Annotated in this window: 102 protein-coding genes and 3 pseudogenes (2 of these 105 only partly in view); 68 read left to right on the top strand and 37 right to left on the bottom strand. The window is 73.2% G+C overall.

Annotated elements, in window-relative coordinates; all coding sequences use genetic code 11:
• The 5 genes from AC230_RS08935 to AC230_RS08955 form a co-directional block, all read left to right on the top strand.
• On the top strand, positions 1-1,114 hold the 3' portion of the coding sequence (locus AC230_RS08935) for a leucyl aminopeptidase (RefSeq protein WP_049715532.1). Its footprint begins 416 nt before the window's first position; 1,114 of the gene's 1,530 nt are visible here — the last part of the coding sequence; its start codon lies beyond the left edge, outside the window; it ends in the stop codon at positions 1,112-1,114.
• A gap of 599 nt (positions 1,115-1,713) precedes the next feature.
• Positions 1,714-3,102 carry a dihydrolipoyl dehydrogenase gene (gene lpdA, locus AC230_RS08940; protein WP_049715533.1) on the top strand — a complete coding sequence of 463 codons (1,389 nt, stop codon included), beginning with the start codon at positions 1,714-1,716 and terminating at the stop codon, positions 3,100-3,102.
• A gap of 48 nt (positions 3,103-3,150) precedes the next feature.
• Positions 3,151-4,920 (top strand): 2-oxoglutarate dehydrogenase, E2 component, dihydrolipoamide succinyltransferase, encoded by a 1,770-nt coding sequence (sucB, locus tag AC230_RS08945; protein WP_049715534.1) that lies wholly within the window; start codon positions 3,151-3,153, stop codon positions 4,918-4,920.
• Between the two features lie 145 nt (positions 4,921-5,065).
• On the top strand, positions 5,066-5,695 hold the full coding sequence (locus AC230_RS08950; RefSeq protein ID WP_049715535.1) for a GntR family transcriptional regulator: 630 nt from the start codon (positions 5,066-5,068) through the stop codon (positions 5,693-5,695).
• 166 nt (positions 5,696-5,861) lie between these two features.
• A complete protein-coding gene (locus AC230_RS08955) occupies positions 5,862-6,842 on the top strand; it encodes a helix-turn-helix transcriptional regulator (protein WP_049715854.1) in 981 nt (326 codons plus the stop codon).
• A 798-nt stretch (positions 6,843-7,640) separates the two neighbouring features.
• Here AC230_RS08955 and AC230_RS08960 read toward each other — a convergent pair.
• Positions 7,641-8,555: an SDR family oxidoreductase gene (locus tag AC230_RS08960; RefSeq protein ID WP_049715536.1), complete on the bottom strand. Its 915-nt coding sequence runs from the start codon at positions 8,553-8,555 to the stop codon at positions 7,641-7,643.
• Positions 8,556-8,715: 160 nt separating this feature from the next.
• Here AC230_RS08960 and AC230_RS08965 point away from each other — a divergent pair, with 160 nt between their 5' ends.
• The 3 genes from AC230_RS08965 to AC230_RS08975 all read left to right on the top strand — a co-directional run bounded on the left by AC230_RS08965 (position 8,716) and on the right by AC230_RS08975 (position 11,665).
• Positions 8,716-9,234, top strand: coding sequence for a DUF4240 domain-containing protein (locus AC230_RS08965; RefSeq protein WP_049715537.1), 519 nt, complete (start codon positions 8,716-8,718; stop codon positions 9,232-9,234).
• A gap of 21 nt (positions 9,235-9,255) precedes the next feature.
• The gene (locus AC230_RS08970) at positions 9,256-10,170 is read left to right on the top strand and encodes a TIGR01777 family oxidoreductase (RefSeq protein ID WP_049715538.1); all 915 of its coding nucleotides are present in this window, start codon (positions 9,256-9,258) and stop codon (positions 10,168-10,170) included.
• Between the two features lie 169 nt (positions 10,171-10,339).
• Complete coding sequence (locus tag AC230_RS08975; protein WP_049715539.1) at positions 10,340-11,665, top strand: NAD(P)/FAD-dependent oxidoreductase; 1,326 nt, start codon at positions 10,340-10,342, stop codon at positions 11,663-11,665.
• Positions 11,666-12,230: 565 nt separating this feature from the next.
• Here AC230_RS08975 and AC230_RS08980 read toward each other — a convergent pair.
• Positions 12,231-13,703, bottom strand: a complete 1,473-nt coding sequence (locus AC230_RS08980; protein ID WP_049715540.1) for an NsdA family TPR-like regulatory protein — start codon at positions 13,701-13,703, stop codon at positions 12,231-12,233.
• A gap of 280 nt (positions 13,704-13,983) precedes the next feature.
• On the opposite strand from AC230_RS08980, the gene lipB reads away from it, so the two are divergent.
• The 4 genes from lipB to AC230_RS09000 all read left to right on the top strand — a co-directional run bounded on the left by lipB (position 13,984) and on the right by AC230_RS09000 (position 17,078).
• On the top strand, positions 13,984-14,766 hold the full coding sequence (gene lipB / locus AC230_RS08985) for a lipoyl(octanoyl) transferase LipB (RefSeq protein ID WP_049715541.1): 783 nt from the start codon (positions 13,984-13,986) through the stop codon (positions 14,764-14,766).
• A gap of 120 nt (positions 14,767-14,886) precedes the next feature.
• Entirely contained in the window at positions 14,887-15,840 is a 954-nt protein-coding gene (lipA, locus tag AC230_RS08990) for a lipoyl synthase (protein WP_049715542.1), read from the top strand.
• Between the two features lie 289 nt (positions 15,841-16,129).
• A complete protein-coding gene (locus AC230_RS08995) occupies positions 16,130-16,384 on the top strand; it encodes an SCO2195 family GlnR-regulated protein (RefSeq protein ID WP_049715543.1) in 255 nt (84 codons plus the stop codon).
• 10 nt (positions 16,385-16,394) lie between these two features.
• Complete coding sequence (locus AC230_RS09000; protein ID WP_049715544.1) at positions 16,395-17,078, top strand: DUF4191 domain-containing protein; 684 nt, start codon at positions 16,395-16,397, stop codon at positions 17,076-17,078.
• 109 nt (positions 17,079-17,187) lie between these two features.
• Here the strand turns inward: AC230_RS09000 and AC230_RS09005 are convergent, their stop codons facing one another.
• Positions 17,188-17,655 (bottom strand): RDD family protein, encoded by a 468-nt coding sequence (locus tag AC230_RS09005; RefSeq protein ID WP_078871078.1) that lies wholly within the window; start codon positions 17,653-17,655, stop codon positions 17,188-17,190.
• A gap of 235 nt (positions 17,656-17,890) precedes the next feature.
• Here AC230_RS09005 and glnA (AC230_RS09010) point away from each other — a divergent pair, with 235 nt between their 5' ends.
• From glnA (AC230_RS09010) to AC230_RS09020, 3 genes are all read left to right on the top strand, one after another.
• Positions 17,891-19,300, top strand: coding sequence for a type I glutamate--ammonia ligase (gene glnA / locus AC230_RS09010; protein ID WP_049715546.1), 1,410 nt, complete (start codon positions 17,891-17,893; stop codon positions 19,298-19,300).
• 265 nt (positions 19,301-19,565) lie between these two features.
• Entirely contained in the window at positions 19,566-21,590 is a 2,025-nt protein-coding gene (locus AC230_RS09015; protein WP_049715547.1) for an outer membrane protein assembly factor BamB family protein, read from the top strand.
• A gap of 14 nt (positions 21,591-21,604) precedes the next feature.
• The gene (locus tag AC230_RS09020) at positions 21,605-22,135 is read left to right on the top strand and encodes a hypothetical protein (protein ID WP_049715548.1); all 531 of its coding nucleotides are present in this window, start codon (positions 21,605-21,607) and stop codon (positions 22,133-22,135) included.
• Here the strand turns inward: AC230_RS09020 and AC230_RS09025 are convergent.
• On the bottom strand, positions 22,126-22,518 hold the full coding sequence (locus AC230_RS09025) for a Uma2 family endonuclease (RefSeq protein ID WP_241833143.1): 393 nt from the start codon (positions 22,516-22,518) through the stop codon (positions 22,126-22,128). The genes AC230_RS09020 and AC230_RS09025 overlap by 10 nt on opposite strands.
• On the opposite strand from AC230_RS09025, the gene AC230_RS33520 reads away from it, so the two are divergent.
• From AC230_RS33520 to AC230_RS09035, 3 genes are read left to right on the top strand one after another with little or no spacing between them, the layout of a single operon-like run.
• The gene (locus AC230_RS33520; protein WP_241833144.1) at positions 22,513-22,815 is read left to right on the top strand and encodes a hypothetical protein; all 303 of its coding nucleotides are present in this window, start codon (positions 22,513-22,515) and stop codon (positions 22,813-22,815) included. The genes AC230_RS09025 and AC230_RS33520 overlap by 6 nt on opposite strands.
• Before the next feature lie 41 nt (positions 22,816-22,856).
• The gene (locus AC230_RS09030; RefSeq protein ID WP_049715549.1) at positions 22,857-23,231 is read left to right on the top strand and encodes an effector-associated constant component EACC1; all 375 of its coding nucleotides are present in this window, start codon (positions 22,857-22,859) and stop codon (positions 23,229-23,231) included.
• A complete protein-coding gene (locus AC230_RS09035; RefSeq protein ID WP_049715550.1) occupies positions 23,228-24,382 on the top strand; it encodes a caspase family protein in 1,155 nt (384 codons plus the stop codon). Before AC230_RS09030 ends, AC230_RS09035 begins: the two co-directional genes overlap by 4 nt.
• A 413-nt stretch (positions 24,383-24,795) precedes the next feature.
• Here the strand turns inward: AC230_RS09035 and AC230_RS09040 are convergent, their stop codons facing one another.
• Positions 24,796-26,196 carry a condensation domain-containing protein gene (locus AC230_RS09040; protein WP_049715551.1) on the bottom strand — a complete coding sequence of 467 codons (1,401 nt, stop codon included), beginning with the start codon at positions 26,194-26,196 and terminating at the stop codon, positions 24,796-24,798.
• A gap of 681 nt (positions 26,197-26,877) precedes the next feature.
• On the opposite strand from AC230_RS09040, the gene AC230_RS09045 reads away from it, so the two are divergent.
• The 4 genes from AC230_RS09045 to AC230_RS30895 all read left to right on the top strand — a co-directional run bounded on the left by AC230_RS09045 (position 26,878) and on the right by AC230_RS30895 (position 30,216).
• Positions 26,878-28,293: a family 2B encapsulin nanocompartment shell protein gene (locus AC230_RS09045; protein ID WP_049715552.1), complete on the top strand. Its 1,416-nt coding sequence runs from the start codon at positions 26,878-26,880 to the stop codon at positions 28,291-28,293.
• A gap of 55 nt (positions 28,294-28,348) precedes the next feature.
• Positions 28,349-29,212, top strand: a complete 864-nt coding sequence (locus AC230_RS09050) for a geranyl diphosphate 2-C-methyltransferase (RefSeq protein WP_049715553.1) — start codon at positions 28,349-28,351, stop codon at positions 29,210-29,212.
• Positions 29,213-29,347: 135 nt separating this feature from the next.
• The gene (locus AC230_RS09055; RefSeq protein ID WP_049715554.1) at positions 29,348-29,845 is read left to right on the top strand and encodes a hypothetical protein; all 498 of its coding nucleotides are present in this window, start codon (positions 29,348-29,350) and stop codon (positions 29,843-29,845) included.
• Between the two features lie 11 nt (positions 29,846-29,856).
• Positions 29,857-30,216, top strand: coding sequence for a GntR family transcriptional regulator (locus AC230_RS30895; RefSeq protein WP_078871079.1), 360 nt, complete (start codon positions 29,857-29,859; stop codon positions 30,214-30,216).
• On the opposite strand, the gene AC230_RS09060 is transcribed toward AC230_RS30895, so the two are convergent.
• The 4 genes from AC230_RS09060 to AC230_RS09075 form a co-directional block, all read right to left on the bottom strand.
• Positions 30,112-31,098, bottom strand: a complete 987-nt coding sequence (locus tag AC230_RS09060) for a sporulation-delaying protein SdpB family protein (RefSeq protein ID WP_053161092.1) — start codon at positions 31,096-31,098, stop codon at positions 30,112-30,114. The two genes, AC230_RS30895 and AC230_RS09060, sit on opposite strands and share 105 nt — an antisense overlap.
• Complete coding sequence (locus AC230_RS09065; RefSeq protein WP_157868539.1) at positions 31,092-31,631, bottom strand: SdpA family antimicrobial peptide system protein; 540 nt, start codon at positions 31,629-31,631, stop codon at positions 31,092-31,094. Before AC230_RS09065 ends, AC230_RS09060 begins: the two co-directional genes overlap by 7 nt.
• Before the next feature lie 149 nt (positions 31,632-31,780).
• Positions 31,781-32,425: a sporulation delaying protein family toxin gene (locus tag AC230_RS32470; RefSeq protein ID WP_049715556.1), complete on the bottom strand. Its 645-nt coding sequence runs from the start codon at positions 32,423-32,425 to the stop codon at positions 31,781-31,783.
• Between the two features lie 407 nt (positions 32,426-32,832).
• On the bottom strand, positions 32,833-33,729 hold the full coding sequence (locus AC230_RS09075; protein ID WP_049715557.1) for a LysR family transcriptional regulator: 897 nt from the start codon (positions 33,727-33,729) through the stop codon (positions 32,833-32,835).
• A 106-nt stretch (positions 33,730-33,835) separates the two neighbouring features.
• Here AC230_RS09075 and AC230_RS09080 point away from each other — a divergent pair, with 106 nt between their 5' ends.
• From AC230_RS09080 to AC230_RS09090, 3 genes are read left to right on the top strand one after another with little or no spacing between them, the layout of a single operon-like run.
• Positions 33,836-34,585: an acetoacetate decarboxylase gene (locus AC230_RS09080; protein WP_049715558.1), complete on the top strand. Its 750-nt coding sequence runs from the start codon at positions 33,836-33,838 to the stop codon at positions 34,583-34,585.
• 5 nt (positions 34,586-34,590) lie between these two features.
• Positions 34,591-35,520 carry a 3-hydroxyacyl-CoA dehydrogenase family protein gene (locus tag AC230_RS09085; RefSeq protein WP_049715855.1) on the top strand — a complete coding sequence of 310 codons (930 nt, stop codon included), beginning with the start codon at positions 34,591-34,593 and terminating at the stop codon, positions 35,518-35,520.
• A complete protein-coding gene (locus AC230_RS09090; RefSeq protein ID WP_049715559.1) occupies positions 35,517-37,007 on the top strand; it encodes a CoA transferase in 1,491 nt (496 codons plus the stop codon). The genes AC230_RS09085 and AC230_RS09090 overlap by 4 nt, the downstream gene beginning before the upstream one ends.
• Before the next feature lie 81 nt (positions 37,008-37,088).
• Here the strand turns inward: AC230_RS09090 and AC230_RS09095 are convergent, their stop codons facing one another.
• On the bottom strand, positions 37,089-37,700 hold the full coding sequence (locus AC230_RS09095) for a helix-turn-helix domain-containing protein (protein WP_049715560.1): 612 nt from the start codon (positions 37,698-37,700) through the stop codon (positions 37,089-37,091).
• Positions 37,701-37,800: 100 nt separating this feature from the next.
• Here AC230_RS09095 and AC230_RS09100 point away from each other — a divergent pair, with 100 nt between their 5' ends.
• From AC230_RS09100 to AC230_RS09110, 3 genes are all read left to right on the top strand, one after another.
• Entirely contained in the window at positions 37,801-38,748 is a 948-nt protein-coding gene (locus AC230_RS09100; protein WP_049715856.1) for an NAD(P)/FAD-dependent oxidoreductase, read from the top strand.
• 83 nt (positions 38,749-38,831) lie between these two features.
• A complete protein-coding gene (trxA, locus tag AC230_RS09105) occupies positions 38,832-39,164 on the top strand; it encodes a thioredoxin (RefSeq protein ID WP_049715561.1) in 333 nt (110 codons plus the stop codon).
• A gap of 92 nt (positions 39,165-39,256) precedes the next feature.
• Positions 39,257-40,141: a class I SAM-dependent methyltransferase gene (locus AC230_RS09110; RefSeq protein WP_049715562.1), complete on the top strand. Its 885-nt coding sequence runs from the start codon at positions 39,257-39,259 to the stop codon at positions 40,139-40,141.
• A 109-nt stretch (positions 40,142-40,250) separates the two neighbouring features.
• On the opposite strand, the gene AC230_RS09115 is transcribed toward AC230_RS09110, so the two are convergent.
• The 6 genes from AC230_RS09115 to AC230_RS09140 are packed head-to-tail and all read right to left on the bottom strand — an operon-like array spanning position 40,251 to position 48,602.
• On the bottom strand, positions 40,251-40,715 hold the full coding sequence (locus tag AC230_RS09115; RefSeq protein WP_049715563.1) for a group II truncated hemoglobin: 465 nt from the start codon (positions 40,713-40,715) through the stop codon (positions 40,251-40,253).
• A 47-nt stretch (positions 40,716-40,762) separates the two neighbouring features.
• Positions 40,763-41,641 (bottom strand): GNAT family N-acetyltransferase, encoded by an 879-nt coding sequence (locus AC230_RS09120; protein ID WP_049715564.1) that lies wholly within the window; start codon positions 41,639-41,641, stop codon positions 40,763-40,765.
• 52 nt (positions 41,642-41,693) lie between these two features.
• Positions 41,694-42,836: an acyl-CoA dehydrogenase family protein gene (locus AC230_RS09125; RefSeq protein WP_049715565.1), complete on the bottom strand. Its 1,143-nt coding sequence runs from the start codon at positions 42,834-42,836 to the stop codon at positions 41,694-41,696.
• Positions 42,837-42,838: 2 nt separating this feature from the next.
• Complete coding sequence (locus tag AC230_RS09130) at positions 42,839-43,582, bottom strand: thioesterase II family protein (RefSeq protein WP_241833145.1); 744 nt, start codon at positions 43,580-43,582, stop codon at positions 42,839-42,841.
• A 5-nt stretch (positions 43,583-43,587) separates the two neighbouring features.
• Positions 43,588-45,216 carry a GMC family oxidoreductase gene (locus AC230_RS09135; RefSeq protein WP_049715567.1) on the bottom strand — a complete coding sequence of 543 codons (1,629 nt, stop codon included), beginning with the start codon at positions 45,214-45,216 and terminating at the stop codon, positions 43,588-43,590.
• Positions 45,213-48,602, bottom strand: a complete 3,390-nt coding sequence (locus AC230_RS09140; protein ID WP_078871081.1) for a non-ribosomal peptide synthetase — start codon at positions 48,600-48,602, stop codon at positions 45,213-45,215. Before AC230_RS09140 ends, AC230_RS09135 begins: the two co-directional genes overlap by 4 nt.
• 531 nt (positions 48,603-49,133) lie before the next feature.
• On the opposite strand from AC230_RS09140, the gene AC230_RS09145 reads away from it, so the two are divergent.
• Complete coding sequence (locus AC230_RS09145; protein ID WP_049715568.1) at positions 49,134-49,718, top strand: flavoprotein; 585 nt, start codon at positions 49,134-49,136, stop codon at positions 49,716-49,718.
• A 72-nt stretch (positions 49,719-49,790) separates the two neighbouring features.
• Here AC230_RS09145 and AC230_RS09150 read toward each other — a convergent pair whose 3' ends face one another.
• Positions 49,791-50,546, bottom strand: coding sequence for an SDR family oxidoreductase (locus tag AC230_RS09150; protein ID WP_049715569.1), 756 nt, complete (start codon positions 50,544-50,546; stop codon positions 49,791-49,793).
• Between the two features lie 406 nt (positions 50,547-50,952).
• Here AC230_RS09150 and AC230_RS09155 point away from each other — a divergent pair, with 406 nt between their 5' ends.
• The 12 genes from AC230_RS09155 (at position 50,953) to AC230_RS09210 (ending at position 64,174) form a co-directional block, all read left to right on the top strand.
• On the top strand, positions 50,953-51,504 hold the full coding sequence (locus AC230_RS09155) for a winged helix-turn-helix domain-containing protein (protein WP_049715570.1): 552 nt from the start codon (positions 50,953-50,955) through the stop codon (positions 51,502-51,504).
• 143 nt (positions 51,505-51,647) lie between these two features.
• Positions 51,648-52,916, top strand: coding sequence for a sensor histidine kinase (locus AC230_RS09160; protein WP_049715571.1), 1,269 nt, complete (start codon positions 51,648-51,650; stop codon positions 52,914-52,916).
• Positions 52,917-53,044: 128 nt separating this feature from the next.
• Positions 53,045-53,692, top strand: a complete 648-nt coding sequence (locus AC230_RS09165) for a LuxR C-terminal-related transcriptional regulator (RefSeq protein WP_049715572.1) — start codon at positions 53,045-53,047, stop codon at positions 53,690-53,692.
• A 111-nt stretch (positions 53,693-53,803) separates the two neighbouring features.
• Positions 53,804-54,598, top strand: a complete 795-nt coding sequence (locus AC230_RS09170; RefSeq protein ID WP_049715573.1) for a tyrosine-protein phosphatase — start codon at positions 53,804-53,806, stop codon at positions 54,596-54,598.
• Positions 54,599-54,651: 53 nt separating this feature from the next.
• Positions 54,652-56,556, top strand: coding sequence for a hypothetical protein (locus AC230_RS09175; RefSeq protein ID WP_049715574.1), 1,905 nt, complete (start codon positions 54,652-54,654; stop codon positions 56,554-56,556).
• A gap of 17 nt (positions 56,557-56,573) precedes the next feature.
• Positions 56,574-57,239 carry a TetR/AcrR family transcriptional regulator gene (locus tag AC230_RS09180; RefSeq protein ID WP_049715575.1) on the top strand — a complete coding sequence of 222 codons (666 nt, stop codon included), beginning with the start codon at positions 56,574-56,576 and terminating at the stop codon, positions 57,237-57,239.
• 140 nt (positions 57,240-57,379) lie between these two features.
• A complete protein-coding gene (locus AC230_RS09185) occupies positions 57,380-58,684 on the top strand; it encodes an extracellular solute-binding protein (protein ID WP_049715576.1) in 1,305 nt (434 codons plus the stop codon).
• Positions 58,681-59,610, top strand: coding sequence for a carbohydrate ABC transporter permease (locus tag AC230_RS09190; RefSeq protein ID WP_049715577.1), 930 nt, complete (start codon positions 58,681-58,683; stop codon positions 59,608-59,610). Before AC230_RS09185 ends, AC230_RS09190 begins: the two co-directional genes overlap by 4 nt.
• Positions 59,607-60,431, top strand: a complete 825-nt coding sequence (locus AC230_RS09195; RefSeq protein WP_049715578.1) for a sugar ABC transporter permease — start codon at positions 59,607-59,609, stop codon at positions 60,429-60,431. The genes AC230_RS09190 and AC230_RS09195 overlap by 4 nt, the downstream gene beginning before the upstream one ends.
• Before the next feature lie 106 nt (positions 60,432-60,537).
• Positions 60,538-62,184 carry a glycoside hydrolase family 13 protein gene (locus tag AC230_RS09200; RefSeq protein WP_049715579.1) on the top strand — a complete coding sequence of 549 codons (1,647 nt, stop codon included), beginning with the start codon at positions 60,538-60,540 and terminating at the stop codon, positions 62,182-62,184.
• Between the two features lie 25 nt (positions 62,185-62,209).
• Positions 62,210-63,274 carry a LacI family DNA-binding transcriptional regulator gene (locus tag AC230_RS09205; RefSeq protein ID WP_049715580.1) on the top strand — a complete coding sequence of 355 codons (1,065 nt, stop codon included), beginning with the start codon at positions 62,210-62,212 and terminating at the stop codon, positions 63,272-63,274.
• A gap of 36 nt (positions 63,275-63,310) precedes the next feature.
• Positions 63,311-64,174 (top strand): phosphatase PAP2 family protein, encoded by an 864-nt coding sequence (locus AC230_RS09210; RefSeq protein WP_049715581.1) that lies wholly within the window; start codon positions 63,311-63,313, stop codon positions 64,172-64,174.
• 7 nt (positions 64,175-64,181) lie between these two features.
• On the opposite strand, the gene AC230_RS09215 is transcribed toward AC230_RS09210, so the two are convergent.
• The 3 genes from AC230_RS09215 to AC230_RS09230 form a co-directional block, all read right to left on the bottom strand.
• Positions 64,182-67,217, bottom strand: coding sequence for a bifunctional [glutamine synthetase] adenylyltransferase/[glutamine synthetase]-adenylyl-L-tyrosine phosphorylase (locus tag AC230_RS09215; RefSeq protein WP_049715582.1), 3,036 nt, complete (start codon positions 67,215-67,217; stop codon positions 64,182-64,184).
• A gap of 69 nt (positions 67,218-67,286) precedes the next feature.
• Complete coding sequence (gene glnA, locus AC230_RS09220) at positions 67,287-68,648, bottom strand: type I glutamate--ammonia ligase (RefSeq protein ID WP_049715583.1); 1,362 nt, start codon at positions 68,646-68,648, stop codon at positions 67,287-67,289.
• 282 nt (positions 68,649-68,930) lie between these two features.
• Positions 68,931-69,353: a MerR family transcriptional regulator gene (locus tag AC230_RS09230; protein WP_078871082.1), complete on the bottom strand. Its 423-nt coding sequence runs from the start codon at positions 69,351-69,353 to the stop codon at positions 68,931-68,933.
• A 109-nt stretch (positions 69,354-69,462) separates the two neighbouring features.
• Here AC230_RS09230 and AC230_RS09235 point away from each other — a divergent pair, with 109 nt between their 5' ends.
• On the top strand, positions 69,463-69,906 hold the full coding sequence (locus AC230_RS09235; RefSeq protein ID WP_049715585.1) for a nitroreductase/quinone reductase family protein: 444 nt from the start codon (positions 69,463-69,465) through the stop codon (positions 69,904-69,906).
• A 292-nt stretch (positions 69,907-70,198) separates the two neighbouring features.
• Positions 70,199-70,372 (top strand): annotated as a pseudogene (locus tag AC230_RS31865) (MerR family transcriptional regulator); the annotation flags it as partial.
• Here AC230_RS31865 and AC230_RS09240 read toward each other — a convergent pair.
• Complete coding sequence (locus tag AC230_RS09240) at positions 70,360-71,724, bottom strand: tyrosine-type recombinase/integrase (RefSeq protein WP_049715586.1); 1,365 nt, start codon at positions 71,722-71,724, stop codon at positions 70,360-70,362. The pseudogene AC230_RS31865 and the gene AC230_RS09240 overlap by 13 nt on opposite strands.
• Positions 71,717-72,283, bottom strand: coding sequence for a helix-turn-helix domain-containing protein (locus AC230_RS09245; RefSeq protein ID WP_049715587.1), 567 nt, complete (start codon positions 72,281-72,283; stop codon positions 71,717-71,719). The genes AC230_RS09240 and AC230_RS09245 overlap by 8 nt, the downstream gene beginning before the upstream one ends.
• A 123-nt stretch (positions 72,284-72,406) precedes the next feature.
• On the opposite strand from AC230_RS09245, the gene AC230_RS09250 reads away from it, so the two are divergent.
• The 4 genes from AC230_RS09250 to AC230_RS09265 all read left to right on the top strand — a co-directional run bounded on the left by AC230_RS09250 (position 72,407) and on the right by AC230_RS09265 (position 75,672).
• On the top strand, positions 72,407-72,619 hold the full coding sequence (locus AC230_RS09250; protein ID WP_198535477.1) for a helix-turn-helix transcriptional regulator: 213 nt from the start codon (positions 72,407-72,409) through the stop codon (positions 72,617-72,619).
• A gap of 143 nt (positions 72,620-72,762) precedes the next feature.
• Positions 72,763-73,053 (top strand): hypothetical protein, encoded by a 291-nt coding sequence (locus AC230_RS09255; protein ID WP_049715589.1) that lies wholly within the window; start codon positions 72,763-72,765, stop codon positions 73,051-73,053.
• 4 nt (positions 73,054-73,057) lie between these two features.
• The gene (locus AC230_RS09260) at positions 73,058-74,104 is read left to right on the top strand and encodes a bifunctional DNA primase/polymerase (protein ID WP_049715590.1); all 1,047 of its coding nucleotides are present in this window, start codon (positions 73,058-73,060) and stop codon (positions 74,102-74,104) included.
• Complete coding sequence (locus AC230_RS09265) at positions 74,101-75,672, top strand: hypothetical protein (RefSeq protein WP_078871084.1); 1,572 nt, start codon at positions 74,101-74,103, stop codon at positions 75,670-75,672. The genes AC230_RS09260 and AC230_RS09265 overlap by 4 nt, the downstream gene beginning before the upstream one ends.
• A gap of 454 nt (positions 75,673-76,126) precedes the next feature.
• On the opposite strand, the gene AC230_RS09270 is transcribed toward AC230_RS09265, so the two are convergent.
• Positions 76,127-76,681 (bottom strand): GNAT family N-acetyltransferase, encoded by a 555-nt coding sequence (locus AC230_RS09270; protein WP_049715591.1) that lies wholly within the window; start codon positions 76,679-76,681, stop codon positions 76,127-76,129.
• On the bottom strand, positions 76,678-77,886 hold the full coding sequence (locus AC230_RS09275) for an NsdA family TPR-like regulatory protein (protein ID WP_241833147.1): 1,209 nt from the start codon (positions 77,884-77,886) through the stop codon (positions 76,678-76,680). Before AC230_RS09275 ends, AC230_RS09270 begins: the two co-directional genes overlap by 4 nt.
• A 597-nt stretch (positions 77,887-78,483) precedes the next feature.
• Between AC230_RS09275 and AC230_RS09280 the strand changes: the two genes are divergently transcribed.
• From AC230_RS09280 to AC230_RS09295, 4 genes and pseudogenes are all read left to right on the top strand, one after another.
• Positions 78,484-78,942 (top strand): NUDIX domain-containing protein, encoded by a 459-nt coding sequence (locus tag AC230_RS09280; RefSeq protein WP_049715593.1) that lies wholly within the window; start codon positions 78,484-78,486, stop codon positions 78,940-78,942.
• A 14-nt stretch (positions 78,943-78,956) separates the two neighbouring features.
• Positions 78,957-79,964, top strand: coding sequence for a hypothetical protein (locus AC230_RS09285; protein ID WP_241833148.1), 1,008 nt, complete (start codon positions 78,957-78,959; stop codon positions 79,962-79,964).
• A 154-nt stretch (positions 79,965-80,118) separates the two neighbouring features.
• A pseudogene (locus AC230_RS09290) lies at positions 80,119-80,757 on the top strand (MerR family transcriptional regulator); the annotation flags it as partial.
• A complete protein-coding gene (locus AC230_RS09295; protein ID WP_049715594.1) occupies positions 80,754-81,971 on the top strand; it encodes a glycosyltransferase in 1,218 nt (405 codons plus the stop codon). The pseudogene AC230_RS09290 and the gene AC230_RS09295, both read left to right, overlap by 4 nt.
• A 152-nt stretch (positions 81,972-82,123) precedes the next feature.
• On the opposite strand, the gene AC230_RS09300 is transcribed toward AC230_RS09295, so the two are convergent.
• Positions 82,124-82,996: an alpha/beta fold hydrolase gene (locus AC230_RS09300; RefSeq protein WP_198535478.1), complete on the bottom strand. Its 873-nt coding sequence runs from the start codon at positions 82,994-82,996 to the stop codon at positions 82,124-82,126.
• Positions 82,997-83,023: 27 nt separating this feature from the next.
• Complete coding sequence (gene gadC / locus AC230_RS09305) at positions 83,024-84,520, bottom strand: glutamate/gamma-aminobutyrate antiporter GadC (RefSeq protein ID WP_049715596.1); 1,497 nt, start codon at positions 84,518-84,520, stop codon at positions 83,024-83,026.
• Positions 84,521-84,676: 156 nt separating this feature from the next.
• Here gadC and AC230_RS09310 point away from each other — a divergent pair, with 156 nt between their 5' ends.
• The 3 genes from AC230_RS09310 to AC230_RS09320 all read left to right on the top strand — a co-directional run bounded on the left by AC230_RS09310 (position 84,677) and on the right by AC230_RS09320 (position 88,549).
• Entirely contained in the window at positions 84,677-85,081 is a 405-nt protein-coding gene (locus tag AC230_RS09310) for a DUF6153 family protein (protein ID WP_049715597.1), read from the top strand.
• A 58-nt stretch (positions 85,082-85,139) separates the two neighbouring features.
• Positions 85,140-86,702 (top strand): multicopper oxidase family protein, encoded by a 1,563-nt coding sequence (locus AC230_RS09315; RefSeq protein ID WP_049715598.1) that lies wholly within the window; start codon positions 85,140-85,142, stop codon positions 86,700-86,702.
• Positions 86,703-86,794: 92 nt separating this feature from the next.
• Positions 86,795-88,549 (top strand): NAD+ synthase, encoded by a 1,755-nt coding sequence (locus AC230_RS09320; protein ID WP_049715599.1) that lies wholly within the window; start codon positions 86,795-86,797, stop codon positions 88,547-88,549.
• Between the two features lie 39 nt (positions 88,550-88,588).
• Here AC230_RS09320 and AC230_RS09325 read toward each other — a convergent pair whose 3' ends face one another.
• From AC230_RS09325 to AC230_RS09335, 3 genes are all read right to left on the bottom strand, one after another.
• Positions 88,589-89,608 carry an endonuclease/exonuclease/phosphatase family protein gene (locus AC230_RS09325; RefSeq protein ID WP_049715600.1) on the bottom strand — a complete coding sequence of 340 codons (1,020 nt, stop codon included), beginning with the start codon at positions 89,606-89,608 and terminating at the stop codon, positions 88,589-88,591.
• A gap of 185 nt (positions 89,609-89,793) precedes the next feature.
• Positions 89,794-90,417 (bottom strand): TetR/AcrR family transcriptional regulator, encoded by a 624-nt coding sequence (locus AC230_RS09330; RefSeq protein WP_049715601.1) that lies wholly within the window; start codon positions 90,415-90,417, stop codon positions 89,794-89,796.
• On the bottom strand, positions 90,414-92,030 hold the full coding sequence (locus tag AC230_RS09335; RefSeq protein WP_049715602.1) for an MFS transporter: 1,617 nt from the start codon (positions 92,028-92,030) through the stop codon (positions 90,414-90,416). The genes AC230_RS09330 and AC230_RS09335 overlap by 4 nt, the downstream gene beginning before the upstream one ends.
• 185 nt (positions 92,031-92,215) lie before the next feature.
• Here AC230_RS09335 and panB point away from each other — a divergent pair, with 185 nt between their 5' ends.
• The 3 genes from panB to AC230_RS09350 all read left to right on the top strand — a co-directional run bounded on the left by panB (position 92,216) and on the right by AC230_RS09350 (position 95,142).
• Complete coding sequence (gene panB, locus AC230_RS09340; RefSeq protein WP_049715603.1) at positions 92,216-93,073, top strand: 3-methyl-2-oxobutanoate hydroxymethyltransferase; 858 nt, start codon at positions 92,216-92,218, stop codon at positions 93,071-93,073.
• Between the two features lie 225 nt (positions 93,074-93,298).
• Positions 93,299-94,321, top strand: a complete 1,023-nt coding sequence (locus tag AC230_RS09345) for an ATP-binding cassette domain-containing protein (RefSeq protein ID WP_049715604.1) — start codon at positions 93,299-93,301, stop codon at positions 94,319-94,321.
• Complete coding sequence (locus AC230_RS09350) at positions 94,318-95,142, top strand: ABC transporter permease (RefSeq protein ID WP_049715605.1); 825 nt, start codon at positions 94,318-94,320, stop codon at positions 95,140-95,142. Before AC230_RS09345 ends, AC230_RS09350 begins: the two co-directional genes overlap by 4 nt.
• 29 nt (positions 95,143-95,171) lie before the next feature.
• On the opposite strand, the gene AC230_RS09355 is transcribed toward AC230_RS09350, so the two are convergent.
• Positions 95,172-99,092, bottom strand: a complete 3,921-nt coding sequence (locus AC230_RS09355) for a BTAD domain-containing putative transcriptional regulator (protein ID WP_049715606.1) — start codon at positions 99,090-99,092, stop codon at positions 95,172-95,174.
• A gap of 117 nt (positions 99,093-99,209) precedes the next feature.
• On the opposite strand from AC230_RS09355, the gene AC230_RS09360 reads away from it, so the two are divergent.
• Positions 99,210-100,031, top strand: coding sequence for a site-2 protease family protein (locus AC230_RS09360; protein WP_049715607.1), 822 nt, complete (start codon positions 99,210-99,212; stop codon positions 100,029-100,031).
• A gap of 6 nt (positions 100,032-100,037) precedes the next feature.
• On the opposite strand, the gene AC230_RS09365 is transcribed toward AC230_RS09360, so the two are convergent.
• On the bottom strand, positions 100,038-100,223 hold the full coding sequence (locus AC230_RS09365; RefSeq protein WP_049715608.1) for a hypothetical protein: 186 nt from the start codon (positions 100,221-100,223) through the stop codon (positions 100,038-100,040).
• 81 nt (positions 100,224-100,304) lie between these two features.
• Entirely contained in the window at positions 100,305-101,030 is a 726-nt protein-coding gene (npdG, locus tag AC230_RS09370; protein WP_049715609.1) for an NADPH-dependent F420 reductase, read from the bottom strand.
• A 182-nt stretch (positions 101,031-101,212) separates the two neighbouring features.
• Here npdG and AC230_RS09375 point away from each other — a divergent pair, with 182 nt between their 5' ends.
• Together AC230_RS09375 and AC230_RS09380 are read left to right on the top strand one after the other, a co-directional pair.
• Positions 101,213-101,818, top strand: a complete 606-nt coding sequence (locus AC230_RS09375) for a hypothetical protein (RefSeq protein WP_049715610.1) — start codon at positions 101,213-101,215, stop codon at positions 101,816-101,818.
• A 58-nt stretch (positions 101,819-101,876) separates the two neighbouring features.
• Positions 101,877-103,208 (top strand): MFS transporter, encoded by a 1,332-nt coding sequence (locus tag AC230_RS09380; protein WP_078871086.1) that lies wholly within the window; start codon positions 101,877-101,879, stop codon positions 103,206-103,208.
• A 46-nt stretch (positions 103,209-103,254) separates the two neighbouring features.
• Here the strand turns inward: AC230_RS09380 and AC230_RS09385 are convergent, their stop codons facing one another.
• Complete coding sequence (locus AC230_RS09385; RefSeq protein WP_049715611.1) at positions 103,255-103,464, bottom strand: hypothetical protein; 210 nt, start codon at positions 103,462-103,464, stop codon at positions 103,255-103,257.
• Between the two features lie 67 nt (positions 103,465-103,531).
• Here AC230_RS09385 and map point away from each other — a divergent pair, with 67 nt between their 5' ends.
• From map to AC230_RS09410, 5 genes are all read left to right on the top strand, one after another.
• On the top strand, positions 103,532-104,389 hold the full coding sequence (gene map, locus AC230_RS09390) for a type I methionyl aminopeptidase (RefSeq protein WP_049715612.1): 858 nt from the start codon (positions 103,532-103,534) through the stop codon (positions 104,387-104,389).
• A gap of 174 nt (positions 104,390-104,563) precedes the next feature.
• Entirely contained in the window at positions 104,564-105,226 is a 663-nt protein-coding gene (locus AC230_RS09395; protein WP_049715613.1) for a biliverdin-producing heme oxygenase, read from the top strand.
• 299 nt (positions 105,227-105,525) lie between these two features.
• Positions 105,526-105,975, top strand: a complete 450-nt coding sequence (locus AC230_RS09400) for a hypothetical protein (protein ID WP_049715614.1) — start codon at positions 105,526-105,528, stop codon at positions 105,973-105,975.
• A gap of 83 nt (positions 105,976-106,058) precedes the next feature.
• Entirely contained in the window at positions 106,059-106,718 is a 660-nt protein-coding gene (locus tag AC230_RS09405; protein ID WP_049715615.1) for an ankyrin repeat domain-containing protein, read from the top strand.
• Between the two features lie 84 nt (positions 106,719-106,802).
• Entirely contained in the window at positions 106,803-107,162 is a 360-nt protein-coding gene (locus AC230_RS09410; RefSeq protein WP_241833169.1) for a HEAT repeat domain-containing protein, read from the top strand.
• Positions 107,163-107,167: 5 nt separating this feature from the next.
• Here the strand turns inward: AC230_RS09410 and AC230_RS09415 are convergent, their stop codons facing one another.
• The 3 genes and pseudogenes from AC230_RS09415 to AC230_RS09420 form a co-directional block, all read right to left on the bottom strand.
• On the bottom strand, positions 107,168-107,830 hold the full coding sequence (locus tag AC230_RS09415; protein ID WP_049715617.1) for a PhzF family phenazine biosynthesis protein: 663 nt from the start codon (positions 107,828-107,830) through the stop codon (positions 107,168-107,170).
• Between the two features lie 54 nt (positions 107,831-107,884).
• Positions 107,885-107,941: pseudogene (locus tag AC230_RS34645) on the bottom strand (hypothetical protein); the annotation flags it as partial.
• Positions 107,941-108,336, bottom strand: a complete 396-nt coding sequence (locus AC230_RS09420) for a DUF6415 family natural product biosynthesis protein (RefSeq protein ID WP_049715618.1) — start codon at positions 108,334-108,336, stop codon at positions 107,941-107,943. The gene AC230_RS09420 and the pseudogene AC230_RS34645, both read right to left, overlap by 1 nt.
• A 192-nt stretch (positions 108,337-108,528) precedes the next feature.
• On the opposite strand from AC230_RS09420, the gene AC230_RS09425 reads away from it, so the two are divergent.
• The 3 genes from AC230_RS09425 (at position 108,529) to AC230_RS30285 (ending at position 111,795) form a co-directional block, all read left to right on the top strand.
• Positions 108,529-109,386 carry a helix-turn-helix domain-containing protein gene (locus AC230_RS09425; protein ID WP_049715619.1) on the top strand — a complete coding sequence of 286 codons (858 nt, stop codon included), beginning with the start codon at positions 108,529-108,531 and terminating at the stop codon, positions 109,384-109,386.
• Positions 109,343-109,549: a DUF397 domain-containing protein gene (locus AC230_RS09430; protein WP_241833149.1), complete on the top strand. Its 207-nt coding sequence runs from the start codon at positions 109,343-109,345 to the stop codon at positions 109,547-109,549. The genes AC230_RS09425 and AC230_RS09430 overlap by 44 nt, the downstream gene beginning before the upstream one ends.
• 263 nt (positions 109,550-109,812) lie before the next feature.
• Entirely contained in the window at positions 109,813-111,795 is a 1,983-nt protein-coding gene (locus tag AC230_RS30285; RefSeq protein WP_053161096.1) for a serine/threonine-protein kinase, read from the top strand.
• Positions 111,796-111,802: 7 nt separating this feature from the next.
• On the opposite strand, the gene AC230_RS09440 is transcribed toward AC230_RS30285, so the two are convergent.
• Positions 111,803-112,777 carry the 3' portion of an HtaA domain-containing protein gene (locus tag AC230_RS09440; protein WP_049715621.1) on the bottom strand. It continues 669 nt past the right edge of the window, so the window shows 975 of its 1,644 coding nt (coding positions 670-1,644); its start codon lies beyond the right edge, outside the window — the gene reads right to left on this strand; the stop codon is at positions 111,803-111,805.

Consider the following 112,777-nt stretch of genomic DNA (forward strand, 5'->3'; position numbering starts at 1 on the left):
CTTCACCGCCTACCGCACCGACGGCAACGGCAAGGCCGCCAAGGGCGGGAAGAACGAGCCGCTGGGCGAGGCCGCGATCCTGGGCGGCAAGCCCCGCGACAAGGCCCACAAGGCCGCCGTCGAGCGCGCGGCCACCGTCGCCGCCGAGGTCAACCGCGCCCGCGACCTGATCAACACCCCCTCCAACGACCTGTACCCGGCGGCCTTCGCCCGGCTCGCCCAGGAGGCCGCCAAGGAGTTCGGCCTCAAGGTCGAGGTGCTGGACGAGAAGGCGCTGCTCAAGGGCGGCTACGGCGGCCTGATGGGCGTGGGCCAGGGCTCCGCCAACCCGCCGCGGCTCGTCCGCCTCGGCTACACCCACCCCGAGGCCGGGAAGACCCTCGCCCTCGTCGGCAAGGGCATCACCTACGACTCGGGCGGCATCTCCCTCAAGCCGGCCGGCCACAACGAGACCATGAAGTGCGACATGAGCGGCGCCGCCGCCGTGTTCGCCGCCGTGGTGGCCGCGGCCCGCCTCGGCCTGCGCGTCAACGTCACGGGCTGGCTGGCCCTCGCGGAGAACATGCCCTCGGGCAGCGCCACCCGTCCGGGCGACGTCCTGCGGATGTACAGCGGCAAGACCGTCGAGGTCCTCAACACCGACGCCGAGGGCCGTCTGGTCCTGGCCGACGCGCTGACCCGCGCCTCGGAGGAGGAGCCGGACGCGATCGTGGACGTGGCCACGCTCACCGGCGCGATGGTGCTGGCGCTGGGCGACCGCACCTTCGGCGTCATGGCCAACGACGACGCGTTCCGCGCCGCGGTGCACGAGATCGCCGAGGAGGTCGGCGAGCAGGCGTGGCCCATGCCGCTCCCCGCCGAGCTGCGCAAGACGATGGACTCGCCGGTCGCCGACATCGCCAACATGGGCGTCCGCAACGGCGGCGGCCTGATCGCCGGCCTCTTCCTCCAGGAGTTCGTCGGCGAGGGCATCACGTGGGGTCACCTCGACATCGCGGGCCCGGCCTTCCACGAGAGCGCGCCCTTCGGCTACACGCCCAAGGGCGGCACGGGCTCCGCGGTCCGCACCCTCGTCCGCCTCGCGGAACGCACGGCCGCCGGCGACCTCGGCTGAGCCGGCTCTCCCTCCCTCCCCGCCCTTTCACCGTTTCCTCCGGGGCGGAGCCCCGGTCTTCTCCCGGGGCTCCGCCCCGGAGACGGGCCGCGCTCCGCGGGGGGGGCGGGGCTGCGCCCCCGGGGGCGCGGGGCGCAGCCCCCTCGACGTACAGGGGAGCCCCGAAGCGGGGTCCAGGGGGCGAAGCCCCCGGTGGGGGCGCGGGGGGCGAAGCCCCGCCCCCGCCCCCGCGCGGAAGCGCGGGTGAGACCCGGGGCGGAGCCCCGGAAGAAGACCGGGGCTTGCCCCGGGAGAAACGGTGAAAGGGCGGGACCGGGGCAAATCCCCCCACCCCAACCCACCCCGTTCGCTCTGGACGAACGCCCCGCCGGGAACCGGCAACAGGCTCCGGATACGCGCGAGTAACCCGCGAAGGTGACGCATCAGTCGCCCCACAGCCCCGGCCCGGCGTCCCACCCCCCGTCAACAAGTGCGAAGATGTTGTCTCGGCAGGACAGGGCCCCCGTAATCACAGGGCCGAAGCAACAAGCGGCCGAACGACAGCCGCCGCCCGGTCACCGACGACCGGCAACGGCGTACCCATGCATGGAGGACGTGACGTGGCGAACGACGCCAGCACCGTTTTCGACCTAGTGATCCTCGGAGGCGGTAGCGGTGGTTACGCCGCTGCCCTGCGGGGTGCCCAGCTGGGTCTCGACGTCGCCCTGATCGAGAAGGACAAGCTGGGCGGCACCTGCCTGCACCGCGGCTGCATCCCCACCAAGGCGCTGCTGCACGCCGGCGAGGTCGCCGACGCGGCGCGCGAGGCCGAGCAGTTCGGTGTCAAGGCCAGCCTCGAGGGCATCGACATCGCGGGCGTCCACAAGTACAAGGACGACGTGATCTCGGGCCTGTACAAGGGCCTGCAGGGCCTGGTCGCCTCCCGCAAGGTCACCTACATCACCGGTGAGGGCCGCCTGTCCTCCCCCACGTCCGTCGACGTCAACGGCCAGCGCATCACCGGCCGCCACGTCCTGCTGGCGACCGGCTCCGTGCCGAAGTCGCTGCCGGGCCTGACCATCGACGGCGACCGCGTGATCTCCTCGGACCACGCGCTGGTCCTGGACCGCGTCCCGAAGTCCGCGATCGTGCTGGGCGGCGGCGTCATCGGCGTCGAGTTCGCCTCCGCGTGGAAGTCCTTCGGCACCGACGTCACCATCGTCGAGGCGCTGCCCCACCTCGTCCCGGTCGAGGACGAGAACAGCTCCAAGCTGCTGGAGCGCGCCTTCCGCAAGCGCGGCATCAACTTCTCCCTGGGCTCCCGCTTCTCCGGCGTGGAGTACACCGCCGACGGTGTGAAGGTCTCGCTGGAGAACGGCAAGACCTTCGAGGCCGAGCTGCTGCTCGTCGCCGTCGGCCGCGGCCCGGTCTCCCAGGGCCTGGGCTACGAGGAGGCCGGGGTCGCCATGGACCGCGGCTACGTCCTCGTGGACGAGTACATGCGGACGAACGTGCCCACCATCTCGGCCGTCGGCGACCTCGTCCCCACCCTCCAGCTCGCGCACGTCGGCTTCGCGGAGGGCATCCTGGTGGCGGAGCGGCTGGCCGGTCTCAACCCCGTGCCGGTCGACTACGACGGCGTGCCGCGCGTCACGTACTGCCACCCGGAGGTCGCCTCGGTCGGCATCACCGAGGCGAAGGCCAAGGAGCTGTACGGCGCCGACAAGGTCGTCACCCTGAAGTACAACCTCGCGGGCAACGGCAAGAGCAAGATCCTGAAGACCGCGGGCGAGATCAAGCTCGTCCAGGTCAAGGACGGTGCCGTCGTCGGCGTCCACATGGTCGGCGACCGCATGGGCGAGCAGGTCGGCGAAGCCCAGCTGATCTACAACTGGGAGGCGCTGCCCGCCGAGGTCGCGCAGCTGATCCACGCGCACCCGACGCAGAACGAGGCCCTCGGCGAGGCCCACCTGGCCCTGGCCGGCAAGCCGCTGCACTCGCACGACTGAGTCCCGAGCGCACCACCATCCGCACTACTCGTAAGGAGCAACCGCACCATGGCGGTTTCCGTAACCCTGCCGGCGCTCGGCGAGAGCGTGTCCGAGGGCACCGTCACCCGCTGGCTCAAGGCCGAAGGTGAGCGAGTGGAGGCCGACGAGCCGCTGCTCGAGGTCTCCACCGACAAGGTCGACACCGAGATCCCGGCCCCCGCGTCCGGCATCCTCGCCTCCATCAAGGTCGCCGAGGACGAGACGGTCGAGGTCGGCTCGGAGCTGGCGGTCATCGACGACGGCACGGGTGCGCCCGCTGCCGCCCCGGCTCCGGCGGCCGCGGCCGCCGAGGCCCCCGCCGCCCCGGCCCCCGCGGCCGAGGCTCCGGCCGCCCCGGCGCCCGCCGCCGAGGCCCCCGCCCCCGCCGCCGCTCCGGCCGCCGGCGCCCAGGGCACCGACGTCGTCCTGCCCGCGCTGGGCGAGTCGGTCACCGAGGGCACCGTCACCCGCTGGCTGAAGGAGGTCGGTGAGGAGGTCGCCGAGGACGAGCCGCTGCTCGAGGTCTCGACCGACAAGGTCGACACCGAGATCCCGGCCCCGGCCGCCGGCGTCCTGCTGGAGATCCTCGTCGGCGAGGACGAGGTCGCCGAGGTCGGCGCCAAGCTCGCCGTGATCGGCGCCGCGGGTGCCGCCCCGGCCGCCGCCCCCGCCGCGCCGGCCCCGGCTCCCGCCGCCGCTCCGGCGCCCGCCCCGGCCCCGGCTCCGGCCCCCGCGCCGGCCGCCCCGGCCCCGGCCCCGGCCGCCGCTCCGGCTCCGGCCGCCGCTCCGGCTCCGGCCGCCCCGGCCGCCCCCGCCGCGCCGAAGGCCCCCGCCGCCCCGGCCCCGGCCGTCGCTCCCGCGACGGATGGCGCCTACGTCACCCCGCTGGTGCGCAAGCTGGCCGCCGAGTCCGGCGTCGACCTCTCCACGGTCGCGGGCACCGGCGTCGGTGGCCGCATCCGCAAGCAGGACGTCCTGGCCGCCGCCGAGGCCGCCAAGGCCGCCGCCGCTGCCCCGGCCGCCCCGGCCGCCAAGGCCGCGCCGAAGGCCGCCGCCCCGGCGCTGGAGGTCTCCCCGCTGCGCGGTCAGACCGTCAAGATGCCGCGCATGCGCAAGGTCATCGCCGACAACATGATGAAGGCGCTGCACGGCCAGGCCCAGCTCAGCTCCGTGATCGAGGTGGACATCACCAAGATCATGAAGATGCGCGGCAAGGCCAAGGACGCGTTCGCCGCCCGCGAGGGCGTCAAGCTGTCCCCGATGCCGTTCTTCGTCAAGGCCGCCGTCCAGGCGCTGAAGGCCCACCCGGTCATCAACGCCCGGATCAACGAGGACGAGGGCACCATCACCTACTTCGACTCCGAGAACGTCGGCATCGCCGTCGACTCGGAGAAGGGCCTGATGACCCCGGTCATCAAGGGTGCGGGCGACCTCAACATCGCGGGCATCGCCAAGAAGACGGCGGAGCTGGCCGGCAAGGTCCGCACGGGCAAGATCAGCCCGGACGAGATGTCCGGCGCGACCTTCACGATCAGCAACACCGGCTCGCGCGGCGCGCTGTTCGACACGGTCATCGTGCCCCCGAACCAGGTCGCGATCCTGGGCATCGGCGCCACCGTCAAGCGCCCGGTGGTCCTGGAGACCGAGGAGGGCACCACCATCGGCGTCCGCGACATGACGTACGTGACGCTCTCCTACGACCACCGCCTGGTGGACGGCGCCGACGCGGCCCGCTACCTGACGACGGTCAAGGCCATCCTGGAGGCCGCCGAGTTCGAGACCGAGATCGGTCTCTGACGCGGAGCCCCTCCGCCGAGGGCACTGAAGGGGCACTGAAGGGCGCGGCCCCGGTTCGTACCGTACGAACCGGGGCCGCGCCCTTTGTCCCTTCCACCCACCGGGATAATGACTGCGATCCACCCGGCCGCCGAGGAGCGCCCCCATGTCACCACCCGTCGTCCACTCGCTGCGCGAGCAGATCCGCGAGCACATCCTGGAGGGGATCGTCAGCGGCCGCTGGCAGCCGGGCGAGCGCATCGTGGAGCGGCGGATCGCCTCGGAGCTGCTGGTCAGCCAGACGCCGGTGCGGGAGGCGCTGCGGGAGCTGGAGTCGCTGCGGCTGATCGAGTCGGCCCCCAACAAGGGCGTGCGCGTCCGCGAGCTGACCGCGGCCGACCTCAAGGAGAGCTACCCCGTGCGGGCGGGCCTCGAACAGGTGGCCGCGGAGCTCGCGGCCGACGCGCTGGCCGAGGACGCCTCGGCCCTCGACCGCGAACTGGCCCCGCTCTACGAGGCGGACCGGCTGGGCGACGGCGAGGCCCAGGTGCGGCACACCGTCGCCTTCCACCGCGAGATCGTCCTGGCCTCGGGGAACTCCGTCCTGCTGCACACCTGGGAGTCGCTGGGCATCGAGGTATGGACCACGCTGTCCATCCGCTGGCTCAGCCCCGAGCCCCGGGCGCACGCGGAGGACCACGCGGAGCTGGTCGCCGCGTTCCGCCGGCGGGATCCGCGCATCGGGGAGCTGCTGCGCACCCACGTCCTGGGCTGCGCACCGCAATTGCCCGACTGACCGGTTGATCGATCATCGATCGAGGCGTATCGTCTCCGCGGAGCCGCGCCGCGCCGCCCTGTCCTGTGTCGCGGAGCGGCTCAGGGGTGACGACAGGTCCCGTACGTCGCCGTGCCCTGGCTGGGCGCACGGGTTCCTGTCGTCGGCCCCTGCCATGCTGGACCGCATGCGTGCGGCCCGACTGATCAAACTGGTGCTGCTGCTCCAGTCCCGTCCGCTGATGACGGGTGCCGAGCTGGCGCGGCGGCTGGAGGTCTCCGAGCGCACCGTCGCCCGGGACGTCCTCGCCCTCTCCGAGGCGGGCGTCCCCGTCTACGCCGACCGCGGCCGCTCCGGCGGCTACCGCCTCGTCGGCGGCTACCGCACCCGCCTCACCGGCCTCGGCCGCACCGAGGCGGAAGCCCTCTTCCTCTCCGGCGTGCCCTCCGCGCTCCAGGCCATGGGCCTGGCGGACGCGGCCTCCGCGGCCCGGCTCAAGGTCTCCGCCGCGCTCCTCCCCGAACTCCGCGACGCCCCCTCGACCGCGGCCCAGCGCTTCCACCTCGACGCGCCCGGCTGGTGGCAGCCGGCCGCTCCCCCGCCGCTCCTGCCCGCCGTCGCCGACGCGGTGTGGGACGACCGTCCCGTGACCGTCCGCTACCGCCGGCGCGACGGGGCCGAGGTCGAGCGCGTGCTGGAGCCGTACGGACTGGTCCTCAAGGCGGGCACCTGGTACGTCGTCGCCCGTGTGGACGGATCCTTCCGCTCCTACCGGGCCGACCGCTTCACCGCCGTGACCGCCGCCGCCGGGGCGCGCTTCCGCCGGGACGAGTCCTTCGACCTCCCCGCCTTCTGGGACGAGCACGCGGCCCTCTTCGCCCGCTCCCTCCTCCGCGACCGGGTCGTCCTGCGCCTGACCCCAGCCGGCGCCCGCCGCCTCCCCCACCTCGTGGACCGCCGCTCCGGCGAGGAGGCGCTCGCGGCGGCGGACCCGCCGGACGCGGACGGCTGCGTCACGGTGACGCTGGCCGTCGAGGGGCTCGACGTGGCCTACGAGCAGTTGCTGGCACTGGGGCCGGAGGGGGAGGTGCTGGAGCCTGTGGGGTTGCGGGAGCGGTTTGTGGCGGCGGTGGGGCGGATGGTGCGGCTGTATGGGCGGGGGTCGTGAGGGGGTTCTCTCCCCGCCCCGCCCTTTCACCGTTTCCTCCGGGGCTGCGCCCCGGGGCGGCCCGCGCTTCGCGCGGTGGGGGCTGCGCCCCGGGGGGCGGGGCCGCGAGCGCGCTCCGCGCGGTGGCGGGGCTTCGCCCCTGCGCCCCGGGCGGTTCCGCGCTTCGCGGGCGCGGGGCGGGGCTTCGCCCCTGCACCCCACGGGTGCTGCGCCCCGGGCGGGAGCGCGCTTCGTGGGGGCGGGGCTTCGCCCCCCTGGCTCCCCATGGGGACCGCGCCCCGGGCGGTGGCGGGCTGCGCCCCTGCGCCCACGGGTACTCCGCCCCGGGCGGGAGCGCGCTCCGCGCGGTGGCGGGGCTTCGCCCCTGCACCCCACGGGTGCTGCGCCCTGGGCGGGTCCGCGCTCCGCGCGGTGGCGGGGCTTCGCCCCTGCGCCCCAGGGGGCTGCACCCCCTGGACCCCGCTTCGGGACTCCGCCCGGCACCCCGCAACCCCGCGCTCCGGCAGCCGTCCTCAAGCTCCTCCGGAGGAAGTACCCCTGGGACGGGCTGATTCAGCCCGCCCGGCGTTTGCCAATTCAGCCCGTCCGGCGTTTGAGGACGAGCGGCGAAGCCGCGATCGGGGGGCCAGGGGGCGCAGCCCCCGGTGGGGTGCAGGGGCGGAGCCCCGCCACCGTGCGGAGCGCGCTCCTGCCCGGGGCGCAGCCCCCACCGCGCGAAGCGCGGGCCGCCCCCGGGGCGCAGCCCCGGAAGAAACGGTGAAAGGGCGGGTCCGGGGCACCCCCACCCGCCCACCCACCTCAGCGGTACTCGTCCACAGACACCCCCTTCCCCCCGAACACCACCTCCTCGAAGTACCGGATCGCATCCGGCTGCGATCCATCGACATCCCGCACCCCGTACACCCGCGCCAGCTCCCCACTCGACACCGACCGCCCACCCCACCGCGCCCGCTCCGGATCCGCCGCCAGCGCCGCCACCGCCCGGCCGATGAAGGCGGGCGACTCGGCTACCGCGAAGTGCGGGTCCTTCGCGACGGCGTCGCGCCAGTTCGCCTCCGTGACCCCGAAGTGGTCGAGCATCTCCTCGGACCGCAGGAAGCCGGGCGTGACGCACACCGCCGTCCCCCCGTACTCCCGGAGCTCCTCCGCCAGCCCGGAAGCCATCCGGAACGGGCCATACTTCGCCACGTCGAGCACGAGATGCTCCCGGTAGTGCGCCCGGTTGAACTCCTCGGTCCCGTCCGTGATCTCCACGACCAGCCCCCCGGGCCGCCGGATCAGCAGCGGCAGCGCGCAGTGGCTGGTGATGAGATGCGCGTCGAGCGACAGGCGCAGCATCCGCAGCACCCGGTCGATGTCCAGCTCCCACAGCCTCTTGCCGAACTCCAGCAGGTGGTCCCCGCCCCACACGTCGTTGACCAGCACGTCCAGCCGCCCCCGCTCCCGCTCGATCCGCTCGACGAGCGCCCGGACCTGCGAGGTCACCAGGTGGTCGGTGGGGACGGCGATCCCCGTGCCGCCGGCCGCCGTCACCAGCTCCGCCGTCTCCTCGATCGTCTCGGGCCGCCCGACCTCGCTCCGGCGGGTCCGCGTCGTGCGCCCCGTCGCGTAGACGACCGCCCCGGCGCGCCCCAGCTCCACGGCCATGGCCCGGCCCGCGCCCCGCGTCGCCCCGGCGACCAGCGCGACCTTGCCCTCCAGCGATGCCTTCACGTCGTCCTCCCTCTTCGTGTCCGGTCGTGTTCGGTCACGTCCGGCCGTCGGAAGGACCCTCGCAGCGATACCCGACATCTTCTGTCGGGTATTCCGGGGCGGCCGCTTCCGGCCCCCTCCGCGTGCGCCCCCGGGGGCCAGGACGGATGCTGTTGGCGTGATGGACGAGACGGAGTTCTGGGAGATCGTCGACGAGACCCGGGCCGCCGCCGGCGGTGACGTCGAGGACCAGGCGGACCTGCTGGTCGAGCGGCTGATGCGGCTCGACCCGGAGGGCGTCATGGACTTCGCCCGGCACTTCGAGGTCCGCTACAACCGCGCCTACCTCTGGGACCTGTGGGGCGCGGCGTCCGTCATCCTCGGCGGCGCGGGCGAGGACGCGTTCGACTACTTCCGCTGCTGGCTGATCGGCCAGGGGCGGGAGGTCTTCGAGGGCGCCGTGCACGACCCGGACCGGCTCGCGACCCTGCTCGACGACTTCGACGAGGAGACGGACGGCGACGGCGAGGACCTGGGCTTCGCGGCGGACGAGGCGTACGAGCAGCTCACCGGCGCCCGGATGCCGGACCTGGCCCTGCCGCCCGCCCCCGAGGAACCACAGGGCACCCCGCTCGACCCGGAGGACGACGCCGTCCTGGCCGAGCGCTTCCCCGCGCTGTGGGAGCGCTTCAGATCCTGACCGAGTGACAGGGTGGTCCCCATGCGCATCGCCATCACCGGCTCGTCCGGACTCATCGGCTCCGCCCTCGTCCGCTCCCTGACGGCGGACGGCCACCAGGTCAGGCGCCTCGTCCGCCGCGCGCCCCGGAGCGCGTCCGAGGTGCGGTGGGATCCGATGGGCGGCCGGCTCGACCCCGGCGCGCTGGCCGGCTGCGCGGCCGTCGTGCACCTGGCGGGCGCCGGCATCGGCGACCACCGCTGGACGGCCGCGTACCGCGAGGAGATCCGCGACAGCCGGGTGCTGGGCACCACCGCCGTCGCCGGGGCGATCGCCGCCCTGGACGCCCCGCCCGCCGTCCTCGTCAGCGCGAGCGCCATCGGGATCTACGGGGACCGCGGGGACGAGACCCTCGACGAGGACGCGGCGCCCGGCGCGGGATTCCTCGCCGACGTCTGCCGGGCGTGGGAGGCGTCCGCCGCCCCAGCCGCCGACGCCGGCGTACGCACCGTCCTGGCGCGCACCGGGCTGGTCGTGAGCCGGCACGGCGGCGCCTGGAAACGGCTGTTCCCGCTGTTCCGGCTGGGACTGGGCGGCCCGCTCGGCGACGGCCGCCAGTACTGGAGCTTCATCAGCCTGCACGACCACGTCGCCGCCCTGCGCCACATCCTGGAGACCGAGGCGCTCGCCGGCCCGGTCAACCTCACCGCGCCCCTCCCCGTCACCAACCGCGAGGTCGCCCGCGTCATGGGGCGCGTGCTGCACCGCCCGGCGCTGCTGCCCGCCCCCGCCCCCGCGCTCCGGCTCGCGCTGGGCGGGATGGCCTCGGACGTGCTGGCCAGTCAACGAGTGCTGCCGGGACGGCTGTTGGGTTCCGGTTTCACGTTCGCGCACCCGGACGTCGAGAGCGCCGTACGCGCGGCACTCGCCGAGGAGGACCGCGCTTCCGCCCGATGATTGCGGGGCACGGGACCGTGGGCCGTGCGACCACCGTGCGACCGTGCTCTTCCCGTGCGCGACTGTTATTGACCGGATTTCTCTCTACGGTCGAGGCGAACTCGCGCATCGTCGCAGCCCGTTGGGGGCATCACGCCCCCGAGCGAGCGGACCGACCCCGGGAGGGCACGTGGCCAGCAGCGCACGCCACACCGCACAGCACGCCGATGTCGTCGTCGTCGGAGCCGGCCTCGCCGGTCTCTCCGCAGCACATCAGCTCACCAACGCCGGTGTCACCGTCACCGTGCTGGAAGCCGCTCCGCATCCGGGCGGGCGCATGACCACGGACCTGCTCGACGGCTTCCGCCTGGACCGCTCCGGGCAGTTGCTGAGCACCTCGTTCCCCGACCTGCGCCGCACCCCCGGCCTCGGCGCCCTCGTCCTGCGCCCCTTCGTCCCCGGGGTCGTCGTCCACGCCGAGGGCCGCAACCACCGCATCGGCGAAACCCGGGGCGCCAAGCGCGCGTTGACCACCGCCCGGGCCCTCGCCAGCGCCGCCCGCACCTCCCGCACCACCGGCCTCGACCAGGCCCGGCTGGACGCGGCGCTCACCCGCTTCGCGGCGCTGCCCGTCGAACGCGTCCTCGCCCGCCCCGACCGCCCCACCGCCGCCACGCTCGCCGGCCGCGGGCTGCCGACGCGTACGGTCGAGGGACTGCTGCGCCCGCTGCTGGCCTCCCTGCTGTCCGACCCGGACCTCAGCACGTCCAGCCGGTGCGCCGACCTCGTGCTGCGCGGCTTCGCCCGGGGACGGCTCTGCCTGCCGGCCGGCGGCGCGGGCGCGGTGCCCGAGCTGCTGGCGGCGATGCTGCCGCCCGGCACCGTGCGCACCGGGGTCCAGGTCACCTCCGCCGGCATCACCTCCGTCACGACGGCCGGGCACGGCGAGATCAGCTGCCGTTCGGTGATCGTGGCCACGGGTGCCCGGGCCGCCGCGGAGCTGCTGCCCGGCCTGCGCCTGCCCGGGTTCCACCCGGTCACGGTGCTGCACCACACCACCGCCGAGCCGCCGTCCGGCGACGCGGCCCTGGTGGTGACCGGCGGCCGGGGCGGGCCGATCGCCCACACGACGGTGGCCAGCGAGGTGGACCCCGGCCGGGCCCCCGCCGGCCGCACCCTGATCACCTCCACCGTCCTCGGCTCCGCCGCGTCCCTGCCCGTCGCCGAGCTCGACCGGGTCGCGCGGGCCCAACTGGCCCGTCTGCACGGCGCGTCCCCGCGCGACTTCGAGCTGCTGGCGGCCCGGCACGACCCCGACGCCGTCCCGGCCATGCCGGCCCCGCACGACATCCGCCGCCCGGTGCGCCTCCTGTCCGGCCTGTACGTCTGCGGCGACCACCGCGACACCAGCACCGTCCAGGGCGCCCTCTTCTCCGGCCGCCGCGCGGCCCACGCCCTCCTCCGCGACCTGGGCATCCGCCCGGGCTACGGCATGGAGGCCCTGCGGGCCGCGTAGCGGGCTGCAGGGCGGGCCGCCCGGCCGGCCGGTCCGGGCCAGCTGCACGGTCCCACCGGGACCACCGGGACCACCGGGACCCAACGCGCCGGGGATCAGCGGGTTTTCGGCCGCCCCGCCCCGCCCCTTGGGCGCTCGCGGCGGCATCCCGTGCCCGTGCCCGGCGCCCGGCACCCAGCGCCCATGCCGACCGGCAACGGGCGACGGACGACAGGGGGCCGCCCCCGGCCCACACCCCACCCCCCACACCCCACACCCCTCACTCCCTCGCCCCCGCGCCACCACCCACCGGTCCGCCCTCCGACTGGGCCCCGCCCCTGGGGAACGACCCCGGGGGCCTGGGCCCGCCCATGAACGGACCCCCGGTCCGGGGCAGTTGCCCCGGACCGGGGGTCCGTCCACGCCGGCCGCGGCCGCGCCACGGCGAGCCCCGAGGGGCCCCGCCGCACAACGCCCGCGCCCGAGCGGACCCGGAGCGGGCCGGAAACAGGCCGAGAGCAGGCCACGCCCGGAGTGGAACCGGGCACGGCCACCCGCCCCGGCCCGCTCAGCCCGCCCAGCCCGCTCAGAGAGCCGCGACCTTCTCCCGGTACGCCCGGACCGCCGCCGCGTCGCGGTACGGCTCGAGCCGGCGCTCGAACTCGCGGACGTACTCCACGGCCCGCACCGAGCGCATCTCGCCCGCCGCCTGCGCCGCCTCCGCGCCGAGCTGGCACGCCTGCTCCAGCTCCCCGAGCCCGAGCCGGGCACAGGCCAGCACCACCTTGCAGAAGAGGCGGCTGCGGGCGTACCCGGCCGCCCGCAGCTGGAGGGAGCGCTCGGCGTGCTGCGCGGCGGCCCGCCACTGCTGGAGGTCGCGGTGGCAGTGGGCGAACTCGTCCGCCAGCTCCGCCTCGTCGAAGAAGCGGATCCAGTACGGCACGTCGTCCGTCGGCCGGGCCGTCTCCAGCGCCCGCTCGGCGCGGGCGAGCGACGCGGAGCAGGCACGCACCTCGCCGAGCACCCCGTGCCCGCGCGCCTCGATGGCGTGCAGCAGGGACTGGACGACCGGCGGGGCACCGGAGCCGACGCCCTGCTGGGCCACCCGCGCGAGCTGCACCGCCTCGCGCCCGTGCCCCAGGTAGACCGCCTGGCGGCTCATCGTGACCAGCACATAGCTGCCGTAGGCCCGGTCGCCGGCGGCCTGCGCGAGGCGCAGGGCCTGCACGTAGTACCGCTGGGCGAGGCCGTGGGCGGCGATGTCGTACGACGTCCACCCGGCGAGCCGGGTGAGGTCGGCCGCGGCGCCGAACAGCCGCCGCCCGGTGGCCTCGCCGTACGTCCCGCGGAGCATCGGCTCGGCCTCGTGCTCCAGGTACCGGACGAGGGCCTGGCGGGCGTGCCCGCCGCCGTACGCGTGGTCGAGCGTGCGGAAGAGCTCGCCGACCGAGCGGAGGGCCGCGATGTCGCCCATCGAGACCCGGCCGCCCGGCGCCCGTTCGGCCCGCTGGCGGGGCACGGCGGGACGCGGCCGGTCGGGCGGCCGCGGGCCGCCCTCCCCGGGGGCCGCGCCCGGCGCGCCGCCGCCCGCGGGCGGCGCCGCACTGCGCGCCACCCGGTCGTCGGGCCGGCCGATCAGCCAGTCCCGGCTCGGGACCACCAGCCCCGCCGGCGTGAACGCGATCTTCCGCAGCTCGGTGTGGCTGCCGGAGTCCTTTCGCCACAAGCCGCTGACGATGTCAATGGCCTCCGCCGGCGACGCGGCGAATTCCAGCCCCGCGTAGACCGGGGCGCACGCGTCCAGCCCGAGGTCCTGCGCGGACAGCCGCCGGCCCAGCCGCCGCGTGAAGACCTCGGCGATGAGCGCCGGAGTCGTGCCGCGCGGCTGCTGGCCGCGGAGCCAGCGGGTGACCGAGGTCTTGTCGTAGCGCAGGTCGAGGCCGTGCTCCAGCCCTAATTGATCGACGCGACGTGCGAGCCCCGCGTTGGAGAAGCCGGCCTCCGCGATGAGCGCGGCGAGCTGGCGGTTGGGAATGCGCTGTGGGGGTCGTTCCGTCATCAACCTGCCCGGTCTCCCTGATCGCCATTCTGGGAACGGCGCGAATTTAGCGGTCCCAGCCGCCCCGAACGCCACCTTCGCCCCGCATTCATCCGATCGTGTGAGGACAGATCAGAGACAGATCAAATAGGCACGGAAAAGCGTTCCGAGTCGATCTTGTCCGGGGCTCGTCCGCAGCCGTTTCGGAGGCCGCCGTACAGTGGCGGGGGCACCGGATCCGACGGGACGTACCGGGTCGGGTGCCGCAAAGCGATCGAAGAGGACTGGAAGAGGAGCTGCCGTGAGTGAGCTGCGCTTTGTCCGGCTGGGCTTCGGGGCGGACGCCGTCGAGTACCAGGAGGCGTGGCAGGAGCAGCGCCGGGTGCACGCGGCCCGCTTCGCGGACGAGGTTCCGGACACCGTGCTGATGCTGGAGCACCCGGCGGTCTACACCGCGGGACGGCGCACGGAGGACAGCGAGCGCCCCCTGGACGGGACGCCCGTCATCGACGTGGACCGCGGCGGCAAGATCACCTGGCACGGCCCCGGCCAGCTCGTCGGCTACCCGATCCTCAAGCTCCCGCGCCCGGTGGACGTCGTCGCGCACGTCCGCCGCCTGGAGGAGGCCCTGATCCGCGCCTGCGCGGAGTTCGGCCTGGAGACGACCCGGGTCGAGGGGCGCAGCGGCGTCTGGGTCCTCGGCGAGGAGCGGCGCCGGCCGGACACCGGCGGCCTGACCCTGGACCTCGCGCCCGCCCGCCCGGCGGACGAGGAGTTCGACCCGCGGCTCAGCGGCCCGGAGTACGCCCCCTCCAACGCGGGCCAGCGCGGCGAGGACCGCAAGCTCGCGGCCATCGGCATCCGGATCGCCAAGGGCATCAGCATGCACGGCTTCTCGTTCAACTGTGATCCCGACAACACCTGGTTCGACCGGATCGTCCCCTGCGGCATCCGGGACGCCGGGGTGACCTCGCTCTCCGAGGAGCTCGGCCGCCGGGTCACCGTCCAGGAGGCGCTGCCCGTGGTGGAGAAGCACCTGCGCGAGGTGCTGGAATCGGCGGAGCCGCTGCCGCGGGCCGTCTGACGGCCTCGGGCGGTCCCGGGAATGCGACCGCGATCTCATCGGTTGCCCGGGCGGAAGAACGTAAGAACGAACGGGCGTACCCTGGTGTCCGCCGAAGAATCGAAGCCATAGGGAGCCGGAGTGTCCGCTGTCGCACCCGACGGACGCAAGATGCTGCGTCTTGAGGTCCGGAACGCCCAGACCCCCATCGAGCGCAAGCCCGAGTGGATCAAGACCCGGGCGAAGATGGGCCCCGAGTACACCGAGCTCCAGGGTCTGGTGAAGCGCGAGGGCCTGCACACGGTGTGCCAGGAGGCGGGCTGCCCCAACATCTACGAGTGCTGGGAGGACCGCGAGGCGACGTTCCTCATCGGCGGCGACCAGTGCACCCGGCGCTGCGACTTCTGTCAGATCGACACCGGCAAGCCGCAGGCCCTGGACCGCGACGAGCCGCGCCGCGTCGGCGAGTCCGTCGTCACGATGGACCTCAACTACGCGACGATCACCGGCGTCGCCCGCGACGACCTGCCGGACGGCGGCGCCTGGCTCTACGCCGAGACGGTCCGCCAGATCCACCAGCAGACGGCGGGCCGCGAGGGCGGTCACACCAAGGTCGAGCTGCTGGCCCCCGACTTCAACGCGGTGCCGGAGCTGCTGGAGGAGGTCTTCGCCTCCCGCCCCGAGGTCTTCGCGCACAACGTCGAGACGGTCCCCCGGATCTTCAAGCGCATCCGCCCCGGCTTCCGCTACGAGCGCTCCCTCGACGTCATCACCCGGGCCCGTGAGTACGGCCTGGTCACGAAGTCGAACCTGATCCTCGGCATGGGCGAGACCCGCGAGGAGATCAGCGAGGCGCTGCGCGACCTCCACGGCGCGGGCTGCGAGCTGATCACCATCACCCAGTACCTGCGGCCGAGCGTGCGCCACCACCCCGTGGAGCGCTGGGTCAAGCCGCAGGAGTTCGTGGAGCTCCAGCAGGAGGCCCAGGAGGTCGGCTTCGCGGGCGTCATGTCGGGCCCGCTCGTCCGGTCCTCGTACCGCGCGGGTCGGCTCTACCAGCAGGCCATGGAGAAGCGCAGCGAAGCTGCAGCGTAGGCTGGGGGTCCGTCCGAGGCACGAGGGCGGGCACCCGGCCGCAGCGGAAGCGCCGCGAAGCTCGACCAGCAAGAGGCGAAGCGCAGCGAAGCTGCGGCACAAGGCCAGGGATTTCCTTGACGCGGTCCCGCTCTCCGTCGAGAGCAGGGCCGCGTCAACGTTTCATAGCTTTTGACCAACCGGTCACGCGTCGGTAACACCGTTCGGTGACGATGTGCGTACGCACAGCTGCTCGCTCCCCGAACACCGGAACCCCTCTCACCCCCCTCCCGCCCCGAGAGGACACGACATGCAGGCCGCGCCGCCCGCCCCCGTGACGACCGCCCGCGCCTTCTCCGCCCTGCCCTCCACCCTCGCCGTCCGCCCGCCCTCGCTCACCGGCGCCCTGCGGGCCCTGGAGGGGCTGCTGATGCGCGGGGGGCAGCGCACCGCACGGCGCAACGCCTGGTCGGCCGTCCTGGAGGACCGCCGCCGCGCCCGGGCGCGGCGGGAGGCCCAGAGCCTCCTGGAGGCCGCGGCGGCCGCGGGCCCGCAGGCCACGTAAACTTCGCCTTATGGCGAGGAAGGAAACAACCGAGAACCCCGGGCGACTGAAGCAGATCGCCCTGACCTACAGGATGACCAAGAAGGTCGATTCCAAGGTCGGTCTTGTCGTCGCGGCTGTGGGCATTGTCACCTTCGGTGTCCTTCTCGCCATCGGCTTCTGGATCGACCACCCGGTCTACCTGGGCATCCTGGGCTTCCTGCTGGCCTTCCTCGCGATGGCGATCGTCTTCGGACGCCGCGCCGAGCGCGCCGCCTTCGGGCAGATGGAAGGCCAGCCGGGGGCCGCGGCCGCGGTCCTGGAGAACATCGGCCGGGGCTGGACGACCACGCCCGCGGTCGCGATGAACCGCAGCCAGGACGTGGTGCACCGGGCCGTCGGCAAGGCCGGCATCGTGCTCGTGGCCGAGGGCAACCCCAACCGGGTCAAGAGCCTGCTGGCCGCCGAGAAGAAGCGGATGGCGCGCATCGTCGCGGACGTTCCCGTCCACGACCTCATCGTGGGTGACGGCGAGGGCCAGGTGCCGCTGAAGAAGCTCCGCACCACGCTGCTGAAGCTGCCGCGCGTCCTGCCGGGCGCCCAGGTGACGGTCGTGAACGACCGCCTGCGGGCGCTGGGCGACCTGATGAGCAACATGCCGATCCCCAAGGGACCGCTGCCCGGCAAGGGCATGCGGATGCCGCGGGGTCGCTGAGACACCGGAGACGGATGACGAAGGAGGGCGGGGCCGTTGCAACGGCCCCGCCCTCCTTCGTCATCCGTCTCCGCGCGCTCCATCCGGAGCGTGCTATGTCCGGGGCGTGCTACATCCGGACCTGAACGGCCTTCGACAGCCGGTCGTGCAGTCCCCTCGTGTCCCGGTCCCAGATCACCGCGGGGATGACCAGCGCCAGCAGCACGCTGCGCAGCACCGCCCGCGGGAACGTCAGCCGGCCGCCGTTCTCGCTCACCACGCGCAGCCGCAGCAGCCGCTTGCCCGGCGTGCAGCCGATCGTGCCGACGGTGAGGATGCTGAGCACCAGGAAGACGAGGATCGCCCAGTTGCCGGCCCGGTGCGCGTTGCCCTGGGCGATCAGCCCGTTGGCGACCAGCAGGCACAGGGCCCAGTCGATGAAGATCGCTCCGAATCGCCGGCCGAGCGGGGCCACCGAGCCCGGCCCGTCCTCCGGCAGGCCGAGGCGCTCGCCCCGGTAACCAAAGTCGACACCCATTTCCTCCGCGGCCGCGCGGGGGCCGGAGAGCCACGAGCCGATTGCTTGCCTCTTGTCCACCCGTCCACGGTACTGGGGTCGCATACGTTTCCCACCGCCCGGGTGGCCCGCATCACGGCGGGCGTTCCCCTCCGTCGTCGTGTTCCGGCCGCGCGTTCCGGTCACGTTTCGGCCCCGGCCCGGTTAACCTCGGCGAAACAAACGGGTCATGCCCGGGAAATCCGGTCTCTCTAGGGTCGGCCGCAGCACCACCGAAGCAATCCCCGACCGCTGGCGGCCGGGCTAGGAGGGTTGGATGTTCCAGAACGGCGACGACGCCAAGAAGTTCATCAAGGACGAGGACGTCAAGTTCGTCGATGTCCGTTTCTGCGACCTGCCGGGCGTGATGCAGCACTTCACGATCCCCGCGGAGGCGTTCGACCCCGCCGAGGAGCTGGCCTTCGACGGCTCGTCCATCCGTGGCTTCCAGGCCATCCACGAGTCCGACATGGCCCTGCGCGCCGACCTCTCCACCGCCCGCGTGGACCCGTTCCGCCGCGACAAGACCCTCAACATCAACTTCTTCATCCACGACCCGATCACCGGCGAGCAGTACAGCCGTGACCCGCGGAACGTGGCGAAGAAGGCCGAGGCGTACCTCGCCTCCACCGGCATCGCCGACACCGCGTACTTCGGCCCCGAGGCCGAGTTCTACATCTTCGACAACGTCCGCTTCGAGACGTCGGCGAACCAGTCCTTCTACCACATCGACTCCGAGGCCGGCGCCTGGAACACCGGCTCCGAGGTCAACAACCGCGGCTACAAGGTCCGTTACAAGGGCGGCTACTTCCCGGCCCCGCCGGTCGACCACTTCGCCGACCTGCGCGCGGAGATCTCCCTGGAGCTGGACAAGGCCGGCCTCAAGGTCGAGCGCCAGCACCACGAGGTCGGCACGGCCGGCCAGGCGGAGATCAACTACAAGTTCAACACGCTGCTCGCCGCCGCCGACGACCTGATGCTCTTCAAGTACATCGTGAAGAACGTCGCCTGGCGCAACGACAAGACGGCCACCTTCATGCCGAAGCCGATCTTCGGTGACAACGGCTCGGGCATGCACGTCCACCAGTCCCTGTGGAACGCGGGCGAGCCGCTCTTCTACGACGAGCAGGGCTACGCGGGCCTCTCCGACACCGCCCGCTACTACATCGGCGGCATCCTCAAGCACGCCCCCTCGCTGCTCGCCTTCACCAACCCGACGGTGAACTCCTACCACCGCCTGGTCCCCGGCTTCGAGGCCCCGGTCAACCTGGTCTACTCGCAGCGCAACCGCTCCGCCGCGATGCGCATCCCGATCACGGGTTCCAACCCGAAGGCCAAGCGCGTCGAGTTCCGCGCCCCCGACCCGTCCTCGAACCCCTACCTCGCCTTCTCGGCCCTCCTCCTGGCCGGCCTCGACGGCGTCAAGAACAAGATCGAGCCCGCCGAGCCGATCGACAAGGACCTCTACGAGCTCGCCCCCGACGAGCACGCCACCGTCCCCCAGGTCCCCACCTCCCTCCCGGCCGTCCTCGACGCCCTCGAGGCGGACAACGAGTACCTCCAGGCCGGCGGCGTCTTCACCGCCGACCTCATCGAGACCTGGATCGACTACAAGCGCACGAACGAGATCGCCCCGATGCAGCTGCGGCCGCACCCGCACGAGTTCGAGCTGTACTTCGACATCTAAAGGGCACTGTTGCGCCACCGCCTGGCCGGTGCGCTGGCGTGACGACATCAGTGTGAAGAGGGCCGCTACCCCTGCTGTGGGGTGGCGGCCCTCGTCCGTATGCGGCCCTTTCCCTTCGTAGTCACTGCCCGTGGCCTGCACTGCGCGAAAGGGGCCGACGGCCGCGACACGTAAACTTCGGGCGGCGAGCTCGTACCCGCCTCACGCTGCGCAAAAGACGCAGCAAGCAATACTCGCGCAGGCGGCCGGGAGGGACAGGGCCCAGATGAACGCAACGGCCGGCGCAAGTCCGTACTCGACGGGCGGGGGCGGGACCGTATTCGAGCACCACTTCGGTGCCGTCCTGCTCTCATACCTGCTCACCCGTACACCGGTCCCCGGCCTGGGAGACCATGTCACGCCGGTCGAAATCCGGTTTCAGGCCCGTGCTGTCGCCGCGGTGGACGATTACCTGGTCACCGGGCTCACCGACAAGGGCACCACCCACCGCATGTCGATCGCCGTGCGGCGGCGCCCGAAACTCACCCCTGGCGATCCACTCTCGGTCGAGTTGATGAAGTCGTTTCTGCTGACCCTGCGGCAACGCTGGACGCTTATGACCGCGGGGCGGTGGCAGCTGGCCCTGGCCGTGGCCGCACCTTATCCCCGCGCAGCGTCGCTGCAAGCCCTGACCACCGCCGCTGTCGCCGCCGGCAGCGCCGGTGTGTTCCATCGCCGCGTGGCCGAGCCAGGGCGGCTCAACAAGTCGGACCGCAGCGCACTCGCGAACCTCAAGGGGCTGGTCGCGGCTGCCGTGAGCGCCGGTGCCCCTGACGCGGGGTGCACGTCTGACACCCTTACCTGGCGGCTTCTGGCCCACCTGTCGGTGCTGGACCTTCGATTGGAGGGAGTTCGCCCTCCGGACCGTACGGCGGCCGTGGAGCGTCTGCTGCCGGTGACCGCCCGGACGGAAGCGGCTGACGGTGACGCCCTTTTCTCACGGCTGAGGGAATTCGCGAGCGACTGCGCCCCCGCTGGTGCGACCGTGACCCGTGAGTCCCTGCTCCGGGCCCTGCGCGGCCTGTCATTCATTCCCGACGAGGGAACAGCCCCTCTGCCCAAACCGCCACGGCCCCGCCGCGGGCGGGCCGCAGTCCGGGGTCTCCCGCGTCCTCTATGGTCATGTTCGAATCGTTTGCGGCCGGGGGCCTGCCAGCCCCACCTTCACGGCGACGCACTGCTGGTCGTGGACGGCTACGTGCTCCACGCTTTCGACGCCGTTTCGGGCGAGCCCCTGTGGGGGCCGAAGCCGATGGGGCACAACAACCAGCCGCCCGTGGACGGCACCACCGTCTTCCTCTCAGGGATGGGGAACACACTCCGTCCCCGGGACATCCGGTCCGGAGCGGAGACCGGCCCCCGTGTGGACCACTGCGCCGCGGCACAGGCCGTATGCGATCGTGGCACGCTCTATGTACCGGATTTGCAGGGCGCCTTGCACGCGTATGACGCGGACTCAGGTCGGCTTCTGTGGGGTTGGCGTCCTGAGCCGACACCACCGGGTTTCCTCGAAGCTCCGCGCGTCGTCGACAACAGCGTGTTCGTCACCTGGACCAGCCCCGGCTCGTCCCGGCCCTGGACGCTTCAGGCTCTGCATGCCGAATCCGGTCAACCCCGGTGGCCCGAACCGCTCCGTCTGCTGCCTCCGGAACGCTGGCTGATCTCCGACGACACACTCCTCGCGATATCTTCGGAAGTCGGCGCCGGCGCGCCGCGGTTGGCCGCGTACGATGCACAGAGCGGCAGCCTGCTCTGGCAGAAACAACTGAGCAACGGGGTCGTCGGCAAACCGACGGCGTGCGAGAAATCCTTCCTTCTGGCTCACCCCGACGGCCACGTCTCGTCGTGGAACGCGCTGACCGGAGAGCATCGCTGGACAACCAAGGTCGCCAGGTCCCTCCGCACCCAGCCCGTGGCGATGGGCGGACACGTGCTGATCACGTCTTGGGACCCCGGCCGGCTCATCGCCTTGAACAGCGCCGAGGGGACGGTCACGTGGCAAAGCACACCCCGGCGAGCCGCCGCCCTCATGACCCCTGCGTACCTCGCGGGCAGCTCGGCCTGGGCGGTGAGCCGGGCGGGGGTGCTCCAAGGGTGGGACCTGGACACCCGGCGACGCCTCCCGGGTGAGCGTGAGGACCTGCTCTGGAAGCCCGCCGAGCAGGGCATTCCTCGGGCATGGGACGGTGTCCTGTACCTCGTCACCGGAAATGGCAGCCTTCAGGCAATCCGCCTCGACCGCCCCGTATGACCGAGCCGTTTGCGATGCCCACACCTACCACCCCACCCCCGCGCTTCCGGGACCCCGGACACGACAAGCACCACTTCGCCCGAACCGGCGAGGTGCTCGTGCGCTGCCCGAGGTGCGACCGGCGGGCCCGGGTGGTCACCGTCCCCCGCGAAGCCGACGACGCGGCGCCCGCGTGGTTCGGGGAACGGCGGCTCGTCTGCCGCCACTGCGGGCTGGCCCGGCGGCGCGACGAGAGGCGGCCGGTCGTCTTCCGGTGGTACGGCGCCCCGGAGATGAACGAACCCTGCTTCCAGGCGTTGTTGTGGCTCCAGACCCGCACCCGCCACGGCCTCCTGTGGGCGTACGACCCCGAACACCTTGCCCTGCTGCGGCAGTACGTGCAGGCGACGCTCCGCGAGCACGACCCCTGGCACGAGCCGTGGCGCAAGATGGGGCTCGTCGGCCGCCTCCCGGCATGGATCAAGCAGGCGAAGAACCGTGACGAGGTGCTGCGCGGGCTGGATCGTCTGCGGGCGTCGCTCGCCGACCGGGATCGTCAGCCGTAGGGGTCCAACCTCGACAGGTCCAGGTCGAATCCGAAGAGCTCGGGAATGTGGACGGTCTCGCCGAACTTCCGGTCGGTGCGGGTGTGGTAGCGATCGTGGTCGGGCTCGGAGAACAGTGTCACCATGGAATTGCGGACATCTACGATCAGGTAGAGCGGGATGCGCATGACGGCGTAGTCTCGAAGCTTTCCCACCCAGTCGTTCTCCGGGTTCGACGGAGAGACGATCTCCACTGCAATGAGCGCGACGTCGGCCGGCGCCGTATTCCTCTCGCTCTCCAAGACCTCCTCGGGTAGGTAAGTGAGGTCGGGGTTGCGGAGCTTCGCCGCGTGAGGGATCCGAGATCGGTGTCCTGCGTCGGCGGAGCCGTCCGGCTGATGCACATCGAGCTGCCGACGCAGGTGGAACAGATGGCGCTGATGGACGCATGTCGCGCCGTCTGCATGATGATTGTGCCGTCGGTGTACTCGACCTTGACGCCCTTGGGCGCGGATCCGCTGGACTTCCGCGAACAGTGCGCGATGCCGGGGGCGACGGCCACAGTCTCCTCCAAGGGTGCGCGGCCAGCCTTCCAGCTGGCGGGGTCGGTGGTCGCCGCAGCTCGCGGTCGGCGGCCACGTCATGACGACGGCGCTTCACGACCGTCCACACCGATCGGCCAGTCGTGGTCGTCGATTTGAGGCACGATGAACGATGACCGCCGGGACGAAGGGGGCTCGACATGACGCTGATCGAAGTGCGCGTTGAGGAGCAGGATCAGGACGAGGCGCTGAGATCGCTCAGTACTTGGTTGGCGGGGGACTCCGCCGTGCGGCGGTTCGCCGAGGTCTCCCTCGCGGAGCGGCCGGCAGGCAGCGGTGCCATGGGAGGCTGGCTCGAAGCCGTGCAGCTGGTCACGGAGAACGGATGGAGTGCCGCGTCCTTCGTGTTGTCCCTGGTGACATGGCGTCGGACGCGGCCACAGCCACACCGTGTCACGATCCGGCACGGTGACGTGGAGCTCAGCCTCAACCATGCCACGCCGGAGGAGATCGAGAGGATCGTCACCGCCCTCAACAGCGCGGCGGGGCGCGGGACGGGCAGTACGCACCCGTGAACCGGATACCGGAGCCCGGGCTGTCCCGCGCCGTACTGATCGGGGTCAGCACATATACGCACCTCGACGACCTGCCGGGGGTGGCCAACAACCTGCCCGCACTCGCTGAGGTGGTGTGCGGCCCGTCCGGCTGGGGGCTCGACACCGAGCACTGCACGGTGGTGGCGGAACCCACGTGTCTGGAGCAGATGCTGGAGCCCGTGAGCGCGGCGGCCCGGGCAGCACGTGACACCCTGTTCGTGTACTTCGCCGGGCACGGGCTGCTGAACCAGCAGCAGGAACTGCACCTCGGACTTCCCGACTCCCGCCCCGGCCTCGGGCGCACAGCGGTGCCCTACGCGTGGCTGCGCGAGGCCATCGGCGAAGGCCGGGCCGACCGCCACGTGATCGTCCTCGACTGCTGTTTCAGCGGTCGCGCACTCGGCAGCATGTCGGGCCCCGACGCCCTGGCCGATCAGGCATGGATCGACGGCAGTTTCCTGATGGCCGCCGCGCCTGAAACCGGCGTCGCACTGGCTCCGCCCGGGGAACGCTTCACCGCCTTCACCGGTGAACTTCTGGCCACGCTCGAAAACGGCGTTCCCGGTGGGGACCCGTGGCTGACACTGGACGACCTCTACCTGCACCTGCGGTCCGTCCTGGCGGCCAGGAACCGTCCTGTTCCGCAACGACGCGCCCGCAACCGGGCCGGCGAACTGGTCTGGGGCCGCAATGCCGCATACCGGCCCCCGGTCGCACAACCGCCGAGCCCGCCCGGCAGCGCCCCCGGATGGCCGGAGCCGGATCTGTTCCTGGACACCACCGATTTCCTCCACGGGCTCGCCCTGGCCCGTGCGATCAGCGGCAGAACACAGCGCGAGCTGTCCGAACGCGCCTCCGGCCCCTTGTCAGCGGGCAGTATCAGCAGGCTCCTGAACCGCGCCGATCTTCCCCGGAGATGGACGACAGTCGAGACCTATCTGGCCGCCTGCGGCATTCCCGCCGCGGACATGGCCCGATGGAAAGCCGCGTGGAGTCGGCTCAAGACTGTCCCGGCCCCGCGACCGGCACCGCCGAAGTCCACTCGCGGCCGGTTCAAAGCTCTTCTCCGCGCGCAGCCCCGGAAGAAAGGCCCGGCCGCGGCCCGGGCGAACACTGACGGACAGCCCTGAGCCGGTCACCTCGGCGTGGCCGAGACGGCCGGAGTCGGAGAATGCTGCTCCCGCACACCGTCACCGTCTCCGGAACTTCCGGAGAACAGGCCGAACTTCGCGCCGATGACCAGCAGCGCCATAGCGGCCGCTCCGGCCAATGTCTTCTTCGGCCGCTTCCGCCCGCCCGTGGGCCGGTTCACCCAATGCCCCGCGCGGTAGTACTGACCAGGACGCCCCGCCATGACACCTCCCATTGGAGCCAGCACGTTCCCGGTGGCGAGTCTCACAAATACATGAGGCGTGAACGCCCCGAACTCCCCGCACTTGGCCGGAAGCCGACCAGTTTTGCCGCCGGCCCGATGCCGACGGGGCACAAGCGAGCAATTCGCCGGACGGCCCGCTCCGGACAGCGCGCCGACGGAACACCCCCCTCAGAGCCGAACCCCCGCCCCCTCCCCCGCCACCTCGGCGATCAGCGAGCGGAGTTGGGCGACGTACCGCCGCATGCTGGCGTGGGCGGGGCCCGTGTCCGGGTGGCGGGCGGCGAGTTGGAGGCCCTCGTGGAGGCGGGTGAGCCAGACGCAGACCTGGTCGCCGTAGGAGACGCGGACGAGGCCGTAGGCCTTCTGGGCGGTCCAGTGGGCGGAGCCGGGGATGGAGCGGGCGTCGACGTAGGAGACGATGGAGTAGAGGTCGGGGGAGGTGGGGCGGAAGTCGGCGCCGAGGAGGCGCAGGACGCGGGCGACGGGGACGCGGGCCAGGGGGACGGCGGCGCGGAGGGCGGCGCGGACGCGTTCGAGGACGGTGCGGAAGTCGTCCGCGCCGGTCACGTCGATCTCGACCGGGGCGCCGCCGACGTACCAGCCGACGGAGTCGAGCCAGCGGGACTTGACCCGGGTGTGGAAGGGCACGACGGTGCGGTAGACCGGTGCGCCGCCCAGGCGGTGGACGACGACGGCCGTCGCGGCCAGGACCCCGGCCAGACTCCCGCCGTGGGCGCGGCAGTTGGCGTCGAAGGCGGCGGCCGTGCCCGCGTCCACGAGCATCTCGTGCAGGAGCTTCTGGGTGGGGAGCTTGCCGTCGGGCTCCAGGCCGAGGTCGAGGGGGAAGTTGGGCAGCCGGCCGTCGCAGCGGCTGATGAACTCCCGCCAGCGGGCGACGATCGCGTGCCCGTCGTCGATCCGGTCGGCGTTCGCGCGTTCGACGCCGCAGAAGTCGATGTAGCTGCCGGTCGGCTCGGACTCCCCCTCCCCCTTCCCCTCCCCGGCCGGGCCGCACAACGCGTGGATCTCCGCCGGGATGCGCTGGATCGAGTACGCGTCGACGTTGCTGTGGTCGAACGCCATGTAGACGCTCGTGCCGTCGTCCCGGACGACGGCCGTGTAGAGGAAGTTGGGCCAGCTCAGCGCGTCCGCCATGACGTCGAAGCGGTCCTGGAGGCAGGCGACGAGCGCCTCCGCGTCGGCGAAGTGGCCGACGACGGTGCGCCGCAGCGCCACGTCCTCGGCGCGGAGCGTGAAGCGGCGCATCGTGTCGCCGGACCAGCGGAAGCCGCTGCGCAGCGTCTCGTGCCGGAGCGTCCAGGTGCGCAACGCCTCCTGCAGGGTGTCGAGGCCGGCCGCGGCGCGCAGGTCGAACGCCGTGCCGAGCCAGGTCGGCACGAACAGCCCGTCCTCGCGCACGGACCGCGCCGTGCGGATGTGCGACTCCTGGACGTACGCCGGCGGCCGGGGGTCCTCCGGCGCGTCCGCCGCCGCCCCGGCCACCGCCGGGTCGAGCGTCCACTCGACGAGCAGCCCGGGCCGTACCTCGCACCGCTGGATGTCGGTCATTCGCACGAGGGCGTTCTCCGTTCGCCTGCGGGGCGGAGGAACGGGGGCCGCACAGCCCCGCGTCCGCTGCCCCATCGGTCCAACGACACGCCCGGGGCGAGGCAACGGACCGGACGGTGAGGCGGAGCGGACCGGCAGGCCGCCGGGAGCGGTCTCCGCCCGGCGGCGGGGCGGCGCCCTCGTCCGCTCCCCGCGCCGGTCCGTACGGTCGCGCGCCGGGGCGGCACACCGCGCCCGCCCGCGCCCGCGCTGCGCGGACGGGCGCGACGGCCCCCGTCCGCCGGGGAGTTTCACGCCATCATCGGCTCCGTGCCAGCGGCCGGCGAATGGCGCAGTTCGATTTTATTCACCGGCCGGTCGGGTGCGGGCCGGCGCGGTGCGCCCGCCGCGCACACGCCCCGGGCGCCGGGTGCGCATGGGGAGCAAGTGGCGTACGGGCCTGGGGTCTTGTGCGAATGGCGGGAATGAGGCACCCACCCCTCTCACCACTCTCGACCTTCATCGTTACGCACTGATTCACTTGCGCACCGAAGGCGCCGCAACGGCCTTCCGCCGAGGGGCGGTTGCGCGCCATCCCCGCACGGCCGGATCCACCGTGGTCCGCCCTGCGTCATCCTGCCCTGGCCGCCCGCCGCGCCACGGCATCCGCGAATCCCGCCGCCCTCCCGAAAGGACACCGGAATGACCGCAGTGACGCCGGAGCAGCCCGAAGGCTCCGCGGGCCGGACCCAGTTGAGCCTGGGCATCGCCGCCGCGCGGAACCTGGCGACGACCACCAAGACCGTTCCGCAGATGCAGGGCATCAGTTCGCGGAAGCTGCTGAAGACCCTGCCCTGGGTGGAGGTGAGCGGTGGTACGTACCGCGTCAACCGGCGCCTGGCGTACACGGTCGGCGACGGGCGGGTGACCTTCGTCCAGGAAGGGGCCGCCGTCCGCGTGATCCCGGCCGAGCTGGGCGAACTCCCGCTGCTGCACGGCTTCGAGGAGCCCGACGCCCTGCAGGCGCTGGCCGGGCGCTTCGAGCAGCGCGAGTTCGGCCCCGGCCAGGTGATCGCGGAGGCGGGCCGGCCGGCCGACCACGTCTATCTGATCGCGCACGGCAAGGTCGAGCGGGTCGGCACCGGCCCGTACGGCGAGGAGACCCGTCTCGGTCTCGTCGCCGACGGGGGGTTCATCGGCGGCCAGGTCCTCGGGGAGGAGCCGGGGTCCTGGGAGTTCACCGCCCGCGCCCTGACCGCCGTCATCCTGCTGGCCCTGCCCCGCCAGGCGTACGAGGAGATCGCCGGGCAGCACGAGCCGCTGCGGGCGCACGTGGCGCGGCGCGAGGCCGAGGGCGAACTGCCGCGCAACCGCAAGGGCGAGGCCGAGATCGCCCTCTCGTCCGGCCACTCCGGCGAACCCGTGCTCCCGGGCACGTTCGTGGACTACGACCTGACGCCGCGCGAGTACGAGCTGAGCGTCGCGCAGACCGTGCTGCGCGTCCACAGCCGTGTCGCCGATCTCTACAACGACCCGATGAACCAGGTCGAGCAGCAGTTGCGGCTGACCATCGAGGCGTTGCGGGAGCGCCAGGAGGACGAGCTGGTCAACAACCGCCAGTTCGGCCTGCTGCACAACGCCGACCACGGCCAGCGCATCTCGACCCACACCGGCCCGCCCACCCCGGACGACCTGGACGAGCTGCTGACCATGCGGCGTTCCACCAGGGCGTTCTACGCCCACCCGAAGGCCATCGCCGCCTTCGGCCGCGAGTGCAACAAGCGCGGCATCGCCCTCGGCGAGGCGGAGGCGTGCGGCCAGCGCTCGATCGCCTGGCGGGGCGTGCCCATCTTCTCCTGCAGCAAGCTGCGCGTCTCGGACGAGGGGACCACGTCGATCCTGGCGATGCGGCTGGGGGAGGACGACGAGGGCGTGGTCGGTCTGCGGCAGACCGGGATCCCGGACGAGTACGAGCCGGGCCTCAACGTCCGTTTCATGGGCATCAACGACCAGGCGGTCATCTCCTACCTCGTCAGCACCTATTACTCGGCGGCCGTCCTCGTCCCCGACGCGCTCGGCGTCCTCGAGAACGTCCAGGTCGCCCGGACGTCCGACTGACGCGGCGACCGACCCCGCCCACGACCGCCCGACCTACGTTTCGAGGAGCACCCCCATGACCACCGTCGCCACCTCCGTCAACGCCCCTGTCCTGCGGACCGCTTATCAGAAGTCGGTGGCGGAGTACTGGAACAACGAGAAGGACCCGGTGAACCTGCGGCTCGGCGCGGTGGACGGTCTGTACCACCACCACTACGGGCTCGGCGACTACGACCCGTCCGTGCTCGAGGGCCCCGAGGAGACCCGCGACAAGCGGATCGTCGAGGAACTGCACCGCCTGGAGTCCGCCCAGGCCGACGTCCTCCTCGACCACCTGGGCCCCGTGGCTCCCGGGCAGCGGCTGCTGGACGCCGGGTGCGGGCGCGGCGGGACGAGCATCATGGCCAACGCCCGCTTCGGCTGCCGCGTCGACGGCGTCTCGATCTCCGAGCAGCAGGTGGCCTTCGCCAACGAACAGGCCCGCAAGCGCGGTGTGGACGACAAGGTCCGCTACCACTTCCGCAACATGCTCGACACCGGCCTGCCCTCGAGCGCCTTCCAGGGGATCTGGAACAACGAGTCGACCATGTACGTCGACCTGGACGAGCTCTTCGCCGAGCACGCCCGCCAGCTCGCCTTCGGCGGCCGCTACGTCGTGATCACCGGCTGCTCCAACGACGTGACGGGCGGCCGCTCCAAGGCCGTCAGCCGCATCGACGAGCACTACACCTGCAACATCCACCCCCGCAGCGCCTACTTCAAGGCCATGGCGGCCAACGGTCTCGTCCCCATCAACGTCGTCGACCTCACCCCGGCGACCATCCCCTACTGGGAACTCCGCGCCCGTTCCACCCTCGCCACCGGCGTCGAGGAGCCCTTCCTCACCGCCTACCGCGAGGGCAGCTTCCACTACCTCCTGATCGCCGCCGACCGCGTCTGACGGCCGGGCACCGGGCCGGCACACCGCCAACCCGCCCCGCGCGGAACGCCCTTGAGAGGGACGGCGCCTTGTTCTAGTCTCATTCGAACAATGGCGTCGCCCTTCCCGGGCGCACCCGATCGTACGGAGGGTGATATGCGGGACGCGTGGGGGCCGGAGGACGGCCGGGGCCCGGTCACGGTCTGGAGCCGGCAGGTCTCGGCCGGCTGGATGGTGGCCCTCGGGGTGGTGTCGGCCGTCGGCATCGTCGCCTCGGCGCTGGTCTTCGGGCACGTCGTGGACGTGCATCTGTCGTTGCTGCTCGTCCCGTTGGCCCTGCTGGCGCTGGGGGCGGTCCGGGTCAGCGTGACCGGGTCGGGCGTGACCGTGCGCTCCGTCCTCCTCCCCTTCCTCAGCCGCCGCATCCCGATGTCCCGGATCCGCGGGGCCTCGTCGCGCTGGTCGCGGCCCACGGAGCTGGGCGGCTGGGGCTACCGCTGGCTGGCGGGCCGGACGTCCGTCTCGCTCCGCGAGGGCGACGCGCTCTGGCTGGAGCTCGCCTCCGGCAGGAGCTTCGTCATCACCGTGGACGACGCCGCCCGCGCCGCCGAGCTCGTCAACGCCACCGTGGCACGGCGACGTCCCGTCGGCTGAGGGGCGTCGCCGTGCTGATCACGATCGACCGGTCCTCGGCCACCCCGTTGTCCGAGCAGATCGCGGCCGCGCTGCGGCGGGCCATGGTGGAGGGATCCCTGCGCATGGGCGACCGGCTGCCGCCGGCCCGCGGGCTCGCCCGCGATCTCGGCGTCAACATGCATACGGTGCTGCGGGGTTACCAGGCGCTCCAGGACGAGGGGATCGTCGAGCTGCGGCGGGGGCGGGGAGCCGTGGTGGTCGCCACCGCTCCCGGCTCGCGGGCGCTACTGATGGAGACCGGCCGCCGCTTTGTCGCCCTGGCGCGGGAGAGCGGGCTCTCCGACGCCGAGATCGTCGACCTGCTGCGGGGCCGGCTCGTCTCCGGATGAGGCGCGGCGGCGGTGCAGCGCCGATCCCAGCGGGAGGCACAGCACGACGATTCCGCCCGCCATCGCCAGGGCGAAGCTCCACAGCCCCATGACCAGGGCGATGCAGAGGTGGAAGAACAGGCCCGCCGCCATCGCCGCCCGGCGGGCGCGCCGGGGCAGCAGCAGCGCCGCGGCGAGGGAGATTTCGATGACCAGGGGCAGCCAGGTCATCAGGGCCACGCCCCAGGGGGCGGAGACGACGGCGTGGACGAGGGGCCGCAGCCAGGAGGGGGCGCCGAAGGCCGGGTTCTGGCCCCAGTACCACATGGCCGTGCCGTCGGCCCATTCCGCGTGGGGCAGTTTGGCGACGGACGCCTGGAAGTAGACGAAGGACATCTGCAGGCGGGCCACGACGAGGGCGCTGGTGCCGACGAGGGCGAGCACCCTGCCCGGGGGCGTGGTGCCGGCTCCGTCCGCGACGGTCTGCCAGTGCCATCTGCGCGCGTCGCCCAGTGTGACGAGGGCGAAGAGCACCGAGAGGATCAGGGCGATCTGGTCGCCGCCGTCGCCGATGGCGATGCCCGTGTAGACGCTGTAGTTGACGTAGGCGTGCGGCAGGCCCGTCCAGCGCGGCCGCCACCCCGAGGCGGTGACCAGGAGGACGACGACGCAGCCCCACTTGATCCAGGTCAGTCCGGGGTAGCTGTCGGGGGCGAGGCAGAACGCGGATCCGGCGGTGAACCTTTTGCACAGCGGGTAGTCGCCCATGGTGTAGACGGGGCGGAAGAGGGTCTGCGCGCTGGAGAAGGCCAGCGTCCCGGCCGTGCCGAGGGCCACGAGCGTGCGGGCGAGGCCGTAGACGTTGGTCCAGGGCAGGACCAGCGAGCGGGGTGCCGTCAGCACGAGACCTCCCATACCGCGGCCTTCTCCGGCATGTAGGGCTCGGGCATGAGGTCGCGCCAGGCCCAGGGGATCGGGCGCATCTGCACGACGGCCGCGCGCCCGCACAGGAGCGGGGAGGGCTGGTCGTTGGTCATCCGGCCGGAGACCGGGGTGTGCGCCAGGCAGTCGGCCGGATCGGACGAGTCGGTGCAGTCGGTCCACTTGATGCCGGGTCCGGCGACCAGCCAGGCCAGTTCGATGCCCTGGGAGCGGGAGGCGCGGTCCAGGCCGAAGGCGTTGGAGGGGCGGGCGTGCGGGGTCCGCGCGGCGCTCTCCCACCGCCCGTTCCGGAAGCGGTAGGGGGCCAGTTCGATGTCCTTGGCCGACTTGGTGAAGAAGGCCCAGCCCTGCGGGGCGACGGCGTTCGCCGCCTTCTTCGCCCCGCCCTGGCCGGGCAGGTGCACGACGTTGGCAGGCACGTAGGACTGGGCGACGTACACGGCGATCAGGGCCCACACGGCGGCGACGACGGTCACCTGCCACCGGGGAACCACTGCGGATCGGTGTGCGTCGCGGCATATCAGCGGCGTTCGGTCGACAAATTTCATACGTCCTGCACGTCTCTTGCGGCTGTACCGGAGGGGTGCCCGGGGCGGACGGGATGCGGTCCGCCCCGGGCCGACGGGAGGGGTGCTCCCCCTGCTTACGCGGCGGCCAGCCGCTTGGTGAGGTCGGCGACGGCCTTCTCCTGCTCGATCTTCGTGGCCGTCGGGGCCACGCCGAACCAGAAGTTGACCTTCGTGAGGACGTTGACGCCCACGACGACGTTCACGGCGGCGCCCAGGTTGCCCGCCGCCACGGAGAAGGCGACGGCGACGGCCACGGCGCACTGGCCGACGCCCGCGCCGGTCTCCACGCCCTTGATGTCGTGGCGGTCGATGACGGAGGCCAGGACCTTGCCGCCCCGCTCCAGGGCCGCCTCGACCTTGCGCGGGTCGCCCGAGCGCAGCTGCGTGGAGAGGGTGGCGAAGAGCTTCGGGTCCTTCGCGGCGACGCGGTCGAGGATCCGGGCCGTGGCCTTCTTCCCCTCGGCGGTGTTGTTCTTGGCGAACTGCCCCTTGGGGTCCTTGAAGTAGGGCGACTTGGTCAGCGCCTTGCCCGTGTCGCCCTGCAGGAAGAAGACGCCGGCGAACAGGTCGCGGCCGTCGGCGACCGATCCCACCTTGGCCTTCGGCTTGGCGACGGCGGCGTGGGAGGACGGGGTGGCCATGGCGCTCTGGGTCGTCAGCCCGCCGACACCCAGGGCCGCGACGGCCGTGACGGCCGCGATGATGCGCTTGGAGTTCATGTGTTCATTCACCTTCGGATCGACCGAAGTGGCCGTTGACCACGGCGACTTCGTCTGCTCTGCGATGCCGGTCCGGCACCAACTCGTTGATCTTCACCGGATGAACACACGGTCACCATGGCGGAGCCGGTCATTCCACCGTCTTCCTCGTGCGCCGGGCCATTCCGATCGGACCGGGCAGAAGGTGTGATTCCGGAATAAGGCGAGACGGCACGAACCGCCGGACCGCCCGGGGGCGATTTCGCGTGGGCGGTGAGGGCATGAGCGGTTCGGATGATTGGCGGGACGTGTCCGGATCCTCGCCGTTTCGCCACGTGCGGCAGGGTGTCCGAAAGCCTCCGCTGACGCGGCGTGAAACGTCTGCTACGGCTACGGCCGCCGCCCCGGCGTTCCGTCCGCCCGCCGCGTCAGCCGCCCATCCGCCGCGCGATCAGATCCAGCAGGCGGTGCACCGCCGCGTCCGCCTCCGGCCGGTGGACCGCCGTGACGCGGGTGTCCAGCGTGGGCGACTCCCCCCGCAGCGGGGCGAACGCGACGCCGGGCAGGGCGAACTCGTCCAGGGCCTCGGGGAGGAGGCTGACGCAGAGGCCGGAGGCGACGTAGCTGAAGAGGCCGGTGAGGTCCTCGGCGGCCGCGCGGGGGCGGGGGGTGAAGCCCGCCTCGTGGCAGGCGAGGCGGAGCTGCTGGGCGAGGGCGGGCAGGGCGGTGGCGTCGGGGAGGACGAAGTCCTCGTCGCGCAGTTCGGCGAGGCCGACGGGGCCCCCGCCGGCCAGGCGGTGGCCGGCCGGCAGGGCGGCGGCGAGGCGTTCGACGGCGACGTCACGGGTGACCAGCCCGGCCGGGACGGGCGAGGGGTCGCGCAGGAAGCCGAGGTCGAGGGCGCCCGTCTGGACGAGCTCGGCGACGGACGCCGAGGAGTCCTGGCGGAGTTTGATCCGCAGGCCGGGCATCGCCTCGGCCGCCTCCCGCAGCAGCCCGGGCAGGTGCCGGTGGCTGAGGATGCTGACGTAGCCGACGCGTACGTCGCCCTCCAGCCCGTGCGCCACGCGCCGCGCCCGGTCGAGGGCGGCGTCCTGGAGATTGAGCAGGCGCCGGGCGTCGGTGGCGAAGACCGTGCCGGCGGGGGTGGGGCGCACCCCTCGCGGGCCGCGTTCGAGGAGGGTCGCACCGACGCCCTTCTCCAGGCGCTGGATGGCCTGGCTGAGGGGCGGCTGGCTCATGGAGAGGCGCTCGGCGGCCCGGCCGAAGTGCTGCTCGTCCACCACGGCCAGGAATTGTTCCAGGAGGCGTCGGGTCAGTTCCATATGGAAAAGGATATATGGATCTACGGAAACATATATTGGACAGACATCCGGCCCGGGGCGTTCACTCGGAGGTGACTTCCCCTCCCGAGAAGATCCTGGAGGCCCCATGCGCGCGCACGACGTCGCGCGGCTGTTCACCACCCCCGTGGACTCCCCCGCCTACGCCCCCACCCGGTACCGCTTCACCGACCGCGAGTACCTCACCCTCACCTACCGCACCGACCCCGGCGCCCTGCGCCGGATCGTGCCCGAACCGCTCGCCGTCGCCGACCCGCTGGTCCGCTTCGAGGTCATCCGGATGCCCGATGTGACCGGCCTGGGCGACTACACGGAGGCCGGCCAGCTGATCACCGTCGAACACGGCGGTAAACGCGGGGAGTTCAACCTGGCGATGTACGTCGACAGCGTCCCCGCGATCTCCAGCGGGCGCGAACTGAGCGCGTACCCGAAGAAGTTCGGCTCGCCCTCGCTGTACGTCGACTCCGACACCCTCGTGGGCACCCTCGACTACGGGTCGCTGCGCGTGGCCACCGCCACCATGGGGTACAAGCACCACCCGATGGACCCGGACGAGGCCCGCGCGGAGCTGTGCACGCCGATGTTCATGGTCAAGACCGCGCTCCACTACGACGGCACGCCGCGCGTCTGCGAACTGGTCCGCACCCGGATCGAGGACGTCACCGTGAAGAGCGCGTTCCACGGCCCGGCGGCCCTCCAGCTCTTCGCCCACGCGCTGGCGCCGATGGCCGACCTCCCGGTCCTGGAGGTCGTCGGGGCGAGCCACATCGTCGCGGACCTCACGCTGAGCCCGGCCGAGCCGGTTCACGACTACCTCGCGAAAGCGGAAAGGGCGTGAGGGCCGTGGAGTACGGAAAGGCGACCGTCGTCGGCGCCGGAGTCATCGGGATCTCGTGGGCCGGGCTCTTCCTCGCCCACGGCATGGACGTCGTCGTCTGCGACCCGCGCCCCGACACGGAACGGCTGGTGCGCGACGGCCTCGACGGGATCACCCCCGGCCTGGCGGCCCTCGGCCTGCCCACGGAGGGCCTGACCGACCGGCTCCGCTTCGAGCCGGACCTGGCGGCAGCCGTCGCCGGCACCGACGTCGTCCAGGAGAACGGCCCCGAGCGGCTGGAGGTCAAGCAGGAGATCTGGCGGACGGTCGAGGAGGCCGCCCCGGCGCACGCCCTCCTGGCCACCTCCACGTCCGGCATCCCGGCCACCGCGATCGCCCGCGCGCTGCGCCGGCCCGAACGGCTGGTCGTGGGCCACCCCTTCAACCCGCCGCACCTGGTGCCCCTGGTGGAGATCGTGCCGGGCGAGCGCACCTCCCCGGAGACCGTGGAGCGGGCCCGCGCCTTCTACGCGTCGCTGGGCAAGAAGCCGCAGGTGCTGCGCAAGGAGATCCCCGGGTTCGTCGCCAACCGGCTGCAGTCCGCGCTGTTCCGCGAGGCCGTGCACCTGGTGGCGGAGGGCGTCGTGACCGAGGAGGAGCTGGACGAGGTCGTCACCGCCTCGATCGGGCTGCGCTGGGCCGTGGCCGGTCCGTTCCGCACCTTCCACCTCGGCGGCGGCCCCGGCGGCCTGCCGCACTTCCTGGAGCACCTCGGCCGCGCCATGGAGGCCGCCTGGCCCGGCCTGGGCAGCCCGTCCTTCGACGCACCGACCGTGGCCCGGCTCACCGAACAGGCCCGCGCGGCCTTCGGCGACGCCCCCGTGGCCGAGCTCGCCGCCCGCCGCGACCGCGCCCAGATCGCCCTGATGCAAGCCCTCGGAGACACCACACCATGAGCACCCCCCTCACCGAGAAGATCGAACGGGCCATAGCCCGCCCCGCGACCGACGACGCCTTCGACGTCCACGCCGAGACCGCCGACGTCCTGGCCGGCATCGGGCTGCGGCCCGAGGACACCGGCGGCACGATCACCTACCATGGCGCCGATCCCGTCGTCCCCAGCACCCTGCGGCTCGGCGCCGCCTCCGGCATCGCCCTCGTCGCCAAGTCGGCCGCCGTCGCGGCCCTCTGGCGGCAGCGCGGCGGCGCCGGCCAGGACATCACCATGGACCTGCGGACGGGCCCGCACCGCCTCTGTCCGTTCTACGACGGGAAGTGGGAGCTGCTCAACGGCCACCCCGGCGGCACCCCGTCGATCCCGAACATGGCCTACGCCAACGCGTTCTACCGGACGGCCGACGACCGCTGGATGATGCCGTTCAACATCTACCCCAACATCAAACTGGCCGCCCAGAAGCTGCTGGGCGCGCCCGAGGTGCCCGAGGCGGTCGCCGCCGCGGTCGCCCGCTGGAACGCGCGGGACCTGGAGCGGGCCGGGGCCGAGGCGGGCGCCGTGATGCCGATGGTCCGCACGCCCGCCGAGATCCTGACGGAGCGTCAGTACACCGACCACCTGGCGCACATGCCCCTCGTGGAGATCACCCGCGTCGGGGACAGCGCCCCCGAGCCGCTGCCGGAGGGCGCCCCGGCACCGCTGGACGGCGTGCGGGCCCTCGGCATGGGCCACATCATCGCCGGCGCCGGCGCCGGCCGGGCGCTGGCCCTGCACGGGGCCGACGTGCTCAACCTGTGGCGGCCGAACGAGCTGGAGCACGACGTCACGTACCGGACGGCCAACGTCGGCGTGCGCTCGGCGACGGTGAGCCCCTACACCCCCGAGGGCCGGGCCCGCATCCACGAACTCCAGGCGGGCGCCGACGTGTTCTTCGCCAACCGCCGCCCCGGCTACCTGGAGTCCATCGGCCTCTCCGAGGAGGAGGCCGTCGCCCGGCGGCCGGGCCTGGTGTACGCGACCGTCTCGCTCAACGGCCGCTCCGGCCCCTGGGCCGGCTACCTCGGCTTCGACCAGACCGCGGGCGCCCTGACCGGCCTGCTGCACCTGGAGGGCGACGGCGACGAACCCGCCCTGCCGCCGATCACGGTCGTCAACGACTACCTGGTGTCGTGGTTCCTCACCGCCGGCATCGTGGAGGCGCTGCGCCGCCGCGCCGTGGACGGCGGGAGCCACCGCGTCCACGTCTCCCTCTCCCGCGTCGCCCTGTGGATCCTGGGCATGGGCGTCTTCGACAAGGCCTACGCCCTCGACACCGCCGGCTCCGGCGGCGAGCACGCCTACCTCGACCCGGAGACCTTCACCGCGGACACCCCCCTGGGCCACTACCAGGGCGTCACCGACCAGGTCCGCATGTCCGCCACCCCCGGCGCCTACCGGCACGTCCTGCTGCCGCGCGGCGCCTGCCGCCCGGAGTGGCTGCCGCGCTGACGCCCGGCGCGGCGGCGGTGCGCCTCACCGCGGTCCCGGTGTTCCAGCCGGGCACCGGCTGGTGCCGCTGCCCGCGGGCGGTCACCCCCCGTCCTCCCTCCCCGGCGCGCCCGCCGTCGCCGGCTTCGCCCGTACGTGCATCCGCTCGCCCTGCCGGCCGAAGAGGCTGAGGAGTTCGACCGGGCCCTCCCCCGTGCTGCCGAACCAGTGCGGGAGGCGGGTGTCGAACTCGGCGGCCTCGCCGGGGCCGAGGACGATGTCGTGGTCGGCGAGGATGAGGCGGGCCTTGCCGGCGAGGACGAAGAACCACTCGTAGCCCTCGTGGGTGCACAGCTCGGGGGTGCTCAGGGCGGGCGGGATGATCACCTTGAAGGTCTGGAGGGGGCCGGGCTGGCGGGTGAGCGGGATGACGGTCTTGCCCGCGACGTGGCGGGAGGTCAGGCGGATGCGGGGGTCGCCGACCTCGGGGGCGCCGACCAGCTCGTCCAGGGGCACCTGGTGCGCCTGGGAGATCGGGAGCAGGAGCTCCAGGCTGGGGCGGCGCTGGCCGGACTCCAGGCGGGAGAGGGTGCTCTTGGAGATGCCCGTGGCCTCGGAGAGCGTCGAGAGCGTCACGCCGCGCTGGGTGCGCAGCCGCTTGAGGCGGGGGCCGACCTCGGTCAGGGCCCGGCTGATGGCGTCGGAGGTCTCCATGCCGCCATCCCTACACCCCGCGTTCCCAAAACGGCAACAAAAATTGCCACTGCCGGGTGACGGTCGCAGTCTGACGGCGGAGGTGATCGCAGTGAGCGACATGAGCAAGGACATCTACGACGCCGTCGTGGTCGGCGGCGGTGCCGCGGGGCTGAACACCGCGCTGCTGCTGGGCCGTTCCCGCCGCAGGGTGGCGGTGATCGACGGCGGGAAGCCGCGCAACGCCCCGGCCGCGCAGATGATGGGCTACCTCTCGCGGGACGGGATGTCCCCCGCGGCCCTGCTGGAGGTGGGCCGCAAGGAGGTCGCCGGGTACGGCGTCGATCTGCTCGACGCCCAGGCGGAGAACGTCGAGAAGGACGGGGAGGAGTTCACCGTCCAGCTGGCCGGCGGGGTCGCGCTCAGGGCGCGGCACGTCGTGGTGGCCACCGGGCTGCGCGACGAACTGCCCGAGATCCCGGGCGTGCGCGAGCGCTGGGGCCGGGACCTGCTGCACTGCCCGTACTGCCACGGCTACGAGGTGCGCGACCGGTCCTTCGGCGTGCTCGGCACCCACCCCAACGCGGTCAACCACGCGCTGCTGCTGCGCCAGTGGTCGGACGACGTCGTCTTCTTCCCGCACACGATGGAGATCACCGACGAGGACCGCGAGAAGCTGGCCGCCCGCAGGATCCGCATAGCCGACGGCGAGATCAAGTGGCTCGTGGTGGAGGACGACACGCTGCGCGGCGTCGAGCTGTCCGAGGGCCGCGTGGTGCCGCGCGAGGCGGTGTTCGTCTTCCCGCGCATGGTGCCCAACGACGCCCTGCTGACCGGACTCGGCTGCGCCAAGGACGACATGGGCTGGGTCGTCACCGACGGCGTCGGCCGCACCAGCGTGCCCGGCGTGTGGGCCGTCGGCAACGTCGCGGACCCGCGCGCCCAGGTCATCACCGCCGCGGGCCAGGGCTCCGCCGCGGGTTTCGCGCTCAACCACGACCTGCTCGCCGGCGACGTCGCCCGCGACGTGGCGGCGTACCGCGAGCCCGCCGAGCCGATCGTGCGCTAGGCGCCGGTCACCGCGTCACCTCCCGCCCGTCCCCCGCACATCCCCGCAGATCCCCGTACGACCCGTACAAGGAGAAACCCGCCATGGCCCCGAAGCCCGTGGACGCGCTCACCGAAACCGCCTTCCCGGACCGCGTCCTTGCGGCCGAGACGCCCGTGCTCATCCAGTTCTGGGCCCCCTGGTGCGCACCGTGCCGGATGATGACCCCGATCGTCGAGCAGATCGCCGAGGAGCAGAAGGGGCACCTGGACGTCGTCAAGGTCAACGTGGACGACGAGCCGGCGCTCGCGATCCAGCACGGCGTCTCCTCGATCCCCGCGTTCATTGTCTACGCGGACGGCGAGCGCAAGGAGCAGTGGGTCGGCGCCTCCCCCAAGCCCGTCCTGGAACGTACTCTCGCCGCGTACCTCCGCTGAGTCCGCCCGACCGCCCGACCCGTCCGCCCCCTCCGACCCGCCCCCTCCGACCCGCCAGTCCCGCCCGCCCCGCCCGGAACAGGAACGGCCCCATGAACCCACACCACTGCGAGGACGTCGACCACGACGCCCCGGCCGCCCAGCTGGAGCGTGAGGCGGAGCTGCGCGCCCCCACCCTGGAGGAGGCGGTGGAGTGGCTCAAGGGCCTGGTCTGCGCCGGGGACGGGGTGGAGGAGGCGGTCTGCCGCGTGCTCGACGTGGGCAGCGGGCCCGGGGTGTGCACGTGTCTGCTGGCCCGGGCCTTCCCCCGGGCCGAGGTGGTGGCCGTGGACCGGGACCCGGCGGTGCTGGAGCGGGTGCGGGCGCGCGCCGCCCGGCGGCACCTGGGGCACCGGGTGTGCGTGCGGCAGGCGGAACTGCCGGGCGACTGCGAGGGGCTCGGCACGGCGGACGTGATCTGGGCGGGCCACGTCGTCCACCACGTCGGCGACCAGCAGGCCGCGCTGGACGCCCTGGCCGCCCGGCTGCGGCGCGGCGGGGTGCTGGCCGTCGCCGAGCGCGGGCTGCCGCCGCGCTTCCTGCCGCGGGACATCGGCATGGGCCGTCCGGGCCTCCAGGCCCGGCTGGACGCCGCCTACGAGGAGTGGTTCACCGCCATGCGCGCCGCGCTGCCGGGCGCCCGGGCCACCGTCGAGGACTGGCCCGCGATGCTCGCGCGGGCCGGGCTGATCCCCACGGGCACGCGGACGTTCCTCACCGACCTGCCCACCCCGCTGGGCCTGCCGGCCCGCGAACACCTCCACGGGCATCTGATACGGCTGCGCGAGTGGGCCGGCGACCTGCTGGACGCCGAGGACCGCGCGACGCTGGAGCGGCTGGTGGACGGCGACGCCTGCACCGGCATCCTGTGGCGCCCGGACGCCTTCTATCTGAGCGCCACCACCGTCCACACCGCGAGGGCCTGTTCCCGGGACTGACCGTCCCCCCGTCCGGTCCGCCCCGGGAACACCGCGGGGCCCGGCACGCGCTGCGCGTGCCGGGCCCCTGTTCGTTTCCCGTCCGCGTCCCGGTCCTGCCGCGGCGGGGTCAGTCCGAGCCGGGGGGCGCCTCGCCCCAGCCCCAGATCTTGATGGTGGTACGGCTGCCGAGCTCGGCGTCCTTCTGGGAGTTGGCCATCGCGCGCCGCGAGCCGAACTCGATGTAGGACGTGAACGCGGAGCGGAACTCCGCGTCCTGGGGCAGCCCGACCGTGTCCGCGGCCTCCAGCATCAGCTCGACCCAGCGGGCGCGCTGCTCGGGCTTGATCTGCCGGCCGAGGTGGCGGGAGAGCATGTGCGGGTAACCGCCGTGCTCCTCGGTGTACTTGGCGGGGCCGCCGAAGACCTCGCCGAGGAACGTGGCGACGTGCTGCGGGTGGTCGTCGGCCATCCGCGCGAAGAGCGGGGCGAGGAGGTCGTCCTTGCGCACCTTCGAGTAGAACTCCTCGGTGAGCTTCTCCAGGACCTCGGCACCCCCCATCCACTCGTACATGGTCGGAACGGAGTCCGCCATCGTGCACCTCCAGGTAGTGACGTCTGAGCAGGGAACTCCCGGCCGGTTCAGCCGAGTTCGAGCGTGGTGGTCGCGTACGCCTCGCCGGCGCGGCTCGGGGGGACGTCACCGCGGTACATCCGCACGGTGCGGAACCGCTCGGTGAGCCCCCGGGCCTCGGCCAGGGCGACGCCCGCGGTCTGCGGCGCCGGGACGTCCAGGGAGAGGTCCGCACCCGGGCCGAGGTCCGCGGTGAGGGTGTCGAGGAGCGCCTCGGCGTCCTCGGGGGTGTCGGCGAAGAGCGGGCCGATCCGGTGGCCCTCGGGGGCCGGGCGGATCACTCCGTAGCCGGCGACGGCGCCGTCGCGGAGCACCGCGTGCCCGACGTGCCCGGGGGCGGTCAGCCAGCGCCGGACGAAGCCGCCGCGGTCGGCGGGGTACCAGGCGCGGTCGTAGGCGGCGACGGCGTCCAGGTGCGCGGGACCGATCCGTACCGTGCCCTCGCGGACGCGGCCGGGCCGGGTGAGGGCGCCGCCGTAGCGGACGGTGTCCCAGGCCGGACGGAAGCCGTGCTTGGCGTAGTTGTCGCGCTGGGGCAGCGCGGCGTCCAGGCCGATGGCCCGCCGCCCCGCGTGGGGGGAGGCCGCCTCCCAGGTCGCCAGGCCCAGCCCCTGGCCGCGCAGGTCGGGGTGGACGAGGTAGTGGCCCATGAAGGCGTACGTGTCGGAGTAGTTGACGACGGAGAGCGACGCGACCGGGGTCGTGCCGATCCGGGCGAGGAAGAAGCCCTCCGGGTCGGTCGGGTGGAAGCAGTCGGCGTCGCCGGGGCCGACGTTCCAGCCCTCGCCGTCGGCCCACTGCGTCACGTGCCGCCACTCCTCCAGCGGGACGGCGGTGACGGTGAGCCGACCGGTTCCCGTGCGCAGGGATTCGCCGGGGTGGTTCATGCGGGGGGTACGTCCCTTCGGTAAGTAGCCGGTCGGGTGCGTGCCGCGGCCCTCACAGGCCGAGCGAGCGGCCGATCAGTTCCTTCATGATTTCGGTGGTGCCGCCGTAGATCGTCTGGACCCGGCTGTTGGCCCACTCGCGGGAGATCGGGCTCTCCTTCAAGTAGCCGTACCCGCCGTACAGTTGCAGGCAGCGGTTGGCGACCTCGACCTGGAGCTCGGTGGTCCACCACTTGGCCTTGGCGGCGTCGGCCACCGTCAGGCGCCCGGCGTTGAGCTCCGTGACGCAGTGGTTGAGGAAGACCCGGGCGATGGTGATCTCGGTGTCGAGGGTGGCGAGCTGGAAGCGGTTGTGCTGGAAGCTCCCGATGGCCTGCCCGAACGCCTGCCGGCCGCGGGCGTACTCCAGGGTGTCGGCCAGCATCTTCTCGGCCGCGGCGACCGCCACGGTGGCGATGCTGAGCCGCTCGCGCGGGAGGCCGGCCATCAGGTAGGCCATCCCGACGTTCTCCTTGCCGATCAGGTTGGCGGCCGGCACCCGGCAGTCGTCGAAGAACAGCTCGCAGGTGTCGCTGGCCGTCCAGCCGAGCTTCTCCATGCGCCGGCCGCGGGTGAAGCCGGGGGTGTCCCGTTCGACGACGATCAGGCTGATGCCCTGGCCGCCGCGCTGCGGGGCGGTCTTGGCGGCCACGACGATCACGTCGGCGTTCTCGCCGTTGGTGATGAACGTCTTCTGCCCGTTGAGGACGTAGAAGTCCCCGTCGCGCACGGCGGTGGTGCGGATGTCGGCGACGTTGGAGCCCGCGTCCGGCTCGCTCATCGCGATGGCCGCGATCAGTTCGCCCGAACACAGCCCGGGCAGCCAGCGCTTGCGCTGCTCGGGCGTGGTCCGGCCGGACAGGTAGGTGGCGACGACGTCGTTGTGGGCGACGAAGCCCGGCGCGGTGACGCGGGCCCGTATCAGCTCCTCCGAGAGGACCGCCGGATAGCGGAAGTCGGCCTCCCCGCCCCCGCCGTACTCGGTGGGCACGCCCACCCCGAGCAGCCCCGCGGCCCCGGCCTTGCGCCACAGCTCGCGGCTGACGATGCCGTCCCGCTCCCACTGGTCGTGGTACGGGACCGCCTCGCGCGCCAGGAAGGTGCGGCACAGCTGCCGGAAGTCCTCGTGCTGGGCTTCGTAGACGGTGGTCTGCATGGTCAGCGCTCCCCTTCGCCGAGGTCCCGGCCCACGATCGAGACGACCACCGCGGGTTCCTGCACGGCGGCGAAGTGGCCGCCGTCGATCTCCACCCGGCGGGCGGGGACGTCGCTGTGCTCCGCCCACCGCCACATCCGCTCGGGCGTCACGTAGACGTCGTCCCGCGCCGCGATCAGCGTGAGCGGGAAGCCCACGCGCAGCGCGCCCGCCTCCTTGGGGAACTGCCGCCGCACCGCGTGGTCCTCGCGCATCAGCCGCACCAGGAAGGCGCTCATCGCGCCGCTGGCCAGCAGTTCACGGGGGGTTCCGCCGTCCGCGGCGATCTTCTCCAGCAGCTGTTCGTCGGTGAGGTCGTCGGTCCCGTCGGGCTGCTGGAGCGCCGGCGGGAGCGCCGCCGAGAGGAAGGCGCGCACCGGCGGCTCCCCCAGCAGGCGCTCCACCTCGGCGGCGACGGCCAGGCTCAGCGTGGCGCCGAAGCTGTGCCCGAAGGTCGCCCAGCGGGCGCCCGGGGCCGCGGCGCGGGCGCCGCGCAGGTCGTCGGCCACTAACCGGGCCGTGGACGCCACGAGTGCGCGGAAGTCCTCGGTGCGGGCCTCCCGCCGGCGGGTCCCGCGGCCCGGCTGGTCCACCGGCACGATGGCCAGGTGGTCCGTCTCCAGGGCCTTCCACGGCCGGTACGCCGCCGAGGTGGCGCCGGCGTGCGGGAAGCAGTAGAGCCACACCGGTGGCTCCGTTCCAGGCACGGTGCTCACTCCTTCGTGCTCCCGGCGATCCGCTCGGCCAGCATGATGGTGGTCAGGTTGGTCGGGACGCTGGGCATGGACGGGAAGACGGAGGCGTCGACGATCCGCAGGTTCTCCGTGCCGTGCACGCGGCCCTCCTGGTCCACGACCGCCGCCGGGTCGCTCGCGGGCCCCATCCGGCACGAACCGGCCGCGTGCCAGCCGGGGTTCATGATGTTCCTGACCCCGCTGCGCAGGATGCGGTCATTGGCCACCATCGTGTCGGTCCAGAACTGGGTCTCCTCGAACCGGTCGGCGAGCCCCGGTTTCCGCAGGATGCCCCAGGCCTTGCGGACGCCGTGGCAGAGCCGGTCGACGTCCTCCGGGTCGGTGCCGAGGCCGAGTTCGATGACGGGCGTGGCGTGCGGGCCGGCGTCCTCGATGAAGACGCGGCCGCGGGAGGCGGGGCGCAGCAGCATCACGGAGATGCCGACGACCATGGGCCAGCCGAGGCGGTCGACGAAGCCGGGGACGGTGCCGCTCTCCACGTTGTTGAGCAGGCCGACCTGGATGTCGGTGTCGTCGTCGAAGCCGCTGGACATGCGGGCGGCGACGGTCCGCCAGGGCAGGCCGGGCGTGCAGACGCCCGGCCTGGGCTTGGACCAGATGACGACGGAGGGGTGGTCCACGAGGTTCTCGCCGACGCCCGGCAGGTCGACGACGGGGTCGACGCCCAGGGTCTCGCTGAGCCCGGCGGCGGCGACGCCGGAGCGCATGAGGACGACGGGGGTGCCGACGGCGCCCGCGCTGAGGATGACGTTGGCGGCGCGGACGGTCGTCACGTGGCCCTCGGAGAGGACCTCGACGCCGACGGCGCGGGTGCCCTCGAAGAGGACCCGGGTGGCCCGGGTGCCGGTGCGGATCTCCAGGTTGGGCAGGTGGCGGGCGCCGGCGAGGTAGGTGGTGGCCGTGTCCATGCGTTCGCCGTCCACGGCGTTGCTGGGGATGACGCCGACGCCGGTCTCCGTACCGCCGTTGAGGTCGTCGAGCTCGGTGAGGCCGAGGGCGACGCACTCGTCCCGGAAGGCCGCGTCGAGGACGTGGAGCCGGTCGCGGACGGGCCGGCGGATGGGCACCGGGCCGCTGTCGCCGTGGGCCTCGGTGGGCATGCCGGGGTCGGACTCGATCTCGCGGTAGTACGGGAGGACGTGCTCCCAGGACCACTCGGGGTTGCCGAGGCGGACCCACTCGTCGAAGTCGCGGGGCAGGCCGCGCAGGGCGATGGCGCCGTTGACGGCGGAGCCGCCGCCCATGACCTTGCCGAGCTGGTAGGGGAAGCGGCCCCACAGGGCCCTGGGCACCTTGGCCGCGTTGGCCTCGGCCACGGCGGCGCGGCCCTCGGGGCCGGCGGCCACCAGGTCCTCCAGGCGGCTGCTGCCGCGGAGGTTGGCGAGGTAGTCCCAGTTGTAGTCGCGCAGGATGAGCCGGCTGGCGTCGGCGAGCGGGTGGGTCCTCTCGCGGGGGGACGGCTGGTCGCCGCCGGCCTCCAGGAGGAGCACCCGGCGTTCGCCGCCGGCGGCGAGGCGGGTGGCGGTGACGGTGCCGGCCGAGCCGCCGCCGACGATCACGTAGTCCCAGACGGTGTCGGTGCTCATGCGCCGGCCTCCTTGATCGAGACGATGATCTCGGCGAAGTCCGCGATGGTCGCGTTCATGAACAGGCCCTCGATGACCTCCTGTTCGGCGGAGGCGTCGATGCCGAACTCGGTGCGCAGGTGCCCGATGATGCCCACCGCGTGCAGGGAGTCGCCGCCGACGTCGAAGAAGCCGTCCTCGATGCCGAAGTCGGCGTGGCCGAGCTGCTCGGCCCACAGGGTCAGCAGCCGTTCCTCGATCGCGTTGCGGGGCGAGACGCGGCCGTCGCCGTCCTCCGCCTCGTTCCACGGGGTGGGCAGGGCGCCCTGGTCGACCTTGCCGTTGGGGGTCAGCGGCACGGCGTCGAGGGTGAGGTAGTGGGTGGGCACCATGTAGCCGGGCAGGTCGCCGGCGAGCGTCTCGCGCAGCGCGGCGGGGTCGAGGTGGGCGGCGCCCGGCTCGTCCACCACGAGGTAGGCGGCGAGCTGGCGCTGGCCGGTGCGCGGGTGGGCGGGGGCGGTCACCAGGGCCTGGCGGACGCCCTCCTGGCGCAGCAGGGTGGCCTCGATCTCGCCGAGTTCGACCCGGTAACCGTTGATCTTCACCTGGAAGTCGGTGCGGCCGAGGATCTCGATGGTGCCGCCGGGCCGGTAGCGGCCCAGGTCGCCGGTGCGGTACAGGCGTTCGCCGGTGGCGGGATGGGTGATGAATCGTTCCGCCGTGCGGACCGGGTCGGCCCAGTAGCCCTGGGCGACGCCGGTGCCGCCGATGTAGAGCTCGCCGGTGACGCCGGTGGGGCAGGGTTCCAGCCACTCGTTGTAGACGTGGAAGACCTGGTTGGCCAGCGGTGTGCCGTAGGGGATGCTCGACCAGTCGGCCGGGACCTCGCCGATCGGGTGGTGGATGGACCAGATCGAGCCCTCGGTGGCGCCGCCGAGGCTGACGGCCTGCAGCCGGGGGAAGCGCTCGCGGAGCCGGCCGGGCAGGTCCAGCGGGATCCAGTCGCCGCTGAGCAGGGCCAGCCGCAGGCTCGCACCGCTGCCGGGCGCGGCGTCGGTCATGGTCTCGACCCACATGCGCATCGGCGCGGGCACGCTGTTCCAGACGGTGACGCCGTGCCGGTCGATGAGCTCGGTCCAGTGCGCGGGGTCGTTGGCCCGCTTCGGGTCGGGGACGACGATCGCGCCGCCGGCGCCGAGGACGCCGAAGATGTCGTAGACCGACAGGTCGAAGCCGGTGGGCGCCAGGGCCAGGACCCGGTCCGAACCGGTCACCGCGAAGCGGTCGTTGATGTCCTGGACGGTGTTGGCGGCGTTGCGGTGCGAGATCATCACGCCCTTGGGCTCACCGGTGGAGCCGGAGGTGAAGATCACGTAGGCGAGGTCGTCGACGCCCTGCGCGCTTTCGACGGGCCCGGCGTCCTGGGCGCGGGTGGCCGCGTCGTCGAGGGTGACGAGCTCGACCCCGTCCGGCCAGGTCAGCTCCGTGCGCAGGGCCGGTTCGGTGACCACGGCCCTGGCCTTGCACTGGCGCAGCAGCTTCAGCCGCCGCTGCTCGGGCAGTTCGGGGTCGATGGCGACGTAGGCGGCGCCCGCGTGCTGGACGCCCAGCAGGGCGGAGATCTGGCCGGGGCCGGGCCGTGTCGAGACGGCGATCACCGTGTTGGGCTCGGCGCCGCAGACCTCGCGCAGGCGGCGGGCGAGGCGGTGCGCGTCCTCGGTCAGCTCGCGGTAGGTGGTCTCCGTGCCGCCGGCGAGGACGGCGACGGCGTCGGGGGTGCGCCGGGCGGCGGCGGCGACGAGCTCGTGGAGCAGGGCCGGCGGGATGTCGCGGGCGGTGTCGTTGGCCCGTTGGCGCTCGGCGAGCTGCTCGGCGGGCAGCGGGACGACGCCGCCGGCCGCCGACCACACCTCCTCGCCCTCGGCCAGTCCGCCGAGGAGCGTGGTGTAGGCGTCGAACATGGCGTCCAGGGTGCCCTCGGGGAACAGGCCGTCCACCGCGTTCCAGGTGAGGACGAGTTCGCCGTTCTCCTCGGTGACCTGGTTCTCCAGCCAGACCTGCGGGGTCTGGCTGATGCCGTACGCCACGTCGCCGAAGAGCCGCAGGGCGTCGGCGGTCGCCGCGTCGCCCTCCGCGCCCAGCATGCTGGAGTGGACGACGGGCATCGACACGTTGCGTCCGTCCCCCTGGCGGCGGGTGAGCTCGCGCAGGACGCGGATGCCGCCGAACGCCGAGTGGGCCAGGTCCGCGAGGCGCTGCCGCTGGAGGCCGGCGGCGCGCTCGGCGAAGGTCTCCCCGGCGGTGCCGCCGACGGCGAGCAGGCCGGGCGAGAGGAAGTCGCCGACGATCTTCTGCGCCTGGGGGTGCAGCGGGAGACGGTGCAGCTGGGTGAGGGTGAGCGTGAACTCCTGCCGCCGCGACCAGGTGCGCAGCACCTCCGCGTAGGCGGCCAGCAGCAGGTTGTCGGGGGTCAGGCCGTGGCGGTGGGCCGCGTCCGACAGCGCGGCCCAGCGCTCGGGCGCGAGGACCGCGCGGCGCCGGGTGAAGGCGGGCCTGCCGAGGCGCTCGGGGGCGGTGCCGATGGGCAGGTCGGGGCCGGGGGGCAGCTCGTCGACGCGGGAGAGCCAGTAGTCGGCGGACTTCTTGCCGAGGGCCTCGGACTCCAGGGCCTGTTCGGCCAGCACGTAGTCCCTGAAGGAGAGTTCGAGGGGCTCGGGCTCCCAGGCGGGGTCGTCGTAGAAGCGGCGCCACTCGTCCAGGACGACGAACAGGCTGCGGACGTCCACGAAGAGGAGGTCCATGCTCAGGTGCAGCCGGACGCGGTCCTCGTCCAGGAGCGAGGCGCGGATGTCGAACGGCGGCCACTCCTCGGTGGGCAGCACCTGGTCGGCGAGTTCGCCGCGGACGCGGTCGAGGGCCTCGGCCTGCTCGGCGGCCGTCCTGCCGCGCAGGTCCTGGGCGGCGATCTCGTACGGCGGCACCTGCTCCAGGACGCGCTGTCTGCCGCCGGGCTGGACGACGGCGCGGAGCATGTCGTGCCGCGCGACGACCTTGCGCAGCGCCTCGGAGAGGCGGGGCACGTCCAGGCCGGTGCCGTCGAACTCGTAGTAGTAGTGGCTTGCCACGCCGCCGAGTTCGAGGCCCTGGTGGCGGCCGATGAGGTAGGCGTGCTGGATGTCGGTGAGGGGGAACGGGTCGCCCCGCAGCCCGGGTTCGGGGCGGGCGGCCGGCAGGCCCGCCGGCCGCGGCCGGCCCCGCAGGAGGGCGACGAGCTCGTCGCGGTGCTCGTCGACGGCCGCGCGGAGCCGCGGCGTCAGGGCGTCGTCAGGAGCCTCGATGTCGAGGCGATCGCCGTTCAGGCGAAGGGTGACACGACGATTCCGTAACTCGACAAGAAGGTCTTCCATCAAAGTCCCCGTGCCTCTCTGTGCTTCGCATGGCGTGCTGCTTCACGTGACGTTGCGTGCGCGGGCCGGTCCCCGTGACGGGGACGGGGCGGGTGCGGGTGGACGCTCGGGCGGCTGCCCGTGGAACGGCGGCGCGCCGGGGCGGCGACGGCCGCCTGCGCCGTTGGTGTCTTCTCCCGCCGAACCGACCCGGGGGTCGGGCGAGATCACTTCATGTGTTCGTATCGTAGGTGCAACAAACCGCAATGACAAGATCACTGAGCGAGAGCATCGCGAACTCGCCGAAAAATCGGGATCACTTGAGGAGATGGCCGGAAGGGGCCCTCCAAGGCGCCTTTTCAGATACCCCAAGTTCCTTTTATGGGCCGCTTGTTGAGCTGCGTACACGCATGTTTGGGCGACGCCCGGCACCGGGTAGACGCGCAACGGACGAGGGGTCCGGCACACGCTGTACGCGCATGCCGGATCGCTCAACTGAAAAGGCCCGCAGAGTGGTTGAACCCAATCGGTGCTCAGTGCATCATTGCCCTCATGCCAAATGCGACTGACGTTCCGTCAGGCGGTCCGCGCGTCCTCGTCGGCGCCACCGGGTCGGTGGCCGTGACGGCGTTGCCCTCCTACCTCGACGCCCTCCGCGCCCGGCTGGGCGGCACGTACACCGTGCTCATGACCCACACCGCGGCCTCGTTCATCCCGCCGGACACCGTGCGGCTCGGCGCCGAGCGCGTCGTCCACGGGGAGGCGCCCGCCGACTGGCCCACCGACAAGCCCTCCCGCCTGGTCGCCGACCACGACATCCTCGTCGTCCTGCCGGCCACCGCCAACATCCTCTCCGCCGCCGCCACGGGGGCCGCCCCCAATCGCATCGCGACGGTGATCCTCTCCTCCACCTTCCCCGTCGTCTTCTTCCCGCACATGGGCGGGCCGATGTGGAACAAGCCGGCCGTGCAGCGGAATGTGGCGCAGCTCCGCGCGGACGGCCATCACGTTCCCGAACCGGAGTGGCACGAATCCGTCGACCTTTCCGGGCTGACCACGCGCCATCCGGCATTGCCCGCCCCGGAAAAGGCCGCGGAAATCGTCGCGGAATTGCTGGAAAAGACGCGGACCGCCTAGCCCTTTCTTCCGGCGCACGGCCGGCACCGGCTTTTTCGGCGGTGCCGCCGGTGACCTTCCCGCGTACCGCTCTCAGCGGGTGGTGTACCCGCCGTTGATGAAGACCGTCTGCCCGTTGAGCCACCAGCCGTCCGTCAGCAGGAACTTGACGTACGGGGCGATGTCCTCGATCTTCGTCAGTTCGCCGTTCATGGCGGACGACTTGTGGTAGGCGATCGAGTCGTCCGTCTCGGCCGGGTAGAAGAACGGGGTGTCCATGGGCCCGGGGGCGATGTTGTTGACCGAGATCCGGCGGCCGAAGAGCTCCTTGGACAGCGCCCGGGTGAAGTGCTCGACGGGCGCCTTGCTGCCGGCGTAGACGGAGTAGAGGCCGGTGTAGGCGGCGAGCAGGGAGGTGACGATGGTGATGATCTTCCCGCCGTCCTCCAGCCGCTTGGCGGCCTCGCGCATCATGAAGTACGCCGCCTTGGTGTTGACGGCGAACATCCGGTCGAACTCCTCCTCCGTCGTCTCCGTCATCGGCTTCTTGAGGACCATGCCGGCGGTGTTCACCATGCAGTCGACCTTGCCGAACTCCCGCACGGCCGTGTCGAAGAGCTTCTCCACCTCGGCGACCCGCGTGAGGTCCCCCTGGTGCGTGACCGCCTCGCCGCCCGCCCCGCGGACCGCGGCCGCCGTCTCCTCCGCCTTGTCGCGGGAGGAGTCGCTGTTGTAGTGCACGACGACCTTCGCCCCGTCCGGCGCGATCTCCCGCGCGACCAGCCCGCCGAGGTTCCTCGACGCACCCCCGATGACGACGACCTTGCCCTTGAGCGTGTGCCCGGCCATGGCGGACCTCCCGGAATGCGACGAACCCGGCCCTTTCCACGCTAGGGGGACGGGCCGCCCCGCGCATGCGGGGCGGCGGCCGGCCTCCCCGGGGTGTCCGGCATCCGGACCGCCCCGGCCGTATCGCGGGAAAGGCCCTGCTGCCCCGAGGCGCCCCGTGCTTCAATGGGGGCATGGGCAGCCACCGGAACACCGTGACAGGTCGCAACGACCTCGAGCCTTTCTGGCCGTCCCGCCAGCACCACGACTTCGACCGGGTGTGTTGTCGCGCGTGCAGTCCCGCGCAGGCCCCCCTCTTCCGCTGACCCCTTACGTCGAAGTCAGCCGCCGGCACCGATGCCGGCCAACGGCCCGCGCACCGCACGTCCTCTTCGACGTTCCCCCGCGCGAAAGAGCTGAGCCCTCCATGACGAACCTGCGTACGCTGACCACCCCCGCCACCGGCCTCCCCGATCCCCGGCGCCAGCGGCTGCGGGCCGTCGCCCCGGACGAGGCGCCCCCGGTCGCCGAGCTGCTGCACCCCGGCGCCACCTGGCTGCCCGCTCCCCCGCACTCCCTGCCCTCCCTGCCCGGGCAGCCGCCGATGGTCGGCTACCTCGTCCTCGTACCGGCCGAGCGGCCGGGCCCGGAGGACGCGGACGGCGCGCCCGGCCCCGGCCTCGGGGACGCGCTGGTCAGCATCGACCCCGAGCAGCGCACCGCCAGCGTCGCCGACCGGCCGCTGGACCTGACATACCTGGAGTTCGAGCTGCTGGCGCACCTGGTGGCGCACCCGCACCGGGTGCACACCCGCGACCAGCTGGTGACCACCGTCTGGGGCTACGGCCACGTCGGCGACGGCCGCACCGTCGACGTCCATGTCGCCCGGCTGCGCCGCAAGATGGGCGCGGAGCACCGCAAGTCGATCGTCACGGTGCGCCGCGTCGGCTACAAGTACGCGCCGCCGTCCGGCGTCTGACACCGCCGGCCCGCCCGGGGGTGTACCCACGTACACCCCCGGCCTTCGGGCCACACCCCGTGACCCGGCCGCACCCGCCCCGCAGACTGGGGGGAGGCCCGGGGGAAACGCTCCCGGCACGCACGACCGGGAGAGACCGCACCATGAGGATCCGCACAGCACTGCACGCCGTGGCGAGGTCGCTGTGGCTCGCGCTCTGGGGGCTGGTCTCCTCGGTCCTGCTGTTCACGCTCGCCGTCTGCTCGATCGCCCTCATCCCCGCCGGCGTCGGCGTCCTCACCGCGCCGTACGCCCTCAAGGCCGTGCGGCACCACGCCAACCAGCGCCGGCTGTACGCCCTGGAGTGGTCCGGCGTCTCCATCCCCGTCCCGTACCGGCCGCTGCCGGAGCGCGGCGGGATCGCCGGGCACGTCGAGCGCCTCACGGCCTTGCTGAAGGACCGGGCGACCTGGCGCGACCTCCAGTGGCTGCTGGTCGACATGACCGCGGGCTTCGCGCTCGCGATCCTGCCGCCCGCCCTCTTCCTCTACTTCCCCTGGGGCGTCGTCCTGGCCTGCGGCGTGTGGCGGCCGATCGTCGAGGCCGGCGGCAACGAGTGGTTCGCGTTCCTCCACATCACCGGCCAGACCAGCGCCAACCTCGCGGCCGTGCTGGGCGCGGCGTTCGCCGTCATCGGCGTCCTCACCGCCCCGGCCCTGCTGCGCGCCGGCTTCGTCCTCGCCCGGCAGCTGCTCCACCCCGGTCACGAACGCGAACTCGAACAGCGCGTCCAGCGGCTGACGGAGACCCGCGAGGACGCCGTCGACCACTCCGCCGCCGAACTGCGCCGCATCGAGCGCGACCTGCACGACGGCGCCCAGGCCCGGCTCGTCGCCATGGGCATGAGCCTGGGCACCGTCGAGGCGCTGATCGAGAAGGACCCGGCGCGGGCCAAGCGGCTGCTGGCCGCCGCCCGCGCGGACTCCGCCGAGGCCCTGACCGAACTGCGCGACCTGGTGCGCGGCATCCACCCGCCGGTCCTCGCCGAACGCGGACTGGGCGACGCCGTACGGGCGTTGGCGCTGCGCATGCCGCTGCCCGTCGAGGTGACGGTGGACCTGCCGGGCCGGGCGCCCGAACCCGTCGAGTCCGCCGCCTACTTCGCGGTCAGCGAGATCCTGACCAACGCCGTCAAGCACGCCGGCGCCACCCTGGTACGGGTGGACCTCCACCACGCGGACGGCATGCTGCGCGCCGTCGTCACCGACGACGGGCGCGGCGGCGCGGACGCCGCGCTCGGCTCGGGCCTGCGCGGCGTCGGGCGGCGGCTCGGCGCCTTCGACGGCGTGCTGGCCGTCAGCAGCCCGGCGGGCGGGCCGACGCTCGTCACCGTCGAGGTCCCCTGCGCCGTGGCGGCCCCCGCCGCCGGGTGAGAGAGCCGGCCCATGACCAGACTTCGCGGGCTTCGCGACGGCCTGACGCGCCGCCGCGGCCGCCGGGCGGCGACAATGGGGGCACCGGGCCCACGGGGGGCACGGCCCCGACCGATCTGGAGCCCTGAGTGCGCGTCGTCCTCGCCGAAGACCTGTTCCTGCTGCGCGACGGACTGGTCCGGCTGCTGGAGGCGTACGACTTCGACGTCGTCGCCGCGGTCGGGAGCGGTCCGGAGCTCGCCGGGGCGCTGGCCGAGCTGAAGCCGGACGTGGCCGTGGTGGACGTCCGGCTGCCGCCGTCGTTCACCGACGAGGGCCTGCAGTGCGCCCTGGCCGCCCGGCGGGCCACGCCCGGGCTGCCCGTGCTGGTGCTCTCCCAGCACGTGGAGCAGCTCTACGCGCAGGAGCTGCTCGCCGACGGCAGCGGCGGCGTCGGCTACCTGCTCAAGGACCGGGTCTTCGACGCCGAGCAGTTCGTCGACGCCGTGCGCCGGGTCGCGGGCGGCGGCACCGCGATGGACCCGCAGGTCATCGCCCAGCTGCTGGCCCGGCGCACGCGGGACGCGCCGATGGCCCGGCTCACCCCGCGGGAACGGGAGGTCATCGAGCTGATGGCGGAGGGCCGTTCCAACGCGGCGATCGCGGACCGGCTCGTCGTCACCGAACGGGCCGTGGCCAAGCACACCTCCAACATCTTCGCCAAACTGGGCCTCGCGCCCTCCGACGACGACAACCGCCGCGTCCTGGCCGTCCTCGCCTATCTCGACCGCGGCTGACCCTCGCCCTCCGGTGACGTCGCGGCCTCGGCTACCGTTCTCCACAATAAAAGTGGAAAGCGGAAAAAACTTCCGAGAGCTCGCCAAAGGCCGACAAGGGAGAAGCGCAGCATGCCGCAGTTCGACGCCTCGACCATCACCAACCTCCGCGACCTCGGCGGCGTCGCGCTCCACGGCAACTCGGCCGTCCGCCCGGGCCTGCTGCTGCGCTCCGGGCAGCTCGACCGGCACGATCCGACGGCCGACCCGGCCGTCGCCGCGCTCGGCATCCGCACGGTGGTGGACCTGCGCGGCGAGCACGAACGGCGCGACCGGCCCGACCGGCTGCCGAGGGGCGCCCGGCTGATCGTCGCGGACGTCCTGGCCGACGGCGCCGGCCCCGGCGGCGAACCCGTGCCCGCGAGCCTCGACGCGGTCCTCGGCAGCCCCTCCGCCGCCGAGGAGCGCCTCGGCGGCGGCAAGGCGGAGAAGCTGATGTGCGACTCCTACCGGTCGTTCGTCACCTCCGACGCCGCCTGCCGCGCCTACGGGCGGCTGCTGACCACCCTCGCCGAGCCCGACTGCGGCCCCCTCCTCTTCCACTGCACCGCCGGCAAGGACCGCACCGGCTGGGCCGCCACCGTCCTGCTGCTCCTCCTCGGCGCCTCCGAGGAGACCGCCGAGGAGGAGTACCTCGCGGTGGCCCCCGCCGTACGGGCCGCCTTCGCGCCCGTCGTCGACCGCTTCACCGCCGCCGGCGGCGACCCCGCCCTCGCCGACGCCCTGTTCGGCGTGCGCCCGGCCTACCTGGCCGCCGCCCTGGAGGAGATGCGGCGCACGCACGGCACCGTGGAGAGCTACGTCCGCGTGGGACTGGGCGTGCCGGACGCGGCGGTGAACCGGCTCAGGGCCCGCTGCGTGGCGTAGTCCGCGCCCGGCGGGGGCAGGTGACCATCCCACCATTCACTCGTTCTACGGACGTGGAGCAGCAAGCGACAGCCCCCCGCCCCCGCACCGCCCCCGACGCCGTCATCGACATCGACCGGGCCGAGGCCGCGCTCATCGAGCACTACCCCCGCCTCGTCCGCCTCTGCTACCTCGTGCTGCCCCCGGCCCTCGGCCGCCACCGCCGAGTCCTCACCGCGCACGCCCTCGTGCAGCGCGCCCTGCCGCGCACCCGGCCCGGGGCCGGCGAGCCCGCCCCGGCCGGGGACCCCGGCTACGCCTACGTCCGCCTGCGGGTGCTGCGCGCCGCCCTCGACGCGGCCCGGCCGCGCGGCCGCTTCGCCCTGCCGCGCCCCGGCCAACTCCCCCCGCCCGTACCGCAGGTGTGGGGGCTGCGGCTGTTCCCCCGCTCCGGCGGCGCCGACGAACTCGCCCTGGACCAGGCCCTCGGCCGGCTCTCCGCCCCCGCCCGCGCCGCCTTCGTGCTGCGCGCCGTGGAGCTGGGCGCCGACCGGGAGGTGCGCGCCCTGCTCGACGCCGCCGGGGTCGAGGACCCCGGCGCGGCCATCGCCGAGGCCACGGCCATCCGCGTCCCGCCCGGCTCGCGGGAGGGCACGCTCCTCAACTCCGTGGAGTTCGACCCCTGTTCGCTCCAGGCCCGGCCCACCGACCTCATGCAGCGCCGCCGCCGCACCCGCGCCGCCGCGATCGCCGTCGCCGCCTCGGCCGTGTGCGGCGCCCTGCTGCTCGCCCTCACCGGCGGCCCCGGCCCCGACGGCGCCGCCGCCCCGCCCTACACGCGCAACGCCGCAGCCGAACAGGCCCTGGACCCCGGCCTGTTGACCCGCGCCGAGCCCGGCGGCTGGCAGCACGCCGACCGCCCCGGCTTCGCCTCCTGGCCCGCGCGCGGCTCCCGCGCCGACGACACGGCGCTGCTGCGCCGCGCCCTGGCCGTCTGGGCCCGCCCCGGCCCCGGCGTGCACGTGACCGCCACGCCCGGCACGCCCACCGGCCCCGCCGCCGGCCCGCCCCAGCTCCTGTACGCGGGCGAGGTCGACTCCGCCGTGGTGGTCCTCCTCCACGACGGGCTGCGCGTCGTCCGCTACGCCGAGGCGCGCGGCGGCGGCGGTGCGGGGGCGGCCGCGCTGGACTTCGCCCGGACGGACGCCGCCGACGCGGACACGGCGACCGCCGTCGTCGTCGGCCGGACCGACGGCAACGTCCGCTATCTGACAGCCCCTTGGGTCGCCTCGGCCGCCGTCCGCGACCTGCTCGCGCCCGGCCGGCCCGCGCGGCCCCTGCGCCGCGACGCGGACGGGGTGACCGACCCCGTGGCCGGCCCCGCCGCCGCGGGCGACTGCTCCGCCTGGCCCGCCCTCCAGCTCGGCCCGCGGCTGGCGACGGACCTGGGCGAGCTGGTCCCGGCCCGTCTGACCACCGGCGCGCCGGGCTCGTCCGCCTCCTCCCCCGGGGCCTGGGCCCACACCGCCTGCCGGCTCCAGCCCCTGCGCTCGCAGGGCGTACGGGCGGTCAACCTCTGGCACTTCGCCCACCAGCGGCTGCCGGGCGCGGCCGGGACGGGCGACTGGTACTGCACCCGCGCCGAGACCTGGCGCGGCGCCGGCAGCCGCGTCCTCGCCCAGTTCCAGCCCCCCGGCGCCCGGCCCGCGGCCCAGGCGGCCGTGGTCGGCCGCGCCGAGGACTCCCCCGCGTGCGGCCCCCGTTCCCCGCACGCCCTCGCGGGCGGCCTGTGGCGCTCCGCGAGCGGCGCGTGGTACGCGCTCGCCGCGGGCAGCGAGGACGTCGCGTCGATCACGGCGGCCGGCGGCGTCCACGGCACCGAGCCCGGCCCGACGGCGTTCTGGCCCGCACCGCCGGGCGCCCGGGCCCGGTTGAGCGGCCGGCTGCGCGACGGGGGCGCGGTGGCGCCGCTGCGGTGACCGCTTAGGATGCCCGCATGACCACCGCGACCCGCAACCGCCGCCGCATGGACGTGGCGCGGCGGCGCGAGCAACTCATCGCCGTGGCCCTCGACCTGTTCAGCCGGCGGCCGCCCGAGCGGGTCTCGCTCGACGACATCGCGGCCGCCGCCGGCATCTCCCGCCCGCTCGTCTACCACTACTTCGCGGGCAAGCAGAGCCTCTACGAGGCCGTACTGCACCGCGCCGCCGACGACTTGGCGACGCACTTCGCCGAGCGGCGCGAAGTCCCGCCCGGAACCGTCCTGTTGGACGTCATCGCCCGCTTCCTGGACTTCGCCTCGGAGGACGCCACCGGCTACGCCGTCCTCCTGCGCGGCACCCCCGACCTCACGGGGCGCGTCCGCGAGGCCGCCTACGCCCGCCTCCTGGGCCGGCTCGCCGTCGGCACGCCCGGCCCCCGGCTCGAGGTCGCCCTCCGCTCCTGGATCTCCCTCACCGACACCACGGCCCGGCTCTGGCGCGAGGAGCCGGGCATTCCGCGGGCCGAGCTGGAGTCGCAACTGGTGCACGCCTTCGTGGCGATGACCGCCGCGAGCGCGGCCCATGACGCCGGGATGGCGGCCGTCCTGCGCCGCGTCCTGGAGGACGAGCCGAAGGACGGCCCCTTCGGCGACGCGGTCACCGCGCTGGCGACGCTCTGAGCGTCCCCCTCCCCGCCCTGCCACCGCCGGGGGACGCCCCTTTCTTGCAAGCCCTTTCGCAAGGGATTGCAAGCTGTTAGCTTCCTCCTCAGCCCGGGCCGTCCCACCCCAGGACCGGCCCTCGTGACGAGGAGATCCCTATGCGAAGAGGCATACCGATCGCCGCCGCCCTCGGCGTGCTCGCGTTCGCCGCGGCCGGCTGTGGCGGCAGCGGCGGAGGCGACGGCGGCAGCGGCGAGAAGGCGGCCAGGGACCCGGGCGCGGTGAGCGGGACCGTCACCTGGTGGGACACGTCGGACGCGACGAACGAGGCGCCGGAGTTCAGGAGACTGGTCGCGGAGTTCGAGGCCAAGTATCCCAGGATCAAGGTCGATTACGTCAACGTCCCCTTCGACCAGGCGCAGCAGAAGTTCAAGACGGCGGCGGCCGCCGGCCGGGGCGCGCCCGACGTGCTGCGGGCGGACGTCGGGTGGACGGCCGGATTCGCACAGCTCGGCTACCTCAAGGACCTCACGGGGACCCCGGCGCTGGACCGCCCGGAGGACTTCCTCCGGGGACCGCTCGAGGGCGCGGCGTACGAGGGGAGGACGTACGGCGTCCCGCAGGTGACGGACACCCTCGGGCTGCTCTACAACAAGGAGTTGCTGCGCGAGGCGGGCGTGGACAGGCCGCCGGCGAACTGGCCGGAGGTCAAGGACGCCGCGCGGAAGGTGCGGGAGAAGTCCGGGGCCGGCGGCATCGGCCTGAGCCCCGACAGCTACTACTCCCTCCCGTTCCTCTACGGGGAGAAGAGCGACATGCTCGACGTGCCCGGGAAGCGGATCACCATCGCGGACCCGGCGTCGCGCAAGGGCATCGAGACGGCCGTGGACCTGGTGAGGTCGGGCGCGGCGCCCAAGCCGGCCGGGACGGACGGCTACAACGCGCTCAAGACCGACTTCAAGAACGGCCGGCTGGCGATGCTGATCGACGGCCCCTGGGCGACCAAGGAGCTGTTCGGCGGCGACGCGTTCAAGCGGCGGGAGAACCTGGGCATCGCCCCGGTGCCGGCCGGTTCCACCGGGGTCGCGGGGGCCCCGGTGGGCGGCCACAACCTCGTCGTCTACGCGGGAACGCGGAACTTCGACGCGTCGTACCTCTTCGTACGGTTCATGACGGACGGCGAGCGGCAGCGCGAGGCGTCCACCGCCCTGGGGCTGCTGCCGACGCGAACGTCCGCCTACACCAAGGACGTTCTGGCCGACCCGGTCCGCAAGTCCTTCCATGACGCGCTGACCACGGCGCACCCGCGCCCGCCGATCCCGCAGGGCGGCGACCTGTTCACCGTCTGGCTCCAGCACTACACGAAGATCCTGACGCTGCGGGAGGAGCCGCGGGCGGGCCTGGAGGCCACGGCGAAGGAGTGGAAGTCGGCGCTCCTCAAGGACTACGCGGTCGCGTCATGACGAGACTGCGCCGCTCGCTGACGGCCCACTGGTACGCGTGGGCCATGGTCCTGCCCGTGGTCGTCGTCCTGGCCGTCCTGGTCGCCTATCCGCTGGGCAAGGGCATCTACCTGTCGTTCACGGACGCCGACGAGGCCAACACCGCCCGCACGATCGGCGTCAACCACATCCCGTCGACGTACGGGTTCGTCGGCCTCGACAACTACTGGCGCGTCCTGTCCGGCCAGGAGGGCAACTTCTACGGCCGGCTGGGCTGGACGGTGGTGTGGACGGCGTCGTGCGTCGTCCTCCACTACGTCCTCGGCCTGGGCCTGGCGATGCTGCTCAACCGGCCGATGCGGCTGCGGGGCCTCTACCGCGTGCTGCTGATCCTGCCGTGGGCGGTGCCCGCGTTCGTCGCCACCTTCTCCTGGCGGCTGATGTTCAACGAGAAGTACGGGGTGCTCAACGCGGTGCTCGAACGGCTCGGCGCGGGCGCCGTGGACTGGCTCGGCGACAGCACCCTGCAAAAGGCGGCGGCCGTCGCCGTCAACGTCTGGATGGGCGTGCCGTTCATGATGGTCGCCCTCCTGGGCGGGCTGCAGACCATCCCCGCCGAGCTGCACGAGGCCGCCGCACTCGACGGCGCCTCGCCCTGGCAGCGGTTCCGGCACGTGACGCTGCCGGGCCTGCGGACGGTGAGCGGGACGGTCGTCCTGCTCGGCACCATCTGGACGTTCAACATGTTCCAGGTGATCTACCTGCTGATCGGGCAGGGCGCGAGCTCGGACAGCGAGATCCTGGTGACCTACGCCTACCGGCTGGCCTTCCAGGGCATCCGCGACTACGCGGGCTCGGCGACGTACGGGATCCTCCTCCTGTCGCTGCTGCTGGTGTTCGCCACGTTCTACCGGCGGGCCCTGGCGCGGCAGGAGGTGGCGCGGTGAAGCCCCGTTCGCGCGGCGCCTCCGTGGCGCTGCACGCCACGCTGGCCGTGGCGTCGCTGCTCGCCCTCTTCCCCGTCCTGTTCGTCGTCCTCGTCTCGCTGCACGGGCGTGACGGCTGGCAGGAGCCGACGCGGATCGGCGGCCTCGGCCTGTCGACGTACCGCTACGTCCTGTCGGACACCAAGTTCCTCGTGTGGTTCGGCAATTCGCTCGTCGTGGCGGCGGGGGCGACCGCGCTGGGCGTCCTCGTCTCGGCCAGTGCCGGGTACGCGGTCTCGCGGCTGCGCTTCCCCGGCCACCGGCCGCTGATGTGGACGTTCCTGGTCGCCCAGATGTTCCCGATGGCGGTCCTGATCGTGCCGCTCTACACGATCCTCGGGCAGCTGGGCCTGCTGGACTCGTACGCCGGCCTGATCCTCACCTACTGCTCGGTCTCCGTGCCGTTCTGCGCCTGGATGCTCAAGGGCTACTTCGACACGATCCCGGCCGAGATCGACGAGGCGGGGCGGGTGGACGGGCTCACGCCGTTCGGCACGTTCTGGCGGCTGGTGCTGCCGCTGGCGCGGCCGGGGCTGGCGGTGACGGGGTTCTACTCGTTCATCACGGCGTGGGGCGAGGTCGCGTTCGCGAGTCAGTTCATGAGCAGTGAGGAGCATTACACCTTGGCTGTGGGGTTGCAGACGTTCGTGGGGCAGCAGAAGGCGGAGTGGGGATTGATGACCGCTGCGGCGGTCCTCATCACCGTTCCCGCCGGGGTGGTGTTCTTCCTGGCGCAGCGCCACCTGATATCCGGCCTGACGGCCGGCGGCACGAAGGGCTAGCCGCCGGCCGGCGGGTGATTGTGCCCCTGTCCCCTCCGGGGGAGGGGCTGGGGCGAAATCTCCCCCACCCACAACCCGAACCTCACTCCCAGCCCCAAGGAACCCCATGACCCAGAACCCGGCCCCCGCCACCACCACCGCCACGGAGGGCAACACCCCACCGGCAACGCCCTGGTGGCGCGACGCCGTCATCTACCAGATCTACGTCCGCTCGTTCGCGGACAGCGACGGCGACGGCATCGGCGATCTGCGCGGCGCACGCCGACGCCTGCCGTACCTGGCGGAGCTGGGCGTCGACGCCGTCTGGCTGACGCCGTTCTACGCCTCGCCGCAGGCGGACGGCGGCTACGACGTCGCGGACTACCGCGCCGTGGACCCGCTCTTCGGCGGCCTCCAGGACGCCGACGACCTCGTCCGCGAGGCACACCGCCTCGGCCTGCGCGTCATCGTCGACATCGTGCCGAACCACACGTCCGACCGGCACGCGTGGTTCCGCGAGGCGCTCGCGGAGGGGCCGGGCGGCGCGGCCCGCGCCCGCTACCACTTCCGCCCCGGCCGGGGGGCGGACGGCGAACTGCCGCCCAACGACTGGGAGTCGGTCTTCGGCGGCCCGGCGTGGACCCGGACGGGCGGGGCCGACGGCGAGTGGTACCTCCACCTCTTCGCCCCGGAGCAGCCGGACCTCAACTGGGAGAACCCGGAGGTGGCGGCGGAGTTCGAGTCGATCCTGCGCTTCTGGCTCGACCTCGGCGTCGACGGCTTCCGCGTCGATGTCGCGCACGGCATGGTCAAGGCCCCCGGCCTGCCCGACATCGGGCGAAAGGAACAGGCCAAACTGATCGGCGCGCAGGTGCTGCCGTTCTTCGACCAGGACGGGGTGCACGCGATCCACCGCTCCTGGCGGCGGCTGCTGGACTCCTACGACGGCGGGCGGATCGGCGTGGCCGAGGCGTGGGCGCCGACGCCCGAGCGCCTCGCCCTGTACGTGCGCCCGGACGAGCTGCACCAGGCGTTCAACTTCCACTTCCTGACGTGTCCCTGGGACGCGGCGGCGATGCGGGCCGTCATCGACGAGTCGCTGGCGTCCACGGGTTCGGTGGGCGCGCCGGCCACCTGGGTGCTGTCCAACCACGACGTCGTCCGGCACACGACCCGCTACGGCGGCGGCGAGCGGGGCACCCGCCGCGCGCGTGCGGCGGCGCTGCTGATGCTGGCGCTGCCGGGTTCGGCGTACGTCTACCAGGGCGAGGAGCTGGGGCTGCCGGAGGTCGTGGACCTGCCGGACGCCGTGCGGCAGGACCCGGCGTTCTTCCGGGGGGACGGCCAGGAGGGCACGCGGGACGGCTGCCGGGTGCCGATCCCATGGGAGGGCGCCGAGGCGCCGTACGGTTTCGGCCCGGCCGGCAGCTGGCTGCCGCAGCCGGCGGAGTGGCGGCACCTGTCGGTCGCGGCCCAGTCCGGCGACCCGCGTTCGACGCTGGAGCTCTACCGCTCGGCGCTGGCCCTGCGGCGCCGGCTGCCGGGCCTGGGCGACGGTCCGATGTCCTGGCACGCGACGGGGGACGGGGACGCCGGGGTGCCGGAGGGCGTCCTCGCCTTCTCCCGGCCGGGGTTCGCGTGCACGCTCAACACCCTCGGCATCGAAGTGGAACTGACCGTTCCGGGACGGCCGGTGCTCGCCACCGCCCCGCTGGAGTTCACCGGCGGCACGGTCCGGCTGCCCGCCGAGACCTGCGTGTGGTGGGAAGTCTGAGATGGGACCGGTACAGTCACCTCCCGTGACCGCACGGCTGGCCGACATCGCAGCCCAGGCGGGTGTCAGCGAAGCAACCGTCAGCCGCGTCCTCAACGGGAAGCCGGGGGTGGCCGCGTCCACCCGCCAGTCCGTGCTGGCCGCGCTCGACGTGCTCGGCTACGAACGGCCGGTGCGGCTGCGGCGGCGCAGCGCGGGCCTCGTGGGGCTGATCACACCCGAGCTGGAGAACCCCATATTCCCCGCCTTCGCGCAGGTGATAGGGCAGGCGCTGACCCGCCAGGGCTACACGCCCGTCCTCGCCACGCAGACGCCCGGCGGCTCCACCGAGGACGAGCTGACCGAGATGCTCGTGGAACGCGGCGTGGCCGGGATCATCTTCGTCTCCGGCCTGCACGCGGACACCTCCGCCGACATGCAGCGCTACGAGCGGCTGCGCGCCCAGGGCGTGCCGTTCGTCCTCGTCAACGGCTTCTCGTCCAAGGTGCGGGCCCCTTTCGTCTCCCCCGACGACCGGGCCGCGATGAGGCTTGCCGTCACCCATTTGGCGGAGCTGGGCCACCGCAGGATCGGGCTGGCGGTGGGACCGGCGCGGTACGTGCCCGTCCAGCGGAAGACGGAGGGCTTCCTGCGCTCGATGAAGGACCAGCTCGGCGTGGAGGCGGACGACGCACAGGAGTTGGTCGAGCACTCGCTGTTCACCCTGGAGGGCGGGCAGGCGGCGGCCGAGGCGCTCCTGGGACGGGGCTGCACGGCCGTCGTGTGCGCCAGCGACATGATGGCCCTCGGCGCGGTCCGGGCGGCCCGCGGGGCGGGCCTGGAGGTGCCCAGGGACGTCTCCGTGGTCGGCTTCGACGACTCCCCGCTCATAGCGTTCACCGACCCGCCGCTGACCACCGTCCGCCAGCCCGTGCGGCCCATGGGGCAGGCGGCGGTGCGCGCGCTGCTGGAGGCGATCGGCGGGACGCCCGCGCCCCACAGCGAGTTCGTCTTCCTCCCGGAGCTGGTCGTACGGGGCTCGACGGGGGCGGCGGTCGTTACGCCCGGTGCGCGGCAGGCCGAAAGCCGCCAGGACCCACCTCGGGGATGATCTGCGCCCTTCGCGACTCTGGCACACTGTGGGCCTATGGGTGAAGCGACCGCAAGGACCCTGGAAGGCCGTACGGCAGCCCCGCCGCCCAACGGGGAGAGCGCGGACAGGCCGCCTGCGGACCGTCGCCTGTCGCCGCGCGGGCCGTCCCCGCGCGGACGGCGTTCGCCCCGCCGGCCCCGGCTCTGGTTCGAAGTGCTCCTCATCGGGGTCAGTTACTGGGTCTACTCGCTCGTGCGCAACGCCGTTCCCGAGCAGAAGGCCCAGGCGCTGCGCAACGCGGACTGGATCTGGGGCGCGGAGCACACCCTGCGCATCGCCGTCGAGGACACCGTCAACCGGGCCGTCAATTCGGTGACCTGGCTCGTCGTGGGGATGAACTACTACTACGCGACGCTGCACTTCGTCCTGACGATCGGTGTGCTCGTCTGGCTCTACCGCTGGCACCCCGGGCGCTACGCGGCCGCGCGCCTCGTCCTCTTCGCCACGACCGGTGTGGCGCTGCTCGGTTACTACCTGTTCCCGCTCGCGCCGCCCCGGTTGATGCCCGGGGGCGACTTCGTCGACACCGTCGTCGTCCACCACACGTGGGGTTCGATGGCCTCGGGCAATCTCGCGGACGTCTCCAACCAGTACGCGGCGATGCCGTCGATGCACATCGGGTGGTCGGTGTGGTGCGGGGTGATGATCGCGGTGTTGGTGCGGCCGGTGTGGGGGAAGGTGCTGGGGGTTCTGTATCCGGTGGCGACGTTGGTCGTCATCGTGTCGACGGCGAATCACTTCTGGCTGGATGCGGTCGGGGGATTGCTGTGCCTCGGCTTCGGGTTCGGGTTGTCGTATGTGTGGTACGGGGCGTTTCCGTACCGGCTGGCGAGGCGGGTACCGGTCGTGGACCGGTGAGACCCTCCTACCCCCCGTAGAACCGATCCTCCACCACCGCCCGCGCCCTCCGCGTCGTCCGACGGTAGTCATCGAGCATGTCACCGACGTGACCGGGCCCGTACCCGAGGTAGCGGCCGACCGCGGCCAACTCCCGGGCGTCGCCGGGGAAGGAGTCCCCGGGACGCCCCCGCACGAGCATCACCGCGTTGCGGACGCTCGTCGCGAGCACCCACGCCTCGTCGAGGATCCGCGCCTCGTCGGAGGCGAGCAGCCCCGCCGCGCGGGCGGCGGCGAGCGCCTCGCGGGTGCGGGTGGTGCGGAGGGCGGGGACGGCGCGGCCGTGGCGCATCTGGAGGAGCTGGACGGTCCACTCGACGTCCGAGAGCCCGCCCCGGCCCAGCTTGGTGTGGAGGGTACGGTCCGCGCCGCGCGGCAGACGCTCCCGCTCCATGCGGGCCTTGAGCCGGCGGATCTCGCGGACCGCGTCGTCGCCGAGGCCGTCCTCGGGATACCGCAGCGGATCGACGAGTTCGAGGAAGCGGCGGCCCAGTTCCTCGTCGCCCGCGACCGGTTCGGCCCGCAGCAGGGCCTGGCTCTCCCAGACGAGCGACCAACGCCGGTAGTAGGCGGCGTAGGAGGCGAGGGTGCGGACGAGGGGGCCGGAGCGGCCCTCGGGACGCAGATCGGCGTCGATCGGCAACGGCGGGTCGGCGGTGGGCAGTTGCAGCAGCCGGCGCATCTCGTTGGCGACGGCGAAGGCGGCCTTCGCGGCCTCCTCCTCGCCGACGCCGTCCCGCGGCTCGTGGACGAAGAGGACGTCGGCGTCGGATCCGTAACCCTGTTCGTGGCCGCCGAAGCGGCCCATGCCGATGACGGCGAAGCGGGTGGGCAGCGTGTCGCCCCACTCCGCCCGGACGGCGGCGCGCAACGCGCCCGCCAGGGCGGCCGCGTTGAGGTCGGAGACGGCCCGGCCGACGACGTCGCAGCGGCTGCCGTGGTCACGGCCGGTGCCGCGCGAGCCGTTGACGACCCCCGTGCCCGAACCGGCGCGCCCGTAGGCGCCGATGATGTCCGCGGCGGCGGTGCGGAACAGCTCGCGCCGCCGCACCCCGCGCACCGCGACGATGGCGGCCTCCGCGTCCTCGGCACGGCCGACGGCGGCCAGCGTCTCCTGCTCCAGGGACTCGCGGTCGCGCGGGCGCAGCCCTTCCGGGGCACCGAGGATGGCGACGGCCTCGGGGGCGCGCAGCAGCAGGTCGGGCGCGAGCCGCCCGGCGGAGAGGACCCGGGCGAGATTCTCCGCGGCGGCGCCCTCGTCGCGCAGCAGCCGCAGATACCAGGGGGTCTTGCCCAACGCGTCGGACACCTTGTGGAAGTTGAGCAGTCCGGCGTCGGGATCGGCGGAATCGGCGAACCAGCCCAGCAGCACGGGCAGCAGCGTACGCTGAATCGCCGCCTTCCGGGTCACTCCCGAGGCCAGCGCCTCCAGATGGCGCAGCGCGGCGGCCGGGTCCGCGTAGCCGAGGGCCTCCAGCCGCTGTCCGGCGGCCTTCGGGCTGAGGCGGATCTCGCCGGGTTCGAGCTGGGCGACGGCGTCCAGCAGCGGCCGGTAGAAGAGTTTTTCGTGCAGCCGGCGCACTTCGCGGGCGTGCCGCCGCCACTCACGGTCGAGTTCGGCGACCGGGTCGGTGCGGAAGCCCAGGGAGCGGCCGAGGCGGCGCAGTCCGGCCTCGTCCTCGGGCACCAGGTGGGTGCGGCGCAGCCGGTGGAGCTGGATGCGGTGCTCCATGGCGCGCAGGAAGCGGTAGGCGGCGTCGAGGGCGGCGGCGTCGGCCCGGCCGACGTAGCCGCCGGCGGCGAGCGCGGCGAGGGCGTCCAGGGTGCTGCCGCTGCGCAGCGTGGCGTCGCTGCGGCCGTGGACGAGCTGCAGGAGCTGGACGGCGAATTCGACGTCGCGCAGGCCGCCGGGGCCGAGCTTCAGTTCGCGGTCGACGCGGTCGGCGGGGATGGAGGCGACGACGCGGCGGCGCATCTGCTGGACGTCGGGGACGAAGTTGTCGCGCTCGGCGGCCTGCCACACGAGCGGGGCGACGGCGTCCGCGTAGCGCTGTCCGAGCACCGGGTCCCCGGCCACCGGGCGGGCCTTGAGGAGGGCCTGGAACTCCCAGGTCTTGGCCCAGCGCTGGTAGTAGGCGAGGTGGCTGCGGAGCGTCCGTACCAGCGGCCCGTTGCGGCCCTCGGGGCGGAGGTTGGCGTCGACGGGCCAGATGGTGCCCTCGGGGGTGGCGTCGGAGCAGATCCGCATCATGCGGGAGGCGAGCCGTGCGGCGGCCTGGAGGGCGGGGCCCTCGGCGGTGCCGCCGTGCGGCTCGGCGACGAAGATGACGTCCACGTCCGAGACGTAATTGAGCTCGTGGCCGCCGCACTTGCCCATGCCGACGACGGCGAGCCGGCAGGCGGCGGCGTCCTCGGGGTGCTCGTCGCGGGCGATGCCGAGCGCGGCCCGCAGGGTCGCGGTCGCCAGGTCGGCGAGTTCGGCGGCGGTCTGGGCGACGTCGGCGGTGCCGGTGACGTCGCGGGCGGCGATGGTGAGCAGGCAGCGGCGGTAGGCGGCGCGCAGCGCGTTGGAGGGGGCGAGGCCCTGCTCCCGCCCGGCCGTCAGGCCGTCGGCCAGGGCCTGTTCGAAGGCGGCGGTGTCGGGGTGCAGGTCGCCGGTCTCGAAGGTGACCAGCGCGTGCCAGTCGGCGGGGTGGCGGGCGAGGTGGTCGCCGAGCGCCTCGGAGGCGCCGAGCACGCCGAGCAGCCGGTCGCGCAGCGGCTTGGCGGCGGCGAGGGTGTCCAGCAGGGTCCGGGCGTCCTCGCCGGCCGCCTCGACGAGGCGGGCGAGCCCGCGCAGCGCGAGGTCGGGGTCGGCGGTGGCCCCGAGCGCGTCGAGCAGCACGGGATCGTCCCGCACGGCCGCCAGTCCGTCCGCCTCCAGCAGCCGCCCGGCCATCGCGGGATCCGTGAACCCGTGCCGCACCAGCCGGCTGAAGGTGCTGCTCCTGCGCCCCGGCACCATCGTCCCGCCGCCTCCAGCCTGACCATGTTCGATCAAGTTCCCGGCGGCCAGCCTAGCCGCCGCGGACGTCTACAGGACCGGAAGCATCTTCCGCAGTTCGAAGGCGGTGACCTCGGAGCGGTACTCCTCCCACTCCTGCTTCTTGTTGCGCAGGAAGAAGTCGAAGACGTGCTCGCCGAGGGTCTCGGCGACCAGTTCGCTGCGCTCCATGAGCTCGATGGCCTCGCCGAGGTTCTGCGGGAGGGGGGCGATGCCCATGGCGCGGCGCTCGGCGTCGGAGAGGGCCCAGACGTCGTCGTCGGCGCCGGGCGGGAGTTCGTAGCCCTCCTCGATGCCCTTGAGGCCGGCGGCGAGGAGGACGGCGTAGGTCAGGTACGGGTTGGCGCCGGAGTCGATGGAGCGGACCTCGACGCGGGTGGAGCCGGTCTTGCCGGGCTTGTACATGGGGACGCGGATGAGGGCGGAGCGGTTGTTGTGGCCCCAGCAGATGTAGGCGGGGGCCTCGCCGCCGGAGCCGGCGGTGCGGCCGGAGCCGCCCCAGATGCGCTTGTAGGAGTTGACCCACTGGTTGGTGACCGCGGAGGTCTCGGCCGCGTGCCGCAGGAGGCCGGCGATGAAGGAGCGGCCGACCTTGGAGAGCTGGTACTCGGCGCCCGACTCGTGGAAGGCGTTGCGGTCGCCCTCGAAGAGGGACAGGTGGGTGTGCATCCCGGAGCCGGGGTACTCGGAGAACGGCTTCGGCATGAACGTGGCCTGCACGCCCTGCTCCAGCGCGACCTGCTTCATGATGAGCCGGAAGGTCATGATGTTGTCGGCCGTGGACAGCGCGTCCGCGTAGCGCAGGTCGATCTCCTGCTGGCCGGGCGCGCCCTCGTGGTGGCTGAACTCGACCGAGATGCCCATGGATTCGAGCATGGTGATCGCCTGGCGGCGGAAGTCCATGCCGACGCCGGTCGGGGTGTGGTCGAAGTAGCCGGAGGAGTCGGCGGGCACCGGGCGGGTGCCGTCCACCGGCTTGTCCTTGAGCAGGAAGAACTCGATCTCGGGGTGGGTGTAGAAGGTGAACCCGAGGTCGGAGGTCTTGGCGAGGATGCGCTTGAGGACGTACCGCGGGTCCGCGTACGAGGGCGAGCCGTCCGGCATGAGGATGTCGCAGAACATCCGGGCCGTGCCGGGGGCCTCGGCGCGCCAGGGAAGGATCTGGAACGTCCCCGGGTCCGGCTTGGCGATCATGTCGGATTCGTACACCCGGGCGAATCCCTCGATCGCGGACCCGTCGAAGCCGATGCCCTCGTCGAAGGCCTGCTCCAGCTCGGCCGGGGCGACCGCGACCGACTTCAGATAGCCGAGCACGTCCGTGAACCACAGCCGCACGAAGCGGATGTCGCGCTCCTCGAGGGTACGGAGCACGAACTCCTGCTGCTTATCCATAGCTACCTATCCTCGCTGGTCAGGCCGTCCGTCCCCGGCCGCGGGGCAGGCCGGGGCACATCAGCATCCCACCACACGATTTCGGACGCGTTGCGCACGGGCATCCGGAAGCGCACGGCGCGGTGGGCCCCCGCCCGTGCCCGGGGGACGCCCCCGCCGGTGTGTGCCGTCGTCCTCGCCCCCATCCTGCCCGCCGGGGCGTGTGCCGCGCACCCGCCTCCGTCGCCTCCATTGTGGAACAGCCCTCCGGCGGCCGCAGGGCCCGCCCGGGGCGGCCGGCGGCTACCGGACGGCGCGCGTCCCGGCGCGGGCCGCTCCCCGCTCGGCCCGCTCGGCCCGCTCGGCCCGCTCGGCCCGCTCGGCCCGCTCGGTCTCGGCGAGGATCGCGGCCAGCTCCGTCCGGCTCTCCCAAAGGCCCGCGATCCTCTCGTCCATCCCGCGCAGCGCGTCCCTCAGCCGGTCCCCCACGCAGGGGTGGACGAACAGGCCGTCCCCCTCGACGCACGGCAGCACCTCGCGGATCACCCGCGTCGGGAGCCCCGCCTCCAGCAGTCCGCGGATGCGGCCGACGACGAGCGGGGCGTCCGCCGCGTACGAACGCTGCCCCCCGGGGGTCCGCTCCGAGGCGAGCAGCCCCTGCTCCTCGTAGTAGCGCAGCAGCCGGACGCTCACTCCCGTGCGCTCCGCGAGCTCCCCGATCCTCATCAACGTGATCCCTCTCACACCGACTTGAAGCTCACACCGATGTGAGCTCCTAGCGTCGCCACCATGACCGGCGAACGAACCCTACGTCCGACCCCTTGGCGGTGACAGCGTGAGCAATCCGTTCAATGAGCGGGTGATCGAGGAATTCCGCGCCAACGGGGGTGTGGTGGGCGGGGACTTCGCGGGGACGGACCTGCTCCTGCTCACCACGGTGGGCGCGCGCAGCGGACTCCCGCGGACGACCCCGCTGGTCTACCTCCCCCACGGCCCCCACCTGACCGTCTTCGCCCTCAACGGCGGCGACCCGGCCGCCCCCGCCTGGTACCACAACCTCCGCGCCCACCCCGACCGCCTCACCGCCGAGGTCGGCCGCGACACCTACCCGGTACGGGCGTCCGAGGTCACCGACGAGGACGAGTACGAGAGCCTGTGGCGGCGACAGATCGCCATCGAACCGAAGTTCGCGACCTTCCGCGCCCGCGCGGGGCGGAGGGTGCCGGTGCTCCTCCTGCACCGGGAGGGCGGCGGTGGGGGTGGTGACGTGTCCGTGTAGGGGCGGGGTGGCGCGGGGACGGGCGGGGCGGTGTGGGGGGGCAAGGGTTTTCTCCCCCGCCCCGCCCTTTCACCATTCCTCCGGGGCGGAGCCCCGGCGGGGTGCGGGGGCGGAGCCCCGCGGCGTCGGCGCGCGCCGCGCGCCGTGGGGTCGCGCAGGGGCGCAGCCCCTGCGGAAACGGTGAAAGGGCGGGGCGGGGAGGAAACCCCGGGGCCGGGGCGGAGCGGGCCGGCGCTTGACCCTCACCCGACGTCAGCCCCCACCCTGTCCCCGGAAAACGAAAGGCAGCCCCATGACGTACACCGTCGGACAGGTCTCCGACTTCGCCCGCATCACCGTACGCACCCTCCACCACTACGACCGCACCGGCCTCCTCACCCCCAGCGAGCGCACCTCCGCCGGCTACCGGCTCTACAGCGACGCCGACCTGGCCCGCCTCCAGCAGATCCTCTTCTACCGCTGGCTTACGGCTCTGGCCTGCGCAGATGCACCCCCGATAGGGGTCTCAGGGCACTTCTGGGGCACACCGGTGCCGAGAACTGCCTCGACAGCGTCCCGCGTCGTGTCCTCTTGGTTGGGCCACAGGTGCGTGTACGTGTCGAGTGTGATCGACGGCTTGGAGTGCCCGAGCCGCTTCTGCACCGTCTTGACGTCCTCACGGTGGCGGATGAGCAGCGAGGCGTAGAAGTGCCGTAGGTCGTGCATGCTCGCGCCCTCGAATACCTGCACGCGCTCGGGCTCGGCGCCCTCGGGCCTCCCCACGCGTACCCACTCCGCGTGTGCCGCGGCGTACCGCTCGTCAAGGTCCTTGTTCGCCCGCTCAACGATGCGGGCCCACGTGCGTGCCCAGGCCGAGCGGCGTACGGCCTCGCGCCGCTCGTTCGGGAAGATCAGCCGCGCCTTACGTCGCTTGGGGTTGCGCGGGTCCGTCCGGTCCTCGACGTCCACCAGCGGCGCGGGGTGTGCCTTGAGGTGCGCGGCGAGCGCGTCAACGGCGGACTTCGCGAGCGGCACCGTGCGGTAGCTCTCGTGCGTCTTGGGCTCGCCGATGAACGGCTCACCGTCGTCCGGGCCGACCAACTGCTGTTCGACTCGCACCGTGCGGCGCAGGAAGTCGACGTGCTCGACTTCGAGGCCGAACACTTCCCCCTGCCGCAGGCCGGACGCCGCGGCGAACAGGATCAGCGCCCGGTACCGAGCGGGCGCGGCCTCGACGAGGGCCCGTACGGCGTCAGGGTGAAGCGGCACGATCTCGCGGCGGCGCGCCTCGGGCAGCTTCACGCCCTCGCAAGGGTTCACGCGCAGGATGCCGTCATGCAGCGCCGTGCGGAACACGGTCACGAGGTAGGCGTAGGTCGTGCGCAGGCTGTTGTGCGACAACACGGCGGCGCGGTCCTTCACCCATGCCCGTATCTCTGACGAGCGGATACTCGACATCGCCCGGTCGCCGAACGTCGGGTAGATGTGGCGGCGCAGTGCCCGCTCGACGCGCGTCGCGGTGCTCGTGCGGTGCACGGCCGAGACGCGCCACCGCTCGGCGACGGCCCGGAAGCTCTCTTTGCCCGCGGCGGGGTCGACGTACAGGCCGCGGTCAAGGTCGGCCTTGACGGTGGCCGCGCGGGTCTCGGCTGCGGCGCGCTTGTCGAAGTTCTCTTTGCGCTGCTTCCCGCTCGCGTCGCGCCAACGGACCTGCCACCGCTTCCCCTTGCCGTGCTCGCCGCTCGGGGCGAGCTTGCGCGTCTTGCTGGTGTGCTCGCTGCACGGCTTGTCGTCCTTGCCCGGACGAGACTTGTGCCACCGGTCGTAAACCTCAGCCATTCGGCTCTGCCTCCCCCTGATCCCCGCCCGCGTCAGCCGTCAGAGCCTCGGGTTCGACGCCGGCGGCCCCGAGGGCTTCCCAAACCTTGATGTACGCCTCATGCCCCTCACGCTGGCGCCGCTCGCGGGACTTCCACTCTTCCGCTGGCACCTCGCTGCGGTAAATGCGCTCATCCGTGAAGGTGAGCGGCGCCTCGCCCCTAATCCACCCGCGGACCCAACCGGCGTTCTCACGCTGGAGTCCGTGAGTCGGCTGCGAAGGCTCGGGGGTGAGTTCGTAGCGCACCTGCTCGTCATCGACCGGTACGAGCAGGTGAATCGGCGCAACGTGTAGAGCCTGCGCCAGGATCAACCACTCTTCGAGGGTGACCTGCCGCCGGCGACGGCCATTCAGGTCACGTCGACCGCTCTCGATGTTGGCGATCACTGAACCTGTCATGCCCGGCGCGCCCATCAAGCGGCAGCGTTCGGCGAGTTCCTTGGCCGAGAGCCCTTGACGCTTCCGTAGCTCTTGGACCCGCTGGGCGACGAAGTCGCTCGCGGATTGAGAGCTGCCCACATTCCCACCTCTTCTGTCGATACGACAAATCCTTGCGCAAGGTTGACATGCGCAGCGAGGCATCGCAAGGTGATCACATAACAAAACGACAACGGTTGATGTCGAATCGACATAGGAGGATTCGTGTCCCCTGCCCAGCTCCCCAATGCCACCGCCCGCCGCAAGCTCGCCACCGCGCAGGAACTCGCCGACTACTGCGGCGTGCCGCTGGCCACCGTCTACCAGTGGTCGCATCGCGGTAGCGGCCCGCGGATGATCAAGGTCGGCCGCCATCTGCGCGCCCGCTGGGAGGACATCGATCGCTGGCTCGACAGCCACGCCACCGACGCCGCGTGATGCGCGCCCCGCTCTGTCGCACCCGACAAGGGCCGCCGGCCTGCGAAGGCCGACGGCCCCTACGCCTCGCCCACCACTTCGCCAGTGATCACCAGCGGCGCCGGGTTTCTCACCACCCGGGCCGCTCGGAAGGATGCTCCTCCGTGCACACCATGCACCCCCGCTGCTCGACCGCCCCGCCGACGATGACCGACCACCTGCCCATGTGGCATGGATGGGCGGTCCTGCCCGTCCCTACACAGCAATACGGCGGGCTCATGCCCGCACCGCGCGGCTTCGGCGTTGACGTCTTCATAGGCGCCGCGCGTGACATTGGCGACCACACCACGCGCGAACTCGCCGCCGCCATGGCCGACTGTTCCGACTACCAGGTCACCGATCCGCACGGCCTCGCCGCCGTCGAGGTTCGTCTCGCCGCCCTGCTGGGGCGGTGAGAGCGTGACGCCCCCGACTCCCGGCCCGCTGCGCGTAGCCCTGTGGTTCGCCGCTCAGGGCTACGCGGTTCACCCGCTCGCCCCGGGCCGGAAGGTGCCCGTACGCGGCTGCGACCGCTGCTCTCCCGGCACTGCTGAGCGCCCTAACCCCGCCTATGTCGAGCACGACGGCCGTGCCTGCCAGTGCCACGCCGACGGCCGCCCTTGTCACGGGGTGCTCGCCGCCACCACCGACCCCGACCGCATCACCGCATGGTGGGCAAGCACGCCCGCGGCCGGGGTCGGCGTGGCCGCGGGACCCTCCGGACTGGTGATCCTCGACGTCGACTGTCACGGCGGCGATGTGCCGGCCGACGCCGAGCGGCTGCTGCCCGGCGTCGAACTGCCCGACGACATCGCCCCGGGCAGCGTCCGCGACGGCCGCGACGTCCTCGCGCTGCTTGTCGAGGCGCGCCGCGCCACGCTGCCCGGCTGTGCCCCGGAAACGCTCACCGTGCGCACGCCCTCGGGCGGGCTTCACTACTGGTTCCGGGCGCCCGCCGGTACGCAGTGGCGCCCACAGGCGGGCGCGCTCGGCTGGCAGCTCGACGTGCGCGCCGGATCGTCATACGCCGTTGCTCCGGGCACGGTCACCTGCGACGGCGCGTACACCCCGCTCGGGGACTGCCGCGTGGTCGCCGAGCTACCCGTGTGGCTCGCCCGCGACCTTGACCGGACCGGGCACCGTGTGCGCCCCGAGCGGCCCCGAGTCGCCCTGCCGTGGCGCTCCCGCGGCATGGGTACCGGGTACGTGGCCGCCGCCGTCGAGGCCGAGCTGCGCGCGGTTGCTGAGGCACAGCCCGGCACCCGTAACGACACGCTCAACCGGGCCGCCTTCAGCCTCGGCACGCTGCTTGCCCCGGGCCGTCTTGATCGCGCCCAGGTCGCCGACGTCCTCGCCGATGCCGCCCGCCATGCTGGACTGTCGGGCCGCGAGGCCGAGTCCGCCATACGCTCCGGGCTCGCCGCCGGCGAGCGGCACCCGCGCACCCTGACGGGAGCCGCCGCATGACCTCCGCCCTGACTTTCAACCCGACCGCCGCCGCGCGTTCCGTCGTCCCCTTCCCGAGACTGGAAACGGCCACGGAGCAGCCGCGCGGCCCGAAGCAGGAAAGGCAGCCGCCGCAGGCCGAAGTGCTGCGCATGCTCGGCCAGAACCGATTCCGCTACCTGCGCCACAACGGCGCCCCCTACGCCGTGTCGTATGACGGCCCGCCCGTCGCCGTGCCGCTGCGCGCCACCGCCCACAGCGGCACCGGCAGCCTGCGCCAGCACCTCACACGCGCCTACGTGACCGAGTGCCAGCGCACCCCCTCGCAGTCCGCGCTCGCCGACGCCCTCGGCGCCCTCGACGCGCTCGCTGCGGACGTGCCCGAGGTCGAACTGCCGCTGCGCGTCGCCGCCGACCCCGACGACGGCAACGTGACGTGGCTCGACCTCGGCCGCCCCGACGGGCAGTCGGTACGCCTCGCCCCGGACGGCTGGACGCTCACTTACCCGGACGTCGAGACCGGGCCTGTGTGGCGCCGCAGCCGGCTCGTCCGCCCGCTGCCGCGCCCGGACCGCGTCCCGGGTGGCTGGCGCGAGGGTATCGAGGAGTTCGCCGCGCTGCTGCCGTTCACCGCCGAGACGCTGCCACTCGCCGTCGGCTGGCTGCTCGCCGCCCTGCGCCCGAGCATGCCGCGGCCCGTCGCCTACCTCACGGGCGAACAGGGCACGGGCAAGAGCACGTCAGGGCAGATGCTCGCCGGGGTCATCGAGGGCGCCCGCGCCCCGCTGCGCCAGGCGCCCGAAACCCTGCGCGACCTCGGGCCGACCACCGCCGCCGGATGGGTGCTCGCCCTCGACAACCTCTCGGGCATGCCCGGCTGGCTGTCCGACGCACTGTGCCGCATCGTCACTGGCGACGCCCAGGTAACCCGCGCTCTCTATACCGACGACGACGTCAACGTGCTGACCTACCAGCGCCCCGTACTGCTCACCGGAATCGACCTCGGCGCGCTCCGCAACGACCTCGCCGAACGCATGCTGCCGCTCGAACTCGCCCCCATCCCCCGACACAAGCGGCGCACCGCCGGCGCCCTGTGGGCTGCGTACGAGCGGGCGCACCCGCGCATCCTCGGCGCACTGCTCGACCTCGCCACCGACGTGTGGGCGGACTTCCCCCACGCCGCCGCGGAACTGACCGAGCGCCCGCGGCTCGCCGACTTCGCCGAGCTGCTGCACGCCCTCGACCGTGTCACCGGATGGCGCAGCCTCGACGCGTTCAACGGTGCGCAGGACACGCTGAACGATGCCGTGCTCGACGGCCACCCCGTTGCCGCCGCCCTGCGCGAGTGGACCGCCTCGCCCGCCTTCCCGCCCGACGGCTGGCAAGGCACCATGGCCGACCTTCACCGGCAACTCAGCAGCGATGGGCGCGGCCTCGCCGAAGGCTGGCCCAAGACGCCGGCCGTCCTCAGTGCCCGTATCCGCCAGGTCGCCCCCGCACTCCGCTCCCGCGGCATCCACGTGGCTCGCACCTCCGGCAGCAACAAGCACGGCAAGGTATGGGCTGTCACGTACGTCCCGTCGTCATGACCGCCCCGCCATCGCTACGCGCCCCGGTACGGCACTCCCGCCGCCCGGGGCGCTGCTGTTCCGGGGGACGCCTGGGGGACGCTCAGGGGACGACAGGGGGACGCGCACCGCACGTCGAGTCGTCCCCCACAGAACCCCGCTCATCAAGCGGAAACGGACGCACTGCCCGGAAGGGGGGACGCGGGGGACGGCTCAGACGCCCTTCCCCTCTGTCTCAGTCAGCAGAGGAAGGGAAGGTAAGAGGGGACGACGGAAACACCGTCCCCCGCGTCCCCGTGGTCCCCCGCCACATGACGGGAATGTCGCACCGCGACCGGTCGTGTTCCCTGTCCCTCGCGGGCGCGCGCGAATACCACACCCAACTGACAGGGGAGCACCCCTGGTTCCCCGGGTCGCATCGACCGGTCGATGCCGCCCTACGCGCGCGAGGCACGCCCGCCCCGGCCGGGACCGCTCATTTCAGATCGAGCAGCATCACATCGTGAAGGTCTGCGCCCTCCCACGGGCGCGCCTCGCCGATCTTCCGATACCCCCACGCTCGGTAGGCCGCCCGTGCGGCCCGACTCTCCGGGTGAACGTTGAGCAGCACACGCTCGACCTCCGCGCCGGCGAGCACGTTCTCGTGCAGTCGGCGGGCAACGCCCTGCTGGCGCCACGGGCCGCGCACGGCAAGTTCCATGAGCCCGAAGGTTCGGCGCCCGTCCTCGCGGCGCATGTCCTCGGGGACGGGTTCCGTCAGTTGATCCCACCACCCCGTGTTGGGGCCTAGCGGGTAGCCGAACGCCATGCCGACGGGCCCGCCGTCTTCGACACGGGCGAGGGCGGCCCGGAACGCCCGCCTGCGCGCCTGAGAGCGGAAGCGGCGGAACGTCCCCGCGACATCGTCCTCTGTCTCGTTGTACGGCGGCTCGGCGAACGCCTCGGCGTAGATGAGGCGAAACGCGTCCTCGGCCTGCGCGGCAGCCGGCCCGTCCATGCTCTCGACCGTGACGAGCCCGTGCTGCGTCATATGGCGCCCCCTTGGACGGTCTCGCGAATGCGCTCGCTGCAATCCCTCGCATCGGCGCTGTCGGTCCTCGCGGCAGCCCGCTCGAACTCCCGGATCTTGTCCAGCAGCCGGGGCGACGAGATCCCGCCGCACGCGTCGAGAACGCCGCGCATCTCCCCGCACGCTTCGTCGACCTCGCCAGCGGCCAGGAGGACGCAGGCGAGCTTGACCCGGTATGAGGCGCTGTTACGGGCGAGGTCACCGCCAATGCCGCGCACGGCAGCGCGGAGGAACGGCACGGCGTGCTTGGGCTGCTCGGCTCGCACGTACAGATCTGCCGTCGCGTAGTCGACCTCGAACGGGCCGACGAATCGCGCCCAGTGCGGCACCTCGGTATCGGCGTCCGTGCGCCCTTGGTGACTGACGGCCCGACTCAGCGCGCGGCGCGCTGCGGAAAGGTCGCCTGCGTGGGTGGCCACATTGGCTTCCCGGAGCGAGATCACGAGGCGAACCGTGGGGCCGGCACCTGCGCGGGTGGCGAGGCGGTAGGCGTTCTCTACCGCGCTCGCTGCCTCCCACGTCCGCTCTGCCTTGATCGCCAGGAGTACAAGGGTCTCCAGAACGGAGACTTGCAGCAGCGCGTCGTCTACGAGCTGGGCCGCCGCGAGTGCTTCCATGCAGGCGGCGCGCCCCTGGTCGATGCGCCCGCCGTCATAGCCGTACCAAGCGCGGTGACCGTGCAACTCGGCGAGCATCGTCTGTAGCTCCCGGCCGACGCGGCTCGTGTACGAAGCCGTTCCGAGCGCGCCCGTGATCTCGTCCTCGATCGCGCTTGCCTGCACCATGGCGGGCACGCTGCCCGCTGTGTGGTCCGTCCGGTACAGGCCGTCGAGTTCCGCGCGCAGCCGGGCGACATCGGCTGTGCCCACCCGAGGGCCAGACCGAGCGCCAACGAGCGCCGCGCCGGCGAGCAGCCCGGCGTCGGCGACGAACGTCCTTCGCTTCACATTGCCAGAGTCGCCGACCGGCGCCGCGATCGTCACCCGATGCGGGGGCACCTCGAACCCCATTTCGGCCAGGGGGACGCCGAATATCGCTTCGAGCACGATCTGCTGACTCGGATGGGGCAGAGGCGGGGGAGTCTCCCGTTCCCACCGCCGCACTTGTCGCACGCTGACGGATGCATCGATGCCCAAGCGCGCGGCTTCTTGGATGAAGGCCGTCACGAACGTCTCTTGGGTGTACCCGGCTGTGCGTCGTAACTGCGCAAGTCTGCTCACGACCCTGCCCGCCATCCGTGCGGCTGCCGTTTGTCTCTCACCGTAGTGACTTGACCACTGGGGCGTGCGTGAAAACGTCCGCCTAAACGTCCGGTCGCCCTTCGCCCGCGGGGCCGCCCGAGCCGCTGCACTGGTCGTGCGCCGTGGCAACACGGTCTGATCTGCGGAAAGGGCGAGCCCATGGCCATGACGATCCATGTGTACACCGTCGACGGGAAGACGGGCCAGGTTAAACGGGACCGGGGCCGGGTGACCGTTCCGGAGAGCGGCGAACGCCTCCTACCGCTCCTCTCCAGCGCGTACCCCCCTTGCCGTTGCGACCGATGCCGCGCGAGGGAGCGCAGCAGGTGAGACAGCGGTTAGCGGTGCTGCTGTGGATCTGCCTTTGCATCGCAGTGGTCGTCCCGCTCGCGATCGCAGGCAACCCGGAGTGGTAGCCGTGCCACGGCCCCGCCAGCGGCGTTGGACAGTTCCCGGGGCAGCCGCGAGAGTGGCCGCCCCCGGGCCGCACGCACGGCCCAACTCCCCAGAAGGAGAGACGACATGAAGCGACTGGTCGCCCGCCTGTGGCGCATCATCCGTGGCCCGATGCAGTGGCGGGTCCTCTGGCTCGCGCACGCGAAATTCATGGTTGGCGTGACCGGCGTCGTCCGGGACGACGCGGGGCGCGTTCTGCTGCTGCGCCACCGCATGTGGCCCGAGGGCCGGCAGTGGGGCCTGCCGACCGGCTACGCCACCAAGGGCGAGGAGTTCGGCGCCACGGTCGTCCGCGAGGTGCGCGAGGAAACCGGCCTGAATGTGAAGGCTGGCCCGCTCGTCCACCTCAAGAGCGGATACAAGCTGCGGATCGAAGTCGCGTACGAAGCGGCTTTGGTCGGCGGCGAACTCAAGATCGATTCGTTCGAGATCTTGGAGGCACGATGGTTCTCCCCGGACGAGCTACCGGAAGGTGTGCAGGAGTCGCACCGGGCGCTGATCTTGGGGCAGACACCCCTCGACTGATCGGCATACCCCGGGTGCTGGCACCCAATGAGCACCTGTCCGGCGGGGCCGACGCGGTAAGGCTGGCCGCCATGCTGGCCGAGCTGCGCAGCGACACGGACAGCCTTGCCCGCCAGCACCCGCAGGTGACGTTCCGGCCGCTCTCCCGAGTCTTGACCGACTGGAGCGCGGCCGGACTGGACGCCCGTCCCTTCCTGGACGGCCTGGCCGCATTGCGCCCCCGGTACACCTCCATCGGCCTGCGCCGGCTGCTCCCCCTCGACCGTGTCATGGTCGGTATCCGCTCCGAGCGGGAGGGAGCGTACGGCGGGTTCCATCACCCGAACCAGGGCTACCGGCACCTGCAAATGCGTGCCGTGATCACGGTTGCTGGTCCGCTCGCGTCCGGCCTCCCGGAGGACCCGGAGCTGTCCGCGCTCGACCTGCTGCGGGCGTACGCGCACGACTGCCTGCACTATGGGTCGTTCCGTAGCTACCGGCTCAGAAGCGGCGAGATCGTTCGGACGCAGTACGGGGTGAACTTCCGCCGCTACGACGGGCGCACGTACTCCGCGCCCGATCTCGCCGGATCGCCGACCACCCGCAATCTCGGCGTGATCATGGAGGGGGCATGCGACCGCGAGGCGCGTGCCCTCACCCGGCAGATTGCCCGCCTCTTGGGCATCGCGCGCACCGGGGGCATGTCCGCCTACGTGTTCCGAGACGTAACGGGCACTCTCACCACCGCCGACACCGCCGCGCTCTCCCGGCCCGCGCACCGTGCCGCCCACGCCCCCACGGAGCCCGCGGCGAGCTTCCTGGACTCCATGAGGACGTACCAAGAGTCGGTCAATGCCCGCTACGGCCGCTTCCTGGCCGACGTAGGCCGCGACGAGGCAGCCGACCTGCACGCCTGCCTCCTGCGGGCAACACTGTCCGGCTCCCTCGCCGGGCTGTCGGCCTGGCTCGACCGCTGCCACGGCCCCCGCTCGTTCGCCTCCCTCTTCCTCAACCCCGGCTACCCGCCACGCTCCCCGGGCTAGCAGACCGGTCGACGCTGCCGCACCTGTGCCCGCAGGGCACATGCAGGGCACAAGACCCAGAAAGAGCCCGGAAGACCGTGGCAACTACTGAGTGTAGTTTTCCCAGGTCATCCGGGCTCTTCGGAAGAACGCGCAGGTCAGAGGATCAGGCGGGCGGTTCCTCTTCTACCGGGAACTCGGCTTCTCCCTGGAGGAGATCAAGGCCATCCTGGAGAACCCCCAGGCCAACGCCGTGGACCAGCTCCGCGCCCGGCAAAAGCTCCTCAGCGAGCAGATCGCCAGGCTCCAGCGCCTGGTGGACGTCGCCGAGCGCGCCCTAGAGGTGCAGGAGACCGGCGTCCCCCTCACCCCCCAGGAACGCTTCGACGTCTTCGGCGAGATCACGTTCGACCTCAGCTACGCCACCGAGGCCGCCCTCAAGTGGCAGGACAGCGACGGCCACCGCCAGGCCCTCGCCAGCGCCGCCGCGCACAGCAAGGAGGACTGGCGGCGGCTGATGGCGGAGGCGGCCGAGTGGCGCACCCGGGTACTGGCCGCGTTCGACGCGGACGAACCGGCCGACGGCGAGCGGGCCATGGCGCTCGCCGAGGAGCACCGCGCCCACCTCGCCCGCTGGTTCACCCCGTGCCCGCCGGACATGCACGTCCGCGTCGCGGACGACTTCGCGACCGACCCGAGGGCGTTCGCCCTGCTGGTGCCACCGTCGGAGCAGCGGCCGGGCCTGGCGGAGTGGCTGCGGACGGCCGTCCGCGCGAACGCGGACCGCAGAGAGACGGAAGAGGACGGACGATGAAGATCCTGATCACCGCCGCCGGTTCGCGCGGCGACGTCGCCCCGTACACCGGCCTCGGCGCCCGCCTGGCCGCCGCCGGGCACGAGGTCGCCCTCGCGACGGGCGAGGTCTTCGCCCCGCTCGTACGGGAGGCCGGCCTGGAGTTCCGGCCCCTGCCCGCCGACCCGCGCGGCGCGGGCCCGGCCGCCACGAAGCGCGAACTCATGCGCACGGCCGCCGCGTTCATGCGCCGCCTGGCGACGGGCATGAGGGGCGCCCTGACGGACGACACCGACCTGATGCTGCTCTCCACCACCACGGCCCCGCTCGGCTGGCACCTCACCGAGGCGACCGGCGTCCCGTCCCTGGGCGCCTACCTCGTCCCGGCCGCGCCGACCGGCGACTTCCCGCCCGTGGTCGGCGGCACGCGCTCGCTGGGCCGGTTCGGCAACCGGGCCATGGGCCGGCTGTCGCTGCGCATCACCGACCGCCTCTTCGCGGAGGCGGTGAAGGAGCTGCGGACGGGGCTGGGGCTGCCCCCGGTCGCCCCGGGAGCGGTCCGCCGCCGCCAGGAGGCGGCCGGCTGGCCGGTCCTGCACGGCTTCAGCGAGGTCCTCGTCCCCCGCCCGTCCGACTGGCGCGCCGGCCTGACGGTCACCGGCACGTGGTGGCCGTACCACGACGGGACGGACCGACTCCCCCGCGAGGTCGAGGACTTCCTCGCGGCCGGCCCCCCGCCCGTCCTCGTCGGCTTCGGCAGCATGCCGGCGGACGACGCGGACCGGCTCGGCGACCTCGCCGTGACCGCCCTGCGCCGCGCCGGTGCGCGCGGCATCCTGCAACGCGGCCGCGCGGGCCTGGCCGCCGCGGACGACGACATCCTCACCGTGGACGCCCTCCCCCACGCGGCGCTCTTCCCCCGCCTCGCCGCCGCCGTCCACCACGCGGGCGCCGGCACGACGGCGGCCGCCCTCCGCGCGGGCATCCCCTCCGTCCCCGTCCCCTTCACCGCCGACCAGCCCTCCTGGTCCGCCCGCCTCAAGGCCCTCGGCGCCGCCCCCTCCCCCGTCCCCCACGCCACCCTGACCGCCGAAGCCCTGACCGACGCCCTGCGCCTCGTCCTGAACGACCCGTCGTACGCGGCCGCGGCCCGGGCGGCGGCCGGGCGGATGGCGGCGGAGGACGGGGCGGGCCAGGTCGTCAAGGCGGTCGACAGCCTCCGCCCGCGTGAGTGATTCGATCTGCGCCGGCAACGCCGGCAAGGACGCCGCCCGGGCCGCGGCCGCGGGCCGGTCGGCACGACCGTACGGGCGCAGCCCATGAACCGTCCATCCAGGAACGCCTCTCCCCCACCGCCGCGGCGAGACCCGCCCCGCGCGCACGAGCCCTACGCCGCCACCGACGTGACCGCCAGCACCGCCCCCGCCACCACCCCCGGCCGGTCGTACATCATCAGGTGGCCGGCGGGGGCGACGGATTCGAAGCGGCCGTCGAGGAGGGTGGCGAGGGCGCGTTGGCGGGCGAGGCGGCGGCGTTCGAGCCAGGAGCCGCTGCCGGTGGCGGCGGCGAGGACGGTGACGGGGACGGGCGGGAAGGGGCGTTCGGCGCGGAGGGACTCGACCTCGGCGGCCACGTCCCAGTAGCGCGCGTTCTCCATGAGCAGGGCGCGGACGACGCGGCCGGTGCCGTACGTGCGGCGGACGAGGTCGTCGGGGACGGGGTCCGCGCCGCGGACCGAGGACGCCCGGACGGTCAGCCGCCGCAGCGCGGGGCCGAGGGCGCGCGGCAGGCCGGCGGCCGCGTAGGCCCGGCCGCGGGCGCGGGCGGCGGCGGCGCGCAGGGCCGGGGCGGGCGCGGGCCGGGCGTTCTCCTCGACGCTGGCGTCGACGAGGACGAGCCCGGCCGTGCGCTCGGGGTACAGCCGGGCGAAGGCCTCCGCGTGGAAGCCGGCCAGCGAGTGGCCGACGACCGTCGCGGGCCCGCCGAGGCCGAGGGCGTCCAGGACGCCCGCGATGCGCGCCGCCTCCGCGGCGGCGGTCGGCGGCTCGGCGGCGGGGGCGCTGAAGCCGAGCCCGGGCCGGTCGAAGCGGACGACCGTGCGGTACGGCGCGAGGAGCGGGACGACGGGCTCCCAGTCGAACCAGCCCATCCCGAGGCCGGGGCTCAGGACGCACACCGGCCCGGAGCCCTCGCACAGCACGTGCAGCGGCACGCCGCCGACCCGGAGCATGCGGCCCGGCGGAGGTGGTACGGCAGTCATGCGACCGACCGTACCCGGCGGGACGGGTCAGCCGGAGCGGTCCTCCGAGGTCACCCAGTGCGGCTTGCGCAGCTTCAGGAAGGCCAGCGGCGCGAGGAAGCCGATCGTCAGCAGCCCGCCGGCGACGATCAGCAGGTAGCGCCACAGCGGCTGCCCGCCGAACTGCTCCGGGGGCACGAAGCCGATGCACATCGCCGCCAGGGACGCGGCGAAGCCGGTGCCCGCGACGGCGTGCAGCGCCGGGACGCGGAAGCCGGCCCCGCCGGCCCCGCCGATCCCGTCCGCGACGGGCCCGTGGCGCCGCAGCCGCACCGCCGCCGCGAACATCAGCAGGTACACCACCAGGTAGATCTGCGTGGTCACGACGGAGAAGATCCAGTACGCGCTGGAGACGTCCGGCAGGAACGCGTAGGCCAGCGCGATCAGGGTGGTGAGGACGCCCTGCGCGACCATGATGTTGCGCGGCACGCCGTTCTTGTTGAGCCTCTGGAGGACGGGCGGCAGGTAGCCCTCCTGCCGGGCGACGATCAGCAGGCCGCGGGACGGCCCGGCCAGCCAGGCGAGCATGCCGCCGAGCGCGGCGGTGACGAGCATGACGCCGACGACCTTGGTGAGCCAGCCCACACCGAAGTGGTCGAAGAAGCCCTGGAACGCCTGCATCACGCCGGCCGTGAGGCTCAGGTCCTCGCCCGGCATGACCCAGCTGATGGCCAGCGCGGGCAGGATGAAGATCAGCAGGACGAGGCCGGTGGCCAGGAAGACCGAGCGCGGGAACTGCCGTCCCGGCTCGCGCAGCGACGAGACGTGGACGCCGTTCATCTCCATGCCCGCGTAGGACAGGAAGTTGCCGACGATCAGCACGAGGCTGGCCGGGCCGGTCCACGGCGGCAGCGCGTGACCGGCGTCCATGGGGGCGGCGGACGGGTTGCCCTGGGCGAGGAAGACCAGGCCGAGGACGACGAGCACGGCGCCGGGGATCAGCGTGCCGATCACCAGGCCCCAGCCGGCCAGCCCGGCCACCGCCTTCGTCCCGCGCGCGGAGATCAGCACGCCGGACCAGTAGACGACGACGATCACGGCGGCGATGTAGAGCCCGTTGTCCGCGAGGGACGGGTCGATGACGTACGCGAAGGTGCTCGCCACGTAGGCGAGCAGGCTCGGGTAGTACGCGATGGTCATCGCGAACTGGCACCACACGGCGAGGAAGCCGAGCGGCTTGGACAGCCCCTCGCTCACCCAGCGGTAGATCCCGCCGGGGCGGGAGGAGGCCAGTTCGGCGGAGACCAGGGCCGTCGGCAGGAGGAAGACGACGGCGGGGAGGAGGTAGAGGAAGACGGCGGCCAGGCCGTAGAGGGCCATGGACGGGGCGGGGCGCAGGTTCGCCACGGAGGCGGTGGTCATCAGCGCGAGCGCCGTCCACGAGATGAACTGCGGCCCGGGGACGGCCTGTTGTGCCTCCTGCGGGGAGGAGGAAGGGCGCGCTTCGGCGGGACGTTCGTCCCCGATCTGTTCCGTGAGGGTCATGAGGGGGGAGAGCGTCCTTCGGGCCAAGCAGTCGGTCGGTACGCCCCATCATCGGGCAATGGGCCCCTTGCGCGCACATCGGGCGCCCGGCACCCCGGCGGGACGCATACCCCGAGGGGGTAGTACGGTGCCCCGGAGGACTCGGGGAGGCTCGTGATGCGCGGATGGTGGGGGCGCCTGCTGCTGTTCGCGGCGCTGCTGCTGGGCATCGTGACGATGCACACGCTGGGGCATCCGTCGGGCCATGACGCGCCGCCGCCCGCGGTGCAGACGGTGCATACGGAGCACGCGGTCCACACACCGCACCCGCCGCAGGCCCACCATCCCGACACGGCTCCCCCCGATCACCGCCGCCCCGCCCTGGACCCCCTGTCCGTCTGCCTCGCCGTACTGCTGGGCGCGGGCTGGACCCTGGTCCTGCCGGCGGCCTTGCGGCGGTGGAGGCGGGGTCCGGCCGGCGCCGCCGCCCGGGCGCGCGCCCGGTTCGCGTACGCCCTGTGGCCCATTCCCCCGCCGCCACGGCACAAGGTCCTCGCCCGGTTGTCGGTGCTGCGGGTATAGGAGCGCGCCCGCGCGCCCGTACCCGTACTCCACCGACACCACAGAGGTGCACCCACCCATGCGCACAACCACGCGCCGCGCCGTGCTCGGCGCCGGCCTCGCCACGGTCGCCGGCGGCCTGCTCACCGCCTGCTCCGACGCGTCCCCGAAGGCCGCCCCCACCCCCTCGTACGTCGAGCCGGACGGCAAGGAGGTCGCCGCGGCCGAGACCCGGCGGCGCGCCACCGGGCCCGTCCGCGAGGTACGGCTCACCGCGGCCCGCACCGAGCTCGACCTCGGCGGCCGCAAGGTCACGAGCTGGGCGTACGGCGACGCCCTGCCCGGCAAGGAGGTCCGCGTCACCGCGGGCGACACGCTCGCCCTCCGCCTCGCCAACCACCTCCCGCAGGCGACGTCCCTCCACTGGCACGGACTCGCCCTCCGCAACGACATGGACGGCGTTCCCGGCGTCACGCAGCGGCCCATAGCGCCCGGCGCGGCGTTCGACTACCGCTTCGCGGTCACCCACCCCGGCACGTACTGGTTCCACCCGCACTCGGGCGTGCAGCAGGACCGGGGGCTGTACGCGCCGCTGATCGTCGAGGATCCGAAGGAGCCGCTGAAGTACGACAAGGAGTGGGTCGTCGTCCTGGACGACTGGGTGGACGGCGTGGAGGGGAGCACGCCGGACGGGGTGATGGCGGAGCTGGCGAAGGGCATGTCGCACGACACGTCCCACGACATGTCCCACGACATGGGCGGCATGCACCACATGTCGATGGCATCCGCTTCGCCGTCCGCGTCGTCCGAGGGCCCCTCCCGGATGCTCATGGGGGCCACGAGCCCCGTCCTCGGCGGCGACGCCGGTGACGTCGCGTACCCGTACTACCTGGTCAACGGGCGTACGCCCGACGCGCCGGAGACCTTCACGGCCCGCCCCGGCGACCGGATCCGCATCCGGTTCGTCAACGCGGGCGGCGACACGGCGTTCCGTGTGGCGCTGGGCGGTCACCGCATGACCGTCACGCACACGGACGGCTTCCCCGTCCGGCCCGTCGAGACGGACGCGCTGCTGCTGGGGATGGGCGAGCGGTACGACGTGCTCGTCACCGCCGGGGACGGCGTCTTCCCGCTGACCGCGCTCGCGGAGGGCAAGAGGCGGACGGCCCTCGCCCTGCTCCGCACCGGCGGCGGCGCCGCGCCCGGCGCGGACGTCCGCCCGGAGGAGCTGGGGCGCACCCCCCTGACGGCGGACCGGCTCCGTGCGGACGACGCGGTCGCCCTGCCGTACCGGCGGCCGGACCGGACGCTCACCTTCGAGCTGACCGGCTCGATGGCGAAGTACGACTGGGCCATCAACGGACGGCGCTACTCCTCCTCCGAGCGGTACCCGGTGAAGGCGGGCGAACGGGTGCGGCTCGCGTTCGTCAACCGGACGGGGATGTGGCATCCGATGCACCTGCACGGCCACACGTTCGCGCTGCCCGGCGGCGGGCCGCGGAAGGACACGGTGATCGTGCTGCCGGGGAAGCGGGTCGAGGTGGACTTCGACGCCGACAATCCCGGGGTGTGGATGCTGCACTGCCACAACGTGTACCACGGGGAGAGCGGGATGATGACGCTGCTCGGCTACCGGCGGTAGTTCCCGCTCCCCGCCCGCCCTCTTCCCGCTCCCCCGGGGCCGCGCCCCGGCCCCGGGGGAGCGAACCGGGCCGGCCGCCTAAACTGAACGACGTGGCACAACTGCGTCTCGCCCTCAACCAGATCGACTCCACCGTCGGCGACCTCACCGCCAACGCCGAGTCGGTCGTCCGCTGGACACGCCACTCCGCCGACGCCGGCGCACACCTCGCCGTGTTCCCCGAGATGGTGCTGACGGGCTACCCCGTGGAGGACCTGGCGCTGCGCCGTTCCTTCGTCGAGGCGAGCAGGGCCGCCCTGCGCGCGCTGGCGGAGCGGCTCCAGCGGGAGGGGCTGGGCGAACTGCCCGTGCTCGTCGGGTACTTGGACCGGTCCGAGGCGGCCGAGCCCCGGCTCGGCCGCCCGGCGGGCGCGCCGCTGAACGCGGCGGCGGTCCTGCACCGCGGCCGCCCCGTGCTCACCTTCGCCAAGCACCACCTGCCGAACTACGGTGTGTTCGACGAGTTCCGGTACTTCGTCCCGGGCGACACCCTGCCCGTGATCCGCCTGCACGGCGTCGACGTCGCCCTCGCCATCTGCGAGGACCTGTGGCAGGAGGGCGGCCGCGTCCCCGCCGCCCGCGCCGCCGGGGCCGGGCTGCTCGTGTCGGTCAACGCCTCGCCGTACGAGCGGGAGAAGGACGACACCCGTCTGGAGCTGGTGCGCAAGCGCGCGCAGGAGGCCGGCTGCACCACCGCGTACCTGGCCACCACCGGCGGCCAGGACGACCTCGTCTTCGACGGCGACTCGATCGTCGTCGACCGCGACGGCCGGGTGATCGCCCGGGCCCCGCAGTTCGAGGAGTGCTGCGTCGTCCTCGACCTGGACCTGCCGGCCGCCCCCGCCGAGGCGCCGTCCGGCACCGTGGACGACGGCCTGCGCGTCGAGCACGTCACGCTGTCCGCCGAGCCGGTCCCGCCGTACGAGCCCGCCTTCCCGGGGACGGTCGCCGAGTACCTCGACGACGACGCGGAGGTCTACCAGGCGCTGGTGACGGGCCTCCGCGCGTACGTCGCGAAGAACGGCTTCCGCAGCGTCCTCATCGGCCTCTCCGGCGGCATCGACTCGTCGCTCGTCGCGGCGATCGCCTGCGACGCGGTCGGCGCGGAGAACGTGTACGGCGTGGCCATGCCGTCCCGTTACTCCTCCGAGCACTCGGTCGGCGACGCGGAGGAGCTGGCCCGCCGCACGGGGCTCGACTTCCGCGTCCAGCCGATCGCCCCGATGTTCGACGCCTACATGGGTGCGCTCGGGCTGACCGGCCTCGCCGAGGAGAACCTCCAGTCGCGGCTGCGCGGCACGATGCTGATGGCGATCTCGAACCAGGAGGGCCACATCGTCCTCGCCCCGGGCAACAAGTCCGAGCTGGCGTGCGGCTATTCGACGCTCTACGGCGACTCGGTCGGCGCGTACGGGCCCATCAAGGACGTCTACAAGACCGGTGTCTTCCGCCTCGCGAAGTGGCGCAACCGCGTCGCGGCGGAGCGCGGCGGGACGCCGCCCATCCCCGAGAACTCCATCACCAAGCCGCCCAGCGCCGAGCTGCGCCCCGGCCAGGTCGACACGGACTCCCTGCCCGACTACGACGTCCTCGACCGCATCCTGGAGCTGTACGTGGACGCCGACCGCGGCCGCGCGGAGATCGTGGCGGAGGGCTTCGACCCGGAGCTCGTCGCCCGCGTCCTGCGCCTCGTCGACACCGCCGAGTACAAGCGCCGCCAGTACCCGCCCGGCACGAAGATCTCCCCCAAGGGCTTCGGCAAGGACCGCCGCCTGCCGATCACGAACCGCTGGCGCGAGCGGAGCTGAGCCGCCCGGCGGGGCGCGCCGGGGGGCGCCCCGGTCCGCCTACAGCCTCACCCGCGCCGCCACCGGCAGGTGGTCACTGCCCGTGTCGGGCAGCGTCCACGCGTCCACGGGATCCATCCCCCGCACCATGATCTGGTCGATGCGGGCCATCGGGAAGCTCGCCGGCCAGCTGAAGCCGAAGCCGTCCCCGGCGGCCCCCTGCGCCGAGCGCAGCTGGGAGGTGACGGGGGCCAACGACCGGTCGTTCATGGTGCCGTTGAGGTCACCGAGCAGGACGACCTTCTTCACCTGCTCGGCGGCGATGGCCCGGCCCAGCGCGGCGGCGCTGTTGTCCCGCTGCCCGGCGGTGAAGCCGGCGTTGAACTTCACGCGCACCGACGGGAGATGGGCGACGTAGACGCCGACGGGCCCCTGCGGCGTGCTGACCGTGGCGCGCAGCGCCCGCGTCCAGCCCATCTTGATGTCGACGGGACGCGCGTCCGTGATCGGGTGCTTGCTCCAGAGGCCGACCGTGCCCTGCACGGAGTGGTAGGGGTACGAGGCGGCCAACGTCCGCTCGTACACCGGCGCGGCGTCGGGCCCCAGCTCCTCCAGGGCCACGACGTCCGCCCCGGCCGCGGCGACCTTGCGGGCGGTGGCGGCCGGATCGGGGTTCTCGGCGTTGACGTTGTGGCTGATGACGGTGAAGTTGCCGCCGGAGCCGGACTTGTCGGTGAGCAGCCCGCCGAAGAGGTTGAGCCAGGCGATCGCCGGCAGCAGCACCGCGATCAGCGCGGTCGCCGAGCGGCGCCAGAGGGCGAGGAGGAGCAGGACGGGCACGAGGAGCCCGAACCAGGGGAGGAAGGTTTCCGCGAGGCTGCCGAGGTTGCCGACGCGGTTGGGGATCTGGCCGTGGAGCAGCATCAGCAGGCCCAGCACGGCCGAGAGGACCGCGATCAGCAGGCCGCGCCGCCAGATCCCGGGGCCCCGCCACCGGTCCGCGAGGCGCCGGACCCCGGAGCCGGCCCGCTCCGGACCCGCTCCTCCGTGGTCCGTCTCCTGCACGTGCGCCTGCGGCATCCGTCGTCCTCACTCGGTCTCGCTGTCGTCCCCCGGACCGACGATAGGTGATCGCCGGCGAGCGGTGATCACCGCGGCGGGGGTTCCGTCGCGGAGGAGGACGGCGTCCCGGCCCGGCGGGGTTCCTCGGCCCGGGGCGGGACGCCCGCCTGTGACACAACGGGCACATTCCCGGCACGGCGCGCTCATCCCGCCGGCCGGACGCCCTCCAGCACCGTGTCCACGATCCGCTCGGCCAGCCCCTCGGGCAGTTCGCTCCATTCGCAGAGGACGGCCCGGGCCACCATCGGGCTGACGAAGAGGTCCACGAGCAGCTCCGGGTCCACGTCCCCGCGGACCTCGCCGGAGGCGATCCCGCGCCGCAGCACGGCGAGGAACGCCTCGCGCCGGGCGGAGACGACGGTGTCGTGGTACTCCTTCCAGATGCGCGGCTGGGCCTGGACCTGGGCGACGACCGTGCGCAGCACGGCGGACGACCGCTTGGCCAGGCCGCGCCGGCGCAGGAAGTCCAGCAGCGCGACGAGGTCGTCGCGGACGGAGGCGCCGGTCAGCCGGGGGCTGCTCTCCTCCATGGAGCGCAGCACGTCGAGCATGAGCGCCTCCTTGCCGGCCCACCGCCGGTAGACGGTGGCCTTGCCGACGCCGGCCTCGCGGGCGATGCGCTCCATGGAGAGTTCGCTGACGGTCACCCCCTGCTCCAGCAGCCGCAGCACGCTCTCGATCACGGCGGTGCCGACGGCGGCGCTGCGCGGCCGGCCGCGCGGCGGGACGGGCAGGGGGCCGGCGTCCGGCGCGGCGGCGGCGCTCACGCCTCGGCCCCCGCCTGCTGCCGCTCGGCCGGCCGCCCGGTGCCGGGGCCGGCGGGCGTGGCGCCCTTGCCGGGCAGGAAGATCCCGACGACGAGCGCGCCGAGGGCGGCGACGACCGTGGCGCCGAGCGCGGTGACGTGCATGGCGTGCAGGAACGCGTCGTCGGCGGGGCCGACGAGGGCCTTCCCGGCCGGGCCGAGCCGCTCGGCGACCGCGAGGGTGCCCTCGATGGACTCGCCGGCCGCGTGCCGCGCGGAGTCGGGCAGTCCGGGGACGGCGTCGAGCCGGCCGGCGATGCCGTCGCGGTAGGTCGTGGAGAGCAGCGAGCCGAGGACGGCGACGCCGAGCGCACCGCCGATCTGCCGGAAGGTGTTGTTCACGGCCGAGCCGGAGCCCGCCTTCTCGCGCGGCAGGGACTGCATGATCGAGACCGTGGCGGGCGGCATGACGTGCGCCATCGCGGTGCCCTGGACGAAGAACAGGACCTCCAGCACCCAGATCGGGGTGTCCGCGTCGAGCAGCAGGAAGCCGGACATCGACAGGGCCACCAGCAGCATGCCGGCGCAGCACACCGCGCGGGCGCCGAAGCGGGCCACGACGTGCCGGGCGCGCGGGGCGAAGAACATCTGGGCGGCGGCGAGCGGGAGCATGAGCATGCCGCTCTCCAGCGGGCTGTAGCCGCGCACGCTCTGGGTGTAGAAGACGCTGAAGAAGCTGACGCCCATGAGCGCGAAGAACACCAGCGAGATGGAGGAGACGGCCGCCGAGAACGCGGGCTTGCGGAAGTAGCGCACGTCCAGCGCCGGATGGTCGGTGCGCCGCTCGTAGAGGACGAACGCGACGATCACGAGGAGGCCGCCGCCGACCGTGCCGTACACCTCGGGGTCGGTGAAGTCGGCGAGCTGGCCGCCCTTGATGATGCCGTACACGAGCAGCACCAGGCCGACGACCGACAGCAGCACGCCGACGGGGTCGAGCCGGCCGGGCCGCGGATCCTTGGAGTCGGGGACGAGCGCCACCATGGCGACCAGGCCGCAGATGACGATGGGCACGTTGACGAGGAAGACCGAGCCCCACCAGAAGTGGTCGATCAGGAGGCCGCCGGTGATCGGGCCGATGGCGATCGCCAGGCCGACCGCGCCGGCCCAGATGCCGACGGCCTTGGGCTGCTCGTCGCGCTCGAAGACGTTCATGATGATCGCCAGGGTCGCGGGCATCACGAAGGCGCCGCCGAAGCCCATCACCGCGCGGAACGCGATGAGTTCGCCGGGCGAGCCCGCCATCGCCGACAGCACCGAGCCGATGCCGAACACCGTCATGCCGAACAGCAGGACCTTCTTGCGCCCCAGCCGGTCGCCGAGCAGTCCGGCGGTGAACAGGATGCCGGCGAAGACCAGCGTGTAGGAGTTGATGGCCCACTCGAGCTGGCTCTGGGTGGCGCCCAGTCCGGTCGGGGCGGGCGAGGCGATCGTCTTCATCGCCACGTTGAGGATCGAGTTGTCGAGGACGACGACGAGCAGGCTGAACAGCAGGACGGCGAGGACGGCCCACCGCCTCCTGTGCACCGCCTCGGGGACCTGGCGCGCCGGTATGTCACCGGCCGGGATTGTCATACGAATACCGTAAGCCCGTTTCCGATACGGCCCCGTTCCGTATTGGAAAGTCTTTAAGGACCTTTGGGGACCGGCAGCCGTCACGTCCCGTGGCTTCCTCCGGGGAGATCCCCGTGTCAGCATGGAGGCGATCCGGGGACGCCGTCAGGGCGCCTCGAGACGACAACACCACAGGAGCCATTGCCATGACGCATGCCGTGAAGACCCCCGACAGCAGCAAGGCGCTGTACGGCGGGACGAGCTCCCGGCGCATCACCGTCCGCGACATCGCCGCCGCGAAGGGGCGCGGCGAGAAGTGGCCCATGCTGACCGCCTACGACGCGATGACCGCCTCCGTCTTCGACGAGGCCGGCATACCCGTCCTGCTGGTCGGCGACTCCATGGGCAACTGCCACCTCGGCTACGAGTCCACCGTCCCCGTCACCCTCGACGAGATCACCGTCCTGTCCGCCGCCGTCGTCCGGGGCACCAAGCGGGCCCTGGTCGTCGGCGACCTGCCCTTCGGCTCGTACCAGGAGGGCCCCGTCCAGGCGCTGCGCAGCGCGACCCGGCTGGTGAAGGAGGCGGGTGTCCAGGCCGTCAAGCTGGAGGGCGGCGAGCGGTCCGCCCACCAGATCGAGATGCTGGTGCAGGCCGGCATCCCCGTCATGGCCCATGTGGGCCTGACCCCCCAGTCCGTCAACGCCTACGGCGGCTACCCCGTCCAGGGACGCGGCGAGGAGGCCGCGGCGCAGCTCCTCCGCGACGCGAAGGCCGTCCAGGACGCGGGGGCCTTCTCCGTCGTCCTCGAACTCGTCCCCGCCGAGCTCGCCGCCGAGGTCACGCGCAGCCTGCACATCCCGACCGTCGGGATCGGCGCGGGCGCCGGGTGCGACGCCCAGGTGCTCGTCTGGACGGACATGGCCGGCCTGACCGGCGGGCGCGTCCCGCGCTTCGTCAAGCAGTACGCGCGGCTGCGGGAGGCGCTCGGCGACGCGGCCCGCGGCTTCGCGGAGGAGGTCGTGGCCGGCGCCTACCCGGCGCCGGAGCACGCCTTCCACTAGGCGGGCCGGTCCGTCGGGTTCTCCCGGAGGGATTCCCTCCGGGAGAACCTCCTCCGGGAGAACCCGACGGACGAGCGGGCGGAGCGCGGTTCCGGGAGGGACGGGCAGGGGTCGCCCCCCGGAAACCGGGGGCACGCCGGCGCGGCGGGACGTGTCGGCGCGCTGTCGGCGGCCTGTCGGCGGGACATCGGTGCGATGTCAGTGGCCCCTGGCACGCTGGTCCGCATGAAGCAGAACGACATCCCCGACGGCGGCGGAACCGCCGTACAGGTCCGGGGCCTGGTCAAGCACTACGGCGAGACCAAGGCCCTGGACGGCGTCGACCTCGACGTCCGCGAGGGCACCGTCCTCGGCGTCCTCGGCCCCAACGGCGCCGGCAAGACCACCCTCGTCAGAATCCTCTCGACGCTGATCCGCCCGGACGCCGGCAGCGCCCGCGTCGCCGGCTACGACGTCCTGACCCAGCCGCGCCAGCTCCGCCGGGCGATCGGCCTGACCGGCCAGTACGCCTCGGTCGACGAGAAGCTCTCCGGCTTCGAGAACCTGTACATGATCGGCCGGCTCCTCGACCTCTCCCGCAAGGACGCCCGCCGCCGCGCGGACGACCTGCTGGAGCGCTTCTCGCTCACGGAGGCCGCCAAGCGCCCGGCCGGGCAGTACTCGGGCGGCATGCGCCGCCGCCTCGACCTGGCGGCGTCGATGATCGGCCACCCGGCCGTGCTGTACCTCGACGAGCCGACCACCGGCCTCGACCCGCGCACGCGCAACGAGGTGTGGACGGAGGTGCAGGGCATGGTGCGCGAGGGCGCCACCGTCCTGCTCACCACGCAGTACATGGAGGAGGCCGAGCAGCTCGCCGACGAGCTGACGGTCATCGACCGCGGCCGCGTGATCGCGGGCGGCGGGATCGACGAGCTGAAGGCCAAGGTCGGCGGCCGCACGCTGCAGATACGCCCGGCCGACCGGTCCGAACTGCCGCGCGTCGTCGGGGCCGTGGCCCAGGCAGGGCTCGACGGGGTCGCCGGAGCCACCGCCGACGAGGCCGAGGGCGTGGTCAACGTCCCGATCGTCAGCGACCACCAACTGACCTCCGTCGTCGGCCTGATGGCCGAGCGCGGCATCGCCCTGGCCGGCATCAACACCCATCTGCCCAGCCTCGACGAGGTGTTCCTGGCCATCACCGGCCAGAAGACGTCCACGGCCGCCGAGGACACCCCCGCCGACACCCTCCAGGAGATCTCCGCATGAGCGCGGCCACGATCACCGCGCCCGCGAAGGCGCACTCAGCCGACACCCGTATCCCCCTCCGTTCCCACCTGCGGCACATCGGCGCGCTCGCCCGCCGCAACCTGCTGGCGATCAAGCAGGACCCGGAGTCGATGTTCGACGCCGTGCTCATGCCGATCATCTTCACGCTGATGTTCGTCTACGTCTTCGGCGGCGCGATGTTCGGCAAGGGCCACCAGGAGCAGTACGTCAACTACCTGGTGCCCGGCCTGCTCGCCATGACCGGCCTCAACATCGCCATGGCCGTCGGCACCGGCATCAACGAGGACTTCCGCAAGGGCATCATGGACCGCTTCCGGACCATGCCGATCGCCCGGTCGTCCGTCCTCATAGCGAAGATCGTCAGCGAGCTCTTCCGGCTGATGGTGGCCGTGGCCATCCAGCTCGGCATGGGCTTCGCGCTGGGGCTGGAGGTCAAGACCTCCGTCCTGCACCTGTTCGCCGCCATCGGGCTCAGCATCGTCTTCGGCGCCTCGCTGATGTGGATCTTCATCCTGCTGGGGCTCACCATGAAGACCGCGCAGGCCGTCCAGGGAGTGGCCATGCTCGTGCTCATGCCGCTGCAGTTCGGCAGCTCCATCTTCGCCCCGACCAACTCGATGCCCGGCTGGCTCAAGTCGTTCGCCGACTACAACCCGCTGGCCAACCTCGCCGACGCCTCCCGCAACCTGCTCCAGGGCGGCCCCGTCGCCCACTCGGTGTGGCTGACGCTGGCGTGGGCCGTGGGCATCACCGTGATCACCGCGCCGCTGGCCGTCGCCCGCTTCCGCAACAAGACGTGACCCGCGACGCGGCCTGAGACGCCGGGCGTTCACACGAGGGCGACGGCCTCCCCCAGCGGGAGGCGGCCGCCCTCGGCGTAGGCCCGCTCGTACCCCTCGTCGCCCAGCGCCGCCCGGAGGTTCGCCACCGTGCGCTCGCTGATGCCCTGCTCGACGGTGTTCGCGTACAGCCCCGGGGGCCGCAGCGCGACGGCCGCGCCGTACAGCCGGGCCCCGGCCACGGCGTGCTCCTCGCCGGGCAGTTCGGAATGCGCGAGGGCGCCGTACATCAAATGGGCCACGGGCAGGTGCGGGGCGACGAGCAGGCCGAACGGGTCGTCCTTCATGCGGAGCGCCCGGCGGACGAGGGGGAGCGCGGCGGCCGGCTCCCCCTCCAGGACGTGGAGCCAGGCGGACATCCCGTCCATCAGGGACATGAAGAAGCTGATGGTACGGCTCCGGAACTCCTCGGTCAGCTGCTCGAAGAACTCGCGCGCCTCGGCGGTCCGCCCGTGGTGGGCCAGCCGCACGCCGAGGGAGAGCCGGATGAAGAACGAGGCGTCCGGGCTCATGCCCTCGGCCTGCTCCAGCGCCTCGCGCAGCATCCGTTCCCCCGTCGCCCAGTCCACCCGGCCCGATTCGATGAGCACGTCGGCGAGCCGCGACCGCAGGACCGGGATCTGTGCGTTGGCGCCCAGCTCACGGGCGTTGTCCATGGCCTCCCGGTAGTCGCGCTCGGCCTCGGCGAAGGCACCGTGCCGCTCGTGGCTCTCGGCCCGGCCGGTCAGGGCCTCCGCGACGCCCCAGGCGTCCCCGAGGCGCCGGAAGATCTCCAGGGCCTCGTCCGCGTCCCGCAGCCCCTGGTTCTGGCCGGAGCGGTCCAGCCGGTCGTTCAGCAGCTTGGCCCGCTGCTGGAGGTGGAAGGCCAGCTCCCATTCGAGGCCGGCCGCGCGGCAGCGGTCGATCAGCTCGTCCACGGACTCCCACACGCCGTCGAAGTCGGCGGTGAGCAGCCGGGCGTAGAACCACATGACCCCCGGGTAGCGGAGGTTCTGCGGGCGGCCCGGCCGGTAGGCGACGACGATGTTGCGCAGCCTCCGCTGCATGTCCGGGGAGTTGATCAGGCGCATGTCGTGGTCGTGGTGCACCAGCCACACCAGGCGGGCCTGTCGCCGCGCCTCGGTCAGCAGCTCGGGGCGCATCGGCGGCGGCGCGTCGATGCACCGCTCGGTCAACGGCGGGGCGGGCTCGACGGGTTCGGCGAACGGGTCGGGGCCCATCGCGACGGCGGCCTCGGTCCAGGCGAGCGCGTCCGCCCGGTGGTCGCGCAGCTGCCAGAACCAGGAGAGGGAGAGCAGCAGGCACAGCGTCTCCTGCTCGTCCCGCGCGGCCACCGCCCGGCGCAGGGCCGTGCGCAGGTTGTCGTGCTCGCGCTCCAGGACGTCCAGCAGGGCCCGCTGGCGGGGGCCGCGCAGCAACGGCTCGCTGGTGCGGGCGAGTTCGCGGTAGTGGACGAGGTGCCGGCGCTCGACGGCGGCCCGCTCCCCCGCCTCGTCCAGCCGCTCCCCGGCGTACTCGCCGACGGTCTCCAGCAGCCGGTAGCGCATCTCGCCGTCGTCCGCGGGGGCGGCGACGACCAGGGACTTGTCGACGAGCGAGCCGACGAGGACGGGCACGTCCGGCGGGGGCACCTCGTCGCCGTCGCCGCACACCGCCTCGGCGGCGGCGAGGTCGCAGCCGCCGGCGAAGGCGGACAGCCGCCGCAGGACGGCGCGTTCGGGCGCGTCGAGCAGGTCCCAGGACCAGTCCACGACCGCCCGCAGGGTCTGCTGGCGGGGCAGGACGGTGCGGCTGCCCGAGGTGAGCAGGCGGAAGCGGTCGTCGAGGCGGTCCGCGAGGCCGCGGGGGGTGAGCATCCGCAGCCGGGCGGCGGCGAGTTCGATCGCCAGCGGCAGGCCGTCGAGGCGGCGGCAGATCTCCTCGCAGGCGACCGGGTCGTCCTCGATCCGGAAGCCGGGGCGGGCGGCCGCGCCGCGGTCGGCGAGCAGCCGCAGCGCGAACGGGGCCGGCAGCGGCTCCACGGGGCGGAGCGACTCGCCCGGCACGGCGAGGGGTTCGCGGCTGGTGGCCAGCACCGTCACGCCCGGGCAGTGGGCGAGGAGCGTCTCCGCGACGCGGGCGGCGGCGTCCACGAGGTGCTCGCAGTTGTCGAGGACGAGCAGCATGCGGCGGGGGGCGCACAGCTCGGCGAGGCGGGCCAGGGGGTCGGCGGGCGTGCCCTCGGCGGCGGCCCGCAGGCCCTCTGCGGCGGTGCTGCCGCGGACGACGGTCTCACGGCCGAGGGCGGTGAGGACGGCCTCCGCGACGGTGGCGGGGTCGTCGCCGTCCTCGACGGGGGCGAGCTCGGCGAGCCACACGCCGTCCGGCCAGCCGCCCTCCCGGGCGGCGGCCTCGGCGGCCTCCTGCGACAGCCGCGTCTTCCCGGCGCCGCCGGGGCCGAGGAGCGTCACGAGCCGGTGCCGGGCCAAGTCGTCCGCGATCAGCCGCAGATCGTCGTCGCGGCCGACGAAGGAGGTGGCACGGGCACGGAGGTTGCCTCGGGGGCGGGTGGGGGTGCGGGTGTGGGTGCGGGGGAGGGGTGGGGTGGCTGGGGGGATCTGGCCGCCCGGGGTGGGCTGGCCGTCGGGGACGGCCCGACCGTCGTGGGCGGCCTGGGCCGGCGGGCCGGCTCCCAGGCCGTGGGGGGCGGCTTCGCCGCGGGGTGCGGGCTCGCCGCCGGGCGCGGGCTCGCTGCCGGGCGCGGGCTCGCTGCCGGGCGCGGCTGGGCCGCCGCTCTGGGGGTGCGGCGGGGTGGGGGTGGGGGTGGGGCCGGGGGTGGAGGTGCCCCAGTCCCGCCCTTTCACCGTTTCCTCCGGGGCAAGCCCCGGACCCCGACCGCCCTCCGGGCGGTGGGCGGGGGCTCCGCCCCCCGCGCCCCGGCCGGGGCTCCGCCCCTGGACCCCGGGGCCGTGGGGGGTTTCGGCGCCGGGGTAGGCCGCCGGACCGCCGGAGCGCGAGGCTCCGCCCCCGGGCCGCGGGCCCCCGCCCCCGGCCGGGCCGGCCGCCGGACCCCCGCCGGATCCCGTCCCGGCGGGCACCGTCCCGGCGGGCACCGTCCCCGCGGGCACCGTCCCCGCGGGCCCCGTCCCCGCGGGCACCGTCCCCGCGGGCCCCGTCCCCGCGGGCCCCGTCCCCGCGGGCGCCGTCCCGGCGGGCGCCGTGAGGAGTTCGGCGTGGAGGGCCCGCAGGGCGGGGCCGGGGTCGGTGCCGAGGCGGGTGGCGAGGTCGCGGCGGATCTCCTCGTAGGCGGCGAGGGCCTCGGCCGGGCGGCCGGTGGCGCTCAGGGCGCGCAGGCGCAGGGCCTGGAGGGGTTCGTCGAGGGGGTGCTCGGCGCAGAGCTGGGCGAGTTCGGGGAGGGCGGCCGCGGCCTCGCCGAGGGCGACCGACGCGGCGAGGCGGGCGCGGCGGGCCGCGAGCCGGCGGGCGGCGAGGCGGGCCGCGTACGTCCCGTGGCCGGGGAGGTCGGCGAGGGCCGGGCCGCGCCAGAGGGCGAGGGCGTCGTCGAGGAGGGCCGCCGCCTTCGCGGGGTCGCCGTCGGCGAGCGCCCGCTCGCCCTCGTCGGCGAGCCGGTCGAAGCGGTGCAGGTCGACGTCGTCCGGCTCGGCGCACAGCCGGTAGCCGCCGGGCACGGACGCCACCGCCCCGGCGCCGACCGCCCGCCGGAGCCGGCCGACGAGCGCCTGGAGGGCGCCCGTGGCGTCGGCGGGCGGCTCGCCGTCCCAGACGGCGTCGATCAGCGCCCCCGCCGTGTGCCCGCGCCCGGGGCTCAGGGCGAGCGCCGCCAGCAGGGCGCGCAGTCGCGCGCCGCCGAGGGCGACGGGGGCGCCGTCGTCGGAGTGGGCCTGGGTGGTGCCGAGGATGCCGTAACGCACCGGGTCATTGTCCCCGCTCGTCCTCCGAACGCGTTACGACTTTCCGACCGCGACGAAGTACCGTCGCCCGGTACGACACCGACGCACACCCACCGACCGACACGGGAGACCACTGCCATGACATCCGGCGCGACTCACGCCGAACGCCGCGTGAGCCCCGTCTTCCTCGCCCTGGTCGCCGTCATGGCGGTCTCGCTGTGGGCGGTGTGGACGGACTACGCGGCGAGCCCCGGCTTCGCCGTGTTCCTGTTCGTCGTCTCGGGCTGGGTCGTCTCGCTCTGCCTCCACGAGTACGCGCACGCGCGCACCGCGCTGCACGGCGGGGACATCACGGTCGGGGCGAAGGGCTACCTCACGCTCAACCCGCTGAAGTACACGCACGCGGTGCTGAGCGTCGTCCTCCCCGTGATCTTCGTGATCATGGGCGGGATCGGCCTGCCGGGCGGCGCGGTCTTCATCGAGCGGCACCGCGTCCGGGGGCGCTGGAAGCACAGCCTGATCTCGGCCGCGGGCCCGCTGGCGAACGTCGTGTTCGCAGTGGTGTGCACCGCGCCGTTCTGGCTGGACGCCCTCGACGGCGTGCCGGACAACTTCCGTTACGCGCTGGCCTTCCTGGCCCTGCTCCAGGTGTCGGCGGCGATCCTCAACCTGCTGCCGGTGCCCGGCATGGACGGCTACGGGATCGTCGAGCCGTGGCTGTCGCACGGGGTGCGGCGCCAGGTGGAGCCGTTCGCCCCGTTCGGTCTGCTGGCGGTCTTCGGGTTCCTGTGGATCCCGGGGGTCAACCACGCCTTCTTCGACCTGGTCTACGGGGTGCTGGACGCGCTGGGCGTCAAGGACTGGGACGCCTACTGGGGCCGCGAGCTGTTCCGCTTCTGGGACGCGCCCGAACGCGTCCCCTCGCCGGACGAGATGACGCAGTGGACCCTCGTCCGCTGACGGCGGTCAGTCGCTGACGCCCGCCGCGCGGTCGTTCTTCTGCTTGCGGATGTAGTACCAGGCCATGTTGGAGGCCACGCCCATCAGCAGCAGCCACACGACGCCGAGCCAGCTGCCGTGCACGAAGGACACCGCGGCGGCCGCGGCGGCGAGGACGCAGACGGCGATGGCGTAGAGGGCGAGGCGGGGCATGGGGTCGGCTCCTGTCCGGACGGCGGGAAGCGGGGACGCGTACGCACGGTCCCCGCCATTGTCCCCCATGGCCTCCGGCGCTCAGACGTCGGTGACGCGCAGCCCGGCGTGCGCCTTGTAACGCCGGTTGGTGGAGATCAGGTTGGCGACCAGCGACTCGACCTGGTGCGCGTTGCGCAGCCGGCCCGCGAAGACGCCGCGCATCCCGGGGATGCGGGCGGCCAGCGCCTGGACGACGTCGGTGTCGGCCCGCTTCTCGCCGAGCACCATCACGTCGGTGTCGATCTCCTCGATCGCGGGGTCGGAGAGCAGCACGGCGGACAGGTGGTGGAAGGCGGCCGTCACCCGGGACTCCGGCAGCAGCGCGGCGGCCTGCTGGGCGGCGCTCCCCTCCTCCGGCTTGAGCGCGTAGGCGCCCTGCTTGTCGAAGCCGAGCGGGTTGACGCAGTCGACGACGATCTTCCCGGCGAGCTCCGCGCGCAGCGCCTCCAGCGTCGCGGCGTGCCCCTCCCACGGCACGGCGACGATGACGACGTCGCTGCGCCGCGCGCACTCGGCGTTGTCGGCGCCCTCGACGCCGAGGCCGAGTTCGGCGGCGGCGGTCCGGGCGCGCTCGGCCGCCCGCGAGCCGATGATCACCTTCTGGCCGGCCCTGGCCAGCCGGTAGGCGAGGCCGCGGCCCTGGTCGCCGGTGCCGCCGAGCACCCCGACCACGAGGCCGGAAACGTCGGGAAGGTCCCAAGGGTCCTTCGCGGGGGCCTTGGTTGGGGGCTGCGTCGTACCGGGGGAATCCGTGGGAGCTGTCATGACAGCGATACTGTCACGCGCCCCCGCGGCACCGGCCACGCCCCCGCGCGACACCTGTCACACCCCGCGCGACACCCGCCACACCCCGCACGCCGGTCGCGCTTCCGCAACCCCCGTCACGAACGGGTGAGACCGCGCCCGGACGGTCGAGGGAGCCCCGCCCGGCGCGGCAGGATCCGGCCATGGACGCTGTGGGTGTCGCGCTGCTGCGCGAAGTCCTCGCCGGGACCGGGTGGTTGAGGGAGGCGCGCCGCTTCGCCGGGGCGCTGCGCGGCTCGGCCGTCGCGCGCGGCGGCGGCCTGCTGCTCGTGGGGACGCCCGGGTACGAGCCGTGGCACCTGGCCGCGCACCTGGACGAGGAGGCCGCCCGCCACGGACTGCCGGAGCTGCGCCCGACCCTCGTCCGGCACGCCGTGCCGCCCGGCGCCCCGGCCCACCTGTCCGCCGGTCTGGACCGGCGGCCGGCGGCCGGGACGCTGCTGGTGGTGACGCCGGGGACGGAAGCGCCCGGGGACGGCCTGCTGGAGCGGGTGGACGACGTCCGCCGCGGCGGGGCGACGGTGCTGGCGCTGGAGGGCGGGGCGGGCGACCCCCGGCTGGGCTCGCTCGCACACGAGGTGCTCCGCGTGCCGGACGGGGCGGGGGACGGCGTGGCACCGGACCTGGACGCCGTCCAGCACCTGGTCAGCGCCGCCGCCGGGGAGGAGACCCCGCGCGGGCGCCGCTTCCTCGACCGGCTCTCGCGCCTCGCGGACCAGCTCGCGGCGCCTCCTCCGCACCGCTGGTGACGCCTCCGCACGGAAATCGGTTTGCTCTCGATCACATCGATACGGACCATGGTCCCCCGTGACCGAGCACGACCATCCCCCTTCGCCCTCTTCCTCCCCTTCCGCCCCCTCCTCGCGCCTGCGCGCCCTCCTCCCCGACCTGACACCCTGGCGCTCCTCCGCCGACTTCCGCCGCATGTGGCTGGCGGGCCTCGTCACGGTCTTCGGCAGCTTCCTGACCCTCGTCGCCCTGCCCGTCCAGCTCAAGGAGCTGACCGGCTCGGCCCTGGCCGTGGGCGCGATCGGCGCGGTCGAACTCGTCCCGCTGATCGTCTTCGGTCTGTACGGCGGCGCCCTCGCCGACGCGCTCGACCGCCGCAAGCTGATCCTGTGGACGGAGGCCGGCCTCGGCGTCCTCAGCTGTCTGCTGCTGCTCAACACGGTGCTGCCGCACCCGATGGTCTGGCCGCTGTACGTCGTCGCCGCCCTCGTCAGCGCGCTCACCGGCCTCCAGCGCCCGGCGCTCCAGGCGATCCTGCCGCGCGTCGTGGCCCACGACCAGCTGCCCGCCGCCACGGCGCTCAACAGCATGCGCTGGCAGGTCGGCGCCATCGCGGGCCCGTCCGTGGCCGGCATGGTCATCGCTTTCGGCGGCCTGACCTGGGCCTACGCCCTGGACGTCGGCTCGTACGCGATCTCCGTGCTGCTCACCCTGGGCCTCGCCGCCTCCCCGCCCTCGCACGACGCCGAGAAGCCGTCGCTGCGCGGCATCCTGGAGGGCGCCCGCTACGCCTGGGGCCGCAAGGAACTGCTCGGCACGTACGCGGTGGACCTCGCGGCGATGTTCTTCGCCTTCCCCAACGCGATCTTCCCGTTCCTCGCCGACGACCTCGGCGCGCCCTGGGCGCTGGGGCTCATGTACTCGGCCGCCGCGGTCGGTTCGCTCCTGGTGAGCCTGACCAGCGGCTGGGTCTCCCGCGTCCACCGGCACGGCCGGATGGTCGTCGGCGCGGCGCTCGGCTGGGGTGCGGCGATGGCGCTGGCGGGCTGGATGGGCAACGTGTGGCTGGTGCTGCTGATGCTGGCGGTGGCGGGCGCGTGCGACACCGTGAGCGGTCTCTTCCGCTCCGCGATGTGGGACCAGACGATCCCCGACGGCCTGCGCGGCCGCCTCGCCGGCATCGAGGTGCTGTCGTACTCGGTCGGCCCCCAGCTCGGCCAGGTCCGCTCGGGCGGCATGGCCTCGCTGACGGGCGCCCGCGCCTCCGTCTGGGCGGGCGGCCTGGCCTGCGTGGCCTCGGTCGGCCTCCTCGCCCTGGCCCTGCCCAGGCTCCTGTCCTACGACCAGCGGACGGACGAGCACGCCGTGCGCATGCGCAGGCAGCGCACGGGCGTGGCGGAGGCCGCGTAGGAGGCGGCCCCGCTCCTCCGGCGGGACGGGGGACGACCGCGCGCGGTCAGTCCTCGTCCCGCCAGCGCGGGTCCTCGCGCCAGGCCTCGTCCCGCTCCCGCGCGGTGTCCATCGCGTGCGACGCCTCCTCCGGCGTCGCGTACGGGCCCATCCGGTCGGCCGCCCGGCACTGCGGCCCCTCCTCCACGGTGCGGTGCTCCAGGCAGTAGTACCACTCGCCCGGTTTGCCCGCCGTACGCCTCTTGAACAGTGCCATCCGGCCTCCCTGCGTCCACGTCTCTCGCCCCATGGTCCCCCGGGAGGCCGTGACTACACTCGCAGGCATGTCTGGCCAGTCACTTCTCGTCCCGGGGAAGCTCTCCCCCACCCGCCCCGTCCCCGCCTCCATCCCGCGGCCCGAGTACGTGGGGAAGGACGCCCCCACCCCGTACACCGGCCCCGAGGTCCAGGACGCCGAGACGATCGAGCGCATGCGGATCGCGGGCCGCATCGCCGCGCAGGCGATGGAGGAGGCGGCCAAGCACATCGCCCCCGGCGTGACGACGGACGAACTCGACCGGGTCGCGCACGAGTACATGTGCGACCACGGGGCCTACCCCTCGACGCTCGGCTACCGCGGCTTCCCCAAGTCCCTGTGCGCCTCGGTCAACGAGGTCATCTGCCACGGCATCCCCGACTCGACCGTCCTGCGCGACGGCGACATCGTCAACCTCGACGTGACCGCCTACATCGGCGGTGTGCACGGCGACAACAACGCCACCTACCTGTGCGGCGAGGTGGACGAGGAGTCGCGCCTCCTCGTGGAGCGCACCCGCGAGGCCCTCGCCCGCGCGATCAAGGCGGTCAAGCCGGGCCGCCGGATCAACATCATCGGCCGCGTCATCGAGTCGTACGCGAAGCGCTTCGGCTACGGCGTGGTCCGGGACTTCACCGGCCACGGCATCAACTCGTCCTTCCACTCGGGCCTGATCGTCCCGCACTACGACAGCCCCCACCACGACACCCTCATCCAGCCCGGCATGACCTTCACGATCGAGCCGATGCTGACGCTGGGGACGTACGAGTACGACATGTGGGAGGACGGCTGGACGGTCGTCACCAAGGACAGGAAGCGGACGGCGCAGTTCGAGCACACACTGGTGGTGACGGACACGGGGGCGGAGATCCTGACCCTGCCGTAAGGGGCCTGCCGTAAGGGGGGACGCCGGGAGGGCCCGGGCGGTAGGGTTTTGCCGACAAGCCGTCGGGAACAAGTTGACTTAGGTAAGCCTAAGTAGTTAGGTGAGCCTCACCCATCGAGCATCGGTGTACCCACCGTCCGCGCACCCCCCTCCCCTCGTCACCGGAGGTCCGCCTTGGACTCGCCCGCCACGACGCCGTTCTCCACGCTCATCCGCACCGCCTCGCACGAGCAGCACACCGAGGCGGAGAACTCGTCGTTCATGAGCGACATGCTCGGCGGCCGGCTCGCCGTCTCCGCCTACCGGCGGTACACCGAGCAGCTCTGGTTCGTCTACCGGGCGCTGGAGGCCGCCGCCCCCGCCCTGCGCGACGACCCGGTCGCCGGCCCGTTCATCCGGCCCGAACTGGCCCGCACCGCCCAGCTGGAGCGCGACCTCGCCCACCTCGGCGGCGCCTCCTGGCGCGACGCCCTCGCCCCGCTCCCCGCCACCGCCGCCTACGCGGCCCGCATCGAGGAGTGCGCCCGCACCTGGCCCGCCGGCTACGTCGCCCACCACTACACCCGCTACCTCGGCGACCTCTCCGGCGGCCAGATCATCCGCGGCACCGCCGAGAAGACCTGGGGCTTCGCCCGCAAGGGCGACGGCGTCCGCTTCTACGTCTTCGAGGAGATCCCCAACCCCGCGGCCTTCAAGCGCGAATACCGCGCCCTCCTCGACCGGCTCCCCCTGGACGACCTGGAGAAGCAGCAGGTCGTCACCGAGTGCAAGCGCGCCTTCGCGCTCAACACGGCGGTGTTCCGAGAGCTTTCGGAGGAGTTCCCGCTCAGCGCGTGAGGCGACGGCCCCGGCCCGGTTCAAGAAGGACACGGCCCTGGTTCCGGTCACCCTCTCCTACGGGGCGCGCCAGCCGGTCCGCCGGGCGCGGCGCCGGCTCGCGCCGGGGCGCCCGTACACCGGAAGCGGCGATACCGCACTCCCAGCGCGCCCGTTCGCAACCGTGATCGAGCAGTCCGCGCCGTCTTCGGCTTGGCGGTATCCGCCCCTTCTCCCCGACCCTCCGGCCCGTGATGGTGGGCATGTGGAACCGGCGGCGGACCCGCCGCCGGCGGACCGAGAGAGAGGAAGTCCCGCACATGCCTCCGATCCCGGTGAAGCCCGGCATCTACAAGGTCCACACCCACCTCATCGGCCCGGGCATGCTGGTGACGGCCACGGAACACGCCGTCAAACACGGCGCGCCCCTCATCGTCGACCGCCCGTACCCCGTCCCGTTCGAGCAGGAGTGGGCCGTCGTCCCGGCCGAGCCCGTACCCGGCTCGCCGTACGTGTTCCACCTCGCCTACGAGGACCGGGCGGGCATCGTCATCGCCGAGGACAAGATCTGGGTCAACAACGTCCCCCGCGAGGAGTGGGCGAAGTTCACCTTCGAGAAGGTCATAGGCGGCGTCAAGATCCTGTCGGACAAGGGCCTCGCCTGGCGCGCGCCGCACCGCGGCGCACAGACCGAACTCGTCCCGCCGAAGCCGGAGTTCCAGGAGACCTGGACGCTGGAGTTCATCCGTCCCGTCGAGGGCACCGAGTAGCACCCGGCCGGGGTGGGGCGGCCCCGGCCGCCCCACCCCTGAAACGAGTGGCTTGTTCCGCTGCGCCCTGATAGTCAGTCCCGGTGGACAGACTGCTGACGGCGATCGACGCCTGCGACCACCGGGCGGCCGCCGAGGAGACGGTGCGGCCGGACGAGGTGAACCGCCGCGCCGAGGACGGGCGTACGCCGCTGCTGCGGGCGGTCGACCGGGGGGCCAACGACATCGTGGGCACGCTCCTGCGCCAAGGGGCGGACCCGCGGCTCTCGGACGCGGCGGGGCGTGACGCCCTGGCCCTGGCCCGGTACTGGCGGACGGCCGGAGCCGAGGACGAACTGCGGCGCAGGACCGGGTCCTCGGAGACCGTCCGCCGCACCAGCGTCCAGGACGCGTACGAGAACGTCTGCACCGAGCTGTCCCTCGGCGGTCTGGCCGTCCGCGACACCCACACCGCGATCCTCACCGAGCTGGAGCCCGCGTACGGGATCACGCAGCCGTTCGCCGAGCTGCTGGGCCGCGCCGTGACCGGGCCCGGCGTCCAACACCCCGCCTGGCAGGCGTCCCTGGGCGTGCTCCACGACCGCCACGACCCCGCCGTCTGGGACGAGGCGGCCGCCCTCCGCGACCGTACGGACCCGCTGGAACGGTACTTCGGCGCGGAGTTGATGCGGACGATCAGCCTCTTCGACGAGAGCGAGGAATCACCCTTCGACGGCCCGCTCGTCGACCTCTTCCTCGCCTGAGCGGAGCAGGAGGAGGACCCGCTGGTCCTGCGCGGCGTCACCGCCGGCCTCGCCGGTGCCCTGGACCCCCGGGGCGAACGGCCGCTGCCCGCGCTCACCCGGCACGCCGACGCCGAGGTCCGCAGGTGGGCCCTCAGCGGTCTCGGCGCGGCCGTGGGGCGGGGGACCTCCGAGGCCGTGGCCGCCGTTCTGGAACGCACCCGGGACGCGGACGCCGGCGTCCGCGCCTACGCCTGCAAGGTGCTGGCCCGGTCGCCCAAGGGCTCCCCCGTCGCGACGGACGCGCTCGCGGCACGCCTGCGCGACGAGGACGAGACCGTCCGCGTCACCGCCGCCGTCGAGCTGGCCCGGCGCGGCGACGGCCGCGGCGGGGAAGTCCTCGGCGGCCTCGGCCCGGTCGACCCGAACGCGCCGTACTACTGGGAACTGCGCTACCTGCCCTGAGCCGCTCAGCGCCTCCCCGCGCCCACCAGGCCGCCGACCTCGACCGTCCCCTCCGGGAGGGGGCGGGTACGGATCAGGGACGCCGCGCCCTGGCGGATCTCCAGGGCCCGGCCCAGTTCCGCCGTGAGGACCAGGGCCGCCGCGCCCGTGGCCTCGTCCTCCTCGATCCCGTCCCCGCGCCGCGGGAACCCCCGGGCGCGGACCCGGCCCGCCGCCTCGTCCTCCCACGCCCACGCGTACAGCCAGCCCTCGCCCGGCGGCGGCGCGGGCAGCGCGTCCACCTCTCCCGGCGTCGCGTACCGCCGCGTCCTGCGGCCCGTCGCCCACTCCGGGCGGGCCGCGATCCACACCGTGCCGTCGGCGTCCCGGCGCGCCGGGACCTCGCCGGCGGGCGGGCGCAGCACGTCCGCCTTCAGCAGCCACGCCACGCCGATCAGCGGGTGGCCCGCGAACGGGAGCCGGACGCTCGGCGTCCAGATGTCCACCGCGCCGGTGCGCTCGTCGTCCACGAACACCGTCTCGCCGAAGCCCAGCTCGCGGGCGAGCGCCCGGCGCTCCTCCGGGGTCGGGACGGACGCGCCGTCGCGCACGACCCCGAGGGCGTTGCCGCCCCGGCCGTCCGCCCCGCGGAAGACGTGGAGGACGGTCACCCCATCCGTGTTGATCATTGCCCCATTCAACAACAGGGCCGCGTAGTCGGTGAAGCGACGGGCCCCGCAGTCACCGCAGCGCTGCCCACCGGGGGCCGCCCGCCAGCCGGAGGCGTGGCCGCACGCCATCAGCGCTCCCTCTCCGCCACGATCGCCAGCTTCTCGGCGTGGCCGCGGAGTTCGCGCGCGGACTGCGCGAGGCCGCGGGCGTATCCGTACGCGGAGCGCAGCCCGTCGCCGGGCCCGACCCGGTCCGCGCGGTGCAGCGCCTCGTCCACGGCCTTCTCGGCCGCGACGCGGCGGGGGTCGTCGCGCGGCAGCAGCCCCGCGGCGGCCTCGGCCACGTCGGCGGCCCTCGTCTTGATGAACCGGCGCAGCAGCACCGTCGCGGACGTCACCTTGCCCACGGGCGGCAGGATGTGCGCGGGCGCGGCGAGGATCGCGTCGGCGAGGGCCAGGATGTCGGCGTCCGGCCCGGCTTCGCACCGGGGACGCGGCGGGGTGGCTCGACCCCCGTTGGTCATTGCGGTTCCGGGCCGGACGGGCATGGCGGCGTGATCTCCTTGCGGGGCGGGCATCAGGGGAAGGGGCATTCGAACACGCCGTCATGAGAGAGGAGTTGGCGTTCCGGTTCCCCGTACCAGTATCGGCCCCGGCCCCTATGCTCGGCCCCATCTCGGTTCGACGTTTCCGATCGTCCATTGGGGGATACAGCCATGCCCGCTCCGAAGCCGCTCGATCCCTCCCAGGGCATGGTGGCCCGGTTCGGGGCGCTGCTCCGCGAGTTGCGCGGGCAGCGGGGCTGGTCACAGGCCCGGCTCGGCCACGTGGTGGGAATTTCCAACAGCGCCGTTTCCAAGTACGAGACCGGTGAGAAAGTCCCGCCGCCGGACATCGCGCGGCTGTTGGACGGCGCACTCGGCGCCGGCGGACGGCTGCTCGAAGCCCTGGACCGAATCAACGACGACCCCGGTTCGAGATGGCTCCAGAAGTTCTTCGACCTCGAAACCAGGGCGACGGCCTTCCGGCAGCTCGTGGATCTGGTGCCGGCTCTCCTGCAAACCGAGGGGTACATCAGGGCCGCCCTGAGTCGCGGAATGACGTTCTTCGGTGGTGACCTCGAGGAAAAGGTGCGGTTCCGGCTTGCCAGGGCCGCGATCCTGGACGCTCCCGGCGCACCGCGATTCTCGGCGGTCATCGACGAAAGAGCCCTGCACGTGTGCGTCGGCGGCCCCCGTGTCATGGCCGGTCAACTGTCCAGGCTCATCGCCATGAGCGCCAAGGACAACATTCGGATCAGGGTCACCCCGTTCAACGGACACGGCCTGCTCGACTCACCGTCCATCACCCTCATGACGCTTCCCGGCGGCCGGACCGTCGTGCACCGTCCGGACCCCGTCCAGGATTCCTGCGTGACGAGTCCGGACATCGTCACCGCGTACACCTCGCTGTACGAACACCTGGAGAGCGAGGCGCTGTCCGAGAAGGCAACAATCGATCTGATCCGCAACGTACTTGAGGAGAAGTACAGTGCCCACCACCAAAGTCTGGCGCAAGAGCAGCTACTCCAGTAGCGGCACCTCCGGTTGCGTCGAAGTGGCCGACCACCTCCCCGGCAGAATCCCCATACGCGACAGCAAAACCGCCCCGCACGGCCCGTCCATCACCTTCCAGGCCACCCCGTGGGCATCCTTCGTCACCGCCCTCACGGACAACGGCGCACTGCGCCTCATCTGACGGGACAGGCATAACCCGGCTCCCCGGGACGTCCCGTCCACCCGAGCCGCCACGGCACGGGGCTGCGGGCGACCGGGCGCGCGGAGGCCGGGTCAGCACGCCCCGGGAAGGGGCGCAACCACCTCGGCACCCGGCCGGATCGTCGTGAACACGTCGAGGGCGACACCCCTGCCGAATCACCGCTGTCGTGCCACCATCAGAAGCGGCGACACTCAACACCCGTCCGTTCAAGGGTGCTTGGTCCCGGAAAGGATCAACGGGGGATGTCCGGCATACGTGTCATGCCGCTCGGGGACGACGACCCCAAGCGGCTGGGAGGCTATCGGCTCCTGTGGCGGCTCGCCACCGGTGGCATGGGGCGGATCCATCTCGCGCGGGCCGCCGTGGGGGAACCGCTCGTCGCGGTGAAGACACTGCTCACGGAGGGCGTCGTGAGCGCGGTGGACCGCAAGCGGTTCGCCCGCGAGGTCGATCTGGCCCGGCGGGTCGACAGTGCGTACACGGCCCGCGTGCTCGACGCCGACCCGCGGGCCGAACGGCCGTGGATGGCGATCGAGTACGTCCCGGCGCCGTCCCTGGGCGACCTCGTGCAGGGCGCCGGGCCGTTGCCGCCGGCGGCGCTGTCGTGGGTGGCGGCGGGGACGGTGCAGGCGTTGATGGCCCTGCACGAGAAGGACGTCGTGCACCGGGACATCAAGCCGCAGAACATCCTGCTGCCACTGAGCGGCCCGCTGGTCATCGACTTCGGGATCTCGCATGCCGCCGACCGGACGACGACGTCGGTGACGCTCGGGACGATCGACTACATGTCGCCGGAGCAGGCGCACGGCAGGAGCTCCACGCGGGCGTCCGACGTGTTCTCGCTGGGGGCGACGCTGTTCCACCTGGCGGTGGGCCGTCCGCCGTACGCCGAGGGCGCGGAGGGCCAGCTCCAGCGGCTGGCCCGGGTGCAGGCGGGACGGCTGGACCTGGCGGGGCTGCCGGACGAGCTGGCTCCGCTGATCCGTCCGTGCCTGGCGCGGGAGCCGGGGCGGCGGCCGGAGTTGGCGGACCTGCTGGTCGGCTTCCTGGAGAAGGCGGACCGGACGGCCTCGTGGAGCGCGGAGCGGTGGCTGCCGAGCGGCTGGACGACGCTGATCTCCGCGTACGAGGCGCACGGCCGGGCGCTGGACGCGGACCCGGACGCGGCGGCGGCGATGACCGACGCCACCACCCGCCCGGTGCCCCCGCCGCCGCCCACCGCCCTCGACACCCATGAGCGGGACGCCCGCCGGGAGCGGGAACGGCAGGCCCGCGAGGCCCGCGAGCGCCGGGAACAGGAGCTGCGCGAGCTGATGGCGGCCGCGGTGCGCGCCCGGGCGCGGGAGGAGGAGAGGCGGCGGAGGGAGGAGGACGAGAAGCGCCGGGAGGAGACCGGGAGGAAGCGGCAACAGGCCTACGGGGGCTGGGCCGCGGCCCTGCTCGTCGCGGTGCTCGTGATCGCGCTCGTCAACTGGCAGCCGTGGAGGAAGAAGGACGAGGAGGAGGCGGGGCCGGCGGTGTATCCGACGGTCACCGCGCCGAGTTCGCCGAGCCCGTCGCGGACACCGCTCGTGCCGACGGCCCGCACGGACGTGGACACGGGCGGGGACAAGGGCGGAGACAGGGGCACGGGCACGAGCGCGGGCACCGGCGGCTCGGACTCCGTCCTGACGCCGCGCCGCTCGCAGTCCCCCGCCTCCGACCCCACGGAGGACGCCTTCCGGGCCGTCTCGGCCGGCGACTGCCTGGCCGTGTACGACACCGGCGCCGGCGGCCGCAGCGCCTACCGGTGGAGCACCCGCGTCCCCCGGAAGGTGTCCTGCGGCGGCCAGTGGGCGGGCCTCGTCCGTGTCACCAGCACCGGCGCCGGCGGCGACTCCTGCCCGACCGCGATGGGGCAGGCCTCGTGGACGTACGCGTCCTCCGTCACGGGACGGACCACGAGGCTCTGCCTCACCCGCGTCTACCTCAAGGACTACTGCCTCCTCGGCGAGCGGTCCGGCGACAGCGTCGCGATCGGCGCGATGACGGCCGTCGACTGCCGCGCCCAGCGCGTCCCCGTCCCGTACAACCAGGTCATGCACCTCAGCGGCGTCTACCGGGCCCCGCCGCCCGGCACTCCCGTCAACTGCCGCCAGAGCTCCAGCGACCGGCGGACGTACTGGACATGGCGGGTGGACGACGACGCGACGCTGCTCTGCGTGACGGTCTTCCAGGGATCGTGACGGCTGTTCAGCGGCCCGCGGAGGCGGACTTGCGGCGCGCGCCCCAGACCGCGGCGCCGCCCGCGAGGACGAGCGCGGCGGCACTGCCGGCGAGGGCGCCGGTGGGGGTGTCGGAGCCGGTGTGGGCGAGGGTGTCGTCGGTGCCGGCTCCCCCGCTGGAGGAGGACGGCGAGGTGGAGGGAGGGGCGGCGGAGGAGCCGGTGTTGTCGGGGGTGGTGGGCGCCGAGGAACCCTCGTCGTCGGCGGGCAGCTTGGCGTTCTTGTCGACGGCGATGTGGGCGGTCAGCGGATCCATGGCCTCGGACGGCTTGTAGAACGACCGGCCCTGGTAGCTGAACACCGTCGCGCCCTCGTCCGTCAGCGTCGTCAGGACGGCGTTGAGGCTGACGAGGCCGTCCTTGGCCTTGAGGGAGTCGTCGTTGAGCTTCAGGTTCACCAGCGGCACGTCGTTCGTGACCTTGCCGTTCCGGTTGACGGTCGCGTTCAGCGTGCCCTTGACGCCGTCCGCCTTGACCTTGAAGTCGCTGAATGTGATGTCCAGTTCCCACTTGCCCTTCGCGTCCTTGTGCCCGACGAAGTGCACGGAACCGTTGAACTTGGCGTTCAGCGAGGAGGCCGCCGCGTCGTAGGTGCCGCTCCCCTTGCCGAAGCGGAAGCCGCTGTTGACGGTCTGCGCCCCGTCGGCGGCCTCGGTCTTCCCGCCGGCGATCGGGCCGTTGACGTATTCGCGGAACTTCTGCTTGACGCCCCAGTAGAGATTCCCGTCGTACACCGGGCCGGACGCGGCCGACCGCTTGTTCCCGGGCTGCCCGGACGGCTCGGACGAGTGGTCCGGACGGGGCGGCTTGGGGTGGTGGTGACCCTGCGGCAGCAGGCTCTCGTCCGTGGCGGACGTCGGCCGCGCCGGTGCGGGGGCCGGCGCGGGCGGCGTCTGCGCGGCCGGCTCGGACCGGGACGGCGGCTTGGGCGCCGGTATCGCCTT

This window comes from Streptomyces caatingaensis, assembly GCF_001187435.1.
Taxonomy (GTDB): Bacteria; Actinomycetota; Actinomycetes; order Streptomycetales; family Streptomycetaceae; genus Streptomyces; species Streptomyces caatingaensis.

Excerpts from the sequence above, each read along its gene's own strand:
- sucB (WP_049715534.1), top strand. The coding sequence starts at position 3,151 with ATGGCGGTTTCCGTAACCCTGCCGGCGCTCGGCGAGAGCGTGTCCGAG.
- AC230_RS08950 (WP_049715535.1), top strand. The coding sequence starts at position 5,066 with ATGTCACCACCCGTCGTCCACTCGCTGCGCGAGCAGATCCGCGAGCAC.
- AC230_RS08955 (WP_049715854.1), top strand. The coding sequence starts at position 5,862 with ATGCGTGCGGCCCGACTGATCAAACTGGTGCTGCTGCTCCAGTCCCGT.
- AC230_RS08965 (WP_049715537.1), top strand. The coding sequence starts at position 8,716 with ATGGACGAGACGGAGTTCTGGGAGATCGTCGACGAGACCCGGGCCGCC.
- AC230_RS08970 (WP_049715538.1), top strand. The coding sequence starts at position 9,256 with ATGCGCATCGCCATCACCGGCTCGTCCGGACTCATCGGCTCCGCCCTC.
- AC230_RS08980 (WP_049715540.1), bottom strand. The coding sequence starts at position 13,703 with ATGACGGAACGACCCCCACAGCGCATTCCCAACCGCCAGCTCGCCGCG.
- AC230_RS08995 (WP_049715543.1), top strand. The coding sequence starts at position 16,130 with ATGCAGGCCGCGCCGCCCGCCCCCGTGACGACCGCCCGCGCCTTCTCC.
- AC230_RS09000 (WP_049715544.1), top strand. The coding sequence starts at position 16,395 with ATGGCGAGGAAGGAAACAACCGAGAACCCCGGGCGACTGAAGCAGATC.
- glnA (WP_049715546.1), top strand. The coding sequence starts at position 17,891 with ATGTTCCAGAACGGCGACGACGCCAAGAAGTTCATCAAGGACGAGGAC.
- AC230_RS09015 (WP_049715547.1), top strand. The coding sequence starts at position 19,566 with ATGAACGCAACGGCCGGCGCAAGTCCGTACTCGACGGGCGGGGGCGGG.
- AC230_RS09020 (WP_049715548.1), top strand. The coding sequence starts at position 21,605 with ATGCCCACACCTACCACCCCACCCCCGCGCTTCCGGGACCCCGGACAC.
- AC230_RS33520 (WP_241833144.1), top strand. The coding sequence starts at position 22,513 with ATGCACATCGAGCTGCCGACGCAGGTGGAACAGATGGCGCTGATGGAC.
- AC230_RS09030 (WP_049715549.1), top strand. The coding sequence starts at position 22,857 with ATGACGCTGATCGAAGTGCGCGTTGAGGAGCAGGATCAGGACGAGGCG.
- AC230_RS09040 (WP_049715551.1), bottom strand. The coding sequence starts at position 26,196 with ATGACCGACATCCAGCGGTGCGAGGTACGGCCCGGGCTGCTCGTCGAG.
- AC230_RS09045 (WP_049715552.1), top strand. The coding sequence starts at position 26,878 with ATGACCGCAGTGACGCCGGAGCAGCCCGAAGGCTCCGCGGGCCGGACC.
- AC230_RS09050 (WP_049715553.1), top strand. The coding sequence starts at position 28,349 with ATGACCACCGTCGCCACCTCCGTCAACGCCCCTGTCCTGCGGACCGCT.
- AC230_RS09055 (WP_049715554.1), top strand. The coding sequence starts at position 29,348 with ATGCGGGACGCGTGGGGGCCGGAGGACGGCCGGGGCCCGGTCACGGTC.
- AC230_RS32470 (WP_049715556.1), bottom strand. The coding sequence starts at position 32,425 with ATGAACTCCAAGCGCATCATCGCGGCCGTCACGGCCGTCGCGGCCCTG.
- AC230_RS09075 (WP_049715557.1), bottom strand. The coding sequence starts at position 33,729 with ATGGAACTGACCCGACGCCTCCTGGAACAATTCCTGGCCGTGGTGGAC.
- AC230_RS09080 (WP_049715558.1), top strand. The coding sequence starts at position 33,836 with ATGCGCGCGCACGACGTCGCGCGGCTGTTCACCACCCCCGTGGACTCC.
- AC230_RS09090 (WP_049715559.1), top strand. The coding sequence starts at position 35,517 with ATGAGCACCCCCCTCACCGAGAAGATCGAACGGGCCATAGCCCGCCCC.
- AC230_RS09095 (WP_049715560.1), bottom strand. The coding sequence starts at position 37,700 with ATGGAGACCTCCGACGCCATCAGCCGGGCCCTGACCGAGGTCGGCCCC.
- AC230_RS09100 (WP_049715856.1), top strand. The coding sequence starts at position 37,801 with ATGAGCAAGGACATCTACGACGCCGTCGTGGTCGGCGGCGGTGCCGCG.
- trxA (WP_049715561.1), top strand. The coding sequence starts at position 38,832 with ATGGCCCCGAAGCCCGTGGACGCGCTCACCGAAACCGCCTTCCCGGAC.
- AC230_RS09110 (WP_049715562.1), top strand. The coding sequence starts at position 39,257 with ATGAACCCACACCACTGCGAGGACGTCGACCACGACGCCCCGGCCGCC.
- AC230_RS09115 (WP_049715563.1), bottom strand. The coding sequence starts at position 40,715 with ATGGCGGACTCCGTTCCGACCATGTACGAGTGGATGGGGGGTGCCGAG.
- AC230_RS09120 (WP_049715564.1), bottom strand. The coding sequence starts at position 41,641 with ATGAACCACCCCGGCGAATCCCTGCGCACGGGAACCGGTCGGCTCACC.
- AC230_RS09125 (WP_049715565.1), bottom strand. The coding sequence starts at position 42,836 with ATGCAGACCACCGTCTACGAAGCCCAGCACGAGGACTTCCGGCAGCTG.
- AC230_RS09135 (WP_049715567.1), bottom strand. The coding sequence starts at position 45,216 with ATGAGCACCGACACCGTCTGGGACTACGTGATCGTCGGCGGCGGCTCG.
- AC230_RS09140 (WP_078871081.1), bottom strand. The coding sequence starts at position 48,602 with ATGGAAGACCTTCTTGTCGAGTTACGGAATCGTCGTGTCACCCTTCGC.
- AC230_RS09145 (WP_049715568.1), top strand. The coding sequence starts at position 49,134 with ATGCCAAATGCGACTGACGTTCCGTCAGGCGGTCCGCGCGTCCTCGTC.
- AC230_RS09150 (WP_049715569.1), bottom strand. The coding sequence starts at position 50,546 with ATGGCCGGGCACACGCTCAAGGGCAAGGTCGTCGTCATCGGGGGTGCG.
- AC230_RS09155 (WP_049715570.1), top strand. The coding sequence starts at position 50,953 with ATGACGAACCTGCGTACGCTGACCACCCCCGCCACCGGCCTCCCCGAT.
- AC230_RS09160 (WP_049715571.1), top strand. The coding sequence starts at position 51,648 with ATGAGGATCCGCACAGCACTGCACGCCGTGGCGAGGTCGCTGTGGCTC.
- AC230_RS09170 (WP_049715573.1), top strand. The coding sequence starts at position 53,804 with ATGCCGCAGTTCGACGCCTCGACCATCACCAACCTCCGCGACCTCGGC.
- AC230_RS09180 (WP_049715575.1), top strand. The coding sequence starts at position 56,574 with ATGACCACCGCGACCCGCAACCGCCGCCGCATGGACGTGGCGCGGCGG.
- AC230_RS09185 (WP_049715576.1), top strand. The coding sequence starts at position 57,380 with ATGCGAAGAGGCATACCGATCGCCGCCGCCCTCGGCGTGCTCGCGTTC.
- AC230_RS09190 (WP_049715577.1), top strand. The coding sequence starts at position 58,681 with ATGACGAGACTGCGCCGCTCGCTGACGGCCCACTGGTACGCGTGGGCC.
- AC230_RS09200 (WP_049715579.1), top strand. The coding sequence starts at position 60,538 with ATGACCCAGAACCCGGCCCCCGCCACCACCACCGCCACGGAGGGCAAC.
- AC230_RS09210 (WP_049715581.1), top strand. The coding sequence starts at position 63,311 with ATGGGTGAAGCGACCGCAAGGACCCTGGAAGGCCGTACGGCAGCCCCG.
- AC230_RS09215 (WP_049715582.1), bottom strand. The coding sequence starts at position 67,217 with ATGGTGCCGGGGCGCAGGAGCAGCACCTTCAGCCGGCTGGTGCGGCAC.
- glnA (WP_049715583.1), bottom strand. The coding sequence starts at position 68,648 with ATGGATAAGCAGCAGGAGTTCGTGCTCCGTACCCTCGAGGAGCGCGAC.
- AC230_RS09230 (WP_078871082.1), bottom strand. The coding sequence starts at position 69,353 with ATGAGGATCGGGGAGCTCGCGGAGCGCACGGGAGTGAGCGTCCGGCTG.
- AC230_RS09240 (WP_049715586.1), bottom strand. The coding sequence starts at position 71,724 with ATGGCTGAGGTTTACGACCGGTGGCACAAGTCTCGTCCGGGCAAGGAC.
- AC230_RS09265 (WP_078871084.1), top strand. The coding sequence starts at position 74,101 with ATGACCTCCGCCCTGACTTTCAACCCGACCGCCGCCGCGCGTTCCGTC.
- AC230_RS09270 (WP_049715591.1), bottom strand. The coding sequence starts at position 76,681 with ATGACGCAGCACGGGCTCGTCACGGTCGAGAGCATGGACGGGCCGGCT.
- AC230_RS09280 (WP_049715593.1), top strand. The coding sequence starts at position 78,484 with ATGAAGCGACTGGTCGCCCGCCTGTGGCGCATCATCCGTGGCCCGATG.
- AC230_RS09295 (WP_049715594.1), top strand. The coding sequence starts at position 80,754 with ATGAAGATCCTGATCACCGCCGCCGGTTCGCGCGGCGACGTCGCCCCG.
- AC230_RS09300 (WP_198535478.1), bottom strand. The coding sequence starts at position 82,996 with ATGACTGCCGTACCACCTCCGCCGGGCCGCATGCTCCGGGTCGGCGGC.
- gadC (WP_049715596.1), bottom strand. The coding sequence starts at position 84,520 with ATGACCCTCACGGAACAGATCGGGGACGAACGTCCCGCCGAAGCGCGC.
- AC230_RS09310 (WP_049715597.1), top strand. The coding sequence starts at position 84,677 with ATGCGCGGATGGTGGGGGCGCCTGCTGCTGTTCGCGGCGCTGCTGCTG.
- AC230_RS09315 (WP_049715598.1), top strand. The coding sequence starts at position 85,140 with ATGCGCACAACCACGCGCCGCGCCGTGCTCGGCGCCGGCCTCGCCACG.
- AC230_RS09325 (WP_049715600.1), bottom strand. The coding sequence starts at position 89,608 with ATGCCGCAGGCGCACGTGCAGGAGACGGACCACGGAGGAGCGGGTCCG.
- AC230_RS09335 (WP_049715602.1), bottom strand. The coding sequence starts at position 92,030 with ATGACAATCCCGGCCGGTGACATACCGGCGCGCCAGGTCCCCGAGGCG.
- panB (WP_049715603.1), top strand. The coding sequence starts at position 92,216 with ATGACGCATGCCGTGAAGACCCCCGACAGCAGCAAGGCGCTGTACGGC.
- AC230_RS09345 (WP_049715604.1), top strand. The coding sequence starts at position 93,299 with ATGAAGCAGAACGACATCCCCGACGGCGGCGGAACCGCCGTACAGGTC.
- AC230_RS09350 (WP_049715605.1), top strand. The coding sequence starts at position 94,318 with ATGAGCGCGGCCACGATCACCGCGCCCGCGAAGGCGCACTCAGCCGAC.
- AC230_RS09360 (WP_049715607.1), top strand. The coding sequence starts at position 99,210 with ATGACATCCGGCGCGACTCACGCCGAACGCCGCGTGAGCCCCGTCTTC.
- AC230_RS09365 (WP_049715608.1), bottom strand. The coding sequence starts at position 100,223 with ATGCCCCGCCTCGCCCTCTACGCCATCGCCGTCTGCGTCCTCGCCGCC.
- npdG (WP_049715609.1), bottom strand. The coding sequence starts at position 101,030 with ATGACAGCTCCCACGGATTCCCCCGGTACGACGCAGCCCCCAACCAAG.
- AC230_RS09375 (WP_049715610.1), top strand. The coding sequence starts at position 101,213 with ATGGACGCTGTGGGTGTCGCGCTGCTGCGCGAAGTCCTCGCCGGGACC.
- AC230_RS09385 (WP_049715611.1), bottom strand. The coding sequence starts at position 103,464 with ATGGCACTGTTCAAGAGGCGTACGGCGGGCAAACCGGGCGAGTGGTAC.
- map (WP_049715612.1), top strand. The coding sequence starts at position 103,532 with ATGTCTGGCCAGTCACTTCTCGTCCCGGGGAAGCTCTCCCCCACCCGC.
- AC230_RS09400 (WP_049715614.1), top strand. The coding sequence starts at position 105,526 with ATGCCTCCGATCCCGGTGAAGCCCGGCATCTACAAGGTCCACACCCAC.
- AC230_RS09415 (WP_049715617.1), bottom strand. The coding sequence starts at position 107,830 with ATGATCAACACGGATGGGGTGACCGTCCTCCACGTCTTCCGCGGGGCG.
- AC230_RS09420 (WP_049715618.1), bottom strand. The coding sequence starts at position 108,336 with ATGACCAACGGGGGTCGAGCCACCCCGCCGCGTCCCCGGTGCGAAGCC.
- AC230_RS09425 (WP_049715619.1), top strand. The coding sequence starts at position 108,529 with ATGCCCGCTCCGAAGCCGCTCGATCCCTCCCAGGGCATGGTGGCCCGG.
- AC230_RS30285 (WP_053161096.1), top strand. The coding sequence starts at position 109,813 with ATGTCCGGCATACGTGTCATGCCGCTCGGGGACGACGACCCCAAGCGG.